Annotated in this window: 120 protein-coding genes, 1 tRNA gene, 2 pseudogenes, 1 riboswitch and 1 other annotated feature (2 of these 125 only partly in view); of the genes and pseudogenes, 59 read left to right on the forward strand and 64 right to left on the reverse strand. The window is 50.6% G+C overall.

Annotated elements, in window-relative coordinates; translation table 11 throughout:
* Window positions 1-52, reverse strand: the start of a protein-coding gene (gene moaC / locus HX448_RS02065; protein ID WP_102331341.1) for a cyclic pyranopterin monophosphate synthase MoaC. 422 nt of this gene lie to the left of the window's left edge; 52 of the gene's 474 nt are visible here — the first part of the coding sequence; it begins with the start codon at window positions 50-52; its stop codon lies off the left edge, out of view.
* A 3-nt stretch (window positions 53-55) separates the two neighbouring features.
* Window positions 56-1057 carry a GTP 3',8-cyclase MoaA gene (gene moaA, locus HX448_RS02070; protein ID WP_226846808.1) on the reverse strand — a complete coding sequence of 334 codons (1002 nt, stop codon included), beginning with the start codon at window positions 1055-1057 and terminating at the stop codon, window positions 56-58.
* A 174-nt stretch (window positions 1058-1231) separates the two neighbouring features.
* Between moaA and HX448_RS02075 the strand changes: the two genes are divergently transcribed.
* The 6 genes from HX448_RS02075 to nrfD all read left to right on the forward strand — a co-directional run bounded on the left by HX448_RS02075 (window position 1232) and on the right by nrfD (window position 9032).
* Window positions 1232-1735, forward strand: a complete 504-nt coding sequence (locus tag HX448_RS02075) for a MogA/MoaB family molybdenum cofactor biosynthesis protein (protein ID WP_102331340.1) — start codon at window positions 1232-1234, stop codon at window positions 1733-1735.
* On the forward strand, window positions 1732-2937 hold the full coding sequence (locus HX448_RS02080; RefSeq protein WP_102331339.1) for a molybdopterin molybdotransferase MoeA: 1206 nt from the start codon (window positions 1732-1734) through the stop codon (window positions 2935-2937). Before HX448_RS02075 ends, HX448_RS02080 begins: the two co-directional genes overlap by 4 nt.
* A gap of 40 nt (window positions 2938-2977) precedes the next feature.
* Window positions 2978-3586 (forward strand): molybdenum cofactor guanylyltransferase, encoded by a 609-nt coding sequence (locus HX448_RS02085; protein ID WP_162485798.1) that lies wholly within the window; start codon window positions 2978-2980, stop codon window positions 3584-3586.
* A 232-nt stretch (window positions 3587-3818) separates the two neighbouring features.
* Window positions 3819-7028: a formate dehydrogenase-N subunit alpha gene (gene fdnG / locus HX448_RS02090; RefSeq protein ID WP_102331337.1), complete on the forward strand. Its 3210-nt coding sequence runs from the start codon at window positions 3819-3821 to the stop codon at window positions 7026-7028.
* 4 nt (window positions 7029-7032) lie between these two features.
* Window positions 7033-7869: a 4Fe-4S dicluster domain-containing protein gene (locus tag HX448_RS02095; protein ID WP_102331336.1), complete on the forward strand. Its 837-nt coding sequence runs from the start codon at window positions 7033-7035 to the stop codon at window positions 7867-7869.
* A complete protein-coding gene (nrfD, locus tag HX448_RS02100; protein ID WP_190259893.1) occupies window positions 7869-9032 on the forward strand; it encodes an NrfD/PsrC family molybdoenzyme membrane anchor subunit in 1164 nt (387 codons plus the stop codon). Before HX448_RS02095 ends, nrfD begins: the two co-directional genes overlap by 1 nt.
* A gap of 207 nt (window positions 9033-9239) precedes the next feature.
* On the opposite strand, the gene HX448_RS02105 is transcribed toward nrfD, so the two are convergent.
* Complete coding sequence (locus tag HX448_RS02105; protein WP_102331869.1) at window positions 9240-9983, reverse strand: SAM-dependent methyltransferase; 744 nt, start codon at window positions 9981-9983, stop codon at window positions 9240-9242.
* A gap of 327 nt (window positions 9984-10310) precedes the next feature.
* On the opposite strand from HX448_RS02105, the gene HX448_RS02110 reads away from it, so the two are divergent.
* Window positions 10311-11138, forward strand: coding sequence for a zinc finger domain-containing protein (locus HX448_RS02110; RefSeq protein ID WP_102331868.1), 828 nt, complete (start codon window positions 10311-10313; stop codon window positions 11136-11138).
* On the opposite strand, the gene HX448_RS10420 is transcribed toward HX448_RS02110, so the two are convergent.
* The 6 genes and pseudogenes from HX448_RS10420 to HX448_RS02135 form a co-directional block, all read right to left on the reverse strand.
* Window positions 11132-11350: a hypothetical protein gene (locus HX448_RS10420; RefSeq protein WP_226846939.1), complete on the reverse strand. Its 219-nt coding sequence runs from the start codon at window positions 11348-11350 to the stop codon at window positions 11132-11134. The genes HX448_RS02110 and HX448_RS10420 overlap by 7 nt on opposite strands.
* Before the next feature lie 26 nt (window positions 11351-11376).
* A pseudogene (locus tag HX448_RS10685) lies at window positions 11377-11658 on the reverse strand (transposase); the annotation flags it as partial.
* 313 nt (window positions 11659-11971) lie between these two features.
* Window positions 11972-12193: a hypothetical protein gene (locus HX448_RS02120; RefSeq protein WP_102331866.1), complete on the reverse strand. Its 222-nt coding sequence runs from the start codon at window positions 12191-12193 to the stop codon at window positions 11972-11974.
* Window positions 12194-12217: 24 nt separating this feature from the next.
* Complete coding sequence (locus HX448_RS10690; RefSeq protein WP_118401466.1) at window positions 12218-12373, reverse strand: colicin E5-related ribonuclease; 156 nt, start codon at window positions 12371-12373, stop codon at window positions 12218-12220.
* Between the two features lie 373 nt (window positions 12374-12746).
* Window positions 12747-12947 (reverse strand): TOBE domain-containing protein, encoded by a 201-nt coding sequence (locus HX448_RS02130; RefSeq protein WP_102331865.1) that lies wholly within the window; start codon window positions 12945-12947, stop codon window positions 12747-12749.
* Between the two features lie 75 nt (window positions 12948-13022).
* A complete protein-coding gene (locus HX448_RS02135) occupies window positions 13023-13655 on the reverse strand; it encodes a molybdopterin-dependent oxidoreductase (protein ID WP_102331864.1) in 633 nt (210 codons plus the stop codon).
* A 177-nt stretch (window positions 13656-13832) separates the two neighbouring features.
* Here HX448_RS02135 and HX448_RS02145 point away from each other — a divergent pair, with 177 nt between their 5' ends.
* A complete protein-coding gene (locus HX448_RS02145; protein ID WP_226846809.1) occupies window positions 13833-14348 on the forward strand; it encodes a peroxiredoxin family protein in 516 nt (171 codons plus the stop codon).
* On the opposite strand, the gene trpA is transcribed toward HX448_RS02145, so the two are convergent.
* The 7 genes from trpA to trpE are packed head-to-tail and all read right to left on the reverse strand — an operon-like array spanning window position 14319 to window position 20721.
* Window positions 14319-15089, reverse strand: coding sequence for a tryptophan synthase subunit alpha (trpA, locus tag HX448_RS02150; protein WP_102331861.1), 771 nt, complete (start codon window positions 15087-15089; stop codon window positions 14319-14321). The genes HX448_RS02145 and trpA overlap by 30 nt on opposite strands.
* Window positions 15086-16273, reverse strand: coding sequence for a tryptophan synthase subunit beta (trpB, locus tag HX448_RS02155; RefSeq protein WP_102331860.1), 1188 nt, complete (start codon window positions 16271-16273; stop codon window positions 15086-15088). Before trpB ends, trpA begins: the two co-directional genes overlap by 4 nt.
* Entirely contained in the window at window positions 16260-16916 is a 657-nt protein-coding gene (locus HX448_RS02160; RefSeq protein ID WP_102331859.1) for a phosphoribosylanthranilate isomerase, read from the reverse strand. The genes trpB and HX448_RS02160 overlap by 14 nt, the downstream gene beginning before the upstream one ends.
* Window positions 16913-17692 carry an indole-3-glycerol phosphate synthase TrpC gene (gene trpC, locus HX448_RS02165; protein ID WP_102331858.1) on the reverse strand — a complete coding sequence of 260 codons (780 nt, stop codon included), beginning with the start codon at window positions 17690-17692 and terminating at the stop codon, window positions 16913-16915. Before trpC ends, HX448_RS02160 begins: the two co-directional genes overlap by 4 nt.
* Entirely contained in the window at window positions 17682-18707 is a 1026-nt protein-coding gene (gene trpD / locus HX448_RS02170; protein WP_102331857.1) for an anthranilate phosphoribosyltransferase, read from the reverse strand. Before trpD ends, trpC begins: the two co-directional genes overlap by 11 nt.
* On the reverse strand, window positions 18704-19276 hold the full coding sequence (locus HX448_RS02175) for an anthranilate synthase component II (protein ID WP_102331856.1): 573 nt from the start codon (window positions 19274-19276) through the stop codon (window positions 18704-18706). The genes trpD and HX448_RS02175 overlap by 4 nt, the downstream gene beginning before the upstream one ends.
* Window positions 19273-20721, reverse strand: coding sequence for an anthranilate synthase component I (trpE, locus tag HX448_RS02180; protein ID WP_102331855.1), 1449 nt, complete (start codon window positions 20719-20721; stop codon window positions 19273-19275). The genes HX448_RS02175 and trpE overlap by 4 nt, the downstream gene beginning before the upstream one ends.
* A 34-nt stretch (window positions 20722-20755) precedes the next feature.
* Window positions 20756-21019, reverse strand: a binding site (T-box leader).
* 255 nt (window positions 21020-21274) lie between these two features.
* On the opposite strand from trpE, the gene HX448_RS02185 reads away from it, so the two are divergent.
* Window positions 21275-21907 (forward strand): class I SAM-dependent methyltransferase, encoded by a 633-nt coding sequence (locus HX448_RS02185; RefSeq protein WP_102331854.1) that lies wholly within the window; start codon window positions 21275-21277, stop codon window positions 21905-21907.
* A 70-nt stretch (window positions 21908-21977) separates the two neighbouring features.
* On the opposite strand, the gene HX448_RS02190 is transcribed toward HX448_RS02185, so the two are convergent.
* From HX448_RS02190 to HX448_RS02200, 3 genes are all read right to left on the reverse strand, one after another.
* Entirely contained in the window at window positions 21978-22454 is a 477-nt protein-coding gene (locus HX448_RS02190; protein WP_102331853.1) for a hypothetical protein, read from the reverse strand.
* 88 nt (window positions 22455-22542) lie between these two features.
* Window positions 22543-23400, reverse strand: coding sequence for a PIG-L family deacetylase (locus HX448_RS02195; RefSeq protein ID WP_102331852.1), 858 nt, complete (start codon window positions 23398-23400; stop codon window positions 22543-22545).
* 90 nt (window positions 23401-23490) lie between these two features.
* Window positions 23491-24912: an acetyl-CoA carboxylase biotin carboxylase subunit gene (locus HX448_RS02200; RefSeq protein ID WP_102331851.1), complete on the reverse strand. Its 1422-nt coding sequence runs from the start codon at window positions 24910-24912 to the stop codon at window positions 23491-23493.
* A 144-nt stretch (window positions 24913-25056) separates the two neighbouring features.
* Here HX448_RS02200 and HX448_RS02205 point away from each other — a divergent pair, with 144 nt between their 5' ends.
* The 7 genes from HX448_RS02205 (at window position 25057) to HX448_RS02235 (ending at window position 30539) form a co-directional block, all read left to right on the forward strand.
* Window positions 25057-25401, forward strand: coding sequence for a hypothetical protein (locus HX448_RS02205; protein WP_102331850.1), 345 nt, complete (start codon window positions 25057-25059; stop codon window positions 25399-25401).
* Between the two features lie 80 nt (window positions 25402-25481).
* On the forward strand, window positions 25482-25943 hold the full coding sequence (locus tag HX448_RS02210; RefSeq protein ID WP_102331849.1) for a phage tail protein: 462 nt from the start codon (window positions 25482-25484) through the stop codon (window positions 25941-25943).
* A 48-nt stretch (window positions 25944-25991) separates the two neighbouring features.
* Window positions 25992-26366, forward strand: a complete 375-nt coding sequence (locus tag HX448_RS02215) for a hypothetical protein (protein WP_102331848.1) — start codon at window positions 25992-25994, stop codon at window positions 26364-26366.
* Window positions 26367-26487: 121 nt separating this feature from the next.
* Window positions 26488-27090 carry a hypothetical protein gene (locus HX448_RS02220; protein ID WP_102331847.1) on the forward strand — a complete coding sequence of 201 codons (603 nt, stop codon included), beginning with the start codon at window positions 26488-26490 and terminating at the stop codon, window positions 27088-27090.
* 102 nt (window positions 27091-27192) lie between these two features.
* The gene (locus HX448_RS02225; RefSeq protein ID WP_102331846.1) at window positions 27193-27897 is read left to right on the forward strand and encodes a response regulator transcription factor; all 705 of its coding nucleotides are present in this window, start codon (window positions 27193-27195) and stop codon (window positions 27895-27897) included.
* Window positions 27887-29020 carry a sensor histidine kinase gene (locus HX448_RS02230; protein ID WP_102331845.1) on the forward strand — a complete coding sequence of 378 codons (1134 nt, stop codon included), beginning with the start codon at window positions 27887-27889 and terminating at the stop codon, window positions 29018-29020. The genes HX448_RS02225 and HX448_RS02230 overlap by 11 nt, the downstream gene beginning before the upstream one ends.
* A gap of 124 nt (window positions 29021-29144) precedes the next feature.
* Window positions 29145-30539 (forward strand): metallophosphoesterase family protein, encoded by a 1395-nt coding sequence (locus HX448_RS02235; protein ID WP_102331844.1) that lies wholly within the window; start codon window positions 29145-29147, stop codon window positions 30537-30539.
* Here the strand turns inward: HX448_RS02235 and HX448_RS10565 are convergent.
* From HX448_RS10565 to HX448_RS02245, 3 genes are all read right to left on the reverse strand, one after another.
* Window positions 30536-30670 (reverse strand): hypothetical protein, encoded by a 135-nt coding sequence (locus HX448_RS10565; protein WP_264294070.1) that lies wholly within the window; start codon window positions 30668-30670, stop codon window positions 30536-30538. The two genes, HX448_RS02235 and HX448_RS10565, sit on opposite strands and share 4 nt — an antisense overlap.
* 136 nt (window positions 30671-30806) lie before the next feature.
* Entirely contained in the window at window positions 30807-32180 is a 1374-nt protein-coding gene (locus HX448_RS02240) for a phage terminase large subunit family protein (RefSeq protein ID WP_102331843.1), read from the reverse strand.
* Complete coding sequence (locus HX448_RS02245) at window positions 32177-32656, reverse strand: hypothetical protein (RefSeq protein ID WP_102331842.1); 480 nt, start codon at window positions 32654-32656, stop codon at window positions 32177-32179. The genes HX448_RS02240 and HX448_RS02245 overlap by 4 nt, the downstream gene beginning before the upstream one ends.
* A 502-nt stretch (window positions 32657-33158) precedes the next feature.
* On the opposite strand from HX448_RS02245, the gene HX448_RS02250 reads away from it, so the two are divergent.
* Complete coding sequence (locus HX448_RS02250) at window positions 33159-34013, forward strand: DNA-methyltransferase (RefSeq protein ID WP_226846811.1); 855 nt, start codon at window positions 33159-33161, stop codon at window positions 34011-34013.
* A gap of 14 nt (window positions 34014-34027) precedes the next feature.
* Here the strand turns inward: HX448_RS02250 and HX448_RS02255 are convergent, their stop codons facing one another.
* From HX448_RS02255 to HX448_RS02265, 3 genes are read right to left on the reverse strand one after another with little or no spacing between them, the layout of a single operon-like run.
* Entirely contained in the window at window positions 34028-35059 is a 1032-nt protein-coding gene (locus HX448_RS02255; RefSeq protein WP_102331840.1) for a protein NO VEIN domain-containing protein, read from the reverse strand.
* Window positions 35056-36978, reverse strand: a complete 1923-nt coding sequence (locus tag HX448_RS02260; RefSeq protein ID WP_102331839.1) for a DEAD/DEAH box helicase — start codon at window positions 36976-36978, stop codon at window positions 35056-35058. The genes HX448_RS02255 and HX448_RS02260 overlap by 4 nt, the downstream gene beginning before the upstream one ends.
* Before the next feature lie 4 nt (window positions 36979-36982).
* Complete coding sequence (locus HX448_RS02265; protein WP_162485888.1) at window positions 36983-38251, reverse strand: hypothetical protein; 1269 nt, start codon at window positions 38249-38251, stop codon at window positions 36983-36985.
* 281 nt (window positions 38252-38532) lie between these two features.
* On the opposite strand from HX448_RS02265, the gene HX448_RS02270 reads away from it, so the two are divergent.
* A complete protein-coding gene (locus tag HX448_RS02270) occupies window positions 38533-38973 on the forward strand; it encodes a hypothetical protein (RefSeq protein ID WP_102331836.1) in 441 nt (146 codons plus the stop codon).
* 231 nt (window positions 38974-39204) lie between these two features.
* Here the strand turns inward: HX448_RS02270 and HX448_RS02275 are convergent, their stop codons facing one another.
* Complete coding sequence (locus HX448_RS02275) at window positions 39205-41331, reverse strand: sodium-translocating pyrophosphatase (protein WP_102331835.1); 2127 nt, start codon at window positions 41329-41331, stop codon at window positions 39205-39207.
* Between the two features lie 124 nt (window positions 41332-41455).
* The gene (locus HX448_RS02280) at window positions 41456-42130 is read right to left on the reverse strand and encodes a hypothetical protein (RefSeq protein ID WP_102331834.1); all 675 of its coding nucleotides are present in this window, start codon (window positions 42128-42130) and stop codon (window positions 41456-41458) included.
* Between the two features lie 13 nt (window positions 42131-42143).
* Between HX448_RS02280 and rsmD the strand changes: the two genes are divergently transcribed.
* The 9 genes from rsmD (at window position 42144) to HX448_RS02325 (ending at window position 50833) form a co-directional block, all read left to right on the forward strand.
* On the forward strand, window positions 42144-42785 hold the full coding sequence (gene rsmD / locus HX448_RS02285) for a 16S rRNA (guanine(966)-N(2))-methyltransferase RsmD (RefSeq protein ID WP_226846812.1): 642 nt from the start codon (window positions 42144-42146) through the stop codon (window positions 42783-42785).
* On the forward strand, window positions 42782-43261 hold the full coding sequence (coaD, locus tag HX448_RS02290; protein WP_102331833.1) for a pantetheine-phosphate adenylyltransferase: 480 nt from the start codon (window positions 42782-42784) through the stop codon (window positions 43259-43261). Before rsmD ends, coaD begins: the two co-directional genes overlap by 4 nt.
* A gap of 72 nt (window positions 43262-43333) precedes the next feature.
* Window positions 43334-43597: a YfhL family 4Fe-4S dicluster ferredoxin gene (locus HX448_RS02295; protein ID WP_102331832.1), complete on the forward strand. Its 264-nt coding sequence runs from the start codon at window positions 43334-43336 to the stop codon at window positions 43595-43597.
* A gap of 120 nt (window positions 43598-43717) precedes the next feature.
* Window positions 43718-43793, forward strand: a tRNA-Ala gene (locus HX448_RS02300).
* 252 nt (window positions 43794-44045) lie between these two features.
* Window positions 44046-45314, forward strand: a complete 1269-nt coding sequence (locus HX448_RS02305) for an IS110 family RNA-guided transposase (RefSeq protein WP_190259856.1) — start codon at window positions 44046-44048, stop codon at window positions 45312-45314.
* Between the two features lie 523 nt (window positions 45315-45837).
* Window positions 45838-47496, forward strand: coding sequence for a PAS domain-containing protein (locus HX448_RS02310; protein WP_104201625.1), 1659 nt, complete (start codon window positions 45838-45840; stop codon window positions 47494-47496).
* Window positions 47496-48827, forward strand: a complete 1332-nt coding sequence (locus HX448_RS02315) for a sensor histidine kinase (protein ID WP_190259895.1) — start codon at window positions 47496-47498, stop codon at window positions 48825-48827. Before HX448_RS02310 ends, HX448_RS02315 begins: the two co-directional genes overlap by 1 nt.
* A 7-nt stretch (window positions 48828-48834) precedes the next feature.
* Window positions 48835-49287, forward strand: a complete 453-nt coding sequence (locus HX448_RS02320; protein ID WP_102330567.1) for a response regulator — start codon at window positions 48835-48837, stop codon at window positions 49285-49287.
* Window positions 49288-49330: 43 nt separating this feature from the next.
* Window positions 49331-50833, forward strand: a complete 1503-nt coding sequence (locus HX448_RS02325; RefSeq protein WP_162485957.1) for a response regulator — start codon at window positions 49331-49333, stop codon at window positions 50831-50833.
* 180 nt (window positions 50834-51013) lie between these two features.
* Here the strand turns inward: HX448_RS02325 and HX448_RS02330 are convergent, their stop codons facing one another.
* A complete protein-coding gene (locus HX448_RS02330) occupies window positions 51014-52489 on the reverse strand; it encodes a reductive dehalogenase (RefSeq protein WP_102330569.1) in 1476 nt (491 codons plus the stop codon).
* Between the two features lie 335 nt (window positions 52490-52824).
* Between HX448_RS02330 and HX448_RS02335 the strand changes: the two genes are divergently transcribed.
* A complete protein-coding gene (locus HX448_RS02335; RefSeq protein ID WP_102330570.1) occupies window positions 52825-53274 on the forward strand; it encodes a hypothetical protein in 450 nt (149 codons plus the stop codon).
* 148 nt (window positions 53275-53422) lie between these two features.
* Here HX448_RS02335 and HX448_RS10650 read toward each other — a convergent pair whose 3' ends face one another.
* Window positions 53423-54370, reverse strand: a complete 948-nt coding sequence (locus HX448_RS10650) for a DUF4332 domain-containing protein (protein ID WP_102330571.1) — start codon at window positions 54368-54370, stop codon at window positions 53423-53425.
* Between the two features lie 611 nt (window positions 54371-54981).
* Here HX448_RS10650 and HX448_RS02345 point away from each other — a divergent pair.
* A complete protein-coding gene (locus HX448_RS02345) occupies window positions 54982-55149 on the forward strand; it encodes a hypothetical protein (RefSeq protein ID WP_190259896.1) in 168 nt (55 codons plus the stop codon).
* Between the two features lie 81 nt (window positions 55150-55230).
* Window positions 55231-56979 carry a hypothetical protein gene (locus tag HX448_RS02350; protein WP_162485959.1) on the forward strand — a complete coding sequence of 583 codons (1749 nt, stop codon included), beginning with the start codon at window positions 55231-55233 and terminating at the stop codon, window positions 56977-56979.
* Window positions 56980-57268: 289 nt separating this feature from the next.
* Here the strand turns inward: HX448_RS02350 and HX448_RS02355 are convergent, their stop codons facing one another.
* The 4 genes from HX448_RS02355 to HX448_RS02370 form a co-directional block, all read right to left on the reverse strand.
* Window positions 57269-58501 (reverse strand): 4Fe-4S binding protein, encoded by a 1233-nt coding sequence (locus tag HX448_RS02355; protein WP_162485960.1) that lies wholly within the window; start codon window positions 58499-58501, stop codon window positions 57269-57271.
* A gap of 540 nt (window positions 58502-59041) precedes the next feature.
* Window positions 59042-59731 carry a response regulator transcription factor gene (locus HX448_RS02360; RefSeq protein ID WP_102330575.1) on the reverse strand — a complete coding sequence of 230 codons (690 nt, stop codon included), beginning with the start codon at window positions 59729-59731 and terminating at the stop codon, window positions 59042-59044.
* A 2-nt stretch (window positions 59732-59733) separates the two neighbouring features.
* A complete protein-coding gene (locus tag HX448_RS02365) occupies window positions 59734-61500 on the reverse strand; it encodes a PAS domain-containing sensor histidine kinase (protein WP_102330576.1) in 1767 nt (588 codons plus the stop codon).
* Window positions 61497-62087: a hypothetical protein gene (locus HX448_RS02370; RefSeq protein WP_102330577.1), complete on the reverse strand. Its 591-nt coding sequence runs from the start codon at window positions 62085-62087 to the stop codon at window positions 61497-61499. Before HX448_RS02370 ends, HX448_RS02365 begins: the two co-directional genes overlap by 4 nt.
* 748 nt (window positions 62088-62835) lie before the next feature.
* On the opposite strand from HX448_RS02370, the gene HX448_RS02375 reads away from it, so the two are divergent.
* On the forward strand, window positions 62836-63777 hold the full coding sequence (locus tag HX448_RS02375) for a bile acid:sodium symporter family protein (protein ID WP_102330578.1): 942 nt from the start codon (window positions 62836-62838) through the stop codon (window positions 63775-63777).
* 341 nt (window positions 63778-64118) lie between these two features.
* On the opposite strand, the gene HX448_RS02380 is transcribed toward HX448_RS02375, so the two are convergent.
* From HX448_RS02380 to HX448_RS02405, 6 genes are all read right to left on the reverse strand, one after another.
* Window positions 64119-65564 (reverse strand): twin-arginine translocation signal domain-containing protein, encoded by a 1446-nt coding sequence (locus HX448_RS02380; protein WP_162485961.1) that lies wholly within the window; start codon window positions 65562-65564, stop codon window positions 64119-64121.
* Between the two features lie 337 nt (window positions 65565-65901).
* Window positions 65902-66165 (reverse strand): hypothetical protein, encoded by a 264-nt coding sequence (locus tag HX448_RS02385; protein ID WP_102330581.1) that lies wholly within the window; start codon window positions 66163-66165, stop codon window positions 65902-65904.
* Window positions 66162-67967 carry an adenosylcobalamin-dependent ribonucleoside-diphosphate reductase gene (locus tag HX448_RS02390; protein WP_102330582.1) on the reverse strand — a complete coding sequence of 602 codons (1806 nt, stop codon included), beginning with the start codon at window positions 67965-67967 and terminating at the stop codon, window positions 66162-66164. The genes HX448_RS02385 and HX448_RS02390 overlap by 4 nt, the downstream gene beginning before the upstream one ends.
* 1667 nt (window positions 67968-69634) lie before the next feature.
* Window positions 69635-70216 (reverse strand): hypothetical protein, encoded by a 582-nt coding sequence (locus HX448_RS02395; RefSeq protein WP_102330583.1) that lies wholly within the window; start codon window positions 70214-70216, stop codon window positions 69635-69637.
* A complete protein-coding gene (locus tag HX448_RS02400; protein WP_102330584.1) occupies window positions 70213-71442 on the reverse strand; it encodes a hypothetical protein in 1230 nt (409 codons plus the stop codon). The genes HX448_RS02395 and HX448_RS02400 overlap by 4 nt, the downstream gene beginning before the upstream one ends.
* A 34-nt stretch (window positions 71443-71476) precedes the next feature.
* Entirely contained in the window at window positions 71477-71743 is a 267-nt protein-coding gene (locus HX448_RS02405) for a hypothetical protein (protein ID WP_102330585.1), read from the reverse strand.
* 108 nt (window positions 71744-71851) lie between these two features.
* On the opposite strand from HX448_RS02405, the gene HX448_RS02410 reads away from it, so the two are divergent.
* The 10 genes from HX448_RS02410 (at window position 71852) to HX448_RS02455 (ending at window position 81375) form a co-directional block, all read left to right on the forward strand.
* Window positions 71852-72313 carry a hypothetical protein gene (locus HX448_RS02410; RefSeq protein ID WP_102330586.1) on the forward strand — a complete coding sequence of 154 codons (462 nt, stop codon included), beginning with the start codon at window positions 71852-71854 and terminating at the stop codon, window positions 72311-72313.
* A gap of 38 nt (window positions 72314-72351) precedes the next feature.
* Window positions 72352-72621 (forward strand): hypothetical protein, encoded by a 270-nt coding sequence (locus HX448_RS02415; protein WP_162485962.1) that lies wholly within the window; start codon window positions 72352-72354, stop codon window positions 72619-72621.
* The gene (locus HX448_RS02420) at window positions 72578-74470 is read left to right on the forward strand and encodes a recombinase family protein (RefSeq protein WP_102330588.1); all 1893 of its coding nucleotides are present in this window, start codon (window positions 72578-72580) and stop codon (window positions 74468-74470) included. The genes HX448_RS02415 and HX448_RS02420 overlap by 44 nt, the downstream gene beginning before the upstream one ends.
* 227 nt (window positions 74471-74697) lie before the next feature.
* Window positions 74698-75477: a response regulator transcription factor gene (locus HX448_RS02425; protein ID WP_102330589.1), complete on the forward strand. Its 780-nt coding sequence runs from the start codon at window positions 74698-74700 to the stop codon at window positions 75475-75477.
* An 82-nt stretch (window positions 75478-75559) separates the two neighbouring features.
* Entirely contained in the window at window positions 75560-76234 is a 675-nt protein-coding gene (locus tag HX448_RS02430) for a response regulator transcription factor (protein WP_102330590.1), read from the forward strand.
* 210 nt (window positions 76235-76444) lie between these two features.
* Window positions 76445-76810, forward strand: a complete 366-nt coding sequence (locus tag HX448_RS02435; protein WP_162485963.1) for a response regulator — start codon at window positions 76445-76447, stop codon at window positions 76808-76810.
* Between the two features lie 94 nt (window positions 76811-76904).
* The gene (locus tag HX448_RS02440) at window positions 76905-77258 is read left to right on the forward strand and encodes a hypothetical protein (RefSeq protein ID WP_102330592.1); all 354 of its coding nucleotides are present in this window, start codon (window positions 76905-76907) and stop codon (window positions 77256-77258) included.
* On the forward strand, window positions 77212-78057 hold the full coding sequence (locus HX448_RS02445) for a radical SAM protein (protein WP_162485964.1): 846 nt from the start codon (window positions 77212-77214) through the stop codon (window positions 78055-78057). Before HX448_RS02440 ends, HX448_RS02445 begins: the two co-directional genes overlap by 47 nt.
* 87 nt (window positions 78058-78144) lie before the next feature.
* A complete protein-coding gene (locus HX448_RS02450; protein ID WP_102330594.1) occupies window positions 78145-79650 on the forward strand; it encodes a reductive dehalogenase in 1506 nt (501 codons plus the stop codon).
* A gap of 252 nt (window positions 79651-79902) precedes the next feature.
* Entirely contained in the window at window positions 79903-81375 is a 1473-nt protein-coding gene (locus HX448_RS02455) for a B12-binding domain-containing radical SAM protein (protein ID WP_102330595.1), read from the forward strand.
* Between the two features lie 179 nt (window positions 81376-81554).
* Here HX448_RS02455 and HX448_RS02460 read toward each other — a convergent pair whose 3' ends face one another.
* The 3 genes from HX448_RS02460 to HX448_RS02470 form a co-directional block, all read right to left on the reverse strand.
* The gene (locus HX448_RS02460) at window positions 81555-82403 is read right to left on the reverse strand and encodes a UTP--glucose-1-phosphate uridylyltransferase (protein ID WP_226846814.1); all 849 of its coding nucleotides are present in this window, start codon (window positions 82401-82403) and stop codon (window positions 81555-81557) included.
* 148 nt (window positions 82404-82551) lie between these two features.
* Window positions 82552-82815: a CsbD family protein gene (locus HX448_RS02465; RefSeq protein WP_102330826.1), complete on the reverse strand. Its 264-nt coding sequence runs from the start codon at window positions 82813-82815 to the stop codon at window positions 82552-82554.
* Between the two features lie 139 nt (window positions 82816-82954).
* Complete coding sequence (locus tag HX448_RS02470) at window positions 82955-83314, reverse strand: hypothetical protein (RefSeq protein ID WP_102330596.1); 360 nt, start codon at window positions 83312-83314, stop codon at window positions 82955-82957.
* A 183-nt stretch (window positions 83315-83497) separates the two neighbouring features.
* On the opposite strand from HX448_RS02470, the gene HX448_RS02475 reads away from it, so the two are divergent.
* Window positions 83498-83749, forward strand: a complete 252-nt coding sequence (locus tag HX448_RS02475) for a hypothetical protein (protein WP_102330597.1) — start codon at window positions 83498-83500, stop codon at window positions 83747-83749.
* A gap of 67 nt (window positions 83750-83816) precedes the next feature.
* Here the strand turns inward: HX448_RS02475 and HX448_RS02480 are convergent, their stop codons facing one another.
* Both HX448_RS02480 and HX448_RS02485 read right to left on the reverse strand, forming a co-directional pair.
* Window positions 83817-84161 (reverse strand): c-type cytochrome, encoded by a 345-nt coding sequence (locus HX448_RS02480; protein WP_102330598.1) that lies wholly within the window; start codon window positions 84159-84161, stop codon window positions 83817-83819.
* A gap of 247 nt (window positions 84162-84408) precedes the next feature.
* A complete protein-coding gene (locus HX448_RS02485; RefSeq protein WP_104201602.1) occupies window positions 84409-85080 on the reverse strand; it encodes a DUF4917 family protein in 672 nt (223 codons plus the stop codon).
* A gap of 7 nt (window positions 85081-85087) precedes the next feature.
* On the opposite strand from HX448_RS02485, the gene HX448_RS10435 reads away from it, so the two are divergent.
* Window positions 85088-85618: a hypothetical protein gene (locus HX448_RS10435; protein ID WP_226846815.1), complete on the forward strand. Its 531-nt coding sequence runs from the start codon at window positions 85088-85090 to the stop codon at window positions 85616-85618.
* A 5-nt stretch (window positions 85619-85623) separates the two neighbouring features.
* Here the strand turns inward: HX448_RS10435 and HX448_RS02495 are convergent, their stop codons facing one another.
* The 3 genes from HX448_RS02495 to HX448_RS02505 form a co-directional block, all read right to left on the reverse strand.
* Window positions 85624-86799: a PAS domain-containing sensor histidine kinase gene (locus HX448_RS02495; protein ID WP_102330600.1), complete on the reverse strand. Its 1176-nt coding sequence runs from the start codon at window positions 86797-86799 to the stop codon at window positions 85624-85626.
* Between the two features lie 197 nt (window positions 86800-86996).
* Entirely contained in the window at window positions 86997-87488 is a 492-nt protein-coding gene (locus tag HX448_RS02500; RefSeq protein ID WP_102330601.1) for a hypothetical protein, read from the reverse strand.
* Window positions 87489-87553: 65 nt separating this feature from the next.
* A complete protein-coding gene (locus HX448_RS02505; RefSeq protein WP_162485965.1) occupies window positions 87554-87706 on the reverse strand; it encodes a hypothetical protein in 153 nt (50 codons plus the stop codon).
* A gap of 496 nt (window positions 87707-88202) precedes the next feature.
* Here HX448_RS02505 and HX448_RS02510 point away from each other — a divergent pair, with 496 nt between their 5' ends.
* The gene (locus HX448_RS02510) at window positions 88203-89999 is read left to right on the forward strand and encodes a recombinase family protein (RefSeq protein ID WP_102330602.1); all 1797 of its coding nucleotides are present in this window, start codon (window positions 88203-88205) and stop codon (window positions 89997-89999) included.
* On the opposite strand, the gene dnaN is transcribed toward HX448_RS02510, so the two are convergent.
* The 8 genes from dnaN to HX448_RS02550 form a co-directional block, all read right to left on the reverse strand.
* Window positions 89911-91041, reverse strand: a complete 1131-nt coding sequence (gene dnaN, locus HX448_RS02515) for a DNA polymerase III subunit beta (protein WP_102330603.1) — start codon at window positions 91039-91041, stop codon at window positions 89911-89913. The two genes, HX448_RS02510 and dnaN, sit on opposite strands and share 89 nt — an antisense overlap.
* Before the next feature lie 104 nt (window positions 91042-91145).
* Window positions 91146-92420 carry an ABC transporter permease gene (locus HX448_RS02520; RefSeq protein ID WP_162485967.1) on the reverse strand — a complete coding sequence of 425 codons (1275 nt, stop codon included), beginning with the start codon at window positions 92418-92420 and terminating at the stop codon, window positions 91146-91148.
* Entirely contained in the window at window positions 92410-93099 is a 690-nt protein-coding gene (locus HX448_RS02525) for an ABC transporter ATP-binding protein (protein ID WP_102330605.1), read from the reverse strand. The genes HX448_RS02520 and HX448_RS02525 overlap by 11 nt, the downstream gene beginning before the upstream one ends.
* 18 nt (window positions 93100-93117) lie before the next feature.
* Window positions 93118-94557, reverse strand: coding sequence for a pyruvate kinase (gene pyk / locus HX448_RS02530; protein WP_162485968.1), 1440 nt, complete (start codon window positions 94555-94557; stop codon window positions 93118-93120).
* A 44-nt stretch (window positions 94558-94601) separates the two neighbouring features.
* Window positions 94602-97169 carry a DNA mismatch repair protein MutS gene (gene mutS, locus HX448_RS02535; protein ID WP_102330607.1) on the reverse strand — a complete coding sequence of 856 codons (2568 nt, stop codon included), beginning with the start codon at window positions 97167-97169 and terminating at the stop codon, window positions 94602-94604.
* Window positions 97170-97218: 49 nt separating this feature from the next.
* Complete coding sequence (gene thiE, locus HX448_RS02540; RefSeq protein WP_102330608.1) at window positions 97219-97854, reverse strand: thiamine phosphate synthase; 636 nt, start codon at window positions 97852-97854, stop codon at window positions 97219-97221.
* Between the two features lie 14 nt (window positions 97855-97868).
* Complete coding sequence (locus tag HX448_RS02545; RefSeq protein WP_102330609.1) at window positions 97869-98930, reverse strand: AIR synthase family protein; 1062 nt, start codon at window positions 98928-98930, stop codon at window positions 97869-97871.
* Window positions 98931-98977: 47 nt separating this feature from the next.
* A riboswitch (TPP riboswitch) is annotated at window positions 98978-99085 on the reverse strand.
* 38 nt (window positions 99086-99123) lie between these two features.
* Window positions 99124-100257: a baeRF3 domain-containing protein gene (locus HX448_RS02550; RefSeq protein ID WP_102330610.1), complete on the reverse strand. Its 1134-nt coding sequence runs from the start codon at window positions 100255-100257 to the stop codon at window positions 99124-99126.
* A 331-nt stretch (window positions 100258-100588) separates the two neighbouring features.
* Between HX448_RS02550 and HX448_RS02555 the strand changes: the two genes are divergently transcribed.
* From HX448_RS02555 to HX448_RS02570, 4 genes are all read left to right on the forward strand, one after another.
* Complete coding sequence (locus HX448_RS02555; protein WP_102330611.1) at window positions 100589-100825, forward strand: YtxH domain-containing protein; 237 nt, start codon at window positions 100589-100591, stop codon at window positions 100823-100825.
* Between the two features lie 29 nt (window positions 100826-100854).
* Complete coding sequence (locus HX448_RS02560) at window positions 100855-101109, forward strand: YtxH domain-containing protein (RefSeq protein ID WP_102330612.1); 255 nt, start codon at window positions 100855-100857, stop codon at window positions 101107-101109.
* A gap of 45 nt (window positions 101110-101154) precedes the next feature.
* Window positions 101155-101388 (forward strand): YtxH domain-containing protein, encoded by a 234-nt coding sequence (locus HX448_RS02565; RefSeq protein ID WP_102330613.1) that lies wholly within the window; start codon window positions 101155-101157, stop codon window positions 101386-101388.
* Between the two features lie 156 nt (window positions 101389-101544).
* Entirely contained in the window at window positions 101545-101886 is a 342-nt protein-coding gene (locus HX448_RS02570; protein WP_226846816.1) for a nitrous oxide-stimulated promoter family protein, read from the forward strand.
* Window positions 101887-101893: 7 nt separating this feature from the next.
* Here HX448_RS02570 and HX448_RS02575 read toward each other — a convergent pair whose 3' ends face one another.
* From HX448_RS02575 to HX448_RS10745, 3 genes and pseudogenes are all read right to left on the reverse strand, one after another.
* The gene (locus HX448_RS02575; RefSeq protein ID WP_162485969.1) at window positions 101894-102463 is read right to left on the reverse strand and encodes a GNAT family N-acetyltransferase; all 570 of its coding nucleotides are present in this window, start codon (window positions 102461-102463) and stop codon (window positions 101894-101896) included.
* A gap of 22 nt (window positions 102464-102485) precedes the next feature.
* Window positions 102486-102743, reverse strand: coding sequence for a PDZ domain-containing protein (locus HX448_RS10440; RefSeq protein ID WP_484482095.1), 258 nt, complete (start codon window positions 102741-102743; stop codon window positions 102486-102488).
* Between the two features lie 42 nt (window positions 102744-102785).
* A pseudogene (locus HX448_RS10745) lies at window positions 102786-103007 on the reverse strand (glutaredoxin family protein); the annotation flags it as partial.
* A 127-nt stretch (window positions 103008-103134) separates the two neighbouring features.
* Here HX448_RS10745 and HX448_RS02585 point away from each other — a divergent pair.
* Entirely contained in the window at window positions 103135-104082 is a 948-nt protein-coding gene (locus HX448_RS02585) for a cation diffusion facilitator family transporter (protein WP_102330615.1), read from the forward strand.
* A 47-nt stretch (window positions 104083-104129) separates the two neighbouring features.
* On the opposite strand, the gene HX448_RS02590 is transcribed toward HX448_RS02585, so the two are convergent.
* Window positions 104130-104336 carry a hypothetical protein gene (locus HX448_RS02590; RefSeq protein WP_102330616.1) on the reverse strand — a complete coding sequence of 69 codons (207 nt, stop codon included), beginning with the start codon at window positions 104334-104336 and terminating at the stop codon, window positions 104130-104132.
* Window positions 104337-104594: 258 nt separating this feature from the next.
* Here HX448_RS02590 and HX448_RS02595 point away from each other — a divergent pair, with 258 nt between their 5' ends.
* Both HX448_RS02595 and HX448_RS02600 read left to right on the forward strand, forming a co-directional pair.
* On the forward strand, window positions 104595-105278 hold the full coding sequence (locus tag HX448_RS02595; RefSeq protein WP_102330829.1) for a response regulator transcription factor: 684 nt from the start codon (window positions 104595-104597) through the stop codon (window positions 105276-105278).
* Complete coding sequence (locus HX448_RS02600) at window positions 105275-106687, forward strand: HAMP domain-containing sensor histidine kinase (RefSeq protein ID WP_102330617.1); 1413 nt, start codon at window positions 105275-105277, stop codon at window positions 106685-106687. The genes HX448_RS02595 and HX448_RS02600 overlap by 4 nt, the downstream gene beginning before the upstream one ends.
* On the opposite strand, the gene HX448_RS02605 is transcribed toward HX448_RS02600, so the two are convergent.
* Window positions 106656-106985, reverse strand: a complete 330-nt coding sequence (locus tag HX448_RS02605; RefSeq protein WP_102330618.1) for a cupin domain-containing protein — start codon at window positions 106983-106985, stop codon at window positions 106656-106658. The genes HX448_RS02600 and HX448_RS02605 overlap by 32 nt on opposite strands.
* Before the next feature lie 136 nt (window positions 106986-107121).
* Between HX448_RS02605 and HX448_RS02610 the strand changes: the two genes are divergently transcribed.
* The 6 genes from HX448_RS02610 (at window position 107122) to HX448_RS02635 (ending at window position 110459) form a co-directional block, all read left to right on the forward strand.
* Complete coding sequence (locus tag HX448_RS02610) at window positions 107122-108081, forward strand: TerC family protein (protein WP_102330619.1); 960 nt, start codon at window positions 107122-107124, stop codon at window positions 108079-108081.
* A 5-nt stretch (window positions 108082-108086) separates the two neighbouring features.
* A complete protein-coding gene (locus HX448_RS02615) occupies window positions 108087-108395 on the forward strand; it encodes a TfoX/Sxy family protein (protein ID WP_102330620.1) in 309 nt (102 codons plus the stop codon).
* Between the two features lie 66 nt (window positions 108396-108461).
* Window positions 108462-108680: a hypothetical protein gene (locus tag HX448_RS02620; protein WP_102330621.1), complete on the forward strand. Its 219-nt coding sequence runs from the start codon at window positions 108462-108464 to the stop codon at window positions 108678-108680.
* A 3-nt stretch (window positions 108681-108683) separates the two neighbouring features.
* Entirely contained in the window at window positions 108684-109058 is a 375-nt protein-coding gene (locus HX448_RS02625; RefSeq protein WP_102330622.1) for a metallopeptidase family protein, read from the forward strand.
* 1 nt (window position 109059) lies between these two features.
* On the forward strand, window positions 109060-109887 hold the full coding sequence (locus HX448_RS02630; RefSeq protein WP_272868184.1) for an AAC(3) family N-acetyltransferase: 828 nt from the start codon (window positions 109060-109062) through the stop codon (window positions 109885-109887).
* Window positions 109888-109892: 5 nt separating this feature from the next.
* On the forward strand, window positions 109893-110459 hold the full coding sequence (locus HX448_RS02635) for a DNA-3-methyladenine glycosylase I (protein WP_102330624.1): 567 nt from the start codon (window positions 109893-109895) through the stop codon (window positions 110457-110459).
* A gap of 51 nt (window positions 110460-110510) precedes the next feature.
* Here HX448_RS02635 and HX448_RS02640 read toward each other — a convergent pair whose 3' ends face one another.
* The 4 genes from HX448_RS02640 to HX448_RS02655 all read right to left on the reverse strand — a co-directional run bounded on the left by HX448_RS02640 (window position 110511) and on the right by HX448_RS02655 (window position 113232).
* Window positions 110511-111617 carry an aminopeptidase gene (locus HX448_RS02640; RefSeq protein ID WP_102330625.1) on the reverse strand — a complete coding sequence of 369 codons (1107 nt, stop codon included), beginning with the start codon at window positions 111615-111617 and terminating at the stop codon, window positions 110511-110513.
* 116 nt (window positions 111618-111733) lie between these two features.
* Complete coding sequence (locus tag HX448_RS02645) at window positions 111734-112378, reverse strand: nucleoside monophosphate kinase (RefSeq protein WP_102330626.1); 645 nt, start codon at window positions 112376-112378, stop codon at window positions 111734-111736.
* A 30-nt stretch (window positions 112379-112408) separates the two neighbouring features.
* Complete coding sequence (locus HX448_RS02650) at window positions 112409-112714, reverse strand: hypothetical protein (protein ID WP_162485970.1); 306 nt, start codon at window positions 112712-112714, stop codon at window positions 112409-112411.
* Entirely contained in the window at window positions 112711-113232 is a 522-nt protein-coding gene (locus tag HX448_RS02655; RefSeq protein WP_336470080.1) for a GrpB family protein, read from the reverse strand. Before HX448_RS02655 ends, HX448_RS02650 begins: the two co-directional genes overlap by 4 nt.
* A 159-nt stretch (window positions 113233-113391) precedes the next feature.
* Here HX448_RS02655 and HX448_RS02660 point away from each other — a divergent pair, with 159 nt between their 5' ends.
* Together HX448_RS02660 and crcB are read left to right on the forward strand one after the other, a co-directional pair.
* Window positions 113392-113694, forward strand: a complete 303-nt coding sequence (locus tag HX448_RS02660) for a zinc-ribbon domain containing protein (protein ID WP_102330831.1) — start codon at window positions 113392-113394, stop codon at window positions 113692-113694.
* 84 nt (window positions 113695-113778) lie between these two features.
* Window positions 113779-113864: the 5' end (the start) of a fluoride efflux transporter CrcB gene (gene crcB / locus HX448_RS02665; protein ID WP_102330628.1), read on the forward strand. It continues 301 nt past the right edge of the window; only the first 86 of its 387 coding nucleotides appear in the window; its start codon is at window positions 113779-113781; its stop codon lies beyond the right edge, outside the window.

Here is a 113864-nt window from a genome sequence, read left to right on the forward strand (position 1 = left end):
TGACGTCGACCATCCGGGCGGCGCCTGAGCCGTCGACATGGCTTAATTCCAAGATCTAACCTCCGATCTGGCGCATCAGTTTTTCCGGAACGATGCCGTCAGCCAGTTGATGCCGCGCCGGTTTTTTCATTATAGCCTGTTGTAACGCCAGCTTGATCTCTGCATCGGTGAGGTCGCCGCGGAGCATCGGTTTCAGGTCCAGTTCGGAATCGTCCAGAAGGCAAAGCCGCAATTTACCGTCGGCGGTGAGGCGCAGCCGGTTGCAGTTGTCGCAAAAGCAATTGCTAACCGGTTGGATAAAACCGATGGTTCCCTTCGCGGCCGGTAGTTTGAAATAACTAGCCGGTCCGCTGCCGTGCTCATACACTGGCTCCAGTTTACCGATCGCCGTTTCGATGATGGTCTTCATATCGGCTACTGTGACCGACGCAGCGTTTTTGGTGAATGGCATCTGTTCTATAAAACGGACGTTGGCACCGTTTTCGATGGTCCAACGGGCGAAATCTGTGATTTCATCGTCATTTACGCCGGGCATGACCACGACGTTGACCTTGACGGGTTTGAGGCCGGCAATTTTGGCGGCTTCAATTCCGTTTAGGACCCGTCCCAGATCGCCGCCTCTGGTTATCTCTTTGAAACGTTCGGGTTTCAATGAATCGACGCTGACGTTGACCCTGTTGAGTCCGGATTTTCTCAGCAGTTCAGCCCAGCGTTCCAGCAAGGTGCCGTTGGTCGTCATCGATATCTCTTCGATGCCAGGCAGGTTCCGCAACATGCCGATCAGGACATCGACCTTGGGCCTCACCAGGGGTTCGCCGCCGGTGAGCCTGATGTGAGAGATACCCATGCCTGCCAGGATGGCGGCAACCCTGGTGATCTCTTCGTAGGTCAGTATGGCGCCGTGCGGCAGATTATCGCACCGGCCGTCGCCACAATAGACGCAGTTCAAGTTGCATCGGTCGGTGACCGATATCCTCAAATAATCGATGCGACGGTTATGCCCGTCATATAACTCGGTCGGGCAGCCGCTGAGCATGGTTTGGGTATTTACTGACACCGCTTCCCCTGGTAAAACATTTTGGTTGGGAAATTTGAACGTAATCATCGGTTAAATCCGGGCTAGATTACTTTCCATTATATGAGTATTAGTACTTAAGGTCAATGGGCCCGGGACAAGTATCCACAATTGGCGTTAATTGCCCCAATCGCGAGCACAGGTTATAATGCGTTTGTGGGACATACTGAACATGAAGCCTTGTCGCCGAAAAACCTTAGCGTAGCGGTCATTACCGTTTCGGATTCGCGCACGGTAGAGACGGATGAGTCCGGGCGGTCGATCAAAGAGAGTCTCATCGCCGCCGCTCACCGGATTCATTCCTATAACCTTTTGCCGAACGATGCCGCCAGGCTGCGCGGGCTGGTAACCGCACTGGTTTCCACCGGCGACCTTGACGCGGTCATTATAACCGGCGGTACCGGCCTGTCGAATCGGGATATTACCATAGAAACGGTTGCACCTGTCTTTACCAAGACTATGGATGGTTTTGGCGAGTTGTTCCGATCGTTGAGTTACCAGGAGATCGGTCCCGCCTCCGTCCTTTCCCGGGCAGCAGGGGGAGCCGCCAACGGCAAGATTGTCCTGTGTCTGCCGGGGTCGGCGGCCGCGGTGAAACTCGCCCTTGAGAAGATTATCGTTCCCGAACTGCCTCACATGGTCAGGGAGGCTTCGCGTTGAAACCCTTTGGCAGGCTGCTTGATTTCGATCAGGCGCGGCAAATGGCGCTGGACCTGGTCAAGCCCATTCAACAAACCGAAACCGTTTCACTTGATGCGTCCATTGGCAGAGTCCTGGGGCGTGATGTTATCTCCCGCGTCTCAGTGCCCCCCTTCGACCGGGCGGCGATGGATGGTTATGCTGTTATCGCTTCCGATACCTTCGGTTCTTCCCGCGGTCAACCGAGGAAGCTGGCAGTTACGGGTGCAGTTTTTGCAGGTGATTTACCCGACATGAGGGTTGGCGCCGGAAACGCCGTCCAGATAGCCACCGGCGCGCGATTGCCTGCGGGTGCCGACGCTGTTGTAATGGTCGAGGAAACCAGCCCCGACGGCGGCATTGTAAATATTTTGAAAGCCGTTTACCCCGGAGCTAATATCGCCCGTACCGGCGAGGACATTAAAAAGGGTTCGATGCTATTGACTGCCGGCACCAGGCTCAATCCGGGCAAGGTCGGCATGTTGGCATCTCAAGGAATGACCGAAATCGAGGTGTTTCGAAAACCCCGAATTTCCGTTTTGCCAACGGGAGAGGAAATAGCCGTTACCGGCAGTCCGCTCCAGCCCGGCCAGATCTGGGACATCAATTCTCACACCGTTTCCGCAGTGGTAAGCCTGAGTGGAGGAGAAGTTACCGACTTGCCGATCGCCCGTGACCAGCCAGAAGCCCTGCGTTCAGCCATTATTGAGGCGCTGGATTCTGACATAGTGATCATCTCTGGTGGCTCATCGGTCGGAGAGAGGGATCTGATGTCGCGGACCCTCGCCGATCTGGGAGAAGTGTTGTTCCACGGGATCCAGATAAAACCTGGAAAACCGACGCTTTTGGCAAAGGTCAATGACAAGCCCGTCCTGGGTTTACCGGGGTACCCCACTTCTTGCCTGATCAACGCCTACCTGCTGGCGGCGCCGATGGTGAAGAAAATGGCTCAGCGTGAATTTGAACACGTGACGACCGTGGACTTGCCACTGGCTGAGGCTGTCCCCGGTTCGGTCGGCAGGCGGCAATTCCTGCCGGTGCAAATCCGCAGCCAAAAGGCGAAGCCGCTCTTCAAAGAGTCGGGTGCTATTACTGCTACCGCTTTGGCAGACGGCTACATCGACATCGCCGCCAACGTGGACATCCTGCCCGAAGGCGAAGTAGTTCGGGTTACTTTGTTCTAACCTCTTCATAATCCTTCATTGCTTATTTCGGGGAGCGACATTGAGTCTTAGCTGTATCATACTCGCGGGCGGGAAAGGGCTGCGCCTTGGCAGAGATAAGGCGCTCGAGAAGATCAATTCCCTGACTCTGGTCCAACATTCGGTGACCACATTGCGTGGACTTGGTGAGCAAATAATCGTCGTCACCGCACCCGGCAAAACCGATCTTGGGCTTGAGGATTTTCCTGAGGTCAGAGTGGTGGAGGACCGCGATACCGGCAAAGGGCCGTTGATGGGCATTTACGCGGGGCTCTCCGCCTCGAAATCCGAATTGAATCTGGTTGTCGCCTGCGATATGCCGTTTTTGAACCTGGAACTTATCAGGTTCATGGTCTCGCAATCCGAGGGTTGGGACGCCGTTATCCCGCGGGTTGGGGGGCTAATCGAACCTTTACATGCCGTGTACCGCCGCAATATCAAAGAAGTCGCCGCGGAGTTGATGGCCGGCGGGGCTTATTCTTTAAGACAGCTTTTAAACAAGGTGCGCGTCAGATTTATCGAAGAAACTGAAATCGGCTTGTACGATCCACAGAACCTCAGTTTTTTTAACATCAACTTCCCTGAAGACTTGGAGAAAGCTCGTGAATTGTTCAGACAGCGATCATCCTGAATTTAGGAGCGAAAAATCGCCTTTACAAGCTGCGTTACGATATTGTTATTTATTTTTTGAACCTGGCTCGGCTGCCGGCAGCTCTGCCATGTTGCGATTATGAAGATATGGTGCTATCATAACTGACGGGTAGGACTAGTACTTATGATATAACAAACGATTAAGGCCTAGGTCATTCATCCATCAGTCAATAGATTTACAAAAAAAGGCAAAAACAATCTAAGGAGGGTACATGACATCGGAAATCAGCAGGCGGGACTTTCTCGCGGCAACCGGCGGAGCGGCCGGATTGCTGGCTACCGCCAGTTTGGCCAAGGCGAATCCGGGCGTCGATTCATCTAAGCCTTTGGATGACCGCCCCAAGTGGACCAAGGAAACCTATACCATTTGCCCCTACGATGCGTCGGGATGTGGTTTCTTCTGCTACACCGATGACCAGGGACGTTTGGTGAACATCGAAGGCGACCCTAACCACCCGGTCAACACCGGAGGTGCCTGCAGCAAGGGTGCCGCCATTTCCCAGATCCACAACAATACCCGTCGGTTGCAAAAGGTTTTGTACCGCAAACCTAGCGGTACGGATTGGGAAGAAAAGGATTGGGATTTCGCCATTACCGAGATTGCCAAGCGTATCAAGAAGACGCGTGATGAAAACTGGATCGAGACCAACACGCGCGGCAAAATCGTTCGCCGGACAGAGGCAATCGCCCATATCGGCGCGGCAGCCCTCGACAATGAAGAATGCTATCTCCTGTGCAAAGCGCTGAGGGCTATGGGCTTGGTGTATATCGAACACCAGGCGCGTCTCTGACATTCCTCCACTGTCGCCAGTTTGGCGGAATCGTTCGGACGCGGCGCCATGACCAACCATTGGACCGATGTGTCCAATGCCGACTGTGTTTTGGTTATCGGTGCAAACCCGGCTGAAAATCACCCGGCTTCTTTCAACCACATCGAGCGCGCCATGGAAAAAGGCGCCAAACTCATTGTCGTCGACCCGCGCTTCAACCGTTCGGCGGCTAAGGCCGATATCTACACCCAGATGAGGTCCGGCACGGACATCGCCTTTATCGGCGGCATCATCAACTTCGTCATCAAGGATATCGAAGCCAATCCCGGCAACTACAACATGACCTACATTACGGAGTACACCAACGCCCCGTACCTCCTGAATCCCAACTTTAAAACCCCAACCGACCTGAACGGGCTATTCTCCGGCTACAATGAGACCACCCGCAGCTACAACAAGGCGGATTGGACCTATCAGGTCGACTCCGCCGGGATCCCTCTCAAGGATAAAACCCTGAAAGATCTCAACAGCACCTTCCAGGTGATGAAGCGCCATTTTGCTCGTTATACGCCGGCCAAAATCCAGGAGATCACGGGCATTACACCTGACAAGTTCGATCTTATCGCCCGTACCTTCGCGGCAACGGGTAAAACCGGCAAATCAGGCACTATCATGTACGCCATGGGCGCCACCCAGCACACCAACGGCACCCAGATAATCCGCGCCTACGGCATTCTCCAGATGCTGTTGGCTAACATCGGCGTTGCCGGCGGCGGCATCAACGCTCTCCGCGGCGAGTCGAACGTCCAGGGATCTACCGACTACGGCATCCTCTTCGGCAATCTTACCGGCTACCTGAAACAACCGGTCGAGACCGACGCCAGTCTGACGGCGTTCTCCAACGCTCCGCGCGCCTTCACGGTAGCTACCGAACCGAAATCGCTCAACTGGTGGAAGAATACTCCCAAATATACCACCAGTTTAATGAAGAGCTTTTACGGCACCAACGCCACCAAAGACAATGACTTCGGATTCCATTGGCTGCCTAAAAATGACACCGGAGCCAACTATTCCTGGATACCTCTCTTCAAGAACATGTACGAAGGCAAGATCAAGGGCTTGCTGTGTTTCGGCATGAATCCCGCTGTCTGCGGCCCGAATCAGACTCAAACCGTACAGGGCTTGGAGAAACTGGATTGGATGGTCGTCACCGACCTCTGGGAGACAGAATCGGCTAACTTCTGGAAGCGCCCCGGCGCCAATCCCGCCAACATCAACACCGAGGTATTTGTGTTGCCAGCGGCTTGTTCTTACGAAAAAGAGGGCTCGGTCACCAACTCCTCCAGGTGGATGCAATGGCGCTACAAAGCGGTCGAACCGCCGGGAGACGCCAAGGACGACGCCTACATGATCGTCCGCATAGTCCAGGAATTGCGCAAGCTCTACAACGCCGAAACGAACGCTGATCTCAAAGTCAAAGCCGAGCCGATCACTAAGCTAGACTGGTGGTACGATCCCGAGGATCCCGAGTTGACCCGTAAGATCGCCAAAGAGATCAACGGTTACAACCTGACCACCGGTAAACTGGTGACCAACTTTACCGCTCTAACCGATGACGGCAACACCAGTTGCGGCAACTGGCTTTACAGCGGCAGCTATGTCGAGCCTGAAGCTCTCGATGCTTACGAAAAAGCTCACCCTGAGGTGTTCCCGGCCGGCATGGTCGGCAACCGTTCCACTAGGCGGGATATTGCCGACGCCCACCCGCTGTCCATCCTTGATTCAGCCGGTCAGCCGATCAGAATCGGCCTCAACAGTTACTTCGGTTGGGCCTGGCCGCTCAACCGCCGTATCATTTACAACCGGGCCTCGGTTGACCTTAATGGTCTTCCCTGGGACACCGAGCACCCGGTGATGAAATGGGACGGCGCCAAGTGGCTGGGAGACGTGGCTGATAACGCTGCGCCGCCATTGTCCGCGGCCACCGGCGTCCTGCCCTTCATCATGAACGTCGAGGGCGTGGGCAAATTGTGGGGCCCGGGACTTTCCGATGGTGCCTTCCCTGAGCACTATGAACCCTGGGAGAGCCCGGTGGCTAACGCCATGAATACAAATCCGTTGGCTCAATTCGATCCCACGTTCAAGGTGTGGGAGGGTGGACTCGACACCCGCGGCAGCGCCGCAGATTACCCGATCGCCTGCACCACCTTCCGCGTTGTCGAGCACTGGCAGGCGGGCGGCCTGTCCCGAAACCTGCCTTGGCTGGTCGAGCTGGTGCCTCACCCTTATGTCGAGATCAGTGAAGCACTTGCCTCGGAGAAGAGTATCAAGAGTGGGGATATCGTCAAGGTGACCTCGGCACGAGGCAGCGTTGAACTTGCCGCAATGGTTACCAGGCGCATCCAGCCATACAACCTTGGCGGCAAAACCATACACCAGGTCGCCATTCCGTGGCACTGGGGATGGGCTGGCCTGTCGCAGGGTTTGTCGGCCAACGTCCTGACTCCTAACGCCGGCGACGCAAACACCATGATTCCTGAGTCAAAAGCCTTCCTGGTCAAGATCGAAACGACCGGGAAGACGGTTGAAATGGATGAGAGGACCGGCCGGGCAAAACCGATCGAACCTCTGCTGATAAAGAGAGGGAGCTAAGAAAATGGCAAAAGGACTACTTATCGATACTGTCAAATGTACTGGGTGCCGGGGTTGCCAGACCGCCTGTAAGCAATGGAACCTCAATCCGGCTGTGGAAACCAAGTTTTCCCCGACGATGACCAATCCGCTGGAAACGAATGCTTATAGCTTCGTACACGTCGAGTTCTATGAGAACTCGAAAAGCAACGGCGATCTAGATTGGACCTTCGTCTCCAAGAGGTGCATGCACTGCGAGCACCCGGCCTGCGTTTCGGTTTGCCCAGTCGGAGCGCTGCAAAAACTCGATTTCGGACCGGTCGTCTGGGAAGAGGGTCGCTGCATCGGCTGCCGGTACTGCCAGAACGCCTGCCCGTTCGATATCCCCAAATATACCTGGTTCGATGAGAACGGCAAGACTGATCCCTGGCCCAAGATCGCCAAGTGCACCCTGTGCTGGGACCGCCAGTTGAATAAGACGCCCTCCGAGATCCCCGCATGTTCCAAGACGTGTCCGCCAAAGGCGATTCTTTTCGGTGAGCGGAGCGACTTGCTGGCGATCGCCAAGGACCGGATCGCCAAGTCTCCTGACAAATACTTCAATCATATATACGGCGAGGAGGAAGTCGGCGGCACCCAGGTAATGTTTATTTCCAGCCAGGACCCGCATGCTATAGGCTTCCCGGATGTTGAAAAAGAAAGCTATCCCGGTTTCACCTGGGAATTCCTGAGCCGAATCCCCTACGAGATCGCAGGGCTTGGCGCCATCCTGGTCGGCACTTACGTCTGGCGCAGCAACCGTCTGAAGAAGAAAGCCCTCGAAGAATCTGCTGTTTCGAACACGAAGGGAGGAAGCCACTAATGAACAACAAGAACATACCTCTCTTTAGCTTCTGGGGCATCGTCCAGATCCTGCTGGGGTTGGGGGCGGTTGGCGTGCTCACCGCCAAGATGATCTGGGGTCTGGGTGCCGTCACCAACCTGTCCGACAACTGGCCATGGGGCCTGTGGGTCGCCTTCGACGTCGGCATCTACATCGCCTCGGCAGCCGGCGGCTTCGTCCTGGCGGCGCTGGTCTACATCTTCAAGATCGAGGCTTTCCGACCCCTGGTCAAGCCGGCTATCCTGATCGCCGCCCTGGGCTACACCATCGGCGCTCTTGGTATTGCCGTCGACCTCGGCCGCAGCCCGCTCATTATCCACCCCTTGTGGATGTGGCAACCAGGCTCCATCATGTTCGAAGTGGCCTGGTGCGTCATGATGTACTTGACCGTCCTGTATCTCGAATTTTCACCCAATATCCTCGCCCGCTTCGGACTTGAGAGATCTGAAAAGGTGCATCATGCCCTGGCGGTACCGCTGGTCACCTTCGGCATCCTCTTGTCCTTCCTGCACCAATCGTCTTTGGGCGCCCTGTTCCTGATCACCCCGGACCAGCAGCCGCTGTGGCACCTGCCGCTCATGGGATATCTCTTCGTCATCTCCGCCATGTCGCTGGGTCTTTCGGTGCTGACTATCTTCACCATCGTCACCGCCAAGTCCTGGAAGCTGACTTTGAGGATAGACGTGCTGTCCAAGGTCATGTCCATCGCCGCCTGGATATTGGTCTTCTACCTTGGCCTCAGGTTCTATGATACCGCCCAGTCGGGCCACTTCTCGGCCTTCAAGTTCGATAGCTTCGGCTGGCTATACATCGCCGAAGTCGGCGTGGGCATGATCCTGCCGGTCATCCTCATCGCCATGAAGAAGGTCAGGGAGTCCAGAGCCGGACTGCTGTGGGCATCATCCCTCATCTTCTTCGGCATGCTTCTAAACCGCATCAATACCCTGGTGCTGTCTCATGCACCCGCCCGTACCGGCAGCTACTTCCCGACGGTGTGGGAGTTCATCTTCACCCTGGGTCTTATCGCCGGTGCCATCTACGTCTTCCGGCTGGCGGCCAAGTATCTGCCGCTCTTCTCCGACAACAAGGCCGGCTTGCCCGAGACTGTGGCCAAGAACAACCCGGTGGTCGTACCGGCTTAATAATCTCTTCGTCAATCATGAGTGGAGCGGTTCGCGAGAGCCGCTCCACTTTTTTGTGCTGGTAAGATTCGTTTTTCGTTATTCCTACCAAATATTTTTACGGTTGATTATGTTTTCATTTTTAAGAGGTTGGAACGCCAGCGCACGAAGAGAGATTCTTCATATTATGCCGAATCACAGTCTGTTATATATCGTTCAATGGCTTAACTAATAAGAATTCATTGGAGCCAGGCAATACATTGCCCAACCCATATATTGGCGCTGGAACCTTAAGTAATCATCCTGATCGGAGCGAAAATACTTTTGTACCTGCTCATAGTCAGGGTGCATGGGATTTTCTTCAAGCCAACGGATGAATCCATACCAACTATCTGAAATGTACCTATCCCAGTCGTCGGAGCTAGCACGGATAATATACTCGAGCTCAAAACCTTCATCTCGGGTAAGTCGCGCTAACGCTGATTCCGTATTAGTAGTTGTTTGTTTTTGGGCATACTCCGGATCTATCCAATTGCTAAGCCAATGGGTTTCACCGATACCAAGGCGTCCATTCTGATGAACGGCCCTCTTCAATATTTGGACTGTCTTCTGGTAGTCTCCAAAGATAAACGTAGCTCCGATACATGTTGCAGCATCGAAAGCCCCCTCTTCGAATACATAATCAGCCCCGTTAGAGCACACGATTTCGATTTTGTCCGACAATCCTCTGAGGGCTAGCTTTTTTCTAGCTCGATCACAAAAATCTTCGCATATATCTATCCCGACACCGCCAATCCCGAATTCTTCAGCCCAGAGGGTGAGGTGCTCGGCACAACCACATCCAAAGTCAATGACTCGGCTTCCTCTGCCCAATTGTAGTAATTTGCCAAGTTTAATGATCTTTTCAGGCGTAGAAGGATTCAATATCTCCATATAGCGATGTGAAATACTCATCAGGTCAAAAAATTCCATGTACCAATCCTCTTCGAAGAAATCTGCCTGTAGGCTACAACTTAATAGCAAGCATTTCAATTAGCTGAGGCGACACAATAGTCTTGGCTAACAATCTAAGTATTGAAGATCGACGTTTCGAAGAAATTTCGCGTTTCCAAAGCTTCATTACGCGAGGCCAGATGAGTAAAGACCTACACTTTGGCCAACGAATTTGAAGCCAATTTATTGTGGTTGTTTCACCGTTTCCCGCACCGCTTCACTTTTATCAAAGACATTGACAAGTAAATGGGGGTGAATTAGATTTATATTTATTTCGATAATCTTAACTCCGGTTTGGAGTAATACATGATTGAGCTACCAGAGGCGAGTGTATTAGCGACACAACTCCGGGAATCAATTGTTGGCAAGCAAATCGTGGATGTCATTACCGCACGAAGTCCACATAAATTCGCTTGGTATTTCGGTGACCCCAAGGAATATGTCCGTTTATTGGTCGGTAAAATCATCGATGGAGTGACAAGCTACGGTGGACAGGTCGAAGTATCTGCCGCTGATGCCAGAATTCTATTCAGCGACGGCGTAAACTTACGCTACTTCGAGAAAGGTGACATGGTTCCTGACAAACACCAACTACTACTCAACTTTGATGATCGCACGTTTTTGGTAGGTTCAGTTCAGATGTACGGAGGATTATCAGCTTTCCGTGACGGTGAAAATGTTAATCCTTACTACGTTTTGGCTAAAAGTAAACCTTCACCATTATCAAAAGAATTCGACGAGGCTTACTTTGACGCCTTATTCGATGACAAGGCTTCCAGATTGTCTTTAAAGGCTTGCTTGGCCACAGAACAGAGGATCCCCGGACTCGGCAACGGTGTTCTGCAGGATATTTTATACAACGCGAAATTGCATCCTAAGACCAAAGCCGCTGCACTTTCGACTGAAGAAAAGAAAATTCTATTCATTTCTATAAAGTCCACATTGTCTGAGATGGCCGCTCAAGGAGGTCGAGACACTGAGAACGACCTCTTTGGCAAAGCCGGTGGGTATAAGACCAAACTTAGCAAAAACACCGTCGGGCAGCCTTGTCCTGTTTGTAAAACCGAGATTAAGAAAGAGTCATATCTTGGAGGTAGTATTTACTATTGTCCGAGATGCCAGAATTTTCAATAGTCGACCCAGGTCATTGGTAACAATTGCTTGAATTGTGTGAGGGAAGTAACGGCTATGTCGGCGCTAATGTGGGTGGAGTCAATAATCTGCCGCTTCTCAGTCACCAGCCCGGCATCGATGCACTCCTTGGCGATCTGCTCGAAGGTGTCCAGGAACTTCTCCTGGCCCAGCCGCCATGCCCTGAAGTAACAGATGGTGGTGTCGTCCGGCACGTCCTCATCCACGGCAAGGTTAGGAAGAATTTGTAGGCCAGATTCACTTTTGCGTTTTCGATGACCGCATGGTCTGAATCCTCATAAAGGTATTGCAGCAGGCAAAGCCTCATCATGAACTCCGGGTCAATAGTAGGCTTGCCGAAGTCCGGGGTGTATCTATCCTTTACTAGCTCAGTGACAAAAGAAAAATCGACCACTTGGTCGATCCTGGGAAGCAGTTGCCGTGGGGGATTAATCGGTCGTAGAGGTAATTTCTGTAGAAGGAGGTCTGGGGTGGCTTGGGGCGGAGCATGGGGAGCCTCCATTAGAATAGTTTCAATACTTTACATCATAATTTTTTTCCATTCCATATTCGAAAGTATCGAAACACCCAGGTTGCCTAATTTGTCGAAGCTTGAGTAATGGGGGGCACGACAACTGCCAAACAACCTCAAGCTTTTGTAATTTATTCCTCCTTCTCATCCAAATGGCATATTAAACTTTGGTTTTTCATAGGCCACATAAAACGCATACCCTTTATCTTTTTTCCTCATTAGATAGTCTTCGGATTCTTTCCAGTAACCCCCATCTACGGTTTCTGGGGGCTCGCGATATTTGATATATCGCAGTTTCCCTGGTTCAGTTTTTTACCCGCTCAGATTCATAAGCAAAATCAACACTTTCTTTGTCATTAGGTTCGGTGATTTCGTCAGTTATACGAAAGGCATAAATTCCAATCATTTTCCAACCCAACTCACGAGCTTTTTTTACAACGGAGAGTGCGTCCGAGGTGTTATAGTAATGTTGTCCTCCTCGAATGATCGCTCGATTACTAAACTCCTCTTTGATAATATCTTTCATCTCTTTTCCTTTGGAATATACGGATCAGGAATATGATCGACATATATTGCCCCAGTTCGGATCGTTCTTGTTACTTATTTGAATAATATCCCCAGTCTTATCTTTTCTGACAACATAGGAGCCGTCTTTATCGAAATACGCTGTTGCCGATTGCTTCTTCCGGTCGATAGATAATCCCATGCGTCTCGTTTGACATAAGGATTATCAAGGGTATCACCTATGGAATCCAATGTCCATCCTCGTGTTATCAACAAGTCGTCATCTATGTGTTATGTGGTTGAGAGGCCGAAGATCCTACACCTGCAATATTTCAATAATAAGGGATTTACTCCAGCCTAAAGGTACACAAGATGTCTCTCCGTCTTATTGGCAAGCCACCAACAATTTCTGCTTTGGTGTCCTTAAACTACCTCAGAATTAAACGTTGAAATCAACTAACGAAAATCTAGATACAAAAAGGAGAGTGCCCCGGTACGGCACTCTCCTTTTAAGCCAGAAAATTTGCAATCCCTAAATGTTGACCCACCCTTGATATCGCCGGCGCGAAGATGGTTTACTTTTCGATCATAACCTCGGTGGACTTAATGATCGCGGTTACCTTGTCTCCGACCTTCAGGGTCATGTGTTCGGCGGAGCCGCGACTTATGATACTGACCACTTCCACGTTCCCGGTGTCAACCACAATCTCAGCCATCACAGTGCCCAATTTTACATTCTTGACTGTCCCTTTAAATTGATTGCGGGCGCTAAGCATCGATATCCTCCTTTTTCAATTCCTTCTACCATGATACTCCAGGAATTTCTGATAAAACTAAAAGCGACACGCATCTCAAGAAACGTTAGCTGAATTTGGGTACCCCGCGCTCTCCCAGTAACCCCTGAAGCTGGTGTCAGATGACACCTCGATCCTTGTAACCCACTTGGCCCACTTATATCCGAATTTCGACATCGCCACCACCTGGAACGGAAACCCGCGGTCGGGGGTAAGGGTGATGTCGTTGTCTTTCAGCGCGATGATGATGTTGTTGCTCATTACATAGTCTATATCGAGAGAAGTGTAACCGGACGGCACGTCCGAGGTGTGGAAGATCAGGATTTTGCCTTCCGATTGGATTCCAGCATCGTTCAGAATGTCGACGAGCGACGGGCCCGTCCACTTAGCAGCGAATTTCCATCCTTCGACGCAGTTTAAATCCATCAGCCTGGAGACCTGGGGATATGATTGGAGGTCGGCATAACTCAAATTCAACACATGGTCCACGAGTCCATCGACCGTCAGGACATACGACTTCTCATCAATGTATTGAGTGCCCTTCAAGGCGTTGTTATTTTGTCCGCTTAGCGGAGTTAGTTTCTGCCCCTGGAACTCCGTCGCTTCTCCTGGCAGGTATTCTTTTGGGCCGCAGGACGAAATACAAATCGACATGACGATTAGGCAGGTGATTAAACAGAGTCTTTTCATTTCATGTTGCGTCTTTCGAAGGTGTAAATTATCTCAGATAGAATTATGAAACCGAATGAAAGGGATTGGAATTCGTATCTTTACTGATTTCTTGGAAATTCGATACTACTCAACAAACTTTCATCGGCTCGATCTGCCCGCTATGAGTCTGAAACCACCCTTGTTATTATTAAATGGATGGTACAGCCGTTAGATTCAGACACTGCCAAAGTTGCACCGGACTTTGTCCTCAAAGACACCGCTGGCCAAGAATTCCGTTTGTCAGATTTCAAGGGCAAAGATCCCGTCGTCCTGGTGTTCAACCGCGGGTTTACCTGACCGTACTGCCGTGGGCACATGGCGCAGTTGCGCCAGCAGTACAACGAGTTCACCAGGCGTGGGATCGAGTTGGTTGCCATCGGGCCGGAGGATCCTGCCCAATTTGCCAAATGGTGGAAAGAGCACGATATGCCGTTTCGCGGACTTGCCGACGGCCCTGAACATAAGGTGGCAACGCTATATGCTCAGAAGATCAAACTGCTTATCGGGCGGATGCCGGCTCTACTGATAGTTGATAGGGAAGGCAGAATCCGCTATTCGCACTATGGCGAGTCGATGAGTGACATTTCTTCGGCCGAAGAAGTTCTTTCAATCCTCGACCAGCTCGCTCAAGAATCTCCCGGCTCAACCGTCGAGAGCCTTTCTCACGCTTGAAATGAATTCATTTAGTTGATCTAACAATGGGTCTCGCTCCACCAGCTGCAACAGCTTGCTCCCGATAATGACGCCGTCCGCACAATTGGCGATTGCTTTCGCTTGGTCCGGCGACGATATACCGAAACCCACCGCGATGGGCTGTTTAGCCTGGGTTCTAACCCTGGCGATAAACTCAGGCAGGTAATCCGGCACGGTATCGCGCGCGCCGGTGATCCCGGCAACCGAGGTCAAGTAGATAAAGCCCTCGGATTTTTCCGTAACAACTGAGATGCGGTCTGCCGTGCTCGTCGGCGCCAGAAGGTAGATCAAATCCAAGCTACATGGGACGGCTGCCTCGGCGAGATCCCCGGATTCTTCAGGCGGCAGGTCGGGAATGATCAAACCGTTAACACCGGCGTCCTGGCAGTCCCGGCAGAAGCGCTGAATTCCATAGTTCAGGATGGGGTTGTAATATCCCATGAACACTAATGGGATGTTGATTTCGCGCCGCAACTGCGAAGCGATTTCGATGCAAGCTGCGGGCGTGATGCCGTTCTGCAGCGCATGGTGGCTCGCTGCCTGAATAACGGGACCATCGCCAATTGGATCAGAGAAAGGAATGCCCAGTTCGATGATGTCGCAGCCGGCTTTTTCCAGCGTTTTCGCCGCTCGGACGGTCGTTCCGATATCGGGGTAGCCCACGGTTAAATAACCGATAAGCACTTTTCGACTGGCAAATTTCGATGATATGCGGCTCATATTTCCACCCCTAATGCGTTCACCACTATATCCATATCTTTGTCTCCGCGGCCAGAGAGGCAGACCAAAATTGTTTGATCCTCACTTAACGTCGGTGCCAGTTTAACTGCCTGGGCGATGGCATGAGATGACTCCATCGCCGGCAGGATACCTTCCGTCTCGGAGAGCAATCTGAAGGCGGCCAATGCTTCATCGTCATTCACCGAGACATATTCGGCGCGGTGGCTGTCTTTCAAACAACTGTGTTCAGGACCGACACCTGGGTAGTCCAGTCCGGCTGAAATACTGTGGGTTTCGGCTACCTGGCCGTATTGATCCTGCATGAGATAAGACCTTGCTCCATGGAGGACTCCCGGCCGACCGGCTGAAAGAGTAGCGGCGTGTTTGTCAGTGTTCAAGCCTGAACCACCGGCTTCGACTCCGATGAGCTTCACTGAAGTATCACCGATAAACGGGTAAAACATGCCCATGGCATTGCTGCCCCCGCCCACGCACGCAACCGCGTAGTCCGGTAATCTGCCGGTTTCCGCAATCATCTGCTCCCGCGACTCTTTTCCGATCACTGACTGAAAGTCTCTGACCATCATCGGGTAGGGGTGCGGCCCGACCACCGATCCAATGAGATAGTAGCTGTCCTGGGGATGGCTCACCCAGTCCCGCATGGCTTCGTTGATGGCGTCCTTGAGTGTCCGCGATCCGGAAGGCACTGGCCGCACCACGGTGCCCATGAGTTTCATTCGGAAAACATTCAAAGCCTGGCGTTTGATGTCGTCCTCTCCCATGTAGACCACGCCCTGCAGCCCGAGCATAGCACACACCGCCGCCGTGGCTACGCCATGCTGTCCAGCGCCCGTCTCGGCGATAATCCGTTTTTTACCCAGGCGTTTGGCCAAAAGGCCTTGACCCAAGGCGTTGTTGATTTTGTGCGATCCGGTGTGAGCCAGGTCTTCGCGCTTGAGATAGATCTTTGCGCCGCCAAGACTCGCGGACAGGTTTTTGGCGTAATAAAGTGGCGTTGCCCGGCCTGCGTAGTTGGTTAGAAGTGCATCGAGTTCCTGTTGGAACGAAGGATCGTTCTTGACTGCGTCGTAACCCAACGCCAAATCGGCCAGCGCAGGTACAAGGGTCTCCGGCACGTAGCGCCCCCCATACTCACCAAAATATCCACGTTTATCGGGTAACATTTTCGGCTCCTTTTAATTTGGCATCAGTTTTCCTGACGGCACTGATGAAATCTCGTATTTTCTTCGGATCTTTGCGATGGTTGGTCTCAACTCCGCTCGAAACATCCACCCCCCAAGGATGGTAGCGCAACACCAATTCTTCAACATTTTCCGGGGTCAATCCGCCGGCCACAATTACTTGATTCGAAAGATCAAGCCCCTCGAGTGCAGCCCAGTCAAATAACTTTCCGGAGCCGCCAAACAAACCGTGAGCGCCTGAATCAAAAAGGTGGATGGTATCGGCCACAGTAAGTGTTTTGATCTCGGGGATTTTGAAGCCTTGAACAATGCGGGTGGCTTTAATGATCGGTGTTTTGATATTCCGGCAGTAATCTTCATCCTCGTCACCCGAGAGTTGAACCCGATCTAAGTGGCAACTGTCTGCGATCTGATTGACCTCAGACGCCGGGGTGTTGACGAAGACTCCGACAATTTCAGGTCGTCTTCGCTGGGACAAGAGATACTCCGTAATCTCCTTCGCTTGGTCTTCAGTCACCCGGCGGCGGCTCTTGGCAAAGACCAGCCCGATGAAATCCGCCCCGAGCTGGGAACAGAGAGATGCCGGTTCAATATCGGTGATGCCGCAAATCTTAATTCGGGTCATGCCGTCAATTCCTTGAGTTTACGTGCGATATCCGGTGCGGTCATCAGTGCCTCGCCGACCAGTGCGGCATTCACTCCCAGCCGTTTCAGGTATTCGATACCTTCACCATTCGATATGCCACTTTCGCTGACCACCAGTCTGTCGCTTGGGATCAACGGTCTCAGTCTTGCGGTTGTTTTCAAGTCTACACGGAATGTTTTCAAGTCCCGATTGTTGATACCGATTATCCTGGCGCCGGATTCGACCGCTGTTTTGATCTCGGTTTCATCATGGGTTTCAGCCAACACCGCCATCCCAAGTGAATGGCTCAATTCCAACAATGAACTGAGCTCTAAGGGGGATAAAATAGCCACGATTAGCAAGATGGTGTCAGCGCCCAAAGCCCGGGCTTCGTAGACCTGGTAGGGATCGATAATAAAGTCCTTCCGCAGCAATGGCGGTCGGTTTTTGCCCAGGTCTGTTGCTATGGGTTTTAGATAGTCGGGGCTGCCCTGGAAATACTTCTCTTCGGTCAGAACTGAAATGGCAGCCGCGCCTCCTAACGCATATTCGCGTGCGATTTTCACTGGATCGAAATCAGCCTTAATCATGCCTTTGGACGGTGATGCCTTTTTGACCTCGGCAATGATTTTCACCGTGTCCCCGACAAGCGCTCCGGCTAAATCTAGCGGCGGTGGCTGGCTCCCGGCCTGTTGAACGATATCACTCAGCGGGATGCTGTGTTTTCGTTGTTCGGTAGCGATTTTTGTCGCCGCTACGATTTCATTAAGCAGCACGGCGCATCTCCAGCATCTGCGTTACTTCGATGAATTTTTCCAGTTTAGCCAGCGCCTTGCCGCTGTCGATAGCGTCAAGCGCCAGAGTCACTCCTTCTCCGAGAGTTTGGGCCCGATTGGATGCTAACAGCGCCGCAGCGGCGTTCAACCCCGCCGCGTCGCGGAACGCCCCGGTCTCTCCCTGGAACATTCGCAACATTGCGGCGGCGTTCCACCGTGCATCGCCGCCTCTGACCTCATCCAGGGAGTAACGCGGCAATCCGAAGTCTTCTGGTGCTATGGTGTAAAGATGCAATTCGTCATTGATCAATTCGCAAACGTGTGTTTGTCCAGTAACCGTAAGCTCATCCAAGCCCTCGCCGTGGACGACGAGCGAATGAGTTCCGCCCAGGGCTCGAAGCGTTGCCGCCATTTTCAGCACCAGGTCCTTATTTGGCACGCCGATAACTTGTGAGGACGCGCCGGCAGGATTGCACAATGGTCCCAGCAGGTTGAAGACAGTCCTGATGCCGATCTCCTTGCGAGGCGGTCCGGCATGTTTCATTGCCGGGTGGAAGACAGGAGCGAACATGAAAGCAACGCCGACTTTGTCCAAGCACTCAGCCACTTCGACGGGTGTCAGGTTGATCCTGACTCCCAGCGCTTCGAGGACATCGGCGCTGCCGCATTTTGAGGACATGGCTCGATTGCCGTGTTTTGCCACCCTGGCCCCACATGCGGCCGCAACAATCGCCGCGGCGGTCGAGATGTTGAGTGTGCCTGCCCCATCTCCCCCAGTGCCACAGGTGTCAACGACCGGACCTCCGGAAGCAACGGGCAGGGCTTTGGCTCGCATCGTCCGGGCCAGTCCAACCATCTCACCGATGGTTTCTCCTTTGCAGCGCAGGGCAGTGACAAAGGCGCCGAATTGGGCAGGTGTCGCCTGACCGTCCATGATTTCAGCCATTACGGCGGAAGCCTCGTCGGCTGAAAGTGACTTTCCGGTCACCAGTGTTTCGATCGCTTCTTTGATCATTTTGAATCTCCTTCAAGGAAGTTGCGCAGAATGTCATGACCGTGTTCCGACATGAATGATTCCGGGTGGAACTGGACGCCCTGCACCGGGTACTGCCGGTGTTTTAGACCCATGATTTCTCCGTCGTTTGTCCAGGCGGTCACCTCGAGGCAATCAGGCAGTGTTTCCTGGCAAACGGCGAGCGAATGATAGCGGATAGCTGAGAATTTTGGCGGCAAGCCTTTGAATACGCCTGTACCCGTGTGTTCGATGGTTGATGCTTTGCCATGCATTACCGACTTAGCCCGAACCACTTCCCCGCCGTAAACATAACCCAAGCACTGGTGACCGAGGCACACGCCTAACACTGGCATTTTGGGGCCGAAATACCTGATGACATCGTTGGAGATGCCTGCCCGGGTAGGGGATGAAGGACCAGGTGAGACTACGATTTTTTCCGGCGCCAAAGCTTCGATTCCTGCGATATCGATCTCGTCGTTGCGTTTGACCACTACCTTGGCTCCTAGTTGACATAAAACTTGAAACAGGTTGTATGTAAAGGAGTCGTAATTGTCGATAAGTAGAATCATTTTGCCTCCTGAATCCCCGAGGATTCTGCCTGGATGACCGCTTTGAACAATGCCTGCGCTTTGTTGAGAGTCTCGAAGTATTCAGCCTCTGGTTGGCTATCGTAGGTAATCCCAGCCCCGGCTTGAACGTAGGCTGTGCCGCCTTTAGTGATCATCGTGCGGATGGCGATGGCCATGTCCATACTGCCGGTACAGCTGAAGTAACCCGCCGCCCCGGCGTAGGGGCCGCGTTTCTCAGGTTCGTGTTCGGCAATAAGCTGCATCGCCCGGACTTTCGGTGCGCCGGATACAGTGCCCGCCGGGAAAGTAGCCCGGAGCGCATCGAAAGAATTCAATTCGTCCCGCAGCCTGCCTTTGACGTGGCTTACCAGGTGCATCACATGCGAATAGCGTTCGACGTTCATCAGGTCGGAGACTTCGATAGTACCCGGTTTAGCAACCCGGCCGATATCGTTGCGGCCGAGGTCGACCAGCATGATGTGTTCGGCCCGTTCTTTCGGGTCAGCTTTGAGTTCGGCTTCAAGAGCCAGGTCTTCCGCTTGTGTCGCCCCGCGCCGCCGGGTTCCGGCCAAGGGGCGGGTCACTACTTCTCCGTTTTCGACACGCACCAGGATCTCTGGCGAGGCGCCGATGATCTGAAAATCGCCATAGTCGAGATAGAACATGTATGGCGACGGGTTGATGCTCCGCAGGGCGCGATAGATATCGAAAGGTTTGGCTTTAGTGGCACGAGATAGTCTTTGTGAAAGCACAACCTGTATAGCCTCGCCGCTGGTGATGGCTTCTTTGATTTCAGTGACGCTATTTTCAAAAGCTTCTTTGCTGATCGATGAAACGAATTCGGTGCCGGATTTAATACCGGGAGTGGGTGATGTCGGTAGTTCCAACGGGGAGTTCAAGCGCCGGCATAGTTCATCGATACGGCTGGTGGCTTCGGAGTAGGCGGTTTCGATGTCCCCCTCCAGCGCAGCCAGCGATACGACGCTGATTCGATGGGCGATGTGATCGAAGACGAGGAAGGTGTCTACCAGCATGAACATCGCTTCGGGAAGGCTTAGGGTGTCTTTTTCCGGCGAGGGTAGTTTTTCGAATTTGCCGGCAGTCTCGTAAGAGCAATAGCCGACAGCCCCTCCACAAAACCGGGGCAGATCGGGGTCGGGTACCAGGCGTCGCCCGGCCAGTTCCTTTTCAAGAAGTGTTAGAGGATCATCAGAAGAACCGCTCGTTGTGATGAGGAGTTGGCGCGGTTCGGTGCCGATAAATGAATAGCGGGCAATTTTCTGACCGCCTTCGACACTTTCGAGCAGGAAGGAAGGACCGCCGCGGGATATCTTGAGGAAGGCGGTTACCGGCGTCTCCAGGTCGGCCATGATTTCACTCGTAATGGCCACCAAGTCGCCGGAACCGGCCATTTTCTTAATTTCTTCCAGGGTTGGCCTATACATCTCTACCTCCGCGACCAATAAAAAAGCCCTCGCCACTAGGGGCGAAGGCTCAAATACCTCGCGGTGCCACCCTGGTTCGATCCCAAGCCTTGCGGCTAAAGAATCAATCTCTTGTCGGGTACGGTCCTGAGACGATACCCTGGGCCGGTTAACGGCGCCCTTTCCGGCGAAGCCTACTCGAAAAACTTTCGGTTCGCAGCTCCCCAGTCCATTCAGCGTCCGCGCAACTGCCGGCTCACACCTAACCCGGCTCTCTGAAGTCCGCCTGACGTTTACTCGTCTGGATCAACGCTTTTAAGTTGTTAAGTTATTTTCTAAGTTACCTCATCTGGGGCGGCCTTGTCAAATCCGAACTGGAGGACCCCAGTTTATTGCCATATCATCCGTTCGTGGTGAGCTTAGCCTACCCAGAATTTATCGAAAGGAACCATGAATGGATCAGGCCTTTTTAAATGTATGACTTGGCAAGTTCGAACTACCGACTCACAAGCGGGAATTTTGTCCGAATCGCGCATGTAGATTACAATTTTAGTTGGCGTTCAGAGACATTCTGATGACAGAAAAAATCAAAACTTCCAAAGAAACTGCTGCACGTTGGGAAAGAACCTATAAGACAAACCCAGTCACCAGTTTGCCCTGGGAAGAAGGATCGCCTTCTTCCTATCTGATCGAGTTGATCGAATCTGGGGTGGAAAAACCCGGTCCGGTGCTCGATATATGCACGGGGTCGGGCAACAATGCCATTTATCTTGCCCAGCGCGGATACTCCTGTCATGCCGTAGATATCTCGCCAACCGCGATCTCCATCGCCAGGGAAAAGGCTGCCAAAGCCGGAACGGTTTGCGATTTCAAGGTTGGGGATGTTTTGAACCTTGATTTCCCGAACGATATGTTCGGCTTGGTTTTTGACCGCGGTTGTTTCCATAACTTTTCTCCGGAGCAGCGATCGGCCTTTATCAGTGAGATATACCGGGTCCTGAAGCTTGGCGGATTGTATCAACTTAATAGCTTCAGCAAAAAGGGACACGACTGGGGAGGCCCGCCGTACGGTTTTTCTCCGGCCGATATACGAAAGCTCTTTCGATCCTCGTTTGAGATTCTTTGGATAAAAGAGATATCGATTGGAGGCGGAGCGTCAGGCCAGTTTTTCCTGTCGGCTTTGATGAAAAAAGCCACCAGGGATTAGATTATAGTCATCTCCATAGGTCGCAGATTGGCGTAGCGCCGGATTGGCGGGCTTATGCTAAAACCGGTCTTCAAAGCCCAATCGTGACCGTTCCAAATCCGATGGGCTGATACGGGTCGTCAGTTTCAATATCCCAAACCCAGACCTGTCCACCGATCACCGTCGTGCAAAAGACAAAATACAATTGGTCATTTATGACTTCTTGGTCGACTGAGATGACGTATCCGTCTTTCAACGCCGCCGCTTGCTGTCCCAGTGCTTTGGAGTAGAGAGCTTCCATGCTGTCGGCCGGAGAGAGATCGCTGGTCTTATCCAGGAGCAGCCAATCGCCCAGTGCTTTCAGGCTCGCAAATTCGTGGGGTGGATATACCTTCGTAATCTGATCGTATTTGCCCTGGAGAGTGTTCAATTGGGTTGTAAGATCGCCGACCTGTTGCTCGAGAGTTGTGTTTTTGGTCAGGACCGCCTGGTAGTTTGAATTGGACGTGCACCCAACTGTAAGTATCATTACACAGGGCACCACTAATAGCCATTTTAATGGTTTCATGTTGTACTCCTCGACGCTTCAAAAGCAGATTACTTCGGACACCTTAAGTCTAGGGTAAAACGCGCATTTGTCCAAAAGCAATGAGGCGTCACGAGATGCCTTGGAACAAATCAGTTTCCCGTTTCCCATCTGCAGACGGAAAGGCAAGGGTAAAAGTGTCTCGCCTCCCGAAGAGTTTTTGAAAAAATGAGAAGATTCCACGTCGGGGAGGGCCCCCGGTCAACTGGCTCTGGTGACAGGCCGAAGCCGTATTTTTGGCGCGAATCGCTGGCTGGTCGAGTTTTATGACCGCATTTATCGGCATCACTTCGGAAACCAGAGCCGTTAAGTCGATGTCTTTGTTGCGCCCGAACTTTTTGGGGTTTTGTCCGATTAATGGAAGAAACCTGACGGCAAACTTGAGGAACCGGCGGGGAAAGACGTTGTAATACAGTTTTGAAGGTCGGAAGGGCGTACCAGCTTCAGGATAGGCTTTCATTTCACCTGCAGCATAAAAAGCCGCGACAGTTGCCTTATGAGTGGCGATATGGTCGGGGTGGCCGTAATCGCCGTGAGGGTCGTGGGTCAGGATCACCTGCGGTTTGATTTGCCGGATGATTTGGACAATTCGCCCGGCGACTTCTTCGACGGGAGCGTTATATAGAGCGTCGGGATGCTTGTTGTCCGCCGTGCCGGCCATGCCGGAGTCCCGGTAACCCAGGTGGAATATACCGGAGAGCCCGAGGGCTTTGGCGGCGCACTTCATTTCTCCCCACCGGACATCTCCGGTGGTTACGAGGCCAGACATGAAGAACTGAGGATCGATGGTGCCGGCTTCACCTTTGGTGGCGCACGCTACATACACCCGAACACCTTGCCGGGCGTAATGCGCCAGGGTGGCGCCGGGGCCGAAACTCTCATCGTCCGGGTGCGCTCCAACGAAAAGGAGCGTTCGTTCGTCAGTCATAATGAATTAATCTTACCGCATACCCGGCACTCGAGCTAACATCTATTTGTTGTCCTGAGCCTGTCGAAAAACGGTAAGAGAGATGGTTTTTTACGGTTTCGGCCTGTAGAAAATCGTCGAAAGCCGTTCTGCCAGTGACTTGTCGCGTTCTTTGATACGCTGCATGTCGGCCAGGAGTCCGACTTCCCGGGCGATGAAATCGGTGTCGAGCGCCCCTGAAACGAAGCGCGGGTTCTCCATTATCGCCTTGTGTAAAACGATGTTGGTGTCGACGCCCAGAATGATATACTCGTAGAGCGCTCGGCGCATGCGCAGGATACACTCGTTGCGATCCCGTCCCCAGACCACCAGCTTGGAGATCATCGGGTGATAGCAGTCGGGGATAGTGTAGCCGTTGTAAACTCCGGAATCGACGCGGATGCCGACGCCGCCGGGTGAGCGATATCCGGTGAGAGTGCCCGGCGAGGGCATGAAGTTCTTGATCGGGTTCTCCGCGTTGATGCGGCATTCGATGGCCCAGCCATTGGGCTTGATGTCTTCTTGTTTAACGGAGAGGCTCAAACCCGCCGCAATGTTAATCTGTTCCTTGACCAGGTCGATGCCGGTTACCATCTCGGTCACCGGGTGCTCTACCTGGATCCGAGCATTGACTTCAAGGAAATAGTATCTGCCTTCGGAGTAGATGAATTCCACGGTGCCGGCGCCGACGTACTTGATAGCCCTGGCCAGCCGGACCGCCTGGTTGCCCATCTCGGCGCGTAGTTCCGGGGTGAGAGCTGTTGATGGTGACTCCTCGATGACTTTTGAGTGGAATCGCTGGATGGAGCACTCGCGCTCGCCGAGGTGTACAACGTTGCCTTGCGTATCGGCGAGGATTTGGAACTCTATGTGTCGAGGCCGTTCGATATACTTCTCGATGTACACGCTGGCAACGCCGAAGCTTTTTTTGGCCATCTGCGGTGATAGGGTGAGCGCCCTCTGTAGGTCGGAGTCGCTCCGGGCGATAACCATGCCTATACCCCCACCTCCCCCCGCGGGTTTGACGATAAGAGGATAACCGATCTCGCCCAGGTCGTCTTGGAGTTGGCAAAAATCGGCCGGACATTCTCCAGTGCCTGGAACCACCGGAACCCCGGCTTTGACGGCTTCCTCCCGGGCGGCGATCTTATTGCCGGTAACTTCGAGCACCCTGGCAGGCGGGCCGATAAAGGTTATCTTGGCGTGATCGCAAGCCCGGGCAAATGCGGCATTCTCGGATAAAAAGCCGTAGCCTGGATGGATCGCCTCGGCGCCGCACTGCTTGGCGATTTCGATGATCTTCTCCATGTTGAGATATGAGAGGGAAGCTGGCGCCGGTCCAAGGAGATAGGCTTCGTCGGCGTACTTGGTGAAGAAGGCTTCCTTGTCCGCATCGGAATAAACGGCAACGGTGTTGATGCCCAATTCCCGGCAGGCGCGCATTACTCTAATCGCGATCTCGCCGCGGTTGGCTACGAGAATCTTGCTGATCATTGGGCTATCTCCTTGAATGGTCGTTCAGGGAAGAATAATAACATAAATCGCAGTCGAACGTCTTTGCGAATTGAATTTGGCTGCACAAACCCATTCTCATTGACCTGAAATAGGTAGCTGGATAAAATCACATTGGATACCGGAATGAAAACCTGGAAACCCGTGGCGGCGGGCATCTTGAATATCCTTTCTGCAGTCCTGTGGATAGGCAGCGTCCTTTTCATTGCGCTACTCACCCTCGGCCTGTCAGTTGGCTTTGGCTCGCCGATCCGGGGCTGGGGATTGGTTCGAGTATGGACCACCTTTGGAGTGTTGATGATCCCACCGGCAATCTCTGTCATAGGTGGCATATTTTCCCTGCGGCGGAGAAGATGGCGCTTGGCTCTGGCTGGGGCAATCTGTGCCATGCCGGTATTTCTCGGTTTCGCCTCAGCTATCCTGTTAATCCTGTCGAAAGACGAGTTCCAGACAACCGGGAAATCGACCTGATCCAATGTGGCCTGAACGGGTTTAGTTTTCGGCAAGAACTGAGTTAATATTGTATTGATAAACTCAAAATGGAGCTCAAAATGTCGTATGTAGTTGATTTCAATAATGTTTCCACCGTCGGATTGGAGTCATCGCCTGTGGCCGAAGGTCTCGCCGGTTTGCGTGCCAACGAAGCCCGTTATTATATGAATAAGTACAACCACCAATTCACGACCTTGCCCGCATCGGAAAGCCGCGAAACCCTTGATTGGGTGAACCAGATTCTGAAGGCGGAGCGGGGCATCGAGTTTGCGGCCAAGCCTCTGGAAACCTCCAGTTTTCAGGTTGAGAATCTCAAGATGGCTTACGTCTTCTATGAAGACGGTCTTGTGGTCAACGTGATGTTTGCTGTCGACGACCCCAAAAAGCGAGCTGTCGGATTCAAACTGTCCGAGGGTATGGAAATACCGAAAGAGTTAGGTAAATTCAAGTTCGCCCGCCAAAAATCAAAACTGGCTGGGACTATCCGCGGATCTTTTTTTGTCATTAAAGGGGAATATTAAGAGGGAAATAGGAACTCCCGCATCTCCTCGGAGGGACTTGATTACATATTGCTCGCCATTCCTTTGCTTCTCATCGCCGCTTATTCCGCATGGATGCTCAAACTTGGCCGGGGCTTGAAAAAACCCCGTTATTATTCGATTCTGGCGATTGGGGTCCCAGCGATCATCTTCATAATCGGAGCCTTAGTTGCCGAACTGATCGAGGAGTCTGCCGGGGATCAGTCCATTTCGGATGTGTCAGATTTGTTTTTCACCGCCGGGCTGGTTTTGGTCGCCATAGCCCTCGTGGCATTAATAGCGTTTGCGCTGGCACGGAGATGGGAAGTAGTCAAAGGAGTCGGGTTCAGCCTCAGCGTGACGTTTATCGCCCTTTTCATCGAACTCTTTGTACTTAAGTGGGGGCCGGCAGCTGATTTTCGCTAGTTTCCCTCATGACGCCTGTTTCGGCATTCCATAAAGCCTCTTCATAATCCTTTCTCGCTATCTTCACGGTTTCTTCACATGGGTTTGATATCCTTGAACTATCAAACAAAAGGAGGAAACTATGAAAGGCATCTCAAAGAAATGGTTGGTCGTCCTGGCTGTCGCGGTTGTCGCCATTTTTGCGGTGGGTGTACCTGCCTTGGCAGCGACGGGCAACCCCGGTCCCACCCTCCCCGCGGTTAACAACGGCTACGGCCCTGGCTGTGTCGATTCCGGTACCTTGGCTAGGGTAGCCACGGTGCTTGGGCTGACCCCCGCCGACCTTGCCACCCAACTACAGTCAGGCAAGACTCTCGGTTCCATCGCCACGGAAAAGAACATCTCCTCCTCGGCGGTTGTCGATGCGATCATCGCTAACTTCCAGGCAAGGATCAACCTGCAGGTTCAGAACGGGTATCTGACCCAGACCCAGGCGCAGACTTACCTGGACGCTGCCCGGCAAGCAGCCCAGAACCTTCTGACGTTGAATCTCGCTTCAGTCAGCGGCTCCAACACCTGGGCTGGTTTCTGTGGTGAATACCTTAACGCTAGCGTCGGTCCCGGTCCGTTCGGTCCCGGCATGATGGGCGGTTGGAGTTACACCAGCGACACGGTGACTCCCGGTAACCCGGCAGCTCCCGGCTTCGGCTGGGGCATGATGGGCGGAGGTTGGGGTTGCCGCTAGGCAGCAGCTAAATCCAACCAGAGGAAAAACGGGGCGATGGCAACATCGCCCGTTTTGCATCCAAAGCTAAGTTAGTCATATAGTGGTAGTCGAGGTGACGCAATGTCCAAAGCCAAGATACTCGTCGTTGACGATGAACCGAAGATAGTTTCCACCGTCCGAGCCTACCTGGAAAGGGACGGCTACGAGGTGCTGACCGCCGGCAACGGCAAAACCGCCCTCGATGTCTTCAGGCGGGACAAACCCGATCTCATCGTTCTCGACCTGATGCTGCCCGAAATTGACGGCCTCGAGGTGTGCCAGACAGTACGGCGCGCTTCTGACGTCCCCATCATCATGCTCACCGCCCGCCAGGAGGACGCCGACAAACTCGTTGGCCTCGAGATCGGCGCCGACGATTACGTCACCAAGCCCTTCAGCCCTCGGGAACTGGTGGCTCGGGTGAAGGTCATCCTTCGCCGCGCCAAGCCCGGCCCCGCCTCTGCCCCATCCGCCCGGATCGAGGCCGGAGGAATCGTTGTCGACGAAGGCCGATTTGAGGCTACCTGTCACGGCCAGCCCCTCCCACTGACCGCTACCGAATTCAAAATTTTGGCGGCGCTGGTGCGGAACGCCGGATTGGTGCTGTCTCGGGGCAAGCTTCTCGACATTCTGGGGGAAAACTACGAGGGCTACGAGCGCACCATCGACGTTCACGTGAAGAACCTCCGCCGGAAACTGCGCGAGGCCAATATCAAAAGTCCATGTAACATCACCACCGTTCAGGGTGTGGGGTACAAGTTTCAGGAGCCGGAAAATGGCAATTAACAAGATTTTCAATCGTCTATCGGTCAGGCTGATCCTGGGATTCCTCATATCCTCGGTGTTCGGCATGGCCCTGGTCGCCGTGCTGGCCTATAACGCCACCTCCGGTAATTTCCATGACTTTGTCATCACCATGCAGGGCTTGATGAACGGCCAGGGCGGGCAGGGACCCGGCGGTATGATGGGTGGCGGCAACCTGTGGGGTCAGCAGATCACTGTAAATTTCCTGGCGGCCTTCGGACGTACGCTTTGGATAGCAGGCTTGCTGGGCGTCCTTCTGGCCATCGTCATCGGGGGGCTGCTAACCCGCAACATCGTTGCCCCAGTTGGCGAGGTGGCGGTGGCCGCCAAAAAGGTCGCCGGCGGCGACCTGTCGCAGAAAGTGCGCCTGCGAGGTTCAAGTGAACTGGTCGAGTTGGGCGATTCGTTCAACTCGATGACTCATACCCTCCGCCGGGATCGAGAGCTGCGCCAGAACATGGTCGCCGACGTAGCCCACGAACTGCGGACGCCCCTGTCCGTCCTCCGCGCCAACATCGAGGCGATGCAGGACGGGGTGCTGGAGACCAGCCCCGCCAACCTCGAATCCCTCCACCAGGAGACGCTTAACCTCGGGCGGCTGGTTGAAGACCTACGGACGATCACCCTGGCTGAAAGCGGCCAGCTCAAGATCAACCGCCAGGTGACCGACGTTTCGGCGCTGGCTGCGAGGGTGGTCGAGGCGATGAAGACGCAGTTTGATGCCAAGGGCATCGAGCTGGCTCTTGACGTCCCAAAATCTGTCCGTGCTGACATTGATCCGGATCGGATCGAGCAGGTCCTGCGCAACCTTTTTGCCAACGCTCTCCACTATTCTTCGTCCGGGAGCAAAGTCACCGTCCGGCTCGAGCAAAAGGATGATGGCGTCTTAGTATCGGTCATCGATACCGGCATCGGCATCTCCGCTGAAGATCTGCCTCATATCTTTGATCGTTTTTATCGGGTCGACCGTTCCCGCGCCCGGGCTACCGGCGGTTCCGGCTTAGGTCTGGCCATTGTCAAGCAATTGGTCGAGGCCCACGGCGGCAGGGTAAGGGTCGAGAGCGAACCTGGCAAAGGCAGCAAGTTCTCCTTCTCTTTGCCGTGAGCTCTCCCTACCATCGGACCAAACGAGAGGTTGTCTTTCTGAGCGTAGCGAAGAATCTCGGTCTCCCGCCTTATACCTAGTCGCTCCCATTGCTAGAACCGGTGGTTATCTTTAAAATGGGTCGGTGAAAAAGTCCAATTTCTTTCTCGCGCCGCTGGCTGGTGCCATCGCCGTGATCGCTTTTCTGGCCTGGGCCTTCAACCAGCACGGCACCATTGGGCTGTTCCGGGTGAACGGCGTTTTTCAACAATATTTCATCGGGGCCGGCGCGCTCGGACTGGTCATGCTGGGTTTTTCCGGCTTGTACTTTTGGAAAAGATCGAGGCAAAACCCCCGCCTCCCCGCCCCCCTGACAGTCTTCGTCTCGCTGCTCACGCTCTTCTCCATCGCCGTGCCTTCCGCGGCTTTCGTCTACACCGGCGATGTTTTCGCCGCCGGAATTGGCGACACCCCACCCCAGCTACTTATCGCCGACGGCTCCGGTGCGCACGGTATCCCCGACCTGGCGCTGTGCTTCAACACAGCCTCCCCCGCCAAAAACACCCTCGAATGGGGACTTGCCGGTAGTGATCTCACGAGAGTTCAGGAATCCGAGTCCGCAAAGAAACACGTCTTCATGCTGCGGGACCTCGTCCCGGACAGCCGCTACGAATACCGGGTAAACGGTGGCGCCCCGGTATATTTCACCAGCCCGCCTGCCGGCGGTAAAATCCGCTTCGCGGTGGGCAGCGACGCCCATTTCGGGGCCTCTGATGCGTCCAGGCAGGCCAGCGACGGCATGCTGCGCCAGATCGCCGATCCGGCCAACGGCTACGGCATGTTCTTTTTCCTGGGCGACCTTGTCGAATACGGCTTCGCCCATAGCCAGTGGCAGGAAGCCTTCGATTCGATGTCGACGGCGAGCGCGACGGTACCCACTCGCTACCTCCCCGGCAACCACGACACCCTGTTCGCCGGCTTTCAGAATTTCCAAGACTTCTGCTATCCGCCGGGGATGGACCTGCAGTCCGGGTCGCCGCTGTGGTACCGCATCGATGCGGGCAACGTCCACTTCCTGTGCCTCGATCTTGAGTGGAGCGCCGAGAGCTTTACCGCCGCTCAGGAGACCTGGCTCCGGGCGCAGCTCGAGAGCATCCCGTCGAACGATTGGAAGATCGTGATGTGCCACGGTTTCTTCTACGCCTCCGGCTCGGTCGTCGAAGGCTGGCAGTGGTATGACAACCAGGAGACCATCTCCAGGCTGGGGCCATTGTTTGAAGAGTTCAACGTCGACATGGTGTTTTCCGGGCACGACCACCAGCTTGAACTGCTGCAGCACGGCGGAGTGACTTACACCGTCTGCGGCGCCTTCGGGGGAGTGCCTGATGAGCCGCGCACCTACACCTCGCCGGCAAATGTGTGGTATGAAAACGGATCGTACGGGTTTGCCGATGTATCCATCGACGGCAGCGCCTGCACCCTGACCATCAGGGACCCGAATGGGGCGTCGCTCAAGACAATCTCGATCGCCAAACACTAAGACAGGCGGTCGAATCGTTCCAGGTCGGAGGGATATTCCCGCTCCTCCCTGACCCGGATGAGGTGCTCGGCCTTCATAGACGCTGTCCAGGCGATGGCGCTGGCCACACTCGCTAACAACACAATCAACATATTCAACCTCCATCGCCCGGATGATATTATTGTAAACGCAGGCCATGGTTTGGCATATCCGTAAGGCTACGGATTGTCGGGGGAATAGTTCCTTAAAATCCCTGATCATAGCCCTGAATTTTGATTTGTTCATTGTTTATGCCACCCTGCCCACCGCCGCCCTGGGTTCGTATTTGGAAGCGGCTTTGACCACGAGGGCCAATGAAATCAAATAGTCGTCGTGGGAGCGGGAGGGGGCGCAGTAGAAGTTGAGGCTCTGGTTAGGCCGGTAATCTGCCGAGGCGTTCTCCAGTTCCTGCCAGCACTCCTGGCATTCTGTCGAGGCGTCGCGGGAGTAGAGTTGCAGGCGCCCCGCCCCCGCCGCCGCCAGCAGTTCGTAACCCATCTCGCTTTTGGAGTGTGTCGTAAAAACGACTGGAACGACTCGGTGGCCCAAAGATGTTTTCAGCGTGGCGCACAGGGGCGCGCCCAGACCGGTTGCATCGGCGGCGATACGGCGTAATCCCCACGCCCTGGCGATTTCGATGATTTTGGGCAGGAGAATGGTGAAGGGGAGGCCGGTCCACGCATAATGCTGGACGATACGTAGCATTTTCCTCGCCCCTTGTGGGAGAGGAATTAAAGGAGAGGGGGAAGACGCTTCGACTTCGGCGATTGTGAGCACTGTCGAATCGGATGCAGAATTTCCCTCCCCGCCGAAATCCAGCCCCGCCACATAAACCGCTCGCGGCTGGGCGGTCAGTTCCCGCGGGTAGTCGCCGGTCATTTTCATCAGGTAGTCGTCGGAGAAGAAGCCGCCGCCTTTGCCAACCTCGAGCAGTTGATACTGGGTCCTGAAGGTGGGGTGGTTTTCGCCCAATCTGTCGCGTTCGCCCTCGACATAAACCCGGTAGTTGTCGTTGTAGCGTCCCACCTCCTCCCAATCGAATCGAAAATGACGTTTAATGCCATCCGCTCGTTCTAATTCAAGGTTGCGTGATTTGATCGTGTCGAGCAGGTTGCCTTCGCGCCACGGTGTGCCGAAAAGAATGGTGGTTGCGTTCCTCGTTGCCGCCATCGGGCGGAAATCGCGGTCGAACTTATCGATAGAGACGTCCTGGGCTTCATCAATCTCGAGGAGAAGGTGGGCGGTGTTTCCCACGACGTTGGCGTTCTCGTTGGCCGAAAGGAAGATAACCCGCGCCTGGCCGAGCCGGACGATGTGACCGGCCTCGATGACGTAATCACCGCCGAAGCCTATCGAATCCAAACAGGAGCATAGCCTCCGAAGCGAGATCATCGCCTGCGGCTCGAAGGTGGGGGCGCACTTCACGATATTGAGCGGCTGTTCGACGTTATGCACCAGCGCCCAGGTCTCGATCCAGGCCGAAAGTTCGTTCTTGCCGCCCTGGCGGGCGATCTCGACGGAAAAGGTCAGGCCGAGGCCGTCGCGGACCGATGTTGTTACCGCCTTGAGGATTTCGCTCTGGTAAGGACGCAGCGCCTCGATGGTTTCCGGAGGCGCTGTCATTCCTTGATGATCTCCGCCACCCCACCGGCAACCCCGGCCGCCCCGCCGAGAATGCTGATGATCTTTTTGGCTTTTTCAAAGACCGCGTTTTGTCCGGTGTACTTGCGGCGAACCATTATTAGGGACAATTTACCGATAACTTCCGAGAATAACTTGATGTTTTCGGGATCGAGTTCCTCCAACAGCTCGATCTTGGAACGCAAAAGAACGATCTCGGCATCAAGCCCTTCGAGCTGTGCCGCCTCTTCCATCACCTCCTGCCGGGGAGTAGCGGCATACTTGGAATAGAATCCATGGATGCGGGCGTTCTGGTTGCCCGCACGGTTGCCCTCGCGGCGCACGGCGGCGGGAGTTTCGGGGTCCTTGTTTCGGATTTCGGAATTCGAATTTCGGATTTCGGAATTCGAATTCCGGATTTCGGGTTGGGCTGTATTCTGTTGTAGGGAGGCATCTGTAGTACCAGTGTTCTCATTCATGCCGAGAAGTATAGCACAGATGTACTCTGATACTGTCAAGCGTTTCGTGTCGTTTTTGGTGTCATTTTCAAAAAATATATTTACGACAGAAGTTTACATAATGCGCAGACTATCTTCTCCATTTATCTTGAGGGAATAACCTTAAGGTGTTATCATACGCAAAAATCAAGCAAAGAAGGTATCATATGCCTAAGTGTATTGTTCCCGGCTGCAATCAAGAAGGAGTCAATAAATTAGGCGTTCGATGTCGGGTTTGGCATCATGGTCATCCCACAAAGCGGAAGACCACCGCCTTGTGGGCTCCAGATACAGATGCATTCTTGTGCGATTGTCATGCCACTAGTGGTGCCACCATTACGCTCATCTACGAGACTGATGAATCACGTGGCATTAGGACTCAAGTCTTCTCAGCACAAAAAGTTTGTACCCGAAACACACCTATCAACGGTTAATTAATTACCTATCATAATTTTCTTTTGAAACTTGAGAGGTTTCTACCTTGTTGCCGGAATTTTTAAAGAATCAGATTTTATTGGGTGATGTAAAAGATTGGCTTCCTGAATTTCCTGATTCAAGCGTTGATTTGATAATCACGTCGCCACCCTATGCGGACAGCAGGGCTGCAGCTTATGGCGGAGTTTGCCCGGAAAAATACGTTGAGTGGTTTTTACCCATCTCGGCCGAGCTTAAACGTATAATTAAACCAACAGGTTCCTTCGTTCTAAATATAAAAGAACGCATTGAAAATGGGCAACGCCACACGTATGTCATTGAACTCATCTTGGAGATGAAAAAACAGGGATGGCTTTGGACTGAAGAATATATCTGGCATAAGAAAAACTGTTTCCCTGGAAAATGGCCTAATCGATTTAGGGACGCTTGGGAACGCTGTCTTCATTTTACAGTGTCAAAAAAGTTTGAAATGAATCAAGATTCGGTGATGGTGCCCATGGGAAATTGGCGGCACTCAAGACTTAAAGCATTGAGCGCAACAGATCAAGCCAGGGATAATTCCCGGCTTCAAAGTGGTTTTGGCAAAAGAGTTGCCAATTGGGTTGGCAGGGAAAAAGCCTATCCGACGAATGTCCTAAATATGCCCACTGAATGCGGAAATAAGGGCCACAGTGCAACATTTCCCGTCGAACTACCGACTTGGTTTATTAAGCTATTTACTAGTGAAGATGAAGTGGTTTTGGATCCTTTTGTTGGTTCGGGGACTACTGCTATTGCCGCAAAAAACCTTAGTAGGCAATTCGTTGGGATTGATCTTAATGAAGAATATGTTAGGCTAGCTAAGAATAGGCTAGAGTTGCCCGAAGAGCTCACGGTCCCAGTCCCAAAAGGCCCGTTGGTTTAATTCAAGTAATTGAGTTACTCGATGGTTATCACTTTGAAACCAGCTACACCTCCGGGTGAAGTCTGATAGTTTCCAATTGCTCTGACTCGATATGATTCACACTCTTCGGTTAGCCGGGTACCGAGTAAACGGATTGGATCTTGAATTAATATTAGACTAGGACTCAATTCTGGCAATTCCTGGCTTCTAGGAATGTAATATAGCCAATATGATTGGCATTTAACTGATGCAAAACGCCGTTCACTTGCTGTCCAGTAGAAGATCAAAGTCGAATTCACCGAAGATTTCACTTCAATAAACCGCGGTGAAGCATCGGCGTTATACGATCTTATGTCATACGGTGATCTCGCGTTTGTTGCGCTTGCTCTCGTAACAAGCTCAGCCAAGTCGGCATGACCTTCGCCGCCAAGTCTTAATTTTTCAAAACTAATAACATATTCCTCAGCTGCTTTGCTTCGTTTACTCGCCAGAGCCAAAGCGTCATGAAGCTCCTCCTCCGTAACAGCCCAAAACGGTCCCACTATTTCTCTAATAAATTCAATATCGGTTGAAGTTGAAATCACTTCTAAATTTCGGTAACAAGTCAGGTCGAATGCCTGTAAGACCTGTAAGCCAAGAGCTTCAACAGTGTTTATCTGGTTTTTCTTAAGAAGATAGTTGTTATCGTGAATTGATTTCTCAAAACAATCAAGAGCTCCAACAACATGTTCCCGGAGGTCCGGGTGTCCTAGTATTTCAGGAGATAAGAGCTTTAACTGAAGGTTTGTAAATCGGTCAATATTGTTCGTAGAAATGTTTTTCAATCTTCGACCTAATTGAGTCAGTTCGAGGTCGTGATTATTTTGTTCTAACAAACCAATCTCTAGCGAAACATCAATATAGAGATTAGGTTTTGGGATTTGATCGGTCGCGCCAGAATATTGGTAGATTGCACTTGCGATTGTTTGACGATCTCGCGGTGTGTCAGTCATAACATGCAATACGAGATTAAGTTCTCCAAAATGAGACATGCCCAATTCCGCAAGGAGTTCGGCTAGATTGCTCATGTCGGTGGACTATTCTGTAGTTCGGTGGTAAGACTGAGGAAGGCTGAACCTATTTCATCGTTAGTATCCGCAATCTCTGCTTGGTCGTCTTCGTCAAAACCTAATATCGCTGTGCTGTCGTTTAGGAATTGATATAGGGTCTCCTGTCGTTTGGTTAATCGTTGATTAACCGATCTTTCAATCGCGCAATCCAAGTAAGGGATCCAGTATCTAGTGATTGCATTTGGTGGAAGGCCAACGCGATGAATACGATTCATGGATTGCAGGAATTGCCCACAATTGTATGTTCTATCCAGATATATCGCATCGTGGCATTCTCGATGGAGTGAGATCGATTCGGCACAAGCAGCGGGGTTGGCAAGTAAAAGCATTCTATTCGGATCGTTCAAGAATTCAGATATATTCTTTTCTCTGCTAATTTCTTCCTTGTCATCCCAATCTTCTTGGAAAGGTTTGATATCGCCGTACACAACGAGTGGACTATAACCAGAAAAAAGATTAACAAGTAATTGAAGATTCTCGACCCACCAGGTCCAAATAACAACTTTTTTACCTTCTGCAATAATTTCTTTTGCTTTCTCGACAGTCCAACTAATTTTCCCTGAGAGAAGCTCTCCACGTGCGAATTTTTCAATCTCAGACGAAAGATCTCCCGTTTCAAAATCACATAAATCATTACCTAGCCAACTAAGCGTCGTTGTAAGCAAACCTGGGTTTGAAGCTGCTTGTAATAACCGGATAATTCTAGCTTTACGCCACCTCATGACGAGTTCCTGATTTGATCTGACTTCTTCCATTTTTCGAATTTCAGATTTTAGTCGGGCTTCAAGAAGGCGCAGTATTCTTGTTTGATTTTGTGGAACTTTTTCAGAACTGATTTTGACGAAGTGACTCTGGGGCGCAGGAAGTTGAAGTTCTGCTTGAGTAGTCCGATGAAAGAAGGGTTGGAGCCTTCTTCCCAAAGCTCCGGGAGAGTCATGTCCTTGTTCTATACGCGTTTGAAATGTCACCCTCGTACCGAGCAACTCATTGACCTGTGTCGGCCATAGGAATGCGAATTGATTCCAAAGGTCAAGCAAAGAATGTGGAGCAGGAGTTCCAGTAAGAATCATGCGCCGTTTGGCCAATGGGGCAAGTTTGGTTGCCATCTCAGCCCGCGCACCACCATCGAAATTTTTAATATAATGAGACTCATCCAACACAACTAACGTTGGATATGTTTTTAGTAGATTTGATAACATTTCAACGTCTCGAATCGCGGTCTCGTATGTACACAAAATTATCTCCGTTCTACCGAAAAGAGATACTAGCCGCGTCCGATGCAAAGCTGATCCGGACCACCGCAAAACTTCAGTGTGATTGAGCCAACGATGAATCTCGTCTTCCCATGGTTTCCGGCTGCTCGTAGGTCCGATTACTATCATCTTGACTATCACGCCTTGGTGTTGCCAAACACGGAATGCCGCTAGCGTAATAAGTGTTTTGCCAGCCCCCTGTACGGAAAACTCCGCCATATTCTGCACAAATATAGTTTTTTTCAATCCTCTAGATTGATGTGGTAGTAACGCAACTCCTTTCAATAGGCCAGGTATCTGTTCAGGCAATTCTAATTGGTCTGGACATTCTGGAGCGGTGATACTTTTTATTATCTGGCGCTCGTGATGCTTACTTTGAGCAATTGTCTCAAGTGTTGAGCTCAATGTGTAAGGGATATTCGCTGCATCGAATGACTCAGTTAAAAACGTAATCGCCTCTATGATATCTGGAGAAGTGTCGATTGTTATCGAAGAAGTATCCTGGTCGATAATCATGAAGGCCATGAGGGCTTCACGGAAGCTTGAATCAGTTATAAGGGTCGGCTTTGAGCTGATATCTAGACGAATCCTAGACGCCCCGACTTCATTGAGGAAAACGGTCATTTATTTATCCTTTAAGTCGAGATAAAGCCTCAGCCGCAAGTTTTGAACAATTTTGGATGCTTTGTATTATGGCTGTTTTTTTATCAGCAGGTATTTGCAGCTTTAAAATCAAATTACCTAAGCTTTCCAAGTTGGTTTCTGCAGTTTGAGCAAGAACCAACGGTGTTCGTTGGGCTTTTTTGGACTCAACATCTGCGCGGAAACGATCTGCCAATTCTTCCGCAGCATCTTCAGTTTCATGTGTTGGTGGGGTTGTTAATGCGTCAACATTTGGAGCTGCAGAGAGTAATAAATTTATGGCGGTTGGAGTGCCATTGACACCTTTTTTTCCACTTCCGATTGCATTTCGAATTGCACGGAGAAGGCGGTAATCAGCGGCTTTATTGGATATCAAGCTAAAAACAATTCGTTTGAGGCGGCTCTGGTCTGCCAATGGCATCCCAATCTTTCTCGCCGCGTCAAAAATGCCTGGAATTTCAGTGAAAATCTCAGTTAACTTATCTGCTCGCCACAATTCTCCAGGATAGCCGGTGAATTCCAGCCATTGAAGCATGGCACTATATGTGAGTAATTCGGTTCGAATATTCTCTGGTTTCGTTCCCCAATCAACCGCAACTCCTTTAATCGCGGCGTCTTCGGTGGATCCCGCCTTTGCTTCCAAAAGTTCCACACCTTGCTTAATCTTTGCAAGCCTGTTAACCGCTTTATAATCACGCGTGAGACGGGTAGCTCCGATTTGGGCAGACATTTCAAGGCGCCAGCGATCGACGGCGTCCATATTACCAGGGACTATGAAGCCTTCGAACCTTTGGAATTTCGGTTCACTTTGTTCTCCGAAAAGTGTGATTAATGCCGCCAAACGGCGGTTGCCACCCATCACACCACCATTTTCAAGGACGACTCCAGGTCGCTCCTGGCCTCTAACCCGTAAATCTTCGACTAATTGAAGAAAATATTCTCTATCTTCGAAAGTATTGGCTCCTGTCTTTTTGTCGATCCAATTGCCATTCAGCATATTCAGAATTTCGTTTTTCCAACGAGGTTGTTTTGGATCAATATTTTCCCCAGGATAGGCGGATTGTAATAAAAGGAAGTTTGTGTGGTAACGACCATTTTCGATATTGAAATGCAAAGATTCGATAGGTATTCGGAAACATTTTCTAAGATTTTGTCTTCCAGAATAAGAAAGATTCTCACTAACGCCTGTCCAATCGGATTGTTCACATAGGGTGCTTAAAGGTCCGGATTTTGGAATTTGAGGTAGTTCTTCCATTTTTCACCTCCGGTTAATTTTGGAAACTGCGTTTCACCAATTGCAAAACTTTACCACAATTGTGCAAATGCTTCTATGGGAAAATCTACATTTAAAAATTAAATTCAGAGTTTGAATAAAAGTGCCGATGTCGGAAAAAGGCGGAGTTTGGTTAATCAATGAGAACTAAGTAGGTAAGGGCAGGCTATTTCCTTGCTCTAAGGTAATCTTAGTAAATATTTATCGGAAAAACGACACGAAACGCTTGACATCCTCCTGAACAGCCGTGCTATAATACCCGCATGACTGAAAATAGAACAAATGTACAAACAAATAACCCGCCAGAAATCCTTGGCGCGGGACACGGGAAACGCGGCGCACCGAAAGGGAATCTGAACGCTCGGCACCACGGACTCCGTTCGCCCCGCATCATCGAAGCCCAGCGCAGGATATTGAGGGAAGAGACGGATTACGGCCGGATTGACCGGGAGATCCTATTGGCCGTTTTCCAAACCGTCATGGTCAATTCCACTGGGGCCACCACCCGAGTTGTTCTGCGTCTGCAAGCCCGCCTCGCCCGTTTGATGCGCATCAAGTACGGCGTTCACCTCGATGACCTGGAAGCCCTTGAGAACGCCGCCAGGCGGGTAGCCGTGGACTTGCCGTTGACCAAAGAACTGGCCGCCAAACTCGCTGCGGCATCCAAGGAACCTCCGGCCGTTCTGACAACTGATGACTGTTAACTGTACTATGAATTGTTTGAAATGAATGAATTGATCGAATTGTCCGCGCCAAACGACGCAATCGTGGGAAAAACCATTTTCAATCGTGTCGTTTCGGCAAATCATGAAAAAAGCGCCCAAACAAAAAAGGCTCAGCCTTTTTTCCCTACGCGAAGGCGAAGGGATACTTTTTCAGGAAAAAAAGCGAGCGGCTCACAGGAGCCGCTCGCTTTCAAAACCCTGTTGAGAGGGTTAGATGAACAGGGGGACGAGGACCAGGGTGATGGTGGACAGGAGCTTAATCAGGACGTGCAGGGAAGGTCCGGCGGTGTCCTTCAGGGGATCGCCGACGGTGTCGCCGACGACAGCAGCGGCATGAGCGAAGGTGCGCTTGCCCTGGACGACGCCCTTGTCATCCTTGAGCTGTCCGTCTTCGATGTATTTTTTAGCATTGTCCCAGGCGCCGCCGGCGTTGTTCATGAAGGCGGCCATCATGATGCCGCCGATGGTGCCGACCATCAGCATAGCGCCGACAGCCTGGGCGGCGTCATATTCCGGGATGAGGTTGAAACCGACACCCAGGGCCAGCGGGACGATCACCGGCAAAACGCCGGGCTTGATCATGCCGCGGAGGCCGGCGCGGGCGGTGATATCGACAGCGCGGGCGTAGTCCGGCTTGGCTTCCCAGGTCATGATCTTGGGATTCTCGCGGAACTGTCGGCGGACTTCCTCGATGATCTTCTGGGCTGCGGCGCCGACAGCCTGGATAGCCCAGGCGCTGAACAGGAAGACCAGCATGACGGCGATCAGGCCGCCGACGAAGACCTCGGGGCGGGCCAGGTTGATAGCTTCAAAAGGCGTGCCGCGCAGGAACGAGACCTGGTCCATGTAAGCCTGGAACAGGAGGAAGGCGGCAAGACCGGCGGAGACCAGGGCGTAGCCCTTGGTCAGGGCCTTGGTAGTGTTGCCGACGGCGTCGAGGCGGTCGGTGATTTTCCGGACCTGGGGTCCGGCGCCGGCCATCTCGTTGATGCCGTTGGCGTTATCGGTGATGGGGCCGAAGGTATCCATGGCCAGGACGTAGGGGCAGGTCATCAGCATGCCCATGGTGGCGACAGCAGTGCCGAAGGCGCCGGCGCCTTCAACTCCGGAAGCCTTGCCGAAGGCATAGGCGACCAGCAGGGCGATGCCGATGACGGCGGTGGTGGGGAAGGCGGTCTCGAAACCGATGCCGATACCGCCGACGATGTTGGTGGCGGAACCGGTGCGGGAGGCCTGGGCCAGGTCTTTAACCGGCTTATACTTGGTATCGGTGTAGTACTGGGTGATGTAGAGGATGGCGACCGAGGCGCCGATGCCGACGAGGCCAGCGGCGGCCAGCCAGGCGTTGCCCAGCATGATGGATACGGTGATGACCATACCGACGGCGGACAGGATGATGGACACCCAGTAGCCGCGGTTCAAAGCGGCCATGGGGTCTTCTTCTTCCTTGGCCTTGACGATAAGCAGGCCGATCATGCTGGCGACCAGGCCGAAGGCGCGGACGACCAGCGGGAAGATGATCCAGGCGACGTCCTGGGTGATGGCGTAGACGGTGGCGCCCAGGATCATGGCGCCGATGTTTTCAGCGGCGGTGGACTCGAAGAGGTCGGCACCGCGGCCGGCGCAGTCACCGACGTTGTCGCCGACCAGGTCAGCGATGACGGCGGCATTGCGGGCGTCGTCTTCAGGAATGCCGGCTTCAACCTTGCCGACGAGGTCGGCGCCCATGTCAGCGGCCTTGGTATAGATACCGCCGCCAAGTTGGGCGAAGAGGGCGACGAACGATGCGCCGAAGCCGAAGCCGACGATCAAATGGGGGGCGATTTCCGGGGTGTCGGCACCGCCGAAGGCGAAGAAGATGGCGGTAACGCCGATGAGCGACAGGGTGGTGATGAGGAAGCCGGAAACGGCGCCGCCGCGCATGGCGACGTCGATGGCTTCACGCCAGCTCCTCTGGGCGGCCGCGGCGCAGCGGACGTTGGATTTGACGGCGATGTACATGCCGGCAAAGCCGGAGATGCCGGAGGCGATGGCGCCGGCCAGGAAGGCGACGCCGGTGCGCCACATGATGCCGAATTGTCCGACATTACCGGGGGTGGTGTCGCCGGACAGGAGGCCGACAACGACCCCGACGACTACGGCAGTGATGACCGCCAGCATAGCGATGGTGCGGTACTGGCGGTTGAGGAACGCCCAGGCGCCCTCGAAAATCATGTCCCCAACTTCTTTCATCTTGGGGGTTCCGGTGTCCTTGGCCAGGACGTAACGGGCCAGGTAGATAATGAACAGCACGGTTACTAGGCAGATCACGGGTACGATCCAGAAGATACCAGGCATTACTCCTCCTTCTTATTTCCCTAAACTAAACAAACTCGGATAATATAGCACTTTTGCTAAAGGCGGGCAAACTGGGATTGAACCCACGTTCAACGAATTTTGTGAGTGAAATGAAGGAAGGCGCTTAGCGCCGGCGACCCCGCTTGAAGAGTCGCCCGAACTGGCGCAGCCAAAAGGGGAGGGGCCTGACGGCCGTGCGGTCGAGGATGGCTTTTTCGGCCTCGCCGGGGCGGTGATCGGCGCCCCTGGCGACCACCGGCAGGCCGAAACCCTTGAGGCCCCATAATACCTGGACGCCAAGCTTGGCGGGTGGAGTCTCGCCTTCTTCGATAAGATAATACAGCTCTACTCGGGACTTGTCCGGGAGGAAGGTGTGGAAGGCGCCCTTGTCCGGCAGGCTGCCGAACCTCCGGAGGGTGGCCAGGGGTGGGGTGTCAGCCAGGCCGATGTGGTTGATGAGGGAGGCCGGATCGACTTTGAGTTTCTGTGGCGACCGTTTCAGCCGGTAAACGGCGTTCTTGACATAACAGAAGTCATAAAGGGTGTCGCTGTCGATAGTTACCAGGCGGAGCTCTGGTTGAGGCGTGGATAAGCCCGATACGGCGACGGAAAGGTAGGAGGAGGACAATCCCAGGGGCGTGTCGAGCGTTTTCTCGACCGAAGACCAGACACCGGCCGGAAGGATGATGCCGCATAGCGCGCCATCGACATTCAGCGCCCAGTAGAGGACCCGTTTGGCCGACGATGGCGAAAGCGGCCCGCCCCAGAGGAGAAGATAAGTATCGGCTGCGCGTTTCATCACGTTATTTTAGTTGGCAAAAGACACCCACGTCAAAGCGGTTTTCGGTGCAGGGTTTGACGACGAGGGACTCTTCATTCAGAATGACGGCGTGGGTTATCTCAGAGTCATCGCCGGCGAATGCAAAGGCCGGCCGATAAAAGTGCCTGACCGAAAAGCCACCCGCCCGGCGACGGAACTGGTGCGCGGGGCTATCTTTTCGATGCTGGCCTCGCTGACCGAGGACTGGGATGAAGTACTTGATATGTTCTCGGGGTCGGGATCGCTGGGCATCGAGGCGCTGTCGCGGGGGGCGGGGCACGTCGATTTCGTCGAACAGGAACGGGTCTGCTGCGACATCATCAGGGACAACCTGGAAAAGTGCGGCTTGTCCGGCCGCGCCCGGGTTAACTGCTTGCCCGTCGAACGGTCGCTCTCGATGTTGGACAAAGAGTACGACATCATCCTGATGGACCCGCCTTACCGGCGCGAGGACATCGGTGAGTTTTTGGGTAAGCTTGCCGCCACCCGGCTCGTGGGAATGAAAACCTGGCTGGTGATAACCCATTCACCGAGGGTGCCGCTGGAAGAAAAGTATGGTCAGTTGGCGCTGAAGAAGGAACGCCGCCACGGCGACAGCATCATCTCAATTTATCGCAAGGAGATTTCGGAATGAAGATAGCTTTATACCCCGGCTCGTTCGACCCGTTCACCTACGGGCATATCGACATCGTCCGCCGCACTTCGAAGCTATTCGACAAGGTCATCGTCGGTGTCTTTGACACGCCGGAAAAGAAGCTCATGTTCACCACCGAAGAGAGGGTGAAGCTGGGCCGCGAGGCCGTCAAGGACCTGCCCAACGTCGAGGTCAAGGCGTTCTCGGGACTCATGGTTGAGTTTGCTCGACGCGAGGGCGTGACCACTGTCGTCCGGGGCTTGCGCGTCAACAACGATTTCGAATTCGAATTCGACATGGCGATGATCAACCGCAAGCTGGCGCCCGAGATCGAACTCGTTTGCCTGCTGGCCAGCCCGGAATACCAGTTCCTATCGTCGAGCATGCTGAAAGAGGTGGCGCGCCTGGGCGGGGATTTCGCCGACCTGGTGCCGCCGTTCGTCGCCAGAGCCGTCCTGGCAAAAGTGGGATGCTGAAGGTTTACCGGATTTAAATTATTCGTTATAATGGTATAAAAGGATATAGTACTTTAGGAGGACAAACGATACATGGCTTTCAAGATCACCGATGAGTGCATTAGCTGCGGCGCGTGCGAGCCGGAGTGCCCTAACGCGGCTATCTCTGAGGGAGATAATATCTATATCATCGATCCGGCCAAATGTACCGAATGTGTCGGATCCTTTGCGACCAAACAATGCGCTGAGATTTGTCCTGTCGATTGCTGCGTCGCCGATGAAGCTCACGTGGAATCACGGGAAGCCTTGCTGGCCAAATGGCGCAAATTACATCCTGGCAAAGAACCAAAGGTCTAACGAGCCCGCTGATCCGTTAATTTAAAGGGCGACCTAAATGGGGTCGCCCTTTTGTTGGACTAACCTTCGACTCTGTTGTTAATATGCCGCGCGAAGGTATGTTATAATATTCGCCTGCACGGGGCTGTAGCTCAGCTGGGAGAGCATTGCGTTCGCATCGCAAGGGTCAGGGGTTCGAATCCCCTCAGCTCCACCATTGAAGACTATTCCACACTCAAAATGTGAAGTATTTCTTGAGCTAAACTGTTAGGAAAAGGGGCAGACGAATTTTCGTCTGCCCCTTTTGTTTTTGCTGGAATTCGATAGGACGATATCGAGTCCTTGCATTCGGCCCTTACAAGTAACAAAAGCAGATGTTAGTATATTGGCTAACAGTAAGAGATAGCTCCGGCTAAAATAGAAACGGTGGTCTCCCAAACACCGAATCTAAATAGGAGGAGCTATCAAAATGCAGAATACCGCTGCCAGGAAAGTTCGGCAAGTCCCTGAGGGTTACCTCGTGATCGGAATCGACCCCCATAAAAGCAAACATGCTGCAGTCGCCATTACACAAGACTTCACCATTCGTGACAAGTTCAAGTTTGAAAATGCAATGGAAGGGTTTGAATTGTTACTACGCCGTGTCAGGACTGAAATGGTTCGGGCAGATTGCCGCGGCGTAATGTTCGCGATCGAAACAGGTGGCCATTACTGGCGGAATATCGCCTATTACCTCGATGCGAAAGGTATTCCATTTCGTTTCATCAATCAATACACATTGAAGCGAAGGCGCGAAGGGAAGGATTTGAACCACAGGAAGAATGATTACCGGGACAGCGAGGTTGCAGCTCAACTCCTGTGCACCGGTGAGTTCGTCGAAAGCGGTCTCCCCCAAGGCGTATATGCAGACCTACGTTCCTCTCATAACGCTTATCGGCGGTTGGTCAAGGAGCGGACCAGGATAACAAACCTCATAAAGGGTCTTCTGGACGGAGTGTTTCCGGAATTCGTTCATGTCTTCAAAGATCCATGTGCGGTTACGGCGCAAGGCGTTTTGTCGTGTTGTCTTACACCATGGGACGTTGCTGGCATGGACATTGAGAATTTCATTGCCAAAGTAGAAGCCAATTACCATGGACACCGGTTAATGCGTAGAAAGCTGGCGGACCTTCATGAAGCAGCGAAGATGACCATAGGCATTTCATCCGGGGCTCGATCAGTGGTCTCCGAGATGGGCTTTCTAGTGGAAAAGCTCGAATTAATTAAAAAACACATCAAAGAAATAGACCAAACACTAACCAGACTCGTTGACCAAACCGAAGAGGGTAAATATCTGCTGTCGATCACCGGCCTCAGTTACATCGCCGTTGCTGGCCTAATCGCGGAACTGGGCTGCTTCAAGGCATATCGGACCGCAAAACAGATGATAAAGATGGCGGGTAGCAATCCAACTGAGTCAGAATCAGCTGGAAAGAAGAGCGCCCATACTCCGATGAGCAAGCAGGGGCGCCCGGTCTTACGATACTGCGCTTGGACTTCTGTTATCCCGATGCTACGTTTCAATGCCGATTTTCGTGAGTGGGCGAAAAAGAGAAGGGAACGACCGATCCACGAAAATCCGCTGTGCGGTAGGGAAATCGTCGGTGCTGCTTTAAACAAGCTCTTACGTTTAGCTTTTTCGATGGTGAAAAACCAGACGTTTTACGGGTCACCTCAATTGGTGTCGGTGGCCAGCTAGGAGGATTATTCCTTAACATCAGGTGGGCAGGGAGACACCGGTGTCAGATTTTGGGAGCTTATATCAAGCTAACCCGTGTACACAACATGGTGCCCCTGCCCTCCTGGCCAACCCCGCATGAGGTATGATGGGCCTTCGCTTTTGCGGACGAGCCCGTATCTAAAAGCTAAGTTGGGAGCCAGGAAACCAGAGGCTGGGATCTGCCCACCGGTGTGGAAATAACAAAAAACCTAAAAGGAGCTATTGACCTTATCGAATATAGTATGTTGTACATTCACCCTTGATATCTGCAGTAAACTTGTGTCCTCCCAACAAAAAACTAAAGAACCGCTGGCTAACAAAGTTATTCGTCTAAGTTCTGAGGATACCTATCTGCGGTCATCGGGGATATCAGGAACTCGTTGTTGCGGCTGGATTTGGCTTGTTGATAGTTTGCTCAACCTTACGCAGTGGACTATGATGTAATCATTCGTAATAGTTGCCCCACCTATTGCTTGGTTTCTATCTATGCAAAGGAGACGTGATGGTTGAGCACAGAAAGTTCTCCCCCAACCCCGATTCTTCAAAGGATATTCAATCCGCAGCCACCTACGCTCGAAGTCTCATCGAAGCCAGCCTTGACCCCCTGGTCACCATCTCAGCCACCGGTAAAATCACCGACGTCAACGAAGCTACAATCAAAGCCACCGGTGTAGCTCGGGAAAAACTTATCGGCGCCGATTTCTCCAATTACTTCACTGAACCGGAGAAAGCTCGGGAGGGTTACAAGCAGGTCTTTGCCAAGGGGTCGGTGACCGATTATCCGCTCACTATCCGTAACAAGGACGGCAGGCTAATCGATGTCCTCTATAATGCCTCCGTTTATAAGGACGTTGGCGGTAAGGTCCTGGGCGTGTTCGCCGCCGCCCGTGACGTCACTGACTCCAAAGCCGTTAACCGCAACTTCATAGAGACCAAGAACTTCCTGGATAACATCCTGCAAAGCTCAACTAAATATTCCATTATCGGGAAAGATCTGGACCACCGGATTCTGTCCTGGAATGAAGGTGCCCAGCGGAACTACGGCTATTCAGCGGAAGAAATCATCGGCCGGGATTCGAGTATTCTGCATACCCCGGAGGATATCGCCTCGGGGGCGGTCGATCGATTGCTGTCGGAAGCCTATGAAAACGGCCTAGCTGAAGGGGAATTCCAGCGCGTCAGGAAAGACGGGACGCGTTTCATGGCCAGCGTCGTCGTCACCCGGCGTAACGATGCCTTTGGCCATCCGATTGGTTACCTACTGATGAGCAACGATATCTCGGAGAAGAAACGTGCAGAAGAACAACTGAGGCAGGCTTCTCACTACGCCAGGAGCCTGATCGAGTCATCGCTTGATCCGCTGGTAACCATTTCTCCCGACGGCAAGATCACCGACGTAAATGAAGCGACCATAAAAGTCACCGGCATCCCCAGGGAGAAGCTGATCGGCACCGACTTCTCTAATTACTTTACTGAGCCGCAGAAAGCCCGGGAAGGTTACCTGCAGGTTTTTGCCAAAGGTTTCGTCACTGACTATCCCCTCACCATCCGCCATCGCGGAGGACAGCTGACCGACGTGCTGTACAACGCTTCCGTTTATAAAGACAGCGCCGGTAAAGTCATCGGCATCTTCGCCGCCGCCCGGGACGTCACCGCCCAGAAACAGGCGTCCCAATACGCCCGCAGCCTGATTGAAGCTTCGCTGGATCCCCTAGTGACCATCTCGCCTGAAGGCAAGATCACCGACGTCAATGAGGCAACCATCAAGGTCACCGGCGTCAGCCGAGAGCAACTGATTGGCACAGATTTCTCCAACTATTTCACCGAGCCGCAAAAAGCCCGGGAAGGTTACCAGCAGGTATTTGCCCTCGGATCGGTAACGGACTATCCTCTTACCATTCGCAATTCCAACGGGACGCTTACCGATGTTCTTTATAATGCCTCAGTCTACAAGGACATTTCAGGAAAGGTATTGGGTGTCTTTGCTGCAGCTCGCGATATCACCGCTCAGCGCCAGGCCGAAGCCCAGGTTGCGGAGCAGCGCACCAAGGAACTGGAAAGGCTCGCCGAGCTTGAACGGTTCCAGCGTCTCACCGTTGGCCGTGAACTCAAGATGATCGAGCTTAAAAAAGAGATTGAGGAACTCAAACGACAACGATAGTGTCTCACCAATCGGAAGTTTTCCCCGACCCTAGGAATAGACTGACCGCCGATTCGGACAACGTCCGTCTCGAGGACACCCAGCGGGCAGTGTTGAACATCTTGGAGGATTTCGACGCTGAGAAGGAGCAGATGCATGATACTTCAAAGGCGCTGCTCAACATCCTGGAAGACCTGAACGTATCGAACGAAGAACTTCAACAATCCCGTGATGTCCTCGAAGAACGGGTAATCGAGCGCACCGCTGAGCTGACACGCGAAAAAAACATTTCCGACACCACCATTGAAAGCCTCCCGGGAGTTTTCTATCTCTTCGACACCCAGGGCAAATTCCTCAAGTGGAATAAAAACTGGGAACTGGTCACTGGGGTCACCGCTGAGGAAATGCCATCAAAAACCGTCCTTGAATTTTTTGAGGGTGAAGACAGGACGCTCATTGAACAAAGGATCGGTGAAGTCTTTGAAAAAGGACAATCTACGGCTGAAGCTAATTTTGTTTCCCGGGATGGCCGCAGGACCCCTTATTATTTTACTGGCAGACTGGTCGTGCTCGATGGCAAAGAGTGCCTGATCGGTGTCGGCATGGATATCTCCGAACGGAAATTGGCGGAAGAGGCCATCAAGAGCCGGACCGAAGAGCTGGCCCGCTCCAACGCTGAGCTGGAGCAGTTCGCCTATATCGCCTCCCACGACCTCCAGGAACCGCTCCGCATGGTTTCAAGTTACGTGCAACTCTTGGGTAAACGATACCAGGGCAAACTTGATGCTGACGCCGACGAGTTCATCCACTATGCCGCCGACGGGGCTAACCGGATGCAACGCCTGATCAATGACCTCCTGGCTTATTCCCGGGTTGGTACCAGGGGTGGCACTTTTGAACCAACCCCTCTCGAAAGCATTCTGAATCAGGCCCTGGACAACCTCAAGATGCTGGTCTCCGATAGCGGCGTCATCATCACCCATGACGCTCTGCCGATGGTATACGGCGATGCCGGCCAACTGTCGCAAGTTTTCCAAAACCTGATCGACAACGCCATCAAGTTCCGTGGTGATGATGTTCCAAGGGTCCACATTTCGGCAGAAATCCGCGGCAACGAATGTGTCTGTTCGGTCCAGGATAACGGTATCGGCATCGCTCCCGAGTACCGAGAGAGGATCTTCTTAATATTCCAACGGCTGCACACCAGGTCCAAATACCCCGGTACTGGCATCGGTTTAGCTATCTGCAAACGTATCGTTGAGCGTCACGGCGGCCGCATCTGGGTGGAATCTGCTCCTGAAGGTGGCTCGGTCTTCCATTTCACCTTGCCCATCTCGCCTAAGAAAGGATAAGAAAAAGATGGATGCTGACGTTTTAAAGCCTGTTGATATTTTGCTCGTCGAAGACAATCCTGGTGACGCTCGTTTGACTCGGGAGGCGCTCAAAGACAGCAAGATCCGGAACAACCTTTGGGTTGTCGAAGATGGTGTGGAAGCAATGGATTTTGTGAGACGCACGGGTAAGCACACCGAAGCGCCTCGGCCAGACCTTATCCTGTTGGATTTGAATCTACCGCGCAAAAGCGGGCGTGAAGTTTTGGCTGAGATTAAGGCGGATGAGGATCTGAAGTCGATCCCGGTGGTCGTCTTGACCATCTCCAAAGCCGACGAGGACATCTGCCGGGCTTACAAGTTGCACGCTAATTGCTATGTCACCAAACCCCTGGACTTCAACCAGTTCCTCACCATTACTAAATCGATTGAAGATTTTTGGCTGACCATCGTCAGGTTGCCACCAAAAACGGGCTGTTAAAAGTCGCCGTCAGATGTTAATTGACAATGAAAGAGTCTGTTGCATGAAAGTGTTTCTTCTTGAAGACAATCCGGGTGACGTTCGCCTGATAAAAGAATATTTCAAAGACATGCCTGGAATATCTCTGGGAGGCACGGCAGAACTTTTGGATAAAGCGATCAACTTCCTTAACGAAAATGAAACGGAAGTAGCCCTGATAGATCTGAATGTGCCGGACAGCCCTGGCTTGGAAACGCTTAAAACATTGCGTGCGAAATTCCCAGATCTGCCCATTGTGGTACTTACGTCTAACTCAGATGAAGAGCTTGGATCCCGGGCGATTCATTTTGGTGCCCAGGACTATCTTGTGAAAGGCCAAGTGGAATCTGGTTTGTTACGCCGCGTTTTGTTTTATGCAGTTGAGCGGAAGAAATCGGAAGAAGCCATCAACGCCGCCGTGAGGGAATGGCAATCCACATTCGATTCGATCACTGATATCATAATTCTGCTTGACCGGAACCATCGTATCATCCGGGCTAACAAGGCTTTCACCGATACGTTCAAACTGAAGCATGACGCTGCGGTGGGCAGGCATTGTTATGAAATTGTCCATAACGCTCTCGAACCGCCTGTGTTCTGTCCCCATTCACGGACGTTAAGTACCTGCCAGGCGGCACGCGAGGAATTTTTCGAACCCAATTTGGGCATATATATCGAGGCAACCACCCTGCCAACATTCGATCAATTAGGAAATTGTACCGGCAGTGTCCATATCGTCAAAGACATAAATGAGCGCAAACAAGCCGAGCAATCGCTTCAGAATCTTAACGTTGAACTAGAAAATCGAGTCAAAGCTCGGACCAGCGAATTGGAGACAGCTTATCACCAATTGCAAGAGCAATTAGAACTCAGATCTAAAGCGGAAGATTCTTTACGCTCTCTATCGAATCGATTACTCAAGATACAAGAAGAAGAGCGGCGAACGATGGCCAAAGAGCTCCATGATGAGGTTGGTCAAAGCCTTACGGTTTTGAAATTGTTATTGGGTCGAATCGAACGCATGTCACCGGCTGATACAAAGCTCTTGGTCAAAGAGGCTTCAGATGATGTCACTGGATTGATTAGTCAGGTCAGAAATATGTCCCTCTCTTTACGGCCTAGTTCCCTTGATGAGCTAGGGTTGGCACCTACTCTGGAGGCGCTTTTTAAGCAATTACATAATCAGGCTAGATTGGAAGTTCATTTCGATGATGGGGAGATCGGAGTGCTTCACCAAAACACCAGGATTACAGCTTACCGCATTATTCAAGAAGCCTTAACCAATATTATGCGTCATTCAGGGACAAACGAAGCCTGGGTAAGCCTTCATAGATCTGATAACCGTCTTCAATTTAGTGTTAAAGACAGGGGACGTGGCATTGACCTTATGGAAATCGAAGCAACAAAATCTACCGGCCTTTCGGCGATGAAGGAAAGAGCCGGGCTTGTTAATGGATCCTTTGAAATTGAGTCAATGCTTGGGTTGGGGACAACCATTCAGGTGTCCCTCCCTTGTGGACTTACATGACCATATGTTGCTGCACTCAATATTTAATTTGGATTACCATAATTAGAATAATTATCTGGAAAAGGCAAGTACTAAGTCGGAATTGGGTGTGGTGGTATAAACTGGAGTTAAAAAAAGGGAGCCAGTCTGATTCACTGGCTCCCTTCAGGGTTCCCGCAACGCGTTAAGCTTCGCTATTTCCTAGGTTTTTTTACTCACATCAAAGTTGAACGCGGGCAATTCAAGATCCCACCAATCAGTAGCTTTTGCGTTGAAAACGCCTGTAGTGGGATTTTCAGTCGAACTTATCTTTGCTCCATACCCAAAGGCGTTGTCCATAGTCCTAAAGAAACTATTAAAGATGGGAGTAGAAGAACTCGTCGCTTTAACTAGTTGGTGAACAACGGAATATTCGACCTTGGTAAAAACACAGGAAGCCTGGCAGGTTATGCAGTTCGGAGCCAGTGTACTGAAGGCACGACATTTAGGAATATCATTCTTATATTGCCTATGGCCAGGGCAATTGTACGCTGCAGTTTCCCAACTCGGATCTTTGTCGTACGTCAGTGCACCGCTGGGACAGACCTCGGCGCATTTTGCACAGTCATGACAGAACCGGAAAATTCCTGCATCGATCGGAGATGTCGGTGCAATCGGAAGATCGGTCAGTGCCTCGTTGGAATGCATGGGCATACCATATTCAGGTGAGATCACCTGACCGGAATCTCGGCTACCCTCACCGACCCCGTTCAAGGCGTTAAAAGCAGGCTGCGGCGCCATATGATTTTTGCCACCCCACATGCATTGGTAACCTAATTGAACAAGGAATCGCTGTGTTGAATTGCCAATATTATCGCTAAGATTATCAGCATAACTCTTGCCCGCATTAGCGATCTTCGATGGCGCAGCGCGTGTAGTCCCTAAAGGATATCGTACTGACCAAGTGAACATAGATAGATCGGCTTTACTTGGAATAACATAAGCGCCGCTCGATTTCATATAACCCTTGTCTGTGTCTTCAAAAGTCAGTTCTTTGAACACCAACTTCTTAGAGTTGCTGTCAAGCGGTGCGTACCCCAACATGAAGGTACCGTACAACTTCATCGCGGATCGAAGCATCCTGGCATTCTCCTCTGGAGTACCCTCCCATTTGGGAATGCCTAAGGTCGTAGGCGTGGTAGCTTTTGAGTCCAGCACCCATGGTTTAGCTTGGGAACCACCGGCGCTATCGTCTAAAGCCCAGTCTCGAGCCGAGTATCCGGGTTTGTTTGCTGCCAACCATTCAGCCTTTAAGGCCTTAGCTTGAGCTTGAACATCTGCATAATTGGGATTGTATCTGGCAGGGTTTGAGTTGTTATTGTCCTTATTGCTCCAAGGTTGGATCAAGGACCAATCAACCTCCAAGGTTGTCTTTTCGACTTCTTTGATCCACCATGGACGCTGTATTCCAGCTTGAGGAGACGCGATCAATTCATCAAGATCATGAAAAACCGGAGCTACCAACGCTGCCCCACCTAACCCAGCTCCAGCCAGGCCAAGTGTTTTCATAAACTGTCTGCGACTTAATGTGCTGTGAAACGTAGACATTTCTTCTCTTTCATGATCTATATTGGGTCTTTCCCCTCGCCATCCGGTCTTTCTCCCGGATGCCATAAGAACATTGGCCCTCCCAAACATCTTAAACCAGGCGTCGATAGCCTAGTTATATTAATATTATAAATCCTATTATTAAAATGTCAATACGCCATCATACGTATTTAGTGTTAGCATATGTTAACGAATAAGTTTCAAAAGATAACCTCACCCATCAATAATAACGATCTCAATTAACGAAGTTGGGAATCGGGCGAGGATGGGTATTCCTCAACAATCCTGACTTTTATGATCATCGATGCCGTTCATGATGCTTCTGTTATATAAAAGGTATTGACTTCAGAACCCCGCAGATCTAATATCGGCTTCGCAAGACTCGGTCAAGGATTAGAACTAGGGGATTAAAAGAAACGATCCTATTGCACGACAAAGAATGGTCTGCCGTTGACGGTGAGGTATGTAAAGTCATCGAATTCAGCCCATTAGTTACGAGCATCAATGAAAGCAACCAAGTTCAAAATGGTTCGAAGTCGCTACCCTACGCTGTTATCACGATCGAATGCAAAAAACTGGACAGCATAACAAGAGGATACATCACTCATAAAATAGACTTTGGGAACCTCTGGGTTGCTTTTAACGAACGCTATTTGGATGCCAATGAAGAAATAATAGTCGTGTGGTCCAAAAACAACTATAAACGAGGTGTGAAGCTACTTTCAGGTTTTATGCCTAAGCTTTGGGTGATGATTTGCCCAAAAGGTGCATACGAACTCATGAGTGACTCGAATTATAAGCCAGAGTTATCGGGATTAGCGCGATGGAACGCGATGAAACCGATCATCGATTGGAAACCAGGAGTCTTTAAATAATTGGCTGCCAATAGTGAGGGAAATAAGTCGATTATACAATCTAACAATTAGTTGATATCAACGGATATTTTTTGGGGAACGGTTCTAGGCAGAGTGGTAAGGACAACAATGTACTGACCAATTGGATAGATTAAGTGAACCTTTTTTGTTAATGCTCTACCAACCAGGGCAGTTCCTGAGCCCGTTTTACCCAATCAGTTACCGCTGACGTAAAGGGCATGCGCCTGACCAGTTTTTTCTGCATATTGATCTCGATCAATTTTTCAAGCAGGTTTTCCGGCTTGCGCTGGGCAAGTTCTTTCACGGTATCGACGCCGGCGGCTTTAAGCAGGTCGCTGAATTCCTCGCCAACCCCCTTGATCCGGAACAGGTCAGCCCGGTTTACCCATTCCAGAATCAGCGCATCACTGATCATAGTCATTTCGGCGAGTTCTTTCCGGCCTGTGCGGGTCGCGCCCTTTTCTAAAAGCCCCTCAACCGTTTTGATACCCACGGCATTGAGTTTCTCGGCCAACGTGGGGTCGATGCATTCTATCTTAGACAAGCGGGTGACCTTGTTAGCCGTTTTATGTTCTAGCATTTCCGGAACGAATTTCGTGCCGCGAATCGGTGTAGTTAATAGGTTTCCTATTGAAACCCCTAGTTGTTCAGCCATAGCCTGAAGCGTACTGAACCTCGGCGAAAACTGACCATTTTCGATCCTAATCTCGGTTTGTCTGCTTATATGAGCCCTTTTGGCGAACTCGGCTTGACTTAATCCAAGTGCTTTTCGTTGACTACGAATTCTCTCACCCAAAGACTCTCGGCCTTCTTGAGCAATGATTTCAGATCTATGCCGATAGGTTGTGTCGCAGAAATTGCGCACGAAGTCCCATGGGAGTTCTATAGAATCGTTAATAATTATCTCGAATGGTGTTTTTAACTCAACTTTGTGAACATCTTTTAGACCATTGATTTCGGGAATCTCTCGGAAGGGTATAATACCTGTACACCCATCTGCAAAGGTGCACAAGATTCCCTCTTCATTTACCAAGGCTCTTACGATAATACGTTCAGACTTATCAAAGGTAGCCACCGATTTCGCAATTTTCATCATCTACTTACCTCTTGTGAATGGAGTCCCATTGTTGTCTAATCGTTATTACATGTTTCGCATAGGCTGAACAGATATCGCTACGCTCTCCTGAAGGAGGGGTTTCCATGAAGTTACCTCCGTTAAGTTCGATTCTGACTTGATCGTCATCGAATTTGATGTGTACGTGCGGCGGTTCATAAGCGAGTTCCCTAGTGTGAATGATAAAGGTGTATTTACCTTCTCGGGCAATAATCATTTCTTTGTTAATGTACCACTAATGTTACACCGAATCAAGACGAAAACGATATATTCTTGCTTATCCGCGTGAACAATCGTCAGAATTGTTGGATGCTTTTCTTTGAACGACCTCTGGTACCCCGGTGCGATTCGAACACGTGACAGAATCCCAGCATATTGATGCCGGTAAACTACAACCTTGACGATGGGTTGTCAATACTAACGAATTAATCCTGCGATTACTACGGAGAAATGTATTTGGGTACCGCTGACGTCTCTACTTAAAACTTCTTCGCGAAAAAGTTTGTCCACTTTGATGGGACTGTTTTGCCCCCTTGCACGTCTTATACTTGTGTCACAGTATAAGGGGCTTGACCCTAAAAAAGGAGAGGACGATGAGCCATCACAGTGACATGGACAACCACGCGGACCAGATGAACCCGAACAACGACGCTTATTGGGAATCAAGGGGGTACGATGAGCGCCCGGATGATTGGGAGGACCGCATCGCCGAAGACGAAAGCCACCAGAACGACAATGATACCTCGGCTCTGAACCACTAACAATCGGATGGCGGCGGAGTCCGTTCGCAATTGCCTGCAGCGGACTCTGCCGCTATCATTAAACCCAACGGAGTTTTCAATATGAAAGATTCCTACCATCTCCCATACAGCGGCCAGATCATCGGCGAGGTTTTCAAAGCGCTTCGGGCGCCTTATCCGAGGTTTATCAAAAAGGAGGCGCAGCGATTATTCCGCGGGGAAAGGATTGATGACGCACCGAGGAAGGACATCCTCTTCACCCTTGCGGAAGCAATGGTCGATAGTAACCTCATCCCTTATCCTGAGATCTTTAAAGAAGCCTTTGTCTGCCGGTGGGGAACTAAAAACATGCTCGTTCAGGGCATATCTGAATACGCCGGGCGATGGGATGCCCTTTGTTCGAAGCTGAGATATTGGGTTATTCCAAAGTCCAAGAAGGACGCAGTGTTGTTGGGTTGCTTCCGGCTGGCAACGGTTGACCTGGCACTGCGTTTGGCATCATTTCGCCATCTATCCAAACTACCGCCCTTGGAACAAGTTATTCCCCTTTGGGCAAAGCGCGGCGGAAACATCTTATTCCTTAAAAGGTTGAAAGAACGTTGTATCGAATGGCCATCAAACGACGAGTTATTCAAGGATGTAGGCGCGGCAAACGAAAAAACCAAGGTCAATTGGTTCTATCATGGCCGCAGGCCATCCCAGGAATACATCATCGGTTTGGCCGCAGCCTTTTCGAAGCGAATTCCAGGTGCCAGCGTAGAAGATATCGCAATCGAGATCAACAGGCATTATGCCCTCTCGGCTTTATGTGAACGCATAGCTTTTCAAATCGGTTGGGACAGGGTGTTGGAGTTGGTCGGCGCTTTGTACCACCAAACCGCACGCATCCAAAGGCTTTTCGCCGAGGATCCCAAACCTATTGAAGAATACTACACAAGACATGTCATCCATCTCTTCTCCGGCGCACAGCAATCTTGTCGGGCACCCTGGCTCAAGCGATTATGGGAAACCGAAAAAGACCGCGAGTGGAAAAAGGACTACATATTCGTTGAGCGCGATTGGGCTTCGCGACTAATCCAAGTGAATTTCCGTTTTGTCGGCGAAAGTGTTTTGGATCGGAGTGATTGGGGATCAGTTTTCAATAGCGCTCCCGATGAAGTCACGCCCGTCGCCACACATTTCTCCGCTCTGGCGGTTGACCAGACAATAGACGATGAATTCCTGTATTGGGAAAAATCAGAATTTAACGAAATACCGGTCGAACGACGTCTGGAGAGAAAACTCAGGAAACAAATCGAAGCGCATCCCGAAAGCGCTAAAGCCCATCTACACCTCGGCGTGGTGCTGGGAGATAACCCATGGGCTTCTGACCGCATCTCCGAGGGCTTTAAAGAGTGTTTGAAAGCTATTCAACTGCGCCCCACCTGGGATTTGCCCAGAATCGAAGCAGCGATAATGTTCCTTAACTGCAAGCAATATAACGAAGCACTGGCTATTGTGGAAGAAGCGGCTGCCGTTTTATCAAAGATGACCTCGCGATTGGCTTATGCAACGGCTTTCTGCCTGATGGCTAAAAAGGAATTTCTCGCTGCACTAGAAAAATTTGAACTAGCAATAGCATTGAAGCCCGATCTTGCTTTGGCGCTCGATAATGCCGCTTTTTGCGCGTTCCACTCAGGTCTCGCGGGTAAAGGTAGAACACTCGCCAGGCGTGCCCGTCAACATGGGATTTCAGATACTTACGACCTGTATGATGTGGGCGGTTGGAAGCGTAGGTTCCAACAAAGAGGGATCGAGCCTCTATGTAGGACCATCCCTTGTCCCGAGAAGAATTGCGCGTTTCGGGATTAGAAGCCAAATATCAAATTGACTCCGAAAATGTTCCTTTGTCGGGACCCTCAGCTTTGATGATATCTAGCTTTGAAGGAGAGGGACCTTTATTGCACAATACGTCAATAGGTATAAATTTATAACAACGATTGGAATTGTTATCCGTCCCAGAAGATTTCATCATCGACGTAATGACACTCGAATATTCGATGGTGCAACATAAAATCGAGAACAAATTATGTCAGCGCCACCAGCTTGTTGACTATCACCACCAGCACCATGATCGCACCGAGAGTAACTAGAGAAATTACTAAGATGTTTGCAAAGGTTCTGGGTTTTTTGTCATTTTGCGTTTCGGCCATATTCCAAGGAGTCCTTTCCGAACTTTGAGAACAATTTCCATGACGGCGCCGACTGGACACAGGTAATGGCACCAGAAATTATAGATAAACATTGATGCTGTTAAAGCGAAAATCATCAACACCCACTGATCTGCTGTGCCTCTTAAGCTGAACAAAACGTTCCAAGGTTCAAAAACCGATACAGATGGGGTTTTAAGCGCCAAAACCAGGAACAGGGCGACAAATAAAAGGACATAACGAGTGTTATGCAAAATCTTGAACAATTTTGGGTTTGGATGAACGCTAGCGCCAAAGGCTAAATGAAATAACTCCTGAACTGCCACATAAGGACACAACCAGAAGCAGTAGTAGTTTTTACCCAAGATAACTGCCAGACCAATAACACCGAAAACCATAACATAGATGATAAAAAAGGTTTGAATGTGGGGCGAATAACCTACGAGCCATGAGGCAATGTTGGTTAGAGACAGCGGTACCGACAACCAAAGCCCGACCACCACGAAACCATAGGTAAGAGTAAGGACGCGCGGCCAACTGTGTTTCCGTAATTTTGGCAGAGTTCTGGCGAGTACTACCGCAAACAAGCCAAGAAATAAGCCAATATCTGGAAGTCCGATTTGAATGGGTTCGGCGGGACCAGTATAAGGGTTCCCCAGATAATCAGCTAAAACGAAGCGCCCACTACGTACCCCGATTGCCACACCATTTGAGGAGACCGTGGATCCGGTGGCCGCATCGACATCGGAAGAAATTTGCAGGGGTTCGCTATAAGAGCGCCCGATGTATTGTTTGAAAAAGCCTGTCTTACCAAGAACTTTCCACCAGGGTAAGTCTTCGTGGTGTTGGGGTACGGTAACCGATGTGATCACACCGCTGGCAGTCCAGCCAACCATCACTGTCATCGGACCGCCATAGCCAGGGCTGGTGGCTCCAGTAATCAGACCTAAGGTCTTGCCGGAGTTATCTTTTGCATCATATAGAATGGTATCTGCTGACGTCTGTAATACGGTAAATGTTTTGGCCCCTGGAATGACCCCCGGGAGAAAACGTTCATAGCCGGATAACCCCCGGCTTAGCTGCCCGTAAAATCCTGCACTGATGAGGGCAATGACTGCACCTGCAACGAGTAATTTCTTGCCATGTTGCAACCAGAAACTCTTCCGAGAAGGAGGGTTATCCAATAACTCTTCTATCCATACGTCTTCGCCAACAATAGCACCTCTAAATCGCCAGAGTAAAATGGTTGTGATGCTCGGCTTTGGTCGAGGTAGCCGGTGAGGTCTTTTAAGCCCAGTTTAAATGTTTTCATAAGGCGAAGAGAGCGTCTAGCGTCACAACTGCCGGTCTTGGATCCCGCCGAATCGGTGAAGCCTTGGAAGATCGATCGCATCCTGACATTCCATTCAGGACTGACTTATGGGTGGTAAAAACACGGTTCTTATCCATTTGGGCACATCTCGCTGATTGGTATGATAGTTGTGACGTCGTAGGAGATCGATAGACAGGACGTAGGCTTGACGCGCCCCAGTCTCAAAATGGGATTGACGTCGAGGAGACTGTGTTCGCTCTTGAAAGCATTCTGGATAAAAATGGTGCCGAATGATGGACGAGGACGCATGCGCAACTGAACCCAATCTCAATGCCACATTGATGAATCAATGCCGCTTATTCTCGGCAACGCAGGAAATTGTACTTCAATTCCAAACAAAAAGAGGGGCACGTTACACAGAATGGGGAGGCGTTACAGTATATCCTATCCCGCGATGATTAAGAATAATCTTGGGGAGGTCTGAATCATACTCTATTTTTTTTCGTAACCGGCAGATATAATTTTTTATATTATCTGAGGTCTCTGGAACTGATTCACCCCAAAGTATCTCAGCGAGTTCGTTTTTTGTAACCACTTTGCCTGCTTTTTGTATTAAATGGTAAAAGAGCCTTCCTTCGAAAGACGTCAGCATTATTTTTTTTGATCTTACAAATAGTTCATTAATAGAAGCGCCAAAATGAATGTCGCCACAAGTTATTGTTAAATCCTCCCCATTTAACGTTCGTTTCTTTAAACACGCCTTTATTCTCGCTATTAATTCCATTTGTCTGAATGGTTTGATAAGATAATCGTTTGCGTCTAATTGAAAAGCTTTGACCAAAGCCGTTTCTTCTGCGCGTACAGTAATAATAATAACGGGGATACTTGAAAATAGCCGTATCTGCCGTAGAACATCGTAACCATCTAGATCGGGTAGCCCAAGATCCAATAATATTATATCGGGAGATTGGGTTTCTACTAATTCTATGCCCTTCCGGCCTTGTGGTGTCGATATGACCTTAATATCAGCCCAGACAAGGCGTAGAACGCAATTAAGCGTATCAACAATATTTGGGTCATCTTCAATGATTAGGATCTTCATTCTTATTTTACTATCAGAGCATTACTGATAATGGGTAAAGTAAAATATAATGCAAAACCATTATTTTCCTGGCTTACGACCCAGATTTTACCCCCATGTAGTTGGATGATTGACTTAGCGAGTGATAATCCAATACCTAAACCACTTGATAAATGGTTGCGTGCAGATTTGTAGGGTTGAAATATATCTTGATGTTTTTGTTGAGGGATACCCAGCCCATTATCTTTTATACTAAAAATTAATTTTTTTTCTAAAAGACTGGTTTCTATTGCTATTTCGGAATCGATGCCCGAATATTTTATGGCATTGTCCAATAAATTCATTATCACTTGTTTTATGCGCTGTTTATCGCCGACTACATTAATATAATTGTTAGAAAGGTTTGTCTTAATGATTTGCCCATTCTTTTCTGCAGCTGATTTAAAATATTTTACTGCCTCTCCAATTGTCTTGTTTAAGTCGAATGGTTCTATCTTAAGGGTTAAGACCCCTGCCTCACCTCGAGCAAGATCTAATAACTCCTCTATCCTGCCGCTCAAGTCATCCACGCCGCGATGGATACAGTTTATCAATGGAAGCATTTCTTTCCCACTTCGGTGGTTTACCAGGGCATCAGATGCTAAAATTATTGGTGTCAATGGGGTTTTCAATTCATGTACTAGTGCATGAGTAAACTCTATTCTATTCTTGAGTTCTCTTTCAAGGGCGGCTCGATATTTCATCTCTTTTTGATACATTATGGCCAATTTATCTTCTGTACGTTTTCTTTCCGTAATATTCTCCAATTTTCCCAAAAAGAAGGCATTTACTGCACCATATTTTGTGTATTTAGGAAAGATGCTCTCTTTTATCCAAATGTAGCTACCGCTCTTGTTTTTAATTTTGTACTCCATGGTTAAAGGAAGTTGAATTCCTTGCGTTAAACACCGAGAAATATACGTAAAGCGTTGTTGCGTAATCTTTTGAAATACATCCTTGTCAGGATACATAATATTGTCGGGATCAGAATGATATAATTCGCAGAATCTACTTTGGTGAAAACCAATAAAATCATAAATACTTGGGCTCACAAATGCTAGTTTATTTTGAAATATATCGATTTGAAATTCTACTTCATTAGTATTACGAATTGATTTAATTTCTCTTTTATCGGTGTTGTCAATTTGAGTACTAATGATACTTTTGGACTGCGAATTTGCAGTATTAATACCGTTTAACAAAAGTTGTTTAAATTCATTCAGATTGCAATCAACAATATCATATGGAACATGAAATTCTTCCGCAAAAGAAGCAACCTCCGAATCGAGTGGCTTATCCTTCTCGAATCTGCAAGCAACGATTTTATCGGTATGACAATAATTTACGATATTGTAATTCGGCGAATATGCGCCATAAGATATAAATGTCTCGTTACGCCAGGTATTGCATAGTGCATTCCTCAGTAACCAACAACCATTTTTTATATAACTGATAGCCTTCTGTTTGCCCAGCAACATCTCCCAGCAATTATCGCCTTCAAGTTTAGAAACGCGCCCAGAATAATCTTCAAGAATTTTAGGAATTTCAGAATGACAGTATCCATATGCAATTAAAGTCATCTTGTTTTCTAAACATGATTGATCAAACACATGTCTAATTAGTTCAGGTGACACATTGAAGAGACAGGCAGGAACGAGTGGGTATATTTTATATTCATATTGGTTGCCAAGACTCTGTTTAACGTGGTTGAGTATAAAAGCACAACTTATTATTCCGATGCGGTCATTCATTGTACATCTACTCCTAGTGAATCGATCAAATTGGGCAAATCCTGAGGGAAAATAAAACCCGGCAATTTATCAGCCAATGTGGGCTTCAAAGTGAATACTATTCCTCCAGCATAATAACGAGTGTTAATTAATTCCAATTCAGGAATCCTTTTTTGTATCAGATCAACGTAACAAAATGTGGAAAAACTAAATATAACCGCGGGCGAATTAGTTAAGTTTAATTCTTTGATTAACGTATCAATATCGACATCAGAATTGATATTTATTAGTGTTGTTTCAAGCATGCGTGTTTTGAGAAAAACCTGGGTCAAGAAAGCACCCATTGTGAGAACAGGAGAAAAGTAACATATTAGGATAGGCTTCTTGTTAGTTGCGGTAACCATGGCACTGTTTAATCGCTTGTTAATCGCATCAACGATTATAAAAAGGTGATACGGAATTAGCGATTTATTTTGCCAAGTTTCAATAGCCATATCTAAAAGTGATCGTAACTCTAATAGCGTATACGTCTCATTTTCAGGGAGATCTTCGACTAATCTTGAAAAAGGCTCGGCCAAAGAGTTGTTAGTATTTGCTAGATCAAACATAAACTCTCGTCTGAAAAACTAAACTGAGTTGGATTATAATCCCTGGCACTAACAGGAGCAAGTATTTGAATTCATAATTGGCTAGCTATAATCGCTTAACTCAGTGTCGTTGTACCTATGAATGATACGAAATGCAAGGAATAATTGGAATTAAGAAAGCTGGAATGCACCCCGTTTTAACTGGACAGATGTATAAGCTATAGTCAGGCCACTGGAAAGGTGGCCAAAGTGGCATGAATCGGAGAATCTGATCCACCGAGGAAAAGGTAGCTATTGTTCTAGAGATGGCCAAGGGGGAGGACCCTGAAGAGGCCGTCTGCGCGCGACATAGAGTAAGCGCCACCCATGCCTATCGCTAGCAGGAGCAGTTCTTGGCCGGCGTCCGCGCCGCCCTGGCTGACAAGCGCATCAAAGAGATTTCAGAACCGAGTGCTTGAATGAAAGCTGGTTTTATCCTTGGATAATGCCACACAGAGAGGTGAAACCTGGAAAGATGAGTAAAGCAGGTGCCGGTCAGGTAGATCTTTGGGAGCATTCTACCAGTTGAGTTTGCCAGTTGGCGGAACTAATAATCGGAAAACATCCTTTTATAACTGCGCCAAAGACGGAGTTACAAAAATAAAGACTAAACAAAGAATAATTATTAACCTATCCATTTCGGTTGTGTGGGGCATATCCGTAATGTATAATCCAGACTATTAAAGCATTATATCCATTTGGACAGAATTATGCATAATATTGATGTCATATGAAGTTATTGTGGGACATTTTGGTGCATCAGGATAATTATCCACTTGTTATCGCTATTATCGCTGGGTTTTTATTAGCACCTTTAGCAACATACACCCAGCCATTCATCGTACCATTTCTTGTCATAACCTTAACATTATCTATTAGTAATGTGGACTTATCCAAATTGGTTTTAAAATCATTGGTTAAGCCTATCACAATGGCACTTTTCCTTAACTTCATCGTCCTCGGCGGTGCGATTGTTCTATTCGGGCATTTGTTTACTGACGACTACAACTTGAGGGCCGGTTTTTTGGTACTTGCTGTTGCTCCCGCTTCGTTAGCAATACCATTATTCACACATAAATTGAAGGGAAACTCCTTCTATTCTTTCGTGGGAATAGCAAGCTGTTTTTTAGCCTCAATAATTTTACTCCCATTAATTATCAAGGCTAGATTTGGGAATGAGATAGATTCCAGAGATCTTCTCATTACGCTAGGACAATTAATTGTCCTACCATTGATTCTCTCTCAGTTGCGTTATTTAAGTAATATTTGGAAGCGGACCGAAAGTTACCATCGACAGATTATTAATTGGTGCATCGCAATTATATGTTTTTCCATGATTGGTATTAATAGGGATATGATATTCACCTTTCCCAAATACGTGGTTGCCCCTTTCCTTGTTGCAGTAATAACAACATTTGGCTTGGGGTACCTTATACTAACTTTCGGTAAAAAGTTATTGATTAATGAATCCAGTATTGTCAGCATGGTGCTATTAGGTACTATGAAAAAATGGGCTTTGGCTAGTGTAATAGCTTTTAAATTATTCGAACCTATAGCTACGTTACCTGCGGTGTTTGGGATTGTGATAGGATTTATATTCTTTATCTGGCTTAATATTCGAAAAGCATGGGTAGAACAATACAATAAAATCCAGACACCCGGGTTAAAATAACCCGGGTGTCTGGATGTCTACACGAATGATTAAGACTAATCTGATGTTCTTTTACGCCGCGATATCGAATTGTAAAGAGAATAGGCAACGAGCATTGCGATTACACCAAAGAATACAGCGGCAATCCATGTACCAGATGACACCCTCTCAATCGCAAAATCGAATGTGAGAAGAGTGCCGAACCCAATCCACACTAGTAACATCACAATCGTTAAGTAATGCCACCAAGAAACATAGAACCTTTTATTAACCACATATAGTCCAGCCGCAACTGAAACAAGAATCATTCCGCCGAGGAATAATATTGCACTCATTTTAAACTCCCCTTTCGTTATTCAAATCTAAGCTCTCCATGGAGCCCATTCATCGCTTGAATGCCATGGTTGCCATGGCGGAGCATCTTTTCCTCTGGGGTACTCCCCATAACTCATCTCTGCTATTTTTACCATGGCAGGTGCTAAAGCCGGTATGCTAGCAAAAAAACGGCCAAAATCATGCGCAGGTGTATTTGGAGCGCTCCAGGGGCACACGCTAACGCAAAATTGGCAGCCATAAGAAGTCCTTTGTTGCATGCATTTTAGCCCGTCGTATTCCCACTTATATGACCCGTTTATCAAAGTTGGTTCAGCATCGTTACCGATTACTTGGGCGACACAGTTCTTCGAGCATCTTCCACAGACCTTACAGAATTCTAGAAGACCAAAATCTATGGGTTTATCAGGCATTAAGGGGGCATTTGTCACAACGATTACGGTACGCAAGCCAGCCCCCCAAGGAGCAATCGCTAAACCAATGCGGCCTGCTTCAGCTAGGCCTGCCCGGACGGCAAAGGGTGTTTCACAACAATCTTCATCGGCAATGATCATGCCATAGGCTTCATAACCTAAGCCCCGGATAGTCGATTCCATATATTTCGCAAAAACATCTTGATCACTGCACGTCGTTGCTGTTGAAGCATTAGCAAGAGGTCCAACGCCAGCTCTGTGTGTTGGCAAACTAACGAAGATACTCATTACGATGGCATATTTATAAGGGTATGGCCAAGCAACTGGTCTGCCTGGGTCGACCCAACCTTTTGGTCGATAACCGCGTAACGTACCGGAGGTGGCAGCTATTTTGTAGAAAAATGGCTTCATCTTGTCATCAATTGCACAGACCCGAGCTTGATCTACCCCAAACCAATGTGCAACATTTTTTAACTTGATTGTCATTTCTTCGGCGCTCAACTCGACCTTTGTTGCCGCGACGGGTAGCTTGATCCAGTTATTTTCGGACGTGTTTACGTGCCAATGATCTGAAGCCATCACCATGGCTGTTCCAAATCGATAGTCATACATTTGATCTGGGGTTAATGTGGCTAACCATTTGTTTTTATTGTCAACAGCATCTTTGGCAATTTGTCCCCATTCCCCTGTCCAATCCTGATTTGTCACGGCGTTACCAACAGCTTGAAAACCGTCTTGTCGTCCATCAGTAAACGCCTGATATTTGCCATAAATCTTGGTTGCCCCCAAAACAAGTTCAGATGGCACTATTTCCGTTGTCCCTAAGGAGTTGGGAGTATCATCGATTTCCTTGACCCACCAAGGGTAATCGGATGGGTATTGCGGAAGGTATGGGTCCTTAAGCCTGCTGCCAATCATGTCTTGATTGCTACCTGGAACCTCTGTCATTGCTGTCGTTGTGGCAAATACCGCACCAGCTATTCCTGCCCCACCCGCAATTTTTAAAAAATCTCTGCGACTGAAAGACTTCTGCCTTTCATTTAGCTTTTCCTTGACGAGCATTTTATTGTTCCTTCCATTATTCATTAACTAGATGTACCCCTTGAATTTCTCTGGTCCTATCCAAACGTGCGTATCATTTGTACAACATCTTTAGTATTTCATTAGATGTTGTTCCGGTCTCTCCCGGATGCCACTTGCATATCTTCCTCGCTTTAAAATATATTTGGCATTCTTATCATAGGAAGTAGCTGATAAATGTAGCCTCTTTAATCTCCACGCGTTGAATGTATATCTTTAACGTGTAATCTCCTCCTTCTTATTACTTGAGTCGAAATTTTGTGGGTCTCTCCTGTAATCATTTTCATTTGGCCTCACTTTTTGTTTAACATCTGAATTTTCAAACCAGAAAATATTCCCAGGCCATGAACACAATCTGCGATGAATGGTTGCATTTCCCTTCAGGTAAGAGATTGAGGAACTTCACCGTATCACTTGAAGCTCCATCGAGTTTCGCTTGATGGACCAACTCAAGGTTGTTGATCGGGTAGGTCATGTCTCTGGCGCAGGCTTCGATATCACCAAAACTCAGGTCCGTAAATTTAACCGCTTTCGTAATATTTCCACTTACGTCCCCCTTTTGTCTCGCCAGTAGCATTGTCATATCGCTGCTCTCCTCTCTTTCTCTGCATCGAACCAACAATCTACCAGTTGAATTCCGGTTTCACTCATGCTCAAAGGCTGCAAATCCCGGCTCCTATCCCTGTAAACAGTGATTCCTTTGAGACCTTGTTCAAAAGCCATGTTGAACACTCGCGCAATATCATCTCTGGTGGCGTTTTTGGGGAAATTGACTGTTTTTGATACGGCGCTATCAGTATGTCGCTGAAAGGCGGCCTGAATCCGCACGTGCCAGTCAGGAGTAACCCTATGGGCGGTAACGAAGATCTTCCTGACATCCTCTGGGATCTCGGTACGGCTGTGGAGGTGATTATTAGTCACTAGCTGCTCTATGAGCTCTTGGGTGAAGAAACCCCTGGCTTTAGCCACCTCTTCGAAGTAGGGGTTGATCTCAAGCAGGTTCTCTCCGTCTAAAATGTTCCGGACGAAAACCGAAGCGAAGATCGGCTCTATGCCACTGGACACACCGGCGATGATCGAGAGAGTACCGGTGGGGGCAATGGTAGTGCAGCAGGCATTCCGCATAAGGATGTTGTGTCTGGCATAAAGGCTATCACCCCAGGCGGGGAAGTTACCGCGTTCCTTGGCTAATTGCTGGGAGGTTTCGTGGGCGGTGTCGGTGACAAACTCCATTAAACTCTCAGCCACGGCGATGGCTTTAGTGGAGTTGTAGGGGATACCCAGCCGCAAGAGCATATCGGCAAAACCCATGACCCCCAAGCCAATTTTCCTGGTGCGTTTGGTGGCACACTCTATTTCAGGTACTGGGAAACGGTTGATGTCAATAACATTATCGAGAAATCTGACCGCTAGGGGTACGATATGTGCTAGCTTATCGAAGTCGATCTCTAGGCCATCACCCGAATCTTTCAACATTTTGACAAGGTTAATTGAACCGAGATTAGTCGATTCATAGGAGAGGAGAGACTGCTCACCACAACCGGTGATAGCCGAGAGTTGGCCAAGGCTGGGAGTTGGGTTGTCGCGGTTAATCCGGTCGATGAAAGCTAATCCTGGATCTCCGGTTCTCCATGCCTGATCCACAATCCGACCAAATACTTCCCTGGCTGAGAGCCAACGGGTAATCTTATGGGTGTGGGGATCGATAAGCGGATAGTCACCATTAGCTTTCACCTGAGCCATAAAGTGATCGGAAACAGCAACCGAGTTGTAGAAGTTGGTAAGGGTATTGGGGTCAGCTTTAGCGATGACGAAATCAAGGATGTCCGGATGATCGACTGATAGGACCATCGAATTGCAGCCGCGCCTGACTCCCCCTTGGCGAATATAGTCAGCCGAGCTTGAGAGGACATTCGCCAGGGCTACCGGACCGCCAGCTGCATATGGCCGCCCGTTTACACTGCTACCCTTTGGCCTAAGAGCCGAGAGGTCGAAACCGATGCCCCCGCCACTTTTATGAATGATGGCGGTGTGCTTAACTGTATCAAACGTCTCTTCAACCGAATCTGGCACAGGCAATACGAAACAGGACGACAGTGTACCGGATCGTGTGCCAGCATTAAGTATGGTTGGTGAGTTCGGGAGAAATTCCATGGATGCCATCAGGTCGAAGAATTCGTTTTCTATTGTTTGAACATTTGCAGCTGTATCGTAGAAGAGTTCGGCTCGGGTTACTGAGTGGGCAACTCTCCTGAACATCTCCTCCGAGGTTTCAGTGACTTCACCTCGATTGTTTCGACGTAGATAACGTTTTTCCAATACCCTAAGAGCATTAGTAGAGAGATTCGGTTTAACTTTGCAGGCAGGTTCAAAGACTTCAAGCATGCAGTATCACAACCCTCCGGAAATAAATCTGCTGGGGAACGTGACCATAAAGTTCACATCAGAAGCGGTATAACAGCCCTGGGGTAGGCAATATAGTAGGTGCAAAAGGTCAGTAGGTATTCCGTTGGATTCTGCACGGTGGACTAGGCAATCCTTCGTTATCGGAGCCTGAACCCGTTCAAAGATCGATTCAATTTCCTTAACATCCTTCATCGATTCCCTCTGCCCAACTTTTTCAATATGGCAAGCGCTGCAATGAACCCCGATTACACCCAGGGAGCCCACGGGAGGGGTTTCACAGCTATTAAGCCGGGTTGGTCGCAACAACCCGACACCCTGGTTTCCCCCACCGCGGCACTTGCAATATCTCCGATGGTTAAATACGAATATCGGAAAGTCTTACAAATCATCATTATCTAAGATCGTTTGTCTTTCGCTTCAACCATCTATTTCCTGTTTAAAGTTTGAGGTTGTTCTATCAGAGGCTATTGCATCCATACGGTTAAATTGCATATTCAAGATAAACTGTCTAAGTTTAGACAGATTATTCAACCATGATGAATTATGCCGATAATTCAATTTTAGTTCAGATAAAATTGTTAGAGAGGCTGGTCTCAGAGTTTCGTTTTCAAGCCTGAGCATAAATTTTTTTCGATTCATCATGCCGAGTGCTCCAAACCGTGGAATTAACTTAGCTGCTAGTATCATAACAAATGAATGTGTTATTACAGGTAAACAAAAGTACTAATTAAGTAAGAATAGGCAAGATAAAGGTAAATTGAATAACGATAACCGATGTCGAGGTCGAACATCGTTAGGTATCCAAATGCTATTGTCTTTTATCACTGGAAGGAGAGACGATACGGTAGCCTGGGAGCCATCTAAAGTGCGTTGCTTGAAACAACTCTGGGAGGAAAACAGGCGATGGAATCAGATGACGGCAGATCTTTCAAGTGATAATCATATATTGCAAGATTAACTCTCAGGAAATTATTGAAGCCTGCTCACAAGCGCGCTCTGAAAGTTCATCTGCGCGAGGATAATTAGGTTGGCGAAAGGAATCTGTCGAATGGTTATGATCAGAGGGGCTTCTTGTTGCATCGGGCTAGGGGTAGGTTTTCATAGAATTCGACCCAATAGCACGAAGGTTAGTAAAAGCAGGAATGGCGGTCCGCGTCTTAATGATAACATCAAACTTGGCATCTCGTCCCATCTCACATCCAACAATCTTTGATTGAACAAAATCTGCTTTTGTTCAACTTGCTTACCATAGACTGGTTCACGGGCGACAACGGACAATAGGCCTACGCAGGGTCTACTCCGTGATAAAAGGGGAAATTGGTGAAGCTGGGAAGGTAGGTCGTACCAGGTCACTCCGGTGTGGTCAAAATGGTCAATACTTTTAGTTGCCTGGAGATGGTAAGTAGTCCCCACGTTAAAGGTTGAAACTTAATTTTAGGACACCAGGAAAGTGGTTGCCAGGACGGTGGATTTACAGGTCATTTGAAAGCACACGGTTGAACACCGACCGAATTTTGACTAAAAAATGACCAGCGGGAAATAATGGCTGGTTGAATGAAATATTCTACTTCTGTTTAGTTTCAGTTACGGGATATGAGAACAGCGCCTGCTGTGTAGTCGCTTTGTGGATCGATGCGAAATGGGTTTCAGGGGATTATCAGATTGGTTGTACCTGTGAGAAATCGCCTGATGAATTTCAGCAATTTGGTTTCCATCAACGATTCGGTAATGTTGTTTAGATCACCTAAAGGTACGCCATTTTCAGCCCGGTTTTTTAGAAGGTGGAGAGCGGCGAAAAGACCAGGCCATTTTACCCACCCCGGTCCAGTGGGCATCTCGGATTCGGGAATAATGGAAAAGGTAGAAATGTTCACAACCCAATCGACTTCTCCTCGTGCCTGGACGCCCTGGTGGGCAACACCTAATCCGGCGGAGAAAGCTCCATTCTTATTATGGGTGATCAAAGCCGTACCTACGAATCCAATCCCGGATTCGAGAAGAACAGGCCCTAATCCTATGCCATCTTTCCAAAAAGCCCGCAAACCGCGCCCCGCAGCGATTGTTTTGCGCCTGCTTTCCAGAACTTTAATCAGGATTGTGACCTTGGCAACTTCAGCCTGTTTTCGGGTTAAAGATAACACCTGGGAGTTGGTGGCCGCCCGTTCCCTGATCTGGGTCAGGTTCTTTTTAAAACCAGATAGCTCACTTTCCCAGACCTCCAGAGTCACGGTTGTTGGCCCATCCGGCGTTTTACTTCATCGACCAGTTTAGCCAGTTCAGTGGCTGATTGTTCACTCGTCTTCTGAATAGCAGTTTCCTCACCGACAGCGATGCCGGTCACAATCGCATTCTCCATCAGTAACATGAGGTCTTTCCCTACACCGTTAACGTAACCTTCAATCGTAGACGCGGCTTTTTCGGCGGACTGGGTGATCAAACCCGATGCGTTAGCACAACTTGCTTTAATTTCCCCGTTCAGGGTAGCCTTTTGGGATTCAAGCGAGGCGATCTCACCAGTCAGAGTGGAAGCCTGAATATGTAATTCTTTCAGGTGCTGCTGTTTGCTTTCCATCGCCGACTTAAGACCGGATAGACCCCCGAACTCGTGCAAGGTTTCAAAAAAAATGGCCTTGATTTCTTCCGGGCCTAGGTTTTGTTCGGCGGCCAGGTCTTTAACAAGGTCCTTGATTTGGAGGAGGTGAGTCTCCGACAGCCCGATCTGCTTGAGCGTTTGAAGCGTTGCTTCCCGCCCACCGATCTCAGATACCAGTTGGGCATTTTTAGTCATGAGGCCGGCATTCTCCTTCAGGAGATAGTCTCGAATGCCCTTTTCAGCGCATGCCAACTCATTCATCTTTTTTAAATCAGCCTGGGATTTGGCTATCTGGGTGTTTAATTTGGCTTCATTGGCCTGTGAAACCTTAAGGGTGGATTCAAGTGACGCCATGTTGGTAACGAGGTTGACCTTTTGTTGCTCCAAAGATTGAATTTCAACTTCAAGTTTTTTCTTGTTGGCAGCAAGATCGGAATATTTCTTGATGAGCTCGGGGAATGACAGGTTCTCGGTTTTCTCCAGGTCGTGAAGATGTAGTGCCGCCAGGAGAAACTCATCGGCCGGAAACCCGTTTTGGGAGTGCTTTTTTACCAGGTTAGCCCACTCGTTCAATTGCGTCATGCCAATGCCTAGTTCGTAGCATCGCTGAAATAGAAGTGTTCCCAGGTAAGCCTGAGCAGGACCAAGATTGTTTTTCTTTAACTGCAGGGAAAGTTGGCGCAGAGTGCCGATTTCTTCGGTTGGTAAACCCGGTATTTGAAGTTTTCCGGTAACAAGGTCATCGGTGACACCGACGATGCTGCCATGCGAGAACGTGGTCTTGTTCTTAATTTCATCTACAGTGTCGCCCAATAGGTAATGTTTAGCGACGTCGAGTTTTTCTTCTAAGGTATGCGCCATAATCGTCCTCCGTCACGAAATCGTTCATTATCATCTAGTCTGTTCCCTCGAGTTCGAACAATCCCTGCAGGTATATCAGGCGCCGATATCCGGCGTCGGTGATTTGGTACCAGAAGCCCTTCGGCACCGCCTGATTGCGGTGCCTTGCGAGCAAGCCCTGCCGGTGGTAGCGCCGTAGAAGCTCAGAGGCGTTGGTGATGCTCAGGTCACAAGCGATGGCGACTTCCCACGACACATACCAGGAGTAAGCTCCACCGTTGTAGAGAAATTCCAGGACCTGTACTTTGCGGTAGTTTCGCATTTGATTTGACTAGGCTCCAAGAAATGGCAATACTTGGTCTTGACAAGTATGTATAATGTATAATACATTGATGTACATGTAGTGTCAATATAACGAAAGAGGTCAAAGATGCAAGAAATCCCATTCAGCGTGCCCGTATCCGGTACCGTCAAAATTGACGGCAGTTCGATCACCATCACCATCAACAGATCGGAAACCTTCATTTCGTTCGAACCCGAAACCCCGGCCGGGGCCAGGCATTCTGCCCTGGAGCGGGGCAGAACAACTTATGACGTTATTCTTGAGAGCGCAAGGGAGTTTATTCGAAGAAATGGCTACAACCGGTTTTTAGCCCCTGAACTCTACGATATCGCCCATGAAAAATACCCGGAACTGAAAAAGAATTCGTTCTTAACCCGGGTGATCTCAAGCTCACCAAACCATCCTTCCTACAAATACTACAGTTCGCGGCGGGATTATTTCGTTCATATGATTAATGGGATTTATCAGCTTGATGCGAAATATGTGGTGAAGGACAACGGTGAAACAGGGAATCCGAATGGAGCCTCGTTATTTATGAACCGAGATTGATGATGTTGTATTCAGAGCAAGGAGGAGGTTTGTTTGAAATGCCACAAGATGAAAATATGGTCAGTGAATTAGGCGCAGGCATACTCAAAATACAGGACAAGGAAATCCGCAAAGCCGTTCACAAGGCTGTTCATTCCCTTTTTAGGCAAATCGAGAGTGAGCCCACGATCGTTGGAGTAGCGTTTGACGGCAAGCATGGTGCAGAAGAACAGGCCGGCACCTTAACTGAGGTGGGGGCATGGCTGTTCCACAGGAGGCAGGAAGATGAGCACTCCGGCGACTTGTCCGGTGACCCCGGAAGCACTTAATGGATATATCCAAGACGCAGCCAAAGCGGCTGGATATTCCCAGGGTTTCGGCGTCAAGGGTTGCGATCTAAAACAGCCTTTCTGGTGGGCTGGTTACTGCCGCCAGAGCTTGGATGCGCAAGGCTTGAATAACAGATTACCTGAATATTTACTTAGTTTAGCCAAAATGGCGAAAGCCCAAGGTGCGATAGTTCCATTAGAATATGTGCTGTATGATCACGTATCAGGTGAACATCTCGACCGCCCGGCGATGCAATTCCTACGGCACGATCTTGTTGACCACGGTAAGGTGCTAGGGATATTCTTTGCCGACCTGAGGTGCCTGTCCCGCGAGCCCGCGCCGCAGCAAGTCTTTGAACGTGAATGCGAAATTCGCGGCATAAAACTAATCTTCGGCGATGCTCCGTCCGGTATGGACACCGCGTCCCAGTTCGTACGTTCAGCACTCACCTACAGTAATAAATTAACTAGGTTGGCAACACATAACAACGCTCGAGCCGGCAACATCGGGCGGGTTCTCAAGGGCTTAGTACCAGCCTGCAAGGCTCCGTACGGTTACAGGTACCGCCGCGACGCTGAAATCACCAGCGCTGGCAAAATACTTATCAAGAAAGCATGGTGGGAAATCGATAATCTGGATGAAAACTCCGAGATTATCGAGCATAGCCCAGCCTGGGTTGTGCAGGCGATTTTCAGGTGGACCGGGCGGGAAAACCGGACAACCCATTGGGTGGCAAAAACACTCAACGAAATTGGAATTCCCAAACCGGGAGGAGGGGTCTGGAGGCCAAACACAGTGTGTGGCCTGTTGGGTAATCGTTGCTACACGGGTCAGCACTTCTACAACGCCGCCTCCATGGTGCCCAATCCGGCGCGTCCGCTGGGTGATGTCACTGGCAAAGTCAGAAGAACCATTTTGCGGCCAAAGCCAAAAGAGGAATGGATAGAGTTCTCAGTACCCCAGATAATCACTCAGGATTTATGGCAAAGTGCGATGGATACAGTCGCAAAAAGAGGTAGGGGAAGGGGTAAACAGGGTAAGGCTATTCAGGCTTTGTTACGGGGGCGGATCTTTTGCCCAGTATGTTCTCTTCCAATGGTGGTCAGACGCGACGGGCGGGATCACAAAGTCTTTTACCATTGCACCCGCCGATACCGGGCTTGGGATGAGAAAAACGCCTGCAGCAACCGAAAATTCATTCCCGGAAGCTGGGACGAGTCGGTTTGGGATATTGTGTATGCTCTTCTGTGGGATGATGTTTGGCTCGAGCAACAGGTTGAAGTGGAACGATCCAATCACCAGGCTTCAACAAAGTTGATAGATTCGGAACTGCGAAAAATTAACATTATGCGATCAAAAATCGCTAAAGTTCAGGTGGGTTACGAAGAAGGTGTCTACGACGCTGTCGAGGCTAAGAACCGAATCAAAGGTTGCCAAGCAGGGATTCTGGTTGCTGAAAAAGAAATCCAAAAGCTCAGCAGCCAAAATAACGGCGATTGTGTTCTAGGAAGCGTAGAATCGCTAAAACGTCAACTTGAAGAACTGCGGCACATTAATCTAGAGTCAGCCAGTTTTGAAGACAAATTTAACATCATAAGGTTGTTAAATGTTCGGGTATTCCCTTCCGAAGATTTAAAGACGATGAGGATTAAGGTAGGCCTGGATACTCATCAATACGGGGAGGATGGCACTCAAAATGCGTGTGGGAAAGTCCTATATGCCCCACCAAGAATCCCAATACGTAAAACGGTTTCTCTGAATTATTTTACAGCTATCTCCCACTACCCTGAATACAACAATCCCTCCAATGTTTCAGTTGGTATCAGATCTCAACCTATAGATATATAAAAGTAATAATTACGATTTAATAACCATTAATAACATTATATTGACACTGTGCTTACTAAGTGATACCATCAGTACTAAGACCTGTATCCTGGATACTAGTACCTTCCCTTTACGTCGGTCAGACTGAGCGTTGCCGGATACGATCAAAGGCAAACCAATGAAAACGCATCCTAACGACGAGGCTTATTCCTGCCACCCCGAAACAATGGCCACGGTGGAGGCTGTGAATGGATGTCCTGATCTTCAATCCTTCCCAAAAAGATACTGAAACAATAACATCAGTATTCGACAGCTTGTGGCCTGGGTCGTGTACCAAGGTGGCTACGACAACCGAACATGCCCTCTCAGTATTTGAGAAATCTCGTTTCGATCTCGTCATAATCGTCGTTAATCTTCGAGACATATGTTTTGATTTAGTTAAAGATCTGAGACGGTTCTCAGATGTACCGGTGGTGGTGATAGATGGCAATCCCAACGAATATGCGTTAATGAAGTTTATCGATCTAGGTGCTGATGACTATCTCGTGAGTCCATTCAAACCGTTGGAACTGCTATATCACTGTAAGGCAATAGTACGCCGGGCATTCGGGATGGACTCAGATAACGAACCTCTCGAGGTTGGCCTGCTAAGACTTGACGCCCTGCTACACCGAGCGGAGATGGGCGGTCAACAAATCCCGCTATCACGTACAGAAAGTATCGTCCTAAGCCATTTGATGAAAAATGCCGGGCGGGTGGTCAGCCACAACAGTTTGGCACGAGCTATATGGGGTGATGAAACTGTTGAAGCTAACGGTACGATTCGAACATACATTGAACGCCTCCGAAAAAAGCTCGGTGATAATCCCAGGAATCCATCTTTAATCTTGACTGAAACAGGGTATGGCTATAGACTGGCTAAACCCTTCAAGCTCCATCTCAATCCTGTTTTGTCACTAATTGTCACGGTTATTAACATGATTGCTGCGTTACCCCTCTTTTCAGTCATAGATTGCGACGCTCTTTAGACGGGATCTGTTACCCCGATGGATTAATATTTATCCAGGCTGAAAAATCTTCCATTTTTCGATTTAGAAGCTTGGTGGAAAAATGAAGGCATTGCTGGTTGAATCTGAGCAAAAGACCGCCGAAATTCTCGGCTCCACTCTTAGATTACCTTTTCCCGATATTGACCTAATCTGTTCTGACAAAGGTGAGCCAGGACTAGATTTGTTGTTCAAGGAAATTTTTGATTTTGCGATCATCGATCTGAAATTAGCGGATATTTCCGGGTTTGAATTCCTAAAACGAATGAGATTATTTTCTCAAGTCCCTGTTTTGGCAATTCAATCCGGGCTGGAAGACATAGACCTAGTGCGAGCGATCGACTACGGGGCCGACGACTGCCTGCCAAAACCGGTGAATCCAATAATTCTTATCGCAAGGGCAAAAGCCTTGATCAGGCGTGTCAACGGCTTTCTGAACCGGGAAGAAACAGTCGCTGGAATGCTCCGTCTCGATTCGCTTATCCATAAAGCCTATTTCAAAGGCCAAGAAATATACCTAACCCGTACAGAAAATATCGTTTTACACCACCTGATGAACAATGCCGGGCATGTCGCTTCTTACCGGAGCCTCGCGTGTCAACTCTGGGGCGACGATTATCCCGGTTCCAATAAGGCCATCCGTAAATGCATCGATCGATTAAAAGTGAAACTCGGCACCGTCGCAGCCTCTCCCGAGTTGATAAATGAAAGAGGCGTCGGTTTTCGGCTAGTCCCCTGATAGAAAGCCAGACATTGTAGATCTGACCCGGGAAGGGTCTTTTTTTATTGCTTTTTTGTCGCTCTCCGTCGTTATCGAGGCATCAAATTGTCCCTTTAAGTCGTCTGTTTCGGGCGTTTCATTCTCTAAACTACAAGTAAAAAGGTTGTTGCAGTGCAAATTTTATGTGTAGGAGGCGATTCCACAACTCTTCAAGAGATTACCTGCATTTTGAAATACGACACCGGAATTTTATTCCAAAATTGCAGTCTTTCCAATATCGAAAATGCCCAATATTTTTCAAATGACCTCCCCATTTTGATCCTATTGGATCTGGAGACTCTTGGCATTGCGAACCTGAAAAAAATCCTGGCTCTGATCCACGATCGAATTTGTACGATTATCCTGGCTGACAGTTCCATCGACCCAAAATTGTTGCTTAATGCACTTGATTCAGGAGCCAGCGATTATCTGTTCAAACCAATAAACAAATCAGAATTATTGCAGTTGATTAAACACCGAAAAGAGGAGGAACGCCGTGCCGATCGAATTGATAATCTTCTTTCTAATGATCGTAGTGTCTTTGATTGCGGCTAGGAAGATCCGCACTTCCCATTACTAAAACCTGTAACAGGTCTAATAAGTACAGGTGAAAAAACGGCGAGATTGTGCCGGAGGACGGAGGGCAACAGTGAAATATTTCGCGAGTGGTAAGCAGACAGTTTATCCGGAGGATTATAAGACAAAAGTCGAATTCTTGCGCAAGTCGCAAGAATGGCTCAAGCGAAAAGAAGCAGAAGGGATAGTAGAGAGCGCATACAGTTTCACAGCCGGCGGCGGGTTCATCGTCTTTGACGTCAGTTCACACAACGAGTTAGTGGAGAACTTGATCGATTTTCCGATGTATTGCCTGTGCGAGTTCACTGTCCAACCCCTTGTCACGTTTCATGACAATGCGGATTTCATTATCAATGAATTCAGAAAGTGTGGAGCCTACCGTGAAGAGAACCCCGACGAATATCTATCACATTGCGTATACGCCTGACACGAATGAAGTCTGCCTGTTTTTTTGGGGCTGCAACCTGGAATGCCGCGGCTGCTATTGCCGTCGGCGCATCTACAGCCCGATGCTTCAAGATTTCAACCATGATGGACCTAACGTCCTCAAGGACCCAACGAGGTTGGCGGAGCCACCAAACAAATTCTTAACGCTTGAGGAAGTTATGGAGATTCTGGATCCCTTCGAACTCAAACAGGTTGTTCTCGAAGGCCAAGAAGCCGGGCTCGATCCTGCTTACCCACTAGTGGCAGAGGCTTTGCATAATCGATTCGGCTCCAACAACGTACTACTCACAAACGGATATCAATTGCCCGATCTGACCCACACCGACAAAGTCGAATTCGGTATCAAAGCCATTTCGGAGACCCTCAATATTCACTATACCGGCAGATCCAACAAGCCTGTGCTTGAGAACCTCATAAAAACATATCGTATGGGAAAAAAGATCATCGTCGAGTCAGTGCTTATCCCGGAATATATCGGCGTTGAAGAAATCGAGCGGATAGCCCGGTTCGTGGCGAGCGTGAGCAATGAGATTCCTTTCATTATCCTGCCGTACTTTAAGTCCGGAGAAAATCCCTGGCGCAGGCCGACTAAACAGGAATTGGAAAGCGCCGCATTGGCCGCAAAGCAACACTTAAGCACGGTTTATCACTTCACCGGGGAAGAGAAGCTTGAATGGAAGGTCGAAAGCTTATTCCCACCTGGTTTAGGACGAGCGGACCTAGAATATCTGCCTGTTCTAAAGTCAATGGACGAACGCAGAGAACTGGTCGGAGTCTGAAGGAGGGTTAATGTATTTGGCTTTCAGGAGAGACTGAATGACATCGGAAAGAGACCGAGGAGAAAAACGAAAGGAAGAAAAAATAGGATGTCAAAGTTCCACAGCAATGTAAGTCGTCGCGATTTTATGAAGATCCTCGGTATGAGTAGTGTCGGAATAGGAGGTGCGGCGCTGGTTGCACCGGTGTTCCACGATCTAGATGAAATGATGTCATCCACCTCCGCTATCCAGAAACGGCCCTGGTACGTTAAAGAAAGGCCGCTAATGAATCCAACGGTTGAAATCGACTGGGGCATGATGAACCGCTTCGACAGACGCAATAATGCCCAGGTTGCTCATTCCCAGGCAGTTTACTATGGCAGGGACAGGGTATTAGCCATGGCCGCCAAAGGGGCTGCGGTTGTCGAGAACCTAAAGAAAACCCAAGGGAAAAACTATTCGCTCAGGTTCCAGGCATTAGGGAATGGATTAACCCCAGGTTCGAGCGCATCCCAAGCCTGGGAAGGTCTCGCTACTCCCAAAAAAGGCATTACCCCTGCTGAGACTGGGCTCCCCAAATGGAATGGCACCCCTGAGGAAAACAGCAAGGTTCTTACAGCTGCGCTAAGGTATTTCGGCTCTGCGCTAAATGGTTATGCAGAGCTCGATAATACTTGGCGAACAAAATTGGTGCTTACTTACACACGCGGTTCAATAAGTGGGACTAACTATATCGATTCCCCCTGGCCACCTCCGGACACCGCTTCTAAACCGACAGTATTCGAGAATGTCGATCGAGGTTATGCGACTTCAAACAAACAGGTCATCCCGAACAAAAATATGTGGGTTATCCATGTTGACACCATCGAATCTCAGTCGATCATAAAACTTGGTCAGCCGCAAGAGTGGCAGGCTAATGACTCACAATTAACACGGCACGTCGGTCTTGAACCATCCATGATCAACTTCCTTAAGGCGCTTGGCGATTATCAAGTGCTCGATTCGTACAACCACGGAGGTTCTACACTGAACTGGGGTGCCACCGCCGTCCTCACGGGGACCGGCGAACAGTCCAGGCAGGATGGTTACACGTTGACTCCCGAGTTTGCCTGCAATCATAATCCAGGTACCAGCTACACCGACTTCCCCCTTGCCCCGACTAATCCCATCGATGCCGGCATGTGGAAGTTCTGCGCCTCATGCGGCAAGTGCGCAATTACTTGCCCATCGGGATCTATCTCCTCAGACAAACAACCTTCATGGGAGATACCTCCCGTCAATGGCAAGGAGGATGTATCTCACAATAAAGGTGTCAAAGCCTTTTGGTCCAACATGTTCACGTGCCGTATCTGGTCGGCTGAAAATACTACCATGCATGGCTGTGGCATCTGTCACGGCGAATGCATGTTTGCCCAGGACTCAGCGGCCATGGTGCATACCGTAATCAAATCAACCATTCCTACCATCGGTATCTTCAACAGTTTCTTCGCCAAAATGGGTGAGCAGTTTGGTTATGGTAATTTCGCGGATTCTGAATCATGGTGGGATATGTCGTTGCCAGTTTACGGTATCGACACGGCGAGAGTGGCGTATACCAGTCGCAAACCTTTCTAATCTCACTAGATTCTCGGTGCGCCGGGGGAGTTTCAAACTCCCCCGGATTGTAACACTGCGCAGATAGATTTCGGAGCCTAAATTTGATAATTAATTCAAAAGAAGCTGGTCAAACAAATATACTCAAGGATCCATCAAACTTCTTTGAGTGCCGCATACCATTTCTATTAGATCCCTTTGAAGACTTCCAGCGAGATTGGACGGTTTTCATCGATTTAAGGAAACACACGAACGTTTTAGTGGGTGTTTGAGATGAAGATCCTTTTAAGCATCCCATTGCGTGATGGGATGTACACCAAGTTCCCTGACGAACTGCTGTCCATCGCGGCGGTGCTTGAGAAGAACGGTCATCACGTGATGCTCCATGATGCCAATCTTGGAGACAGGACCGCCGAATCGTTCAGGGATTTTGGTCCTGATATTGTGGGTTTTTCGGTATCCACAGGCTGCGTTGCCGATTCGATCAAAAAGGCTATTGATTTCAAGAAGACCTTCCCGGGAATCAAGACTGTGTGGGGTTTCCGCCATCCTTCTGCTTTACCGGAGCAGACTCTAGCTGAAGAGTATGTCGATTACGTCATCATCGGCGCCGGGGAGTATACCCTCCTTGAACTGGCAGAATATCTCGAAAAAGGCACGGGTTCCCTTGCCGAGATCAAAGGACTGGCATGGAAAAACGGCAACGACATCGTCATCAATGAACCCCGAGCGTTCCTCAATGACCTTGACGAGTTGCCTGATCCGGCCTGGCACATGGTACACCCGAAAAAATACTGGGACGTCTCGATCATTACCAGCCGTGGCTGCCCCTTCTCCTGCACCTTCTGTTCCGATGCAACATTCTACAAGGGGAATGTGAGCGACCTGTCTGCGGAACGCATCGCCTCCCAGTCAGAACGCCTGCGCAGGGAATTCGGAATCAACTACATTATGTACACCGGTGATAACTTCGGGATCAACAAGGAGCGGCTGCACGAGTTTTGCCGCATTATGATCAAGAAGAAACTGAAGCTCAAGTGGAATTGCCAGATCTCAGGCTATGTGACTGAAGAAGACGCAAGGCTCATGGCTAAGGCGGGTTGCACCGCGGTCATTCTGGGTACCGAGAGCGGCAGCCAGAAGATACTTGACCTTCTGACCAAGGGCAATGTCCAGGAGTTTGAGAAGACCTTCTGGAACCTGGTCAGGCAGCGCATCATCCCGACTCTCTTCATCCAGTACGCCTTCCCCACCGAGACGGCCGAAGATTTCAAAGAGACTCTTGAGTTCATTAAACGATTGGACAATCCGCCCTATCTCTTCATGAAGTTTGTGCCTTACCCCAAGACGGTTCTTTTTGATCGTTGCGCCAAAGACAAACTCATATCAGTACCTGAGAAACTGGCAGACTGGTCCGGGTTCCAGCTGCACTATGCTACCCAGGGCAACCTCTCGGCAATACCACAGCGCTTAATGGACGATACCCTATCCAGGTTTAGGGCGACTTTTGCTTCGAGGCGCCTTTTCTTCATGCTGCGTCACAACCCAGTTTATTTCATCAATGCCGTTAGAGAACCAAAGCAATTTTTCAGTTCGCTCCTTTACCTCATAAAGAACTTCCTGAACGCTTTGTTCGATGGTTCTAACGGAAAGGAATCTTGGCTAGTTAAACTGAGAAGGATCTTAGAAATGACGCCGAGTTTGGAGCTACAAAAGAATAACGTGAACATCAATTTAAGTAATTAAGTCCGGAAGGAAAGAGTAAAAGCAATGTGCAGTTACCTGGGGACTGAGCTAATGGACAACGATAGCGCAAAATCATTTTTTCGAATAACAGGAGTTCGGAGAGCAATCAATCTAGACAGAATAATTGGGGAAGTATTGAACCTTTTCCAAAGTACTATCAAATGCTTAACAAGCTTGTTCTAATACGGCCCAGGATGTCCCGCAAACCCAGCTTTGGCTGCCCAAGCCACGTTAGCTTTTAACCAACCTTCAGGGGTTCCTGCATCGTATCGTGTGCCCTCGAATTTGCATGCATAAACCGGTTGGGTTTTTAGCAACTGCTTGATAGCATCGGTAAGCTGTATCTCGCCACCCTTGCCAGCCTTGACGACGGCTATGGTGTCGAAAATCTCCGGCATCAGAATGTATCTGCCGACGATAGCAAGGTTCGAAGGGGCATCCTCGGGACGAGGTTTTTCGACCAGATCTTTTACCCTGTAAATGCCTTCCTCAAGGCCTTCAGCATCGATAATCCCGTACCTGTTAGTGTCTCCGGGTTTACACTCCTCGACAAGGAGAATGTTGCCGGGATGCCTTTCGTAAACATCGATCATTTGCAGAAGGACGGGGATGGCCGAATCGATAATGTCGTCTGGCAATATAGCGGCGAAGGGCTGACGCCCGATGGCATCCCGGGCGGCGCCAATGGCGTGTCCCAGACCTAAGGGAGCGGACTGGAAGACGTGACTGAACTTATCGGCTCTAGGCAGAGAATGCAGGTCCCGAAGGCCGGAGCTGTCGCCTTTGCCTGCCAGAAATGTTTCGAGTTTCGGCGAGGGAAGAAAGTAATCGACGATCATTTCCTTGCCCTGCGAAATCACGAATATGATGTCGCGAACGTCCGAAGCAATAATTTCATCGACAATGTACTGGATCAGCGGTTTGGATAGCAGGGGAAGCATTTCCTTGGGGATGCTCTTGGTGATGGGCAGGAACCGGGTGCCGTACCCCGCGGCAACAATCACGGCTTTTTTCACCGGGATGTTCAAAAAATCCTCCGGAGAGGCAAAGTCCACTAATTATAATGGAGGAAGAACCCAGACGCGAAATTGGCGCAAAGATCCTCCGGCACGGAATTGAATCCGTGCCGGAGGATTCTGATTGATGAATATCGAAAGGCCTGGGCCGGTTTGCAGCTTAAGTTAGCTTCTTAGCAGCTTGGCCGACCTTCTTTTGAGCCTTGGCAACCGTTTTCTTCGCCTTGACCGCAGTTTTTGCGGCGCTTTTTTCGGCTTTAGCCATGGAACCCTGGATTTTTCCGACGGTCTCCTGGGCTTTGCCAACCACCTGTTCACCCTTGCCTTCAAATTCCAGAGGTTTGCTGCCGATAACTTTGCCGGCGGTTTCGTGGACCTTGCCCTTAGCCTGCATCATTTTTCCCTTGACTTCATTCTTTTCCATGATCAATTCCTCCATTTTTGATACGCAATTCATTTATACACCCAAATTCGGCGAGCACAAAACAAACCGAGTATTGTCTTCAGATAAAAAAACTGGTGGGCATTTGCCCACCAGTTTCAGTAGTACGTAAACGTGATTTCTATCTGGGGCTTCGTAAAATGCGGATAGCCTGAATGGCGGGGATCATGATGATGAAGACGAACATAATGATAATGAGCGCTTTATTATCGCTGACCGTGTCGATGATTCCGACTTTGATCAGGGCGGCTACTACCGCGATATAGAGAGCGACTGATGTAACCGTTTCAACTCCGATTATCCAGCGGGGAATATAGTCAAATGCCGTCGAAATAGCCACCAGAAAGCCTATTACGATGAAAATCAGCCCTGCCAGAAGGGCAAAAGCTCCATAAGTCTGATCCGAAGCAACCACCAGAGCCCCACCGACAGCAACATAAGCGATGGACTGTGTCACCCGGCTGAATATGTTCTCTCTCATAGGGCCTCCTATTTGGGGATTATAGTACCATGTGAATACATTCAAGTCTATAATTTTAATCGGAAAATTAGACAAAACGGTGTGATGACTCAAGCTCGACGCCAAGCCTCGAAAGGAAAAAATTGAAGAGTTGATCCGGGGACTGTTAGAATTATCAGGCAGTTTTAAGATCGGGGAAAGCGATTGAGCGATTCGTTTGAAAGCATGCAACAAGCCCTGACTTTATGGACCAACATTGCCCATAAACTATGGGAGGCCAAATCGACATTATTGCCTAAGAATTACGATCACAGTCACGGCGAGGACGGAGATTCACCGGTCTTTTCGAAAGAGATACTAGCTGTCTACGACGGACTTGATGCCCTCTACATGGAAGCTGAAAGAAAGAAGAGGGAAATTCTGGCCTGCATTGCTACCGTTCAATCCGGGCGATAAACCCGGCACACTTCGCCGATAACTGGGCTCTCAAGCTCTAGAAACCTCGAGTTGGGCTATCAGCCTATCAGTTCTTCAAGTAATTGGAGAGTGCGGTCAGTTGTTCCGGAGTCAGGTGTAAACCGGCCCGATGGAATGCGATCAAAGTGGAGAGTTGATCTACCGTGCTGTTAGCTATCGTGGAGTTTGCCGCGGTAATGCCTTTCCCATATACAGTCCCCGTCCTGTCATCGGCATGACATCTGGCGCAGTTGTTGGTGTAGAGTTCGAGCCCGGTCACGCCGGCTGTGTTTGCGGGGGTGTCGGTGGTTTTCGTCGCCGCTTCGCTGCCATTTCCGCAACCGGTCACAGTTGCCAATACAATAACGGTCAGCAAAGTGTATATCGCGGCACCCTTCAACAGCTTCTTCATCGTCCAGTTATTCCTTTTCATAATGATGATGTGATTTTAAGAAACGTAATGGAATTTTTATCATAAATGGAACTGGGGGTTCAACCCTGGGGTGGATAACCTGAAATTGGAGAAGACGATCGTACTGGGGGAGGTGATTACCAGAACATAAGAAAACACACGCACATTTCCAATTGGCCTAGAGAAATACACGCTTAGCAAGCGCTAAAATACGCAATACGCGTGTTTTAAGCGCTCAATTGAACATTTATATTGGTTGCAAAAATGTTGCTGCAGATTTGGAAGTGGGGTGATTGATGTCTTTGTGATAAAAAATGCTACCTCCAAATCCAGCTTCCTTTACTCTGAGAATCAAAAAATCAGGCTTAATGTGTTTCAAATGAGAATAATCAGAAAGAGTGTCGCAAACATGATGGATAAATTTGCTTGGTTGGCCGCCCTTAAACACAGAAAAAGCTATCTTATCAATCCCTGAGTGGTCAAGAGCTTCAAAAATATGCTTGTCTTGATCGCTGGCAGACCAACCATAAAACACTATGTTTCCTTTAATTTGCTTCAAATCATTGTAAACTGACCCCAAGTAATGGCTTCTTTTAATTGAACGCAGTTTATCTGTCGATGATCCTTCGCTCACAAAAACTGGTATATGATCGGATTCGACCCAGTGTCGAAGAACATTTTCTAACAGGGATACTCCGTCTCTTGAAACTTTCTGCTCATCACCAAATATGCTTCGTGAAATGGCCAAATTTCCGTGAGGATAAAATACCAGGACGACTTTTTCTTCATCTTCACCTCTTGTTTGACGAAGAAAATCATAGTCGGTTTCGAAAAGTCCGACGTCCTCACGGGAAAGAGTATGTAATGCCAGGTACATTAAGGCAGATTGGCTTGAAGGTGTTGTTTGGGATAAGGTCAAGGAAGTGTTGAGCCAGCCTGAACTATTGCTTGCTGAACTACGCAAGCAAACCGAAGTCGAAAATGAAGCCCTTACGTCTGGTGATCTGGACAAGGATATAAGAGAAATATCCCGAAGGCTCAAAGGTTATGCCGGACAGGAACGTAGGCTAATGAACGCTCTGAGGATGGAAGTAGCTACTCCTGACGTTATTCTGGACGAACTAAATCAAATGAAGCGGGAAAGAGCGGCTGACGAAAACCGTCTCGCCAGTCTCAACGATATGAAGGAACACATCTTAAAGACTATCGATCTCGAAACCAAACTCAAAGAACTAAGCTCGCTTGTCGTTGGGGATTTAGATAATTGCACGGCTGCGGACAAGAAAGAAGCCTTCACCTATTTAGACCTCAAGGTAAAGGCTTCTCCTGAAAGCGTTGATATCAAGGGTTACGTTGATCTAAAGCTAATCACCACTGGACAAACATCGGGATGTCTGATTCAAAGGACGTACGAATGGCCTACCGGAAATGAGACAATTGACCTATTTGATAAGTGATAACACTAACCGGGTAAGGGCACAGAGACGTTAACGCTAGTACCTTTTCCAATTATTGATTCAATGTTACATTCACCACCAACTAAGGTCGCGCGTTCTCGCATTGCCAATAGTCCGGTAGAACGGTTCACCCTAATTGAGTCAATATCAAAGCCTTGTCCTCGATCCTTGACACTTAGGAACAATTGACCATCAAGTCTCAATAACCGCACCCATGCCTCTTTGGTTTCCCCGTGGCGCATGATATTAGTTAGCGATTCCTGAACGATACGATATATGGTGATACGAACCTCCGGTGAAAATTGGACTATGTCCTGCGATTCGAAATGAACTTTCAGCCCCGCCTGAGAATTCAGATTATCAAATAGTGATTCTAATGCTGGGATGAGACCTAGTTCGTCTAAACCACCAGGTCTAAGAGACATCGACAGATTCCGTACTTGCCGTACGACTTCATTGACCGCGTCCGAGAGTTCGCCGAAGACTGGTTTAAGTTCTTCTGGTGCTTTTACTTTAGCCCTTCCTAACATCAGTTTGAGCACCGTGAGATTTTGCCCTACCTCGTCATGAAGTTCACGAGCTACAGACCGGCGCTCTTCTTCTTGGGCATTTAAAAGCCGTTTTGATAGGGAACGTAATGATTCTGCATCTCGTGACCGATATTCCAATTGCTCAACCAGTTTCGCGTTTGTTGACGACAGTTCTTTGGTTTGTTCTTTGATCCGATCTTCTAATTGGGCATTTAGTTTCTTGAGCGCCTTCTGAATACTGGCAACCTTTTTTTTGGCTTTTATTGTGTCCGTAATGTCACGGATGTTGCATTGTATGACCCTATCTCCGTCCACCATGTAAACATTGCTGACAAACTCAACCTGGGATAACCGCCCTTCTTTGGTTACCAGAGGCAAGTTTGTGTATCTGACGTATTTCTTGGATTGGAGCGTAGCATATGCCTGCTGGCTCGCAGCGACATCTTTGAAGGCTCCGATTTCCCACAGCTTTTTACCTATGATTTCTTCCTTGGAATAACCGAGGATCCGTAACAGGAATGGGTTCACTTCTGTGATGTTGCCGCTATCGCCATCTAAAATGAGAATTCCGTCCTGCGCTGTTTCGAACAAGCGACGGTAGCGAAGTTCCGACACTTCGAGGTTATGTTGTTTTTGTTGTTTGCTATCCAACCGATTTCTTCTTGATCGGGTATTTCAATTATCGGGCGATTAGAATGAGGTTACAAATACACATTTTATCCTTTTATTTTCACGACTGCAATTGCTTTAGTGTTTTTGTGAAAAAACGGACTCCTTGGTTTGTCCTTGTTTTTGAAATTTGAACCTATTTATGGTGTTGGCGACCCCCCTGTTAGTGAGTGAGGGGGTTAACCTAGCGATTGGATGAATGAGATAGTTAACAAAACGATTCCGATTATCGGAATGATCGGCAACTCATCCAATTTAATGGTGCGTATGACTTTAGCTTCATGCTTGGGGTTCCTATCTCCTGCAGCGTCCAAGATTAACCGAGCACTTTTTTTCACATAAGGGTCGTACTCTTTGTAGAGCTTAAATCTATATTTATTTACTGAGTTGTGGAATGCATTCAGAGTTAGAGTAATCACCCAAATTATTTTTAACAGAGTGCTTATCACTAGGGTTAAAGCACCAAATATTGTTAAGACTATAAGTACCCCGAGCCAGAATATTATTTCCTTGACAGGATTGCCTTTGACCCAGCTATCATGCTTCTTGACTAATGAAGTAACCGGATACATGAAGCTCATTCCTAATACTGCGTCAAGATTCGATACCTTTCGAACTATATCAAAAGCAATTAGAAGAGTTCCTATATATGCCAAAGTACTTTCAAACATACTTTCTCCCCATTTTGGTCGACCTTTTTTGACCTTTGTGCGCCCCAACGGTAGTCAACGGGTTTCTATTTTGGGGAAAGCCCTAGTTCTTTGTACATCAGATGCCGGATAAGGACGGTATAGGGCAGCCCCTTCTTGGCTGCCTTCTCTTTGAACTTCGCCAAAAGTTCGTCCTGGACTCGGACAGTAACCGGAGTAGTGCTGCGGCCTTTTGTCATGGAATCTCCTTATTGTATTACACTATACGCCAAACGTGGAGACCGAGTCCACAAAACAGGCACTCCCTTGAAATATGCGCCTAGTGTCAAGGTGTTTATACGTAAACCCGTCCTATTTAGCTTTATTCTTCTAATATGCGGCTAATGACAAGCCCCAATAAAACAGGCATTTTTACAACCACACGGCCCCAGCTTCTCGCCTCGATTCACCAGCCATCGGCGCGGTGGCATCCGGTGCTCGGTTGGAAATCCTGCGCGCCGGTGCCGCCAGATCGCGCCGGTTTGCTGATGCTCTCAAGGGGAGGCATTCAACGTTAGAATGAGTCCGATGGTCCGACCTTGTTTTCCTTTCGAACGGGACAGCCTAGCACACGCGCGCAGCCCGTCAAGGCAAGCTGCTTCGCAGCCGCATTTCATGCGTCCTTGACCGCCTGCTTATCCGCGTGCGCTCCTTCCGGATGGCTGTCCGAAAGGAAAAATCAATTTGGAGGGAACGATGGCAAACGAGACTTGCGGAATAAAAAGTTCTTGCCTTATTTCTGAAAGGGATGTAGAGTGCCGCAATATTTCCTTGAAGGAGTCGCCCATGCCCCAAGCCTTGAAGGCGGCCATCTATTGTCGGGTTAGCACCGATGACCAAGAAAGGGAAGGGACGAGCCTGCAGACCCAGCAAGCGGCTTGTGAGACCTACTGCCAGCAGAAAGGCTTTAACGTCACCCATCGGTTTATCGAGACTTTCTCCGGCCTGACTTTAGATCGTTTGAAACTCCGAGACCTTCAAGGAAAAGCGAGAGCACGCGAGTTTGATGTCATTGTCATTTACTGCCTTGACCGCCTGACCCGTAACCCCACCCATGGAGTTATCCTGGGCGAGGACTTCAATAAACTGGGAATTAAACTTGAGGCTGTCACTGAGACGATTGAGAGCAGCGAACTAGGGAAGCTGATTAGCTACGTTAAAGGTTATGCTTCGAACCTTGAAGCCGAGCGTATTAAAGAGAGAACCATGCGCGGCAAGATGGCACATGCAAAGGCCGGAAAGCTACCACAGGGAACAGGCATCGGTATCTATGGCTACCAATGGAACAAGGACACCGGATGCCGGACGATCATCGAGCATGAGGCGAAGGTGGTACTCCGAATCTTTGCCGATATTGTCGCCGGAAAGAGTGTTAATAGCATTGCCTTATCTTTGAACAAAGACGAGATACCGACGAAATCGGGTTCTCTTTGGTTTCCCTTGACCGTGAGAAGAATTGCGCTCAATCAAACTTATACTGGTAACACCTATTACGGGCAGACTAAACGAGTTGGCAAGAACAAAGTCATAGGGCAACCGAAAGAGAGTTGGATACTTTTACCGGATGTCACCCCGCCCATTATCACCCAAGAGATGTTCGACAAGGCACAGGACGCCATCAAGAATAGACTTACAGTAAGGCCACTAAAACCCAATGCGGCTTATTTGCTCACGGGCTTTATGAAGTGTCCAAAATGCGGTTCAACCATCGGGGGCACCATGCTGTCGGGGAAGTACCGCTACTACCAATGCCGAGGTTCCAAGCCTACAGCGACCAGAGGCAAGATTTGCGATGCTGGATACATCAAAGCCGATGAGATTGAGGCCAAAATTTGGGACAGGATTGTAGGTGTAGCTTCCGACCCGCTTCAAACTCTTGCTTTCGGCAATTCGGACAAAGACCAACGAGAATTACTGCCGATGCTTGAGAAGCAGATCACAGAGCTAAGAACGAAACTCAAAGCCTACCCACAGAAAGAAAAGAACCTGTACGGACTCTTAAACCATGAGCAAGTCACACCGGAATATGTACTTGAAGCAGTGAGCAAACTCAAAGAGAAAAAGGCCGAGGAAGAGCAGCAGTTAAAGGGACTCATTGAGACCCGCAACAGGGCAGGCAAGGCCGCGAGTATTCATCTTAGCGACGAACAGATAGCGAATATGGTAGACAAGAAGCTGTCGGCAACTTCAAGCCTTGAGGACAGACGTAAATGGCTTGAGGCCTTAAGAGTAAAGATTATCGCCCAGCCGGGCAGCTTCAAGCTGATTTGCTTTTACGACGCCAACATTGACTATACGGATTTCCTTGAGGAGATGCCGTACGTTGACACGAGCGCGGGCGAACTATGCCCTAATACCGATGACCCGATGTACAGTGACTACGCTAAAGGTGTTAAGGATTTAGTCACCATTGAACGAACATCGGCATCACAACATGGACATAGTTGTCAGTTCCGACTGGTCTTAACACACCGGGTGAAGAAGGACCGGTGACCTCGAGGGCGACCTGGTCTTCCGAGAGCACACTCAGGACATCCAGCAAGTATTTGCCGTTGAAGGCGATCTTTGATTCTTCACCGGAAACCGCGGCGTCCAATTCCGCCTGGTCATCGCCGATCTCTTCACTTCTGGCGGTTATCGACAAACGGCCGGGCGTCTTGCCTCCACCCGGGGTCATGATGAGGCGGACGATACCGCCGCCGTCCCGGGCAAAAATCTGGGCGGTCTTGGCGGCCATCAGGAACTGCGCAACCTCGATGACGGAACGTGTGGTGTGGGACTGAGGAATAATCTGGTTGTATTGCGGGAAGGATCCCTGCAGCAGTTGAGACACCAACTCGATGTTCTTAAGACGGAAGAGTATCTGGCTCTTTTGCGAGTCTACGGTTATGCCGATGGATTCCTCGCCATCGGTGATCAACCTCGAAACCTCGGACAGGGTCTTGGAGGGGATGATCGCCTTAACTTTTTGCGAGGCTGGTTCGGTCAAGGCCATCTTATAAACGGCCAGCCTGAAGCCGTCGGCGGCGGCCAGGGTCAGGACCCCGCCTTCAAACTCGGCATTGATGCCGGTCAAGACGGGGCGGCTCTCATCGGTGGCGGCCGCAAAAACGACCCGGGCGATGCCTTTTTTGAATTCATTGACATCGATCTTGACCGAGACGCCGCCCTCCACCTTAGGAATCGGCGGAAAATCCTTGGCGTCGACACCGGTCATGCGGGCTTCAAACCGGCGGCATTTCAGAGTCAGTATCTTTTTGGCGGAAAGGGCCATTTCGATCTTGTCATTGGGCAGGGTGGCGACGAAGTCGGTGAGGAGCTTGGCGGGAACGGTGGTGGCGCCCTCTTCTTCTACCTTGGCCCCGATCCAGCAGGATACGGCCATTTCAAGGTTGGTGGCCGACAACTTCAGCCTTCCCTCGTCGGTGGACAGAAGCACATTATTGGTTATCGGCAGGGTCGAACGCGACGCAGCGGCGCGTCCAACGATCGCCAGCCCTTTAGAAAGGTTCTCTTGCAAGCAGGATAAACGCATTTCGGGGTCCTCCGGTTTCACTAGGTAGTGACAGATTATATACCGCCAACTGGCACTAGGCAATCATTTTTTTGGGCGATTCCCAAAGATTTTATTAGCGGACGTTATTCGTACCGCAAAGCTTCAACAGGGTCGAGCCGGGCGGCGCGTCCGGCGGGATACAACCCGGCCAGAAGAGAAATGACGGTGGTCAGGGCGATGACGCCGGGGATTAGCCAGAAACTGAATACCGAGAGTTCGAACCCGGGGAAGTTAGACAGAAACGTACGGGCGCCGATCACGTTCAGCGCCTGCCCAAGCATGAGAGCCAGTAAGCCGCCGGCGGCTCCGCCCAGGAAACCGAGAGCCGCTCCTTCGGCGGTGAAAAGCGCCCTGATATTGCCGCGGGTGGCCCCGACGGCTTTCATGACACCGATCTCCCGGGTGCGTTCGTGGATAGCCATGAGCAGAGTGTTGATGATGCCGATGGCGGCGACGACGAGAGCGATGATGCCGAAAGCCGAGAGGCCGACCTGGATAACGCTGAACACCCTGTTGATCTCGGCCAGGATGTCATCCGCGGTCAGGGCGTTGAAGCCCAGCGATTTAACCGTGGCGGCAACCGAGGCGACCTCGGCGGCGCTCCGGGCCTTGACCTGGACGGTGAAACCCGGTTGCTGTTCGGAATAGCGCAAGGGGTTGTCCTGGTAGTAGCGCGCCATCTCTATGGCATCGGTTTGGGTGATGATCACTTCGGCTGAGGAGACTTTTTTGTCGATTACTCCTACGATGGTGAAGGTGAAATTACGGGTGTCGGTGTTGTAGGCAAACTGCTTGCCGACGGACACAGTAACCGTTTTACCGATAACCGATTGATCGACACTCCAGCCGAAGGCCGTCAGGTAGTCATAGGAGATGAGACATTTCCCGACGTCGGCGTCAGCGATAGTCGAACCGAGAAACAGGGGCCGGATAGCGGCCTCATAGGCCGGGACGCCGCTTACATCGACAGTGTACATCTTGTCGCTGCCTTCGGGCTGGACGTAACGTGCTTGAACGCTGACCAGGTAATCCACCCGTTCGACGCCGGGAACCGATTTTATCTTCGAAATATCTTCAGCGGTGAAAGGCTGCACCACGGTGCTGACGCTGGTAATCTCCTGAGGTCCGCCGTTGCCTCGAAAGACGTTAATGTCCCGGCCGGAAGAGACGATAACGGCGTCCTCTGGGAAGGTCTGGCCGAACTGGCCGACGATGAAGCCTTTCAAGCCGTCGCCGAGAGAAGCCATCAGGGCGATGAGGGTGGCGCCGATAACCACCGCTGCAACGGTCAGGACGGTGCGGAGCTTGCGCCGCCAGAGGTTGGAAAAAGCCATCGATAAAATTTCGCTAAACCGCACGAGTGTCCCCGATAAATAAACCATCGCGAAGGGTGACGACTCTCCGGGCGCGCCTGGCAAGTTCGGCGTCGTGGGTGGCCACGATCAGGGTGATGCCGTGTTCCCGGTTCAGGCTGCCGAGAAGCTCCATGATACGAACGCCGTTGACCGAGTCAAGGTTACCGGTAGGCTCATCAGCGACAATGATGCTGGGGTTGGTCACCAAGGCCCTGGCGATGGAAACACGTTGACGCTCACCGCCGGAAAGCTGGTTGGGGCGGTGATCCGTTCTCTGGCTCAAATCCACGGCTTCCAGGGCTATCCGCGCCCGGGACAGCCTTTCGGTTTTGTCAGTACCGCTGAACAGGAGCGGAATGGCCACGTTTTCCAGGGCGGTGTAGGTGGGGTGGAGATGGAAGGCCTGGAAGACGAAACCGATGTTGCGATTGCGATAGACGGCAAGTTCTTTGTCCGAGGCGCGGCTCAAATCATGCCCGTCCACGGTGATACTGCCCGATGAGGGTGTATCCAGGCCGCCGATAAGGTGGAGGAGGGTGCTTTTGCCCGAACCCGAGGGTCCGACGAAGGCGGCGAACTCACCCTTCGGAATATCGATGCTGACGCCGGCCAGGGCGTGAACGAACTCTTCCCCCAGGTGGTAGTCTTTTTTAAGTTCGCGGACTTCAATGAAAGCGGTCATGTTTGGTAAGAGTATGATCTAATCGATTTCCTGGACCTTGAGCAGGTTGGTCGTCCCGGCTTTACCGAGCGGAATGCCGCCGGTCACGATGATATTTTCCCCGCTTTTGGCGAGCTCGATCTTTTTGCAGATATCGACCGCGGTTGAAAAGAGGTTGTCAACAGTTTTCGGGGTGGAAATTTGATGCGCCTGGACGCCCCAGTTGAGGATGAGCCGCCGGCAGGTATCGATGTTGGGAGAAATGGCCAGGATCGGGGTGCTGGGTCGATATTTGGAGACCCGGCCCGCGGTGGATCCGGATGAGGTGAAGGCGACGATAGCAGCAGATCCCAACCGTCTGGCGGTGAGGCAGGCATTGTAGGAAATGAGCTCCTCAGTCTGGTTCGAGAGCCAACTGTCGCGCTCGGCGATCCATTGATCGTAGGGCAAATCCTTTTCGGTCTCGACGGCTACCGCCGCCATCATCGCCAGCGCCTGGACCGGGTATTTGCCGATCGAGGTCTCGGCGGAGAGCATCACCGCGTCGGTGCCATCGAAAATGGCGTTGGAGACATCGCTGACCTCAGCCCGGGTGGGGCGGGGCGAGTTGATCATGGATTCAAGCATTTGGGTTGCCGTTATCACCGGCTTGCCGGCGCGATTGGACTTGTGAATGATCTCTTTTTGAACCAGGGGGAGCTTTTCCAGGGGGATGTCGACGCCCAGGTCGCCACGGGCGACCATTATGGCATCCGATTCCGCGAGGATGGCATCAAAGGCCTTGACAGCGGTGCCGCGCTCAATCTTGGCGACCAGAGGGATGTCGGCGTTTTTCTTTTTAAGGAGTTCCCGTACCTGGATCATGTCGTTGGCTTTACTGACAAAGGAAAGGGCGATGAAATCCGGTTTTTGGCTGACGGCGAAGTCAATATAGCTTTCAAGCTGTCCGGTCAGGAATGGCATGCTCGATGTCTTGCCGGGCACAGCGATGCCCCGACCGGGAGTTAGCTTGCCGCCGACAAGGACGGTACAGCCGACTTCTGTCTGTTCGACAGTATCACATCTCAGTTGGAGGGCACCATCGTCCAGAAGAATGATATCGCCGGGTTTGACGTCATCGGTGAAGGTAGGCAAATTGACTGAAACCAGCGACCCGTCTCCCAGAACTTGCCTCGTGGTTAAGGTAATCGGATCGCCTTTTTTAAGCTGGACTGAAGGGGCTTTGAGCGGTCCGGAGCGGTATTTGGGTCCGGGAATATCGATGAGGACGGCGACGGGGATGCCCAGTTTGGCGCTCTCCGAACGAACCCTGGTGATATATCCGGTGTGATCATCAAGAGTACCGTGGGAGAGGTTCAGCCGAGCAACGTTCATTCCGGCCTTGATCAGATCAGCCACTACTTCCGGCGTACCGGTGGCCGGACCGATGGTGGCGACGATCTTGGTGCGTCTAAATATTCGGATTTTCGTGTTCGGCATATCTGGCATTATCACACATCGACAAATCGCGCTCAAAGAAACGATTAATTTTCATCTGCCATACGCTTGATTTCGTACAGGCGGTCGAGGGCTTCCTTGGGGGTCATAGAATCAGGATCAAGCTTTTTGATTTCATCGACGACTTTAGGTGGTCGGCTGAAGAACGAGAGTTGGGGCGCTTCTTCAATTCCTGCCACCTTGCGGGTTGCCGGCACCACCCTGGCGGTTTCCAGTTCGAGCAGGATGCGGTTGGCGCGGTTGATGATGGCCTTGGGAAGCCCGGCCAGCTTGGCAACGTGGATTCCATAGCTGCGGTCAACCCCTCCGGGCTGGACCCTGTGGAGGAAGACCACGTTACCTTTGTCCTCGGTTACGGCTACGTTGAAGTTCCGGACGCGAGGCAATTTTTCGGATAGTTCAACGAGTTCGTGGTAGTGGGTCGCAAACAGCGTCCGGGCACCGATCCGGTCGTGGATGAATTCCACCACGGCGCGCGCTATAGCTAGCCCGTCATAAGTAGAGGTGCCACGGCCGATCTCGTCGAGGATCAGGAGGCTTCTGCGCGTTGCGCTCGATAGAATTGCCGCCGTTTCCACCATCTCGACCATGAATGTGGACTGCCCCGAAGCCAGGTCTTCGCGGGCGCCGATTCGGGTGAAAATCCGGTCGCAAATGCCGATTTCAGCCCTGGCAGCGGGCACGAACGAGCCCACCTCTGCCATCAGAACGATGATCGCGGTTTGCTTCAGGTAGGTGGATTTGCCAGCCATGTTGGGGCCGGTGAGGATTATCACCTGACTTCCCTCGTTCTCGAGGGTCAGGTCGTTGCTGATAAAGTTGCCCGGGCCAACGCACAGTTCGACCACCGGATGACGACCGGCGGTTATCGCGATGGGCCCCTGGTCCCTAATCTCGGGTTTAACATATGAATTGGCGGCAGCGGTTGCGGCAAATGACGTGAAAACGTCCAACCGGGCGACGGCATCCGCCAGGGTGAGGAGGGCATCCGCTGATTGGCCGATCTGGCCAAGAATTTGGCGATAAAGGGAACTCTCGATTTCAGCCAAGCGTTCTTTTGAACTCAGGATTTGCGCTTCGTATTCCTTGAGCTCAGGGGTTACGTAACGCTCGGCGTTGGCCAGGGTCTGCTTGCGGATGAAACGGTCGGGGACCTGGGCTAAGTTTGCCTGAGACACTTCCAGATAGTAGCCGAAAACCTGGTTATAGCCGACCTTCAAATTCTTGATGCCGGTTTTGACTCTTTCCTCAGCCTCCAGCCTGGCAATGAAGCTTTTGGCATTTGTGGCCAGGTCCTTGATCTGATCGAGGTCGGCGGAAAAACCGGAGCGGATGACGCCGCCTTCACCGACGGCGGAGGAGGGTTCGGGTTCGACGGATTTTTCGATCAAAGAGATGAGATCGGGGTGTTCTTTCAGTTCGGACCTTAATCCCTCGAGCGGTGCCCCGCGGAGCGCCCGCGCCAGTTCCGGGACGGCCTCCAGGCTGCGCTTTAAGGCAATCAGTTCTCTCGGCAAAGCGGCAAAGTTGCGAATTCGGTTGGCCAACCTTTCGATGTCGGCGACGGGCTTTAACCACCGGGAGATTTCCTCACGGGCGGCGTTGTTGCTCAGGATAGCCTCGACGATCATGTGCCGTTCGATAATTTTCTTCGAGTCGAGCAGGGGCTGCCCAAGCCACCGGCGCAACAGACGGGCACCCATCGGTGATTTGGTGGAATCAAGGACCCCGAGCAAAGAACCGGCGATGGCACCGGTGGTGGCGTTTTTGAATATCTCAAGGTTGTTTACTGTGTTCTCGTCAAGAGCCATGTATTCGCCGGTCGAATAGGCTGAAAGATGGCTTAAGCCTGCGATTGAATCTTTATTAGTCTCTTTTAGATATGCGACGATAGCCTCGGCAGCGGAAACAGCCAGAGGCCAGTGTCCTACACCGTAACCTTCGAGGGTGGCGACGCCGAAATGCTCTTTAAGCAGATCGGCTGCCGTGGCATTATCGAATCGATAAGAATCGAGTTCAGAAACCGGTACGGGCGATGAAGGCCGGTAGCCGCAACCTTTGGGCACGATAATCTCGGCGGGGGCGAGACGCTCGATTTCGCTTTCGAGTCGGGCGGCTGGGAACTGCGTGGCTGCAAATTGCCCCGTCGAGATGTCGATATAGGCCAGTCCAGACTGTTCCTCCCCTGGGACTACGGCCACCAGGTAGTTGTTAGTTTTGATGTCGAGGAGCCCGGGCTCGATGACCGTGCCTGGGGTGACCAGGCGTACTACTTCGCGGTCCATGAGTCCCTTGGTATCGCCGGGGCGAGCGGTCTGCTCGCAGATGGCTACTTTATGGCCGCGGTTGATGAGGCGGGCGAGGTAGTTGTCGACCGCATGATATGGGATGCCCGCCATTGGTACTTTAACGCCTTTACCCATTTCACGAGCAGTGAGGACGATCTCGAGTTCACGTGCCGTGAGTTCGGCATCGGAGTCGAACGTCTCGTAGAAATCACCGAGGCGAAAGAAGACTATCGCTTCGGGATAGCGACGCTTGATGCGCAGGTACTGGGAGCGGAGGGGGGTAAGGCTTTCGGTCACAGCGGTCATTTTACCCGATGTATTGGGAGGGTGTCACCCGGTAGTAGGTTGAGTATTTTTATACGGAAAAGGCACTCCGGAGGTCGAAAACGCGCTGAATGAGATCTTCAGCTCCAATCAAATCCGAGACAATGGCAAAGCATTTACATTCCCTTTCTGCCAGCGATCCGATATTCTCCCTGTTAATGCCGCCAATGGCGACGACCGGCAGGTGAGAACGTTTAAGGGCATATTCTAGCAAGGCAACTCCGCCAGGGGGCGCTGCATCTGGCTTGGTGGAGGTGGCGAACACGGGGCCAACGCCGAGGTAATCGACCTCGGGGATTGTCAAAGCTTTGTCGATTTCTTCAGGTGTAGCGACCGAGAGTCCAATGAGCATGTCTGCGCCGACGACCCGGCGGGCGGCGTCGGAGGGAAGATCGTCCTGCCCGAGGTGAAGGCCTTCAGCCCCGCAAGCTATAGCGAGTCCGGCGTCGTCGTTGACGATGAAACAAGCGTCGTATTCGCGGCACAGTCGGCTGATGGCGACACACTCCTCATACTTACGGCGCATCGGGAAGTCTTTCTCACGGTACTGGATGATCTTGATTCCAGCCTTCAACAAAAAACGGGCGGTCTCCACATTGCCCCGGCTGCCCGAACAGGCATCAGACAGGATGGCGTAGATATCGGTCTGTGGAAGGTTTTTTTTCATCGGGATTGCCCGTGCTAGGCTCCCTGGACGGCTTTCGAAAAAGCCTTCCAGAAGGGGTCAACGATCGGATGGACAAGGCGAGTCTCTCGGCCTCGGTCGACGAGTACCATCCCGGCTTCGGGCGGGGTCAATTCCCCGATGATCGACGACGGGATTCCTTTAGCACTGAGCGCCTGGATGATGTCGCAAGCCTTATGCGGCCGGCAGGTGATGATCAAGGTGCCTTCGGAAATGGCGGCGTAAGGATCGCTTATACCGAACAGGCGGCAAATTTCGGGCACGCCGTCGGCGACGACAATGTCGTCTTTAATGATCCTGGCGCCCAAGCCGGCGGCCTGGGCTACCTCGAATAAGCCGCCCCAGATGCCGCACTCCGTGGCGTCATGCATAGAACTAACCCCGTTGTCGCGGACACCTACCGAGACCGCGGCCAGGGCGTCATCGACCACCGACATCCGGTAAAAAAGCCCCTCGGCGCGGCGGGCAAAATCATCTCCGAATTCCTTTGCGATCAGACCCGGGAACACCGCGGCGAAGATACCGCAGGCTTCAATGGCGGGACCTTTGGTGACAATGATCTTGTCGCCCTCCTTGGCGAAACGCGGGGATACGTATTCAGAAAGTTCACCGGTGCCAATCATGGTAGCGCCCCCGACCATGGGATAGTTGCAGCCTTCATAACGGGCGGTGTGGCCGGTGATAATATTAATACCCATCTTTTCGCATTCCCGGTGCATGACCTCCCACATTGAAGCCAACTGTTCCTTGGTCATGTCCATCGGTAGATTGAGGTCGATCGACAGGAATTTGGGCTTGAGACCTGAAGTGACCGAATCCGAGGCGATGATGTGAATGGCGAACCATGCGGCGCGCTCGAAGCCATATTGAGGCACGATGAAAATAGGATCGGTAGTGAATGATACCGCCTTGCCGCCGATCTCTGCGATGCCGACGTCGACACCATGCTGAGGACCGACCAGAACCTTATCACTTTTGGCGCCAAGACGGGGGAAAATTATCTCCCGGAAAATTTCCGGAGAGATTTTGCCAATTTCAGGCATTTCAGCAGTGGCCATAATTAATAAACTCCTTACATAAAATAAATTCCGGAAGGCAATGCGCTTCCGGAATTTATCTACTTCCCTACGCTCGCATTACCGAGACCAGGTTCCAAGGGTCGCCCCGATCAATAATCGGGTCTCTCAGCCTTTCGGCTCCCCCAGTAAATCCTATTCAATTGTAGGTTATGATAGCATAAATTAAGGGCGGCTAATAGCGTAGCACCGCGGCGACACCGGTGTCGCTCGGCAGTTCATCCGATTTGAGAGAATACACGTTGCCGCCAGTGGCAAGTGTTTTCTTGATCAGAAACTCTATAAGATCGTAAGCGCCGTTGGATGGTTCTTTGACTACCTTGACGCAATGTTCGGCTTCGTCGAAGGCGCCCCAGCGCTCCAGTCCTTCGGCGAAGAAAAGAGAATAAACCCGCCCGTCGACCGCTGCCGGAATGACCTGCGCCAGATCGCTGATCGAAGGACCCTGGCCGGTGGCATTGATATATTGGGAAAGCCTCTTAGACTGCTCCTGCATGAAATATGGGCGCACTAATTTCCAGGCATTTTTCTGCAGAGTATCCGGGTTTACCCGGTCCGGGTTGCCTTCAATGCCTTCGGAGAGCAAATTGTCGTAGCTGCAAACCGTTCGGAATAGAGCACGGTGGTTTTCTACTCCAGCAACGACAAGGGGCGCTTTTTCACCGGCCAATACGGTTTCCAGGCTACGGTTTACCTGCTGGAAAAATATGGCCGCGCGTTCCTTTTCCAGGTCATTGGGGGCGCCTTGTCCGTGGAACATGGTAGCCCCGGCTCCTAGGGTATGTTGCTGGAGCTGTTTTTCAGCTTCGTCATAACGCATGGATTCCTCAAGGCTATGCGGCATCTTAACCGGAATGATTTCCTGGCAATTACCCATCAGGCACCTGAAAAAAGCCGCCCGGTTCAGACTTAGGGCCAGAAGATAATAGACTCCATCGTTGATCACTAGAGGCAAAAGGGGCTTTATGAAGTACTCGCCGGATGCCACCGCGGTCTCGGCGACCTCAAAGGGCAGATTGAAATGGGAGAATGAATTTCTAGAAATAAAGAGGGCGAGTCCTTCCTCCTGGTGCTGCCAAAACAGAGCATCCCGGAGCAATTCCCGGGCGGGCGAAAGCAGATTGCGGGCTTCCGCGGTTTTCAATCCCATTTGAGTGAGTTTGGTTTCGGCATCATCAAGGAGATGCCGCAGGAGCAGGGGATCGCCTTCCATATCGGCAACGCGGTGGGTGGGCATGTAAATAGAGACTGCCGGACCATCCGGTTTTTGAAGCAGGGTCAGCAGATCAGCTTTTCTCAACACATCCATGGGGTAACATTCCTCCTTGTTATCAATAGTTTTATATAAAATCCATCTTATCGCCGGAGTCAGTCAGAACCTTGCTCACGACCCGACGGCATATATTATCGTGTGTCGGGCGCTCATCCGCTATCCGTAATCATACTTATTCTCCGCCCGTTGGGTACGTATTCAACGACGGTTCCCCAGCCTTAACAACTTCCGCGAGTTAGGTACCCCGCATCGAATAATTGAGTAATTCTACGGATTTTAAAGTCTGTCCCGGAGGGTTAATATAGAGGTAACAAAGCCGCCGCCGACGTGGCAAGAATTCGATAATCGGTGAACGAGGAGGGACAGAATGGAAGAGAACACAAACAGAGGTTTACTGGCAGGGCTGTTGATGGGGACAGCTATCGGTGTCGGTCTGGGCTTATTGTACGCTCCCAGGAGCGGCGCCGAAACCAGGGACATGCTGCGAAAACGTGCTGATGAAATGAAAAGCCGCGCTGAATCCCTGGGCAATTCAATCCGGGATAAAGTCGCCGCAATCGGTCATCCAATAGGAGGTGACGGTTCGGGAGAAGCAGAGCCTTAAACCGCGAGATAAATAAGGGAGGTTGGATTATGGAGAAAGGAAAAGTCATGGGAATTGCTGCCGGTGTTTTAGCCGGGGCGGCCTTTGGGGCTGGCGCAGCGTTGCTGCTGGCTCCACAGTCCGGCCGAAAAACTAGGAGCGATATCCGAAAACGAGCAGAAGACCTGAAAGCGCGAGCCGACAGCTTTGTTGCTGATATCAAAGAACGCGATGAAGCCTTTTGCCAGGCGGTCAAGGAAGGCGCTGACGATTACCGCCGGGATATGATGGCAAAGTACGGATAACTTAAAGAGCTGCGATTCGTTGTAAAAAATAAAAGGAGGAATCAAATGGAAAAAGGTGTGACCAAAGGTTTGGCAATCGGACTCATCGTCGGGGCGGCGATCGGAGCTGGGCTGGGACTGTTGTATGCCCCTCAGTCGGGTAAAAAGACCCGCAAGGAGATCATTGACAGGGCTGAAGACTTCACCGACACCGTCAAAGAGCGTGCTGAAAAATTCAGTGACCTGGTGGGCAGCAAGACCGATAAATACCGCAAAAAGATCATGGAATCGATCTCCTAAACGGACGATCCCCGAGAAGCAGGAAATGGATTAGACATAAACCCTATCTTCCCGTGCCTGGCAACAGAAGCCAGCCGAAAGGACAATAACTCGGCTGGCTTCTGTTGTTCTGCAGTGAACCGGATTTGTTGTAAGATATTTCGAGCGAGGTCATTGTTGGAAGCCGATTTCAAGGGCCGGGCGCGTTTGCGCAACGAAGCCGGGACTGTCCGGACGATGGTCAGCATGTATTGCGGTGAAATCCACCGTTCAAAAGAGCTGTGCAATGAATGCCAGGAACTGACCAATTACGCCATGGAGCGGCTCGACAAGTGCCCTTTCGGCGAGGGCAAAACGGTATGCTCGCTGTGCGAGGTGCATTGTCACAAGCCTGAGATGCGACGGAAGATCCGTGATGCTATGCGATATGCCGGTCCCAGGATGATCTCAAGACACCCATTGCTGGCCATCAACCATCTCATTCACAAGCGGCGCAAAAAGCCTGTTCCCCAGAGTTGAAATGCATTTACCCCGGTCCGGCAGTTTGTGAAGAATATGGCCATCTATCCGCGTCCAGGGTATAGATAAGGCCCTCGCAAGTGTTGCCGCCCCGGACCGATTCCGCGTAATATCCAGCCTGGACCATGCCCAGACGGGAGGCTAACCTCCGAGAGCGGAAGTTACGGGGATCGACGTCGACAGTGATTCTGCGTTTGCCCAGGGCACTGAACAGATGGGAGGTGACCGCCGGCACTGCTTCTGTGGCATAACCTTTGCCTTGAAATTCCGGAGCTAGGGTGAATCCCAGTTCAACTTCACCACGCTCGGCGTTAACGAAATGGATTCCGATATCGCCTATCAAGATGTGATCGTCGCCGAGGAAAATACCCAGTTGGTACCAGGTTCCCGGTTGATCAAGCTGATCTGCGGTGCCGGAGATGAAGGCGGCCGCATCGGATATCGCGGCAGGGTGAAACGATTGGTAGAGGTAAACATCCGGAAGCGACCGGTATGAGAACAACGCCCCGGCATCACCCTGATTCAGCTTCCGAAGCCGGAGTCTTTCAGTTTGGATCGAAACTTCAGCAGCCGGCAAAGAGTTTACCCGACGCCTCAAGTTACAACAGCCCTTCAGCCTGACGCGGCTGGCCTTCCCGGAAGAAACCGATGCGGATCCGGGCCCCTTTCTCCAGACGTGATAAAGCCAGGTTGAGGTCTGAAGCGGTGTTCACAGCCGTGGCGTCGATCCGGGTGATGACGTCGCCGGGTTTGAGACCAGCTTGTGCCGCGGGCATTCCGGGTTTAACTGCGCCGATGTAGGCGCCCGAGAGAACCCCCAGGCCATGAGCGGCGCTATACTTGGCGGCATCAGCCACAGAAGCGCCGAACGAAGGCGCCTGGGAAGCCCTGGCTTGCGAAAGGTAATATTCAAGCTGCTGACGGTCGAAACCGATCACCAGTTTGCCATCGATGTCGGTAACCGGAACAGCCATTCTGCCGGTTCGCCGGGCCAATTCTTGGGCGGCAGAGGCGTCACGAGACACGTCAATCTCTTCAAAGGGTATACCGCGTTGTGAAAGGAACTCTTTCACGGTATGGCAGTGCGGTCAGGTCTGAGTGGTGTAAACGGTCACTTTCATATCTATTTTACCTCATAATTAGTATATCGCTACTCTTTGTTACGCTCAAAATCCGGAAGTGACTTGCTCGCGAAGGAACGGTATTATTACTGTTTGATAACAAGCCTCAGAACCTGGAGGAAGGCGAATGGAAGGACATGGTGAATCCAAATTGGCGGTCATTGCCGCTATTATTGCCAATCTGGCTATCGCCGTCATCAAGTTCATCGCCGCAGCTATCTCGGGTTCTTCGGCGATGATATCCGAGGGTATCCATTCCCTGGTGGATACAGGTAACGGAGGCCTTATCCTTTTAGGGATGAAGGAATCCAAGAAGAGCGCTGACGCGTTACATCCGTTCGGATATGGAAAATCGTTGTATTTTTGGACACTGGTAGTTTCAGTATCAATCTTCGGGATCGGCGGCGGATTGTCACTCTATGAAGGCATCTCGCACATTCGTCACGTCGCCCCCGAAGCGGTAACCTCGAATCCGACGATCAACTACATTGTCCTCGGCATCGCTACTTTGATAGAAGGATGGTCGTTTTCGATAGCTATCCGAGAATTCCGCAAGTCGAAGGGGCAAAAGCGATCGTGGCAGTTCATCAAGAGTACGAAGGATCCAAGTACTTTCACCGTCGTCCTGGAAGACGGCGCTGCCATGCTGGGTTTGATTTTTGCTTTCCTCGGCGTCTTCTTCGGTCATCTCTTCCACAACCCGTACCTCGACGGTACGGCTTCGATCATAATAGGTTTGCTGCTCATGAGCGTGGCTTTCGTTTTAGCCTTTGAAACTAAAGGATTACTCCTAGGGGAAGGCGCAGATCCACAAACCGTTGCTGACATCCGCCTGAAGGTAGTATCCGACCCAGCGGTGGATCAGGCTGCAGAAATCTTGACGATGTACATGGGCCCTCACGATCTTCTGGTCAACCTAGGAGTCAAATTCAAGACAGGCATCACCGCCGAAAAAATGCATGACGCGATTCACCGGATAGAGAAGAACATCAACGCTGATTACCCTGAGTGTGTCAGAGTATACATCGAAGTAGAGTCACTGGGTAGGAGTCAATCCCCGGACGAATCCGAATGAAAAAGCCCCCTCTATTGAGGGGGCTTTCAGTATCGGTATCACCTTGCTTATTGGGCGACGACCCGGCGCCGGCGATCGATCTTACCCGGAATAACTACCGGCTCTTTTTCGGCGATCGCTTCTTCCTGGCTAAGGTGACGGCCAGGATAATTGACCCAACCGCATTGAAAACATTGCTCGTAGGCGCCGTATTCATCGCTGTCGCCGTAGAGGTCGCCGACGTGACAGCGCGGACAACTCTTGATCTTGTACACTGGATCCTCCTTCTTGAATCGATCCGAACACCGACATTTTATACCCAGTGGGAGACGATGTAAGTGACCAAGGTCACTCAGTCGGCCACGAATGCGATCTCATTCTTATTATCAACAGATTGCATTCACACTCTCTCCATATTCGGTTGATATGATGGAAGAAACGGAGAACCCGGGCCTTTTCCATTTACGTCCGCATAGGACGTGACCAATATCAATTGATTGCGCCCTTCGAAAGAACAAGGATATATTATGGATGTGACTAAAAAGATCCTGGTAGTGGACGACGAACAGAAAATTGTGGATATTGTGCGCGCTTATCTGGAGCGAGAAGGCTTCCGAGTGCTTACCGCTTACGACGGTGAAACAGCCCTGAAAGTATTCCGCCAGGATAAGCCTGATCTTATCGTACTCGACCTGATGCTGCCGAAACTATCCGGGAACGACGTCTGCCGCATTATCCGAAAAGAATCGGAAGTTCCGATCATCATGCTTACCGCCCGTGATGAACTGACCGACAAGATCGTCGGGCTGGAAATCGGCGCCGATGACTACCTGACCAAGCCCTTCGAAGGGCGGGAACTGGTGGCCAGGGTGAAGGCGATACTGCGGCGAACCGAACCAAGAGCGTCTGTTCCACTCGTCCGGTGTGGAGACATCACGGTGGATACCGAGCGACGGCAAGTCAAAGTCAGGGACCGGATAATCGAACTCACCACCACTGAATTTGAATTACTCAAACTGTTGGCGTCATATCCTGGTAAGGTGTTTTCCCGGACTGACTTGCTTGACCGGCTCCAGGGCGACGCCTACGAGGGTTACGAACGGACTATCGACAGCCACATCAAAAACCTGAGGCGTAAGATAGAGCCCGATGTGGATAAACCTTCCTACATTCATACCATTTACGGTGCAGGTTACAAGCTGGAGCTGCCTGCGTGAAAAGCCTGGCCTGGAAAATCGGCGGCGCTCTCGTCCTGACCGCACTCATTGCCGTCTCAGTCATGGCATACTTAACAAACGAGAATACGCACCGGGAGTTCCATACTTATATCCAGGCTAATCCGGCTTTCGAAGATACTGTCGCCCGAACCCTGGGACTGGTCTATATCCGTGGCGGCTGGTCGGGGCTAGCTGATGTGCTACCGCAGATGCTGGCCTTCGAAGGCGACCGGCTAATTGTGGCCGACGTCAACAACATAATCGTCGGCGATTCGGCGGGGCTGGCGATCGGTCAGACGGTTGGCCAGGCCCAGTTGACCGGAGGACATGAAGTTGAAGTAGCGTCGGGCTTTCCCAGTCCCGGCGACGGACAGGTGGTAGGACAATTTTTCTATCTCGGGCAGGCGGGTGGGGTGCTCGACGCAGAGCAGACGTTCTTGAGTCAAACCAACCGCTGGCTATGGCTTTCGGGCGGCATCGGCGTGGTCATTGCCGTGGCGCTGGCGGCAGCGCTGGCCTATAGTTTCATCCAGCCGCTTCGCGCACTGAGCGCTGGCGCCAACGAGATTGCGGCCGGCAACCTGGGTTACCGGGTGAGGGTGAAGTCCAGGGATGAGACGGGAAAATTGGCCGAATCATTTAATATTATGGCCGGGTCGCTCGAAAAAAGCGAACAAGCCCGAAAACGGCTGCTGGCCGATGTCGCTCACGAATTGAGGACGCCACTGACCATCATTAATGGTACGGTGGACGCCATGATCGACGGCGTAATGCCCAAAGACGAGGGGCAATTAAAGATCATCAAGGGTGAAACGGTGGTACTAACTCGCCTGATCAGCGACCTCCGTGATCTGTCCCTAGCCGAAGCCGGCAAGCTCAAATTGGAAAATTCAATGATCGACCTGACCGACCTGGTGCAATGGAAACTCGACCAGTTCCGCCCGATAGCAGAAGCCAAAGGCGTGACGATCAAGTTCGAGGACGGGAACGAAATGTTGCCGGTATCCGCCGACTGGGTGCGCATGGAACAGGTGCTGGCCAACCTGTTGTCCAACGCCATCCGGCACACCCCGGAAGGGGGGGCGGTCACCGTTCATCTGTCTCAAACGACCCTAAAGGGCAAACCTTCGGTAACCATCGCCATAGCCGATACCGGAGAAGGCATTGTCCTGGAAAAGCTGGAGCATATCTTCGATCGATTCTACCGCATTCAGGATTCGAGGGCGCGGACCGAGGGTAACGGCGCCGGATTGGGGTTGGCCATAGTTAAACAGATGGTGGCGGCTCAAGGCGGCGAGGTAACGGTGACAAGCGATCCAGGCGAAGGGTCCACTTTCCTTGTTACGCTACCGGGAATCGAGAAACCGTCCGACCAGGTCAAGCCCGGATCATCACCAGAAGCATCTTGAATGGGGTGACGGCTCTGATGGCATGGGGCTCGTTGGCCGGCATGATGATCATCTGACCTTCGATCACCCGGTTCTTTTGGCCCGAGATGCTTATCTCGGCTTCGCCATCAATAGCATAAACGAAGGCATCAAACGGCGCCGAATGTTCCGATAAGCCGTGCCCGGCATCGAAGGCGAAGACTGTTATGGTCCCGGCTTTTTTGTCTGCCACGGTGCGGCTGACCACCGCCCCGTCCTGATAGCCGATCAGCTTCGCCAGTTCCACTACCCGTCCGACCAGCGATTCCTGTCTCGTCATAATCTTCCCTCCGATGGTTCTTTGTTTCAGTGTATCACACCAAACTACCGGGTTTTACATCATTCAGTCGCTGGGTTATACTCTGCCGGAAAAATCGCCGTTTTTCACACCAAGATTCAATCTGGAAGGATTACGCATGGTCGAGAGTGTCCTGCCCTGGGTGCTTTTTAACATCTTTCTGGTAGCGATGCTGATGTTGGATCTGCTCGTTTTCAATCGCAAAGCCCACGCTATCGGGATGAAAGAGTCACTCGTCTGGACTGGCGTCTGGGTCAGCCTAGCTGTCATTTTCGGGCTTGGCATCTGGTTCTTCGAAGGTTCAACTCATGCCATCAGTTTTTTCAGCGGGTATGTCATCGAGGAATCCCTCTCGGTAGACAACCTCTTCGTCTTTCTAATGCTTTTCACCTATTTTTGCGTGCCCAAGGAACACGAACACCGCGTCCTGTTCTGGGGTGTGCTGATGGCTATCGTACTCAGGGCTGCTTTTATCCTAGGCGGTATCGCCCTGTTCCACGCCCTCGAGTGGATAATTTACGTATTCGGCGCCTTCCTGATATTTACCGGCATTCGCATGGGTTTACAATCTGACGACAATCCGCATCCCGAAGCCAACCCGGTGGTCAAATTACTGTGTAAATTCCTGCCGATGACTCCTAAGTATCACGGGGGGAAATTTTTTACTCTGGAAAACGGCCGCCGCTTGGCAACGCCCCTGTTTATGGTTTTCATGGCTGTTAATTTGACCGATGTCATTTTTGCCGTTGACTCGATACCTGCTGTGCTGGCGATCACCCAGGACCCGTTCATCGTCTACACCTCTAACATGTTCGCCATTATGGGCTTGCGGTCCATATATTTTGCCCTGTCGGGTTTTGCCAAGCGCTTGCACTACCTGCATTACGGCTTGGCTGCAGTACTGGTCTTCTTGGGTGTCAAGATGATACTCTCTGGATTTATCGAGATACCGACCGTTCTTTCCCTGCTCATTATCGCCACGATCCTGGGAGTCGCCGTTATCGCCTCTCTCCGCCGGCCGGCAGTGGTAGAAACAACCGCGGAAACGTTTCCTGCGGACGTAGAAAAGAAGGAATAGGGCGTATGTCAGCGACCAAAGCTTTCCTCGACTTAGTCCTGGAAAGACTGGGGACCGTCACCGGCAAAAGCATGTTCGGCGGTTTCGGCGTGTTCCACGACGGGGAGATGTTCGGTTTGATCTCCAATGGCATTCTCTACCTGAAAGCCGACGATTCAAATCCGGAAGACTACCTGGCGCGCGGTAGCAACCAGTACAAACCGATGCCCTATTTCAGAGTACCGGAAGAGGTCTTCGAAAACTCCGAAGAGTTGCCGAAATGGGCCCAGAAATCGGTGACCATCGCCTACGCCGTGCCAAAAAAGAAGAAATGATGTTTCAAGGAATGCGCATACTCCGGTTCTCTTGATGGTATAATCGTTTCCGAAGCGAGGAAAGCCATGTCTGACCTTGAGGACTACAAGATCATGTATCGCAAACAAGAGGCGGAATTCCTCGCGGAGCGGAAAAAACTCATCGCCCAGAAACAGCTTATCGGCAGGGTGTTTACCACCGAGGCAATTCACAAACGTGAGCATATCGAAAAGCGCATAGCCGAACTGGAGCGCAAAATCATCGAGATCCGTACCATTCTGGGCGAAAACTACAAGAACAACTAGCTCATGGACGCCAAGAGCTTTTCAGGGCTGGTGTCACAAGCCCTGGACAACCTGCCAGATGAATTCCTGGACCTTTTGGAAAACGTCGAGATCGTCGTCGAAGACTATCCCTCCCTCCGGCAAAGACGCGGTTCCAAGCGCAATGAGCTGCTCGGTTTATACGAGGGAGTTCCCCTTACAGAACGTGACACCCACTATGGGCTGGTGCTACCGGATAAAATCACAATTTTCCAGAAACCTATTGAAGCGATCTGCAGGACGGATGCGGAAATAATCGACCAGGTAGAAAAGACGGTGCGTCATGAGGTTGCTCACCATTTCGGCATGACCGATGTGCAGCTCGATGAAATCGAGGAAGGCTGGTCGAAGGAAGGCTGATTTGTCCGAAGGCGATGTCATCCGGAAAACTCCACTCCCAATCACGATCGAAAGTCTCACCCGCGATCTGAAGGCGCTGGGCCTGGCGCCCGGAATGACGATACTTGTTCACTCCTCGTTATCCGCGATGGGGTGGGTGTGCGGAGGGGCGGTGGCTGTCATCAAGGCACTCGAGGAAGTTCTTGGGGAGACTGGCACCCTGGTGATGCCGGCTCATTCCGGCGAATATTCCGACCCGGCTTACTGGAAAAACCCTCCCGTTCCTGAAACATGGTGGCAGACGATCCGCGACCAAATGCCGGCATTCGATCCCGACCTGACGCCAACACGAAGCATGGGAGCCATTGCCGAAACTTTCAGAAAACAGACTGGGGTAGTTCGGAGCAACCATCCTCAAGTGTCATTCGCGGCGCGTGGTCCCTCTGCGTCCGAAATAATATCCGATCACTCGTTAGAATACGCTCTCGGCGACCATAGCCCGCTGGGGAAATTGTACGCCATTGGCGGGCATGTCCTGCTTTTAGGTTGCGGGTACGGCAACAACACCTCGCTTCACCTGGCGGAATTCCGGGCGAATTATCCCGGGAAACGAGTTGAGCGGGGAGGGGCGCCCGTCGTTGAGAACAGGAAGAGAGTTTGGAAAGTCATCGAAGACTTCGGTGATGATTCGGACGATTTCGAAAAAATCGGGGCGGATTTCGAGTTATCTTGCGCCGGAGAACTCCGGATCGGCAAAGTTGGACTGGCCACCGCTCGGCTGATGCCCGTTAGAGTCCTGGTCGATTTTGCTGTGGGCTGGATGGCTCAGAATAGGAACCTTGGGGAGTAAAAAGGATGGAACGCTGCGGCTGGGCTAACGGAGATGAATTAATGGCCAAATACCATGATGAGGAGTGGGGCATTCCCACCCACAGCGACCGGAAACATTTCGAGTTCATGATCCTTGAAGCCTTCCAGGCGGGACTTTCGTGGATGACGATACTCAGAAAACGCGAAGCCTTCAAGAAAGCCTTTGCCGGGTTTGATCCTGAGGCAGTGGCCAAATTCGACCAGACGAAGGTTTCCGAACTGCTCAATGACAAGCGCATCGTAAGGAACAGGCTCAAAATCGAAGCAGCGATAACTAACGCAAGAAAATTCATCGAAATTCAAAAAGAATTCGGATCATTCGATAAATACATCTGGGGGTTTGTCGAAGGGAAGCCAATTGTTCATAAGCAGAACGACTTGTCTGAAATTCCGGCAACGACCGAGCTTTCAGACATTATCAGCAAAGATCTGAAAAAACGCGGCTTCAAGTTTGTCGGGTCGACGATCGTGTATTCCCACCTCCAGGCGGTGGGCATCGTCAACGACCACCTGTTGGACTGCCCCAGGTACCAGGCGGCGGCAGGGAAATGAACAAAACAAAGACGCCCCGGAGATTTTCCGGAGCGTCTTTTCTACCTTAGCCTAGAAATCGATGACGAATTTGCCGTCTTTATAGAGCAGGTCGCCGTCGACGCGGATCTCTCCGCCCTGACGCAGATCGCAGACCATGTCCCAGTGAATGGCGGACTCGTTGACCGAACCAGTCTCCGGATAGCCCGCGCCCAAGGCCATGTGGAAGCTGCCGCCGATCTTCTCATCGAACAGTATCTCACCGGTGAACCTGGTAATGCCCTCGTTGGTGCCGATGGCGAACTCACCCAGCCGCCGGGCGCCTTCATCGGTATCGAGGGTTTTCAGTAAAAACTCCTCGTTCTTCTCCGCGGTAGCCTTAACAACTTTGCCGTTTTCAAACCACAGCCTGACGCCTGTGACCTCGCGACCGCTTTCGATGGCGGGATAAGAAAAATAAACGTGACCATTGGCAGAATCTTCAACCGGTCCGGTGAAGACTTCACCGTCGGGCATATTGTACTGGCCGTCGCATTTTACGAACTTGCGTCCCTTGATCGACAACTTGAGGTCGGTACCGGGGGCAGTGACATGCACTTCTCTCCGCCCTTTAAGCCAGTCAACTACTTTTTGCAGGCGGTCGCTTTGCTTCAGCCAATAGCCGATGGGATCATCCAGGTCAGGCATGCAGGCGCCGAAGACGAAATCCTCGTATTCCTCCAGGCTCATTTCAGCGTCCTGGGCCATCGCCGCTGTCGGAAAAGGGACTACCACCCAGTTGAATTCACCGGTTCCAGAACGTTTCATCATCGTCTTCATCAGGCCGGACCGGCCTCGATCGAATAGCACCATTTTTTCAGGGGCGACATTCGATAATTTCTTGGTATTATCGTCGGCCAGGACGGCAAACCGGGCATCATATTCCTCGGCAATATAGCGCTGAGGCTGGTGAACGTACTGGATCTGTTCATCGGTGCCGAAGCGGTATAGGATGTCCTCGAAATCGCCGCGGGGCAAAACGATCGGGAATCCTCCGGCCTTTACAACCTCTGTGTAAATTGCCCGGGTGAGCGGCTGGGCGGCAACCGGCGCGTTAATGACGACCTTATTTCCGGATTTGATCTTGGTGGAGTATTTAACCACCAGTTCGGCCAGTTTCTGGATACGGGGATCGGCCATGATTAGTCTCCTTTTTATTCTATCGGAATATTCTAGTCCTCATACGAACATGGGGCAAGGACTCAAATTGGAACGCTTTGCGAATAATGTCACATTGAAGACGAAAGACGCTCGAGTCAATCAAAGATATTGGTTATTTTAACGACGAGGGCGCCCCGCGATTTTATCGCGGAATCGTTGGTACCGACGTCGATGTGGATTACGGGTATACCGTACCCCTCGTAGAATTTCAACAGTGGCAGCGTTTTCTCAGCGAAGATCGCCAGTTTTCGCACCACGTCTTCCTTGGTATCGTCGACTCGCCCTTCGCGATCGCCGCCGGCGTTGGTGCAGATCCGTTCCCGCACCGTTGCCGCATCGCATCCCAGGACGACTACGGCTTTCATTTTGATTATTCGTTCGAGGCCAGCAGCCTGTCCGGCGTGACGGGGCATGCCGTTCATTATTATGAGGTCACCACTTCCGATACGATTTTTTTCTATGAATTCGCCCAACAACTTCTCTGCAATGCCAAACTGCGAATCGGTCAGGAGGGCGCCGGAGCCCAAAGAGATTTTCACGATTTCCAATTCAACTTCGGAAAGCAAATCCGTAGGATTCGCAGCATAACCACGCAACTGAGCGCCAAAATCGAAATGGAAACATTTACGGCCGGCAAGACCTTCGTTCTCCAGGAGATCACCTAGAGGCGTCTTGCCGGAACCAGTTGGTCCGAGGAGCAGAATGGCGTTTGGTAAATATTCAGATTGGTTTTCGTCCATAATCGTCCTAATGAATGAAGAATTTGGCCATCAAGCCACTAGCAGCGCCAGCAAAGCCAGGAGTAACGCGATGTCGAGCAGGAGCAGCAGGGACGTCAATTGGCGCCCCGGGTCTTGTTGCCTTGATGCTTTGATTCCAAGGAACGCGGCTGGTATTAGGAGAAAGGGAAGAGCCAGTACCAAACCGACGAAAAGAGATATGGCCAAAATGCTGCATGAAGCGGTGACACTATAGATAATCAGGAAAGACATGACGCTGATAGCGGCAGCCGATAATCCAATCGAGATAGCGGCTGAAGGCAATCTCGCCCTAGCTGGTGAAGGGTCTGTATTCAAACTCCGGCCGCCTTCCGGTCTATGTCTTTAATGAAGGCATCCTTGCTGGCAATATAGGACTCGATATCTCCCGGATATTGTTTTGCCAGAGTGGATTTCAGGAGGCAATATGCCTCCAATTCATCGGGATGGGCCATCATGTAATCACGAAATGCGAGGTGGCGGGCGATTTGCGGATTACCGTACTGGAAGACATGCAAGTGGTGGCTCCGTTCGCCCGAGGTTTCCTTAACAAAGAAACGTCGACCGGGAATTCCGTATTCGCCCCTGCCAGAATATCCAACGGCGGCCAACCGGCCGTTCGCGGCGTCAACCAGATCGATATTCGTTACCACCGGCATCATGTCGATGATCGGTTTGGCTGCGGCACCGGGAATCGAGGTGGAACCGATATGATGAATTTCCGTAACCAGACTCCCCAGGGCAACCTTAACGGCTTCGGCCTCAGAATTGAATACTGTAGGCCAGGCCGGGTCATAACAGACTACCTTGACTTTCCTGGATTGACGGATATTCACGAACAAATAAACCTGATTTTCCTGTTGACAGCGCAACTAGCGTAGTGGCATACTCTAGTGCGGTTGAAAGTTGGTATCCAAGCCAAGGTATTTTGTCCCACGGTCCGGATGACCAAACCGTAAACCAAAGTATATAAAAAAAAGGAGCAAATGTCATTCATGGCCCAAGACAAAACCATTCAATGCGCAGACTGCGGCTCTGATTTCACGTTCAGCGCCTCTGAGCAGGAGTTCTTCGCCTCCAAGGGTTTCACCAACGAGCCCAAGCGCTGCCCCACCTGCCGCCAGGCCCGCAAGCAGACTCGCGGCGGTTCCGGCGGTTCCAATTCAGGAGGCGCTCGCCAGATGTTCCCTGCCGTATGTGCTGCCTGCGGCAAAGAGACCCAGGTGCCCTTCGAGCCCCGCAACGGCCGCCCGGTTTATTGCAGCGATTGTTTCGCTAAATCCAAGAGCGCCTACTAATTTCCCCGAGTATGAAATTCAAAGAGCCCCCTGAATGGGGGCTCTTTGTTTTGTGCAATTCGCAAAATTGACTAAAATGTCGCGATGAAGATAGTTATTCTTATCGCCGGGGCGGGGGCTCTGGGATCGGTGTGCCGCTATGCGCTTTCCGGCGCGGTTTACGCCGCGCT

Origin of the sequence: Dehalogenimonas etheniformans, from assembly GCF_014672715.2 — a bacterium.
GTDB classification, from domain to species: Bacteria; Chloroflexota; Dehalococcoidia; order Dehalococcoidales; family Dehalococcoidaceae; genus Dehalogenimonas; species Dehalogenimonas etheniformans.

Excerpts from the sequence above, each read along its gene's own strand:
- HX448_RS02095 (WP_102331336.1), top strand. The coding sequence starts at position 7,033 with ATGGCAAAAGGACTACTTATCGATACTGTCAAATGTACTGGGTGCCGG.
- nrfD (WP_190259893.1), top strand. The coding sequence starts at position 7,869 with ATGAACAACAAGAACATACCTCTCTTTAGCTTCTGGGGCATCGTCCAG.
- HX448_RS02105 (WP_102331869.1), bottom strand. The coding sequence starts at position 9,983 with ATGGAATTTTTTGACCTGATGAGTATTTCACATCGCTATATGGAGATA.
- HX448_RS02110 (WP_102331868.1), top strand. The coding sequence starts at position 10,311 with ATGATTGAGCTACCAGAGGCGAGTGTATTAGCGACACAACTCCGGGAA.
- HX448_RS02120 (WP_102331866.1), bottom strand. The coding sequence starts at position 12,193 with ATGAAAGATATTATCAAAGAGGAGTTTAGTAATCGAGCGATCATTCGA.
- HX448_RS10690 (WP_118401466.1), bottom strand. The coding sequence starts at position 12,373 with ATGGGATTATCTATCGACCGGAAGAAGCAATCGGCAACAGCGTATTTC.
- HX448_RS02130 (WP_102331865.1), bottom strand. The coding sequence starts at position 12,947 with ATGCTTAGCGCCCGCAATCAATTTAAAGGGACAGTCAAGAATGTAAAA.
- HX448_RS02135 (WP_102331864.1), bottom strand. The coding sequence starts at position 13,655 with ATGAAAAGACTCTGTTTAATCACCTGCCTAATCGTCATGTCGATTTGT.
- trpA (WP_102331861.1), bottom strand. The coding sequence starts at position 15,089 with ATGAGCCGCATATCATCGAAATTTGCCAGTCGAAAAGTGCTTATCGGT.
- trpB (WP_102331860.1), bottom strand. The coding sequence starts at position 16,273 with ATGTTACCCGATAAACGTGGATATTTTGGTGAGTATGGGGGGCGCTAC.
- HX448_RS02160 (WP_102331859.1), bottom strand. The coding sequence starts at position 16,916 with ATGACCCGAATTAAGATTTGCGGCATCACCGATATTGAACCGGCATCT.
- trpD (WP_102331857.1), bottom strand. The coding sequence starts at position 18,707 with ATGATCAAAGAAGCGATCGAAACACTGGTGACCGGAAAGTCACTTTCA.
- HX448_RS02175 (WP_102331856.1), bottom strand. The coding sequence starts at position 19,276 with ATGATTCTACTTATCGACAATTACGACTCCTTTACATACAACCTGTTT.
- trpE (WP_102331855.1), bottom strand. The coding sequence starts at position 20,721 with ATGTATAGGCCAACCCTGGAAGAAATTAAGAAAATGGCCGGTTCCGGC.
- HX448_RS02185 (WP_102331854.1), top strand. The coding sequence starts at position 21,275 with ATGACAGAAAAAATCAAAACTTCCAAAGAAACTGCTGCACGTTGGGAA.
- HX448_RS02190 (WP_102331853.1), bottom strand. The coding sequence starts at position 22,454 with ATGAAACCATTAAAATGGCTATTAGTGGTGCCCTGTGTAATGATACTT.
- HX448_RS02195 (WP_102331852.1), bottom strand. The coding sequence starts at position 23,400 with ATGACTGACGAACGAACGCTCCTTTTCGTTGGAGCGCACCCGGACGAT.
- HX448_RS02200 (WP_102331851.1), bottom strand. The coding sequence starts at position 24,912 with ATGATCAGCAAGATTCTCGTAGCCAACCGCGGCGAGATCGCGATTAGA.
- HX448_RS02205 (WP_102331850.1), top strand. The coding sequence starts at position 25,057 with ATGAAAACCTGGAAACCCGTGGCGGCGGGCATCTTGAATATCCTTTCT.
- HX448_RS02210 (WP_102331849.1), top strand. The coding sequence starts at position 25,482 with ATGTCGTATGTAGTTGATTTCAATAATGTTTCCACCGTCGGATTGGAG.
- HX448_RS02220 (WP_102331847.1), top strand. The coding sequence starts at position 26,488 with ATGAAAGGCATCTCAAAGAAATGGTTGGTCGTCCTGGCTGTCGCGGTT.
- HX448_RS02225 (WP_102331846.1), top strand. The coding sequence starts at position 27,193 with ATGTCCAAAGCCAAGATACTCGTCGTTGACGATGAACCGAAGATAGTT.
- HX448_RS02230 (WP_102331845.1), top strand. The coding sequence starts at position 27,887 with ATGGCAATTAACAAGATTTTCAATCGTCTATCGGTCAGGCTGATCCTG.
- HX448_RS10565 (WP_264294070.1), bottom strand. The coding sequence starts at position 30,670 with ATGTTGATTGTGTTGTTAGCGAGTGTGGCCAGCGCCATCGCCTGGACA.
- HX448_RS02240 (WP_102331843.1), bottom strand. The coding sequence starts at position 32,180 with ATGACAGCGCCTCCGGAAACCATCGAGGCGCTGCGTCCTTACCAGAGC.
- HX448_RS02245 (WP_102331842.1), bottom strand. The coding sequence starts at position 32,656 with ATGAATGAGAACACTGGTACTACAGATGCCTCCCTACAACAGAATACA.
- HX448_RS02255 (WP_102331840.1), bottom strand. The coding sequence starts at position 35,059 with ATGAGCAATCTAGCCGAACTCCTTGCGGAATTGGGCATGTCTCATTTT.
- HX448_RS02260 (WP_102331839.1), bottom strand. The coding sequence starts at position 36,978 with ATGACCGTTTTCCTCAATGAAGTCGGGGCGTCTAGGATTCGTCTAGAT.
- HX448_RS02265 (WP_162485888.1), bottom strand. The coding sequence starts at position 38,251 with ATGGAAGAACTACCTCAAATTCCAAAATCCGGACCTTTAAGCACCCTA.
- HX448_RS02270 (WP_102331836.1), top strand. The coding sequence starts at position 38,533 with ATGACTGAAAATAGAACAAATGTACAAACAAATAACCCGCCAGAAATC.
- HX448_RS02275 (WP_102331835.1), bottom strand. The coding sequence starts at position 41,331 with ATGCCTGGTATCTTCTGGATCGTACCCGTGATCTGCCTAGTAACCGTG.
- HX448_RS02280 (WP_102331834.1), bottom strand. The coding sequence starts at position 42,130 with ATGAAACGCGCAGCCGATACTTATCTTCTCCTCTGGGGCGGGCCGCTT.
- coaD (WP_102331833.1), top strand. The coding sequence starts at position 42,782 with ATGAAGATAGCTTTATACCCCGGCTCGTTCGACCCGTTCACCTACGGG.
- HX448_RS02295 (WP_102331832.1), top strand. The coding sequence starts at position 43,334 with ATGGCTTTCAAGATCACCGATGAGTGCATTAGCTGCGGCGCGTGCGAG.
- HX448_RS02305 (WP_190259856.1), top strand. The coding sequence starts at position 44,046 with ATGCAGAATACCGCTGCCAGGAAAGTTCGGCAAGTCCCTGAGGGTTAC.
- HX448_RS02310 (WP_104201625.1), top strand. The coding sequence starts at position 45,838 with ATGGTTGAGCACAGAAAGTTCTCCCCCAACCCCGATTCTTCAAAGGAT.
- HX448_RS02320 (WP_102330567.1), top strand. The coding sequence starts at position 48,835 with ATGGATGCTGACGTTTTAAAGCCTGTTGATATTTTGCTCGTCGAAGAC.
- HX448_RS02325 (WP_162485957.1), top strand. The coding sequence starts at position 49,331 with ATGAAAGTGTTTCTTCTTGAAGACAATCCGGGTGACGTTCGCCTGATA.
- HX448_RS02330 (WP_102330569.1), bottom strand. The coding sequence starts at position 52,489 with ATGTTTGGGAGGGCCAATGTTCTTATGGCATCCGGGAGAAAGACCGGA.
- HX448_RS10650 (WP_102330571.1), bottom strand. The coding sequence starts at position 54,370 with ATGATGAAAATTGCGAAATCGGTGGCTACCTTTGATAAGTCTGAACGT.
- HX448_RS02345 (WP_190259896.1), top strand. The coding sequence starts at position 54,982 with ATGAGCCATCACAGTGACATGGACAACCACGCGGACCAGATGAACCCG.
- HX448_RS02350 (WP_162485959.1), top strand. The coding sequence starts at position 55,231 with ATGAAAGATTCCTACCATCTCCCATACAGCGGCCAGATCATCGGCGAG.
- HX448_RS02360 (WP_102330575.1), bottom strand. The coding sequence starts at position 59,731 with ATGAAGATCCTAATCATTGAAGATGACCCAAATATTGTTGATACGCTT.
- HX448_RS02365 (WP_102330576.1), bottom strand. The coding sequence starts at position 61,500 with ATGAATGACCGCATCGGAATAATAAGTTGTGCTTTTATACTCAACCAC.
- HX448_RS02370 (WP_102330577.1), bottom strand. The coding sequence starts at position 62,087 with ATGTTTGATCTAGCAAATACTAACAACTCTTTGGCCGAGCCTTTTTCA.
- HX448_RS02375 (WP_102330578.1), top strand. The coding sequence starts at position 62,836 with ATGAAGTTATTGTGGGACATTTTGGTGCATCAGGATAATTATCCACTT.
- HX448_RS02380 (WP_162485961.1), bottom strand. The coding sequence starts at position 65,564 with ATGCTCGTCAAGGAAAAGCTAAATGAAAGGCAGAAGTCTTTCAGTCGC.
- HX448_RS02385 (WP_102330581.1), bottom strand. The coding sequence starts at position 66,165 with ATGACAATGCTACTGGCGAGACAAAAGGGGGACGTAAGTGGAAATATT.
- HX448_RS02390 (WP_102330582.1), bottom strand. The coding sequence starts at position 67,967 with ATGCTTGAAGTCTTTGAACCTGCCTGCAAAGTTAAACCGAATCTCTCT.
- HX448_RS02400 (WP_102330584.1), bottom strand. The coding sequence starts at position 71,442 with ATGGCGCATACCTTAGAAGAAAAACTCGACGTCGCTAAACATTACCTA.
- HX448_RS02405 (WP_102330585.1), bottom strand. The coding sequence starts at position 71,743 with ATGCGAAACTACCGCAAAGTACAGGTCCTGGAATTTCTCTACAACGGT.
- HX448_RS02410 (WP_102330586.1), top strand. The coding sequence starts at position 71,852 with ATGCAAGAAATCCCATTCAGCGTGCCCGTATCCGGTACCGTCAAAATT.
- HX448_RS02415 (WP_162485962.1), top strand. The coding sequence starts at position 72,352 with ATGCCACAAGATGAAAATATGGTCAGTGAATTAGGCGCAGGCATACTC.
- HX448_RS02420 (WP_102330588.1), top strand. The coding sequence starts at position 72,578 with ATGAGCACTCCGGCGACTTGTCCGGTGACCCCGGAAGCACTTAATGGA.
- HX448_RS02425 (WP_102330589.1), top strand. The coding sequence starts at position 74,698 with ATGGATGTCCTGATCTTCAATCCTTCCCAAAAAGATACTGAAACAATA.
- HX448_RS02430 (WP_102330590.1), top strand. The coding sequence starts at position 75,560 with ATGAAGGCATTGCTGGTTGAATCTGAGCAAAAGACCGCCGAAATTCTC.
- HX448_RS02450 (WP_102330594.1), top strand. The coding sequence starts at position 78,145 with ATGTCAAAGTTCCACAGCAATGTAAGTCGTCGCGATTTTATGAAGATC.
- HX448_RS02455 (WP_102330595.1), top strand. The coding sequence starts at position 79,903 with ATGAAGATCCTTTTAAGCATCCCATTGCGTGATGGGATGTACACCAAG.
- HX448_RS02465 (WP_102330826.1), bottom strand. The coding sequence starts at position 82,815 with ATGGAAAAGAATGAAGTCAAGGGAAAAATGATGCAGGCTAAGGGCAAG.
- HX448_RS02470 (WP_102330596.1), bottom strand. The coding sequence starts at position 83,314 with ATGAGAGAGAACATATTCAGCCGGGTGACACAGTCCATCGCTTATGTT.
- HX448_RS02480 (WP_102330598.1), bottom strand. The coding sequence starts at position 84,161 with ATGAAGAAGCTGTTGAAGGGTGCCGCGATATACACTTTGCTGACCGTT.
- HX448_RS02500 (WP_102330601.1), bottom strand. The coding sequence starts at position 87,488 with ATGTTTGAAAGTACTTTGGCATATATAGGAACTCTTCTAATTGCTTTT.
- HX448_RS02505 (WP_162485965.1), bottom strand. The coding sequence starts at position 87,706 with ATGACAAAAGGCCGCAGCACTACTCCGGTTACTGTCCGAGTCCAGGAC.
- HX448_RS02510 (WP_102330602.1), top strand. The coding sequence starts at position 88,203 with ATGGCAAACGAGACTTGCGGAATAAAAAGTTCTTGCCTTATTTCTGAA.
- dnaN (WP_102330603.1), bottom strand. The coding sequence starts at position 91,041 with ATGCGTTTATCCTGCTTGCAAGAGAACCTTTCTAAAGGGCTGGCGATC.
- HX448_RS02525 (WP_102330605.1), bottom strand. The coding sequence starts at position 93,099 with ATGACCGCTTTCATTGAAGTCCGCGAACTTAAAAAAGACTACCACCTG.
- pyk (WP_162485968.1), bottom strand. The coding sequence starts at position 94,557 with ATGCCGAACACGAAAATCCGAATATTTAGACGCACCAAGATCGTCGCC.
- mutS (WP_102330607.1), bottom strand. The coding sequence starts at position 97,169 with ATGACCGCTGTGACCGAAAGCCTTACCCCCCTCCGCTCCCAGTACCTG.
- thiE (WP_102330608.1), bottom strand. The coding sequence starts at position 97,854 with ATGAAAAAAAACCTTCCACAGACCGATATCTACGCCATCCTGTCTGAT.
- HX448_RS02545 (WP_102330609.1), bottom strand. The coding sequence starts at position 98,930 with ATGGCCACTGCTGAAATGCCTGAAATTGGCAAAATCTCTCCGGAAATT.
- HX448_RS02550 (WP_102330610.1), bottom strand. The coding sequence starts at position 100,257 with ATGGATGTGTTGAGAAAAGCTGATCTGCTGACCCTGCTTCAAAAACCG.
- HX448_RS02555 (WP_102330611.1), top strand. The coding sequence starts at position 100,589 with ATGGAAGAGAACACAAACAGAGGTTTACTGGCAGGGCTGTTGATGGGG.
- HX448_RS02560 (WP_102330612.1), top strand. The coding sequence starts at position 100,855 with ATGGAGAAAGGAAAAGTCATGGGAATTGCTGCCGGTGTTTTAGCCGGG.
- HX448_RS02565 (WP_102330613.1), top strand. The coding sequence starts at position 101,155 with ATGGAAAAAGGTGTGACCAAAGGTTTGGCAATCGGACTCATCGTCGGG.
- HX448_RS02585 (WP_102330615.1), top strand. The coding sequence starts at position 103,135 with ATGGAAGGACATGGTGAATCCAAATTGGCGGTCATTGCCGCTATTATT.
- HX448_RS02605 (WP_102330618.1), bottom strand. The coding sequence starts at position 106,985 with ATGACGAGACAGGAATCGCTGGTCGGACGGGTAGTGGAACTGGCGAAG.
- HX448_RS02610 (WP_102330619.1), top strand. The coding sequence starts at position 107,122 with ATGGTCGAGAGTGTCCTGCCCTGGGTGCTTTTTAACATCTTTCTGGTA.
- HX448_RS02615 (WP_102330620.1), top strand. The coding sequence starts at position 108,087 with ATGTCAGCGACCAAAGCTTTCCTCGACTTAGTCCTGGAAAGACTGGGG.
- HX448_RS02620 (WP_102330621.1), top strand. The coding sequence starts at position 108,462 with ATGTCTGACCTTGAGGACTACAAGATCATGTATCGCAAACAAGAGGCG.
- HX448_RS02625 (WP_102330622.1), top strand. The coding sequence starts at position 108,684 with ATGGACGCCAAGAGCTTTTCAGGGCTGGTGTCACAAGCCCTGGACAAC.
- HX448_RS02635 (WP_102330624.1), top strand. The coding sequence starts at position 109,893 with ATGGAACGCTGCGGCTGGGCTAACGGAGATGAATTAATGGCCAAATAC.
- HX448_RS02640 (WP_102330625.1), bottom strand. The coding sequence starts at position 111,617 with ATGGCCGATCCCCGTATCCAGAAACTGGCCGAACTGGTGGTTAAATAC.
- HX448_RS02645 (WP_102330626.1), bottom strand. The coding sequence starts at position 112,378 with ATGGACGAAAACCAATCTGAATATTTACCAAACGCCATTCTGCTCCTC.
- HX448_RS02660 (WP_102330831.1), top strand. The coding sequence starts at position 113,392 with ATGGCCCAAGACAAAACCATTCAATGCGCAGACTGCGGCTCTGATTTC.